Source organism: Pantoea sp. App145, assembly GCF_047947045.1.
Lineage (GTDB): Bacteria > Pseudomonadota > Gammaproteobacteria > Enterobacterales > Enterobacteriaceae > Pantoea.
Map to the genome: position 1 here is coordinate 172,858 of NZ_CP133292.1, position 115,343 is coordinate 288,200.

Annotated in this window: 107 protein-coding genes, 1 tRNA gene, 21 pseudogenes and 1 riboswitch (2 of these 130 only partly in view); of the genes and pseudogenes, 44 read left to right on the top strand and 85 right to left on the bottom strand. The window is 48.1% G+C overall.

The window, feature by feature from the left end; all coding sequences use genetic code 11:
* A protein-coding gene (locus RCF31_RS23625; protein ID WP_416414120.1) for a hypothetical protein crosses the window boundary here: on the bottom strand, positions 1-221 show its 5' portion. The gene continues 58 nt to the left of window position 1, outside the view; the window shows 221 of its 279 coding nt (coding positions 1-221); its start codon is at positions 219-221; its stop codon lies beyond the left edge, outside the window.
* Positions 222-258: 37 nt separating this feature from the next.
* On the opposite strand from RCF31_RS23625, the gene RCF31_RS23630 reads away from it, so the two are divergent.
* The 3 genes from RCF31_RS23630 to RCF31_RS23640 are packed head-to-tail and all read left to right on the top strand — an operon-like array spanning position 259 to position 2,787.
* Positions 259-1,152 (top strand): hypothetical protein, encoded by an 894-nt coding sequence (locus RCF31_RS23630; protein WP_416414121.1) that lies wholly within the window; start codon positions 259-261, stop codon positions 1,150-1,152.
* A 31-nt stretch (positions 1,153-1,183) separates the two neighbouring features.
* Positions 1,184-1,414 carry a hypothetical protein gene (locus RCF31_RS23635; protein WP_416414123.1) on the top strand — a complete coding sequence of 77 codons (231 nt, stop codon included), beginning with the start codon at positions 1,184-1,186 and terminating at the stop codon, positions 1,412-1,414.
* Positions 1,415-1,440: 26 nt separating this feature from the next.
* Positions 1,441-2,787, top strand: coding sequence for a hypothetical protein (locus tag RCF31_RS23640; protein ID WP_416414125.1), 1,347 nt, complete (start codon positions 1,441-1,443; stop codon positions 2,785-2,787).
* A 280-nt stretch (positions 2,788-3,067) separates the two neighbouring features.
* Here the strand turns inward: RCF31_RS23640 and RCF31_RS23645 are convergent, their stop codons facing one another.
* Positions 3,068-3,481, bottom strand: coding sequence for a DoxX family protein (locus tag RCF31_RS23645; RefSeq protein ID WP_084878731.1), 414 nt, complete (start codon positions 3,479-3,481; stop codon positions 3,068-3,070).
* 221 nt (positions 3,482-3,702) lie between these two features.
* On the opposite strand from RCF31_RS23645, the gene RCF31_RS23650 reads away from it, so the two are divergent.
* Genes RCF31_RS23650 through RCF31_RS23660 form a run of 3 tightly spaced genes read left to right on the top strand, consistent with a single transcriptional unit; the run spans position 3,703 to position 6,790 of the window.
* Complete coding sequence (locus RCF31_RS23650; RefSeq protein WP_416414126.1) at positions 3,703-5,388, top strand: hypothetical protein; 1,686 nt, start codon at positions 3,703-3,705, stop codon at positions 5,386-5,388.
* Positions 5,381-6,610, top strand: a complete 1,230-nt coding sequence (locus RCF31_RS23655) for a hypothetical protein (protein WP_416414127.1) — start codon at positions 5,381-5,383, stop codon at positions 6,608-6,610. Before RCF31_RS23650 ends, RCF31_RS23655 begins: the two co-directional genes overlap by 8 nt.
* A gap of 12 nt (positions 6,611-6,622) precedes the next feature.
* Positions 6,623-6,790, top strand: coding sequence for a hypothetical protein (locus RCF31_RS23660; protein ID WP_416414129.1), 168 nt, complete (start codon positions 6,623-6,625; stop codon positions 6,788-6,790).
* Here RCF31_RS23660 and RCF31_RS23665 read toward each other — a convergent pair whose 3' ends face one another.
* The 7 genes from RCF31_RS23665 to RCF31_RS23695 are packed head-to-tail and all read right to left on the bottom strand — an operon-like array spanning position 6,791 to position 15,461.
* Positions 6,791-7,903 carry a M24 family metallopeptidase gene (locus RCF31_RS23665; protein ID WP_416414131.1) on the bottom strand — a complete coding sequence of 371 codons (1,113 nt, stop codon included), beginning with the start codon at positions 7,901-7,903 and terminating at the stop codon, positions 6,791-6,793.
* Positions 7,904-7,905: 2 nt separating this feature from the next.
* Positions 7,906-9,129: a M20 family metallopeptidase gene (locus tag RCF31_RS23670; RefSeq protein WP_416414132.1), complete on the bottom strand. Its 1,224-nt coding sequence runs from the start codon at positions 9,127-9,129 to the stop codon at positions 7,906-7,908.
* Positions 9,130-9,140: 11 nt separating this feature from the next.
* Complete coding sequence (locus RCF31_RS23675) at positions 9,141-10,781, bottom strand: dipeptide ABC transporter ATP-binding protein (protein ID WP_416414133.1); 1,641 nt, start codon at positions 10,779-10,781, stop codon at positions 9,141-9,143.
* A complete protein-coding gene (locus tag RCF31_RS23680; protein WP_416414135.1) occupies positions 10,781-11,611 on the bottom strand; it encodes an ABC transporter permease in 831 nt (276 codons plus the stop codon). Before RCF31_RS23680 ends, RCF31_RS23675 begins: the two co-directional genes overlap by 1 nt.
* Positions 11,604-12,551, bottom strand: a complete 948-nt coding sequence (locus RCF31_RS23685) for an ABC transporter permease (RefSeq protein ID WP_416414137.1) — start codon at positions 12,549-12,551, stop codon at positions 11,604-11,606. The genes RCF31_RS23680 and RCF31_RS23685 overlap by 8 nt, the downstream gene beginning before the upstream one ends.
* Before the next feature lie 9 nt (positions 12,552-12,560).
* On the bottom strand, positions 12,561-14,159 hold the full coding sequence (locus RCF31_RS23690) for an ABC transporter substrate-binding protein (RefSeq protein WP_416414139.1): 1,599 nt from the start codon (positions 14,157-14,159) through the stop codon (positions 12,561-12,563).
* A gap of 18 nt (positions 14,160-14,177) precedes the next feature.
* Complete coding sequence (locus RCF31_RS23695) at positions 14,178-15,461, bottom strand: M20 family metallopeptidase (RefSeq protein WP_416414140.1); 1,284 nt, start codon at positions 15,459-15,461, stop codon at positions 14,178-14,180.
* A gap of 79 nt (positions 15,462-15,540) precedes the next feature.
* Here RCF31_RS23695 and RCF31_RS23700 point away from each other — a divergent pair, with 79 nt between their 5' ends.
* Positions 15,541-16,311: a GntR family transcriptional regulator gene (locus RCF31_RS23700; RefSeq protein ID WP_416414141.1), complete on the top strand. Its 771-nt coding sequence runs from the start codon at positions 15,541-15,543 to the stop codon at positions 16,309-16,311.
* Between the two features lie 1,227 nt (positions 16,312-17,538).
* Here the strand turns inward: RCF31_RS23700 and RCF31_RS23705 are convergent.
* Both RCF31_RS23705 and RCF31_RS23710 read right to left on the bottom strand, forming a co-directional pair.
* Positions 17,539-17,742: a hypothetical protein gene (locus RCF31_RS23705; RefSeq protein WP_416414142.1), complete on the bottom strand. Its 204-nt coding sequence runs from the start codon at positions 17,740-17,742 to the stop codon at positions 17,539-17,541.
* 2,107 nt (positions 17,743-19,849) lie between these two features.
* Positions 19,850-20,257, bottom strand: a complete 408-nt coding sequence (locus RCF31_RS23710) for a hypothetical protein (protein WP_416414143.1) — start codon at positions 20,255-20,257, stop codon at positions 19,850-19,852.
* A gap of 655 nt (positions 20,258-20,912) precedes the next feature.
* On the opposite strand from RCF31_RS23710, the gene RCF31_RS23715 reads away from it, so the two are divergent.
* The gene (locus RCF31_RS23715) at positions 20,913-21,476 is read left to right on the top strand and encodes a hypothetical protein (RefSeq protein WP_416414145.1); all 564 of its coding nucleotides are present in this window, start codon (positions 20,913-20,915) and stop codon (positions 21,474-21,476) included.
* A gap of 237 nt (positions 21,477-21,713) precedes the next feature.
* On the opposite strand, the gene RCF31_RS23720 is transcribed toward RCF31_RS23715, so the two are convergent.
* Together RCF31_RS23720 and RCF31_RS23725 are read right to left on the bottom strand one after the other, a co-directional pair.
* Entirely contained in the window at positions 21,714-22,064 is a 351-nt protein-coding gene (locus RCF31_RS23720) for a terminase gpA endonuclease subunit (protein ID WP_416414147.1), read from the bottom strand.
* A 243-nt stretch (positions 22,065-22,307) separates the two neighbouring features.
* A pseudogene (locus RCF31_RS23725) lies at positions 22,308-22,916 on the bottom strand (phage terminase large subunit family protein).
* Here RCF31_RS23725 and RCF31_RS23730 point away from each other — a divergent pair.
* A complete protein-coding gene (locus RCF31_RS23730; protein WP_416414179.1) occupies positions 22,803-23,216 on the top strand; it encodes a hypothetical protein in 414 nt (137 codons plus the stop codon). The pseudogene RCF31_RS23725 and the gene RCF31_RS23730 overlap by 114 nt on opposite strands.
* A 7-nt stretch (positions 23,217-23,223) precedes the next feature.
* On the opposite strand, the pseudogene RCF31_RS23735 reads toward RCF31_RS23730, so the two are convergent.
* The 13 genes and pseudogenes from RCF31_RS23735 to RCF31_RS23795 form a co-directional block, all read right to left on the bottom strand.
* Positions 23,224-23,729 (bottom strand): annotated as a pseudogene (locus tag RCF31_RS23735) (DUF1441 family protein).
* Positions 23,730-24,079: 350 nt separating this feature from the next.
* Positions 24,080-24,263: pseudogene (locus RCF31_RS23740) on the bottom strand (hypothetical protein); the annotation flags it as partial.
* An 89-nt stretch (positions 24,264-24,352) separates the two neighbouring features.
* Positions 24,353-24,679: a hypothetical protein gene (locus tag RCF31_RS23745; RefSeq protein ID WP_416414149.1), complete on the bottom strand. Its 327-nt coding sequence runs from the start codon at positions 24,677-24,679 to the stop codon at positions 24,353-24,355.
* Between the two features lie 516 nt (positions 24,680-25,195).
* Complete coding sequence (locus RCF31_RS23750; protein WP_416414151.1) at positions 25,196-25,318, bottom strand: hypothetical protein; 123 nt, start codon at positions 25,316-25,318, stop codon at positions 25,196-25,198.
* 217 nt (positions 25,319-25,535) lie between these two features.
* Positions 25,536-25,754 carry a DUF1378 family protein gene (locus RCF31_RS23755; RefSeq protein WP_416414152.1) on the bottom strand — a complete coding sequence of 73 codons (219 nt, stop codon included), beginning with the start codon at positions 25,752-25,754 and terminating at the stop codon, positions 25,536-25,538.
* A gap of 204 nt (positions 25,755-25,958) precedes the next feature.
* The gene (locus tag RCF31_RS23760) at positions 25,959-26,333 is read right to left on the bottom strand and encodes a DUF2570 domain-containing protein (RefSeq protein ID WP_416414154.1); all 375 of its coding nucleotides are present in this window, start codon (positions 26,331-26,333) and stop codon (positions 25,959-25,961) included.
* A 58-nt stretch (positions 26,334-26,391) separates the two neighbouring features.
* Positions 26,392-26,535: a hypothetical protein gene (locus tag RCF31_RS23765; RefSeq protein ID WP_416414155.1), complete on the bottom strand. Its 144-nt coding sequence runs from the start codon at positions 26,533-26,535 to the stop codon at positions 26,392-26,394.
* 1 nt (position 26,536) lies between these two features.
* Positions 26,537-27,137, bottom strand: a pseudogene (locus RCF31_RS23770) (glycoside hydrolase family 19 protein).
* A 3-nt stretch (positions 27,138-27,140) separates the two neighbouring features.
* Positions 27,141-27,439 (bottom strand): annotated as a pseudogene (locus RCF31_RS23775) (phage holin, lambda family).
* A 2,265-nt stretch (positions 27,440-29,704) separates the two neighbouring features.
* Positions 29,705-30,133, bottom strand: a complete 429-nt coding sequence (locus tag RCF31_RS23780) for a DUF1133 family protein (protein ID WP_416413804.1) — start codon at positions 30,131-30,133, stop codon at positions 29,705-29,707.
* A gap of 8 nt (positions 30,134-30,141) precedes the next feature.
* A pseudogene (locus RCF31_RS23785) lies at positions 30,142-30,201 on the bottom strand (hypothetical protein); the annotation flags it as partial.
* A pseudogene (locus RCF31_RS23790) lies at positions 30,198-30,479 on the bottom strand (DUF1364 domain-containing protein). The pseudogenes RCF31_RS23785 and RCF31_RS23790, both read right to left, overlap by 4 nt.
* The gene (locus RCF31_RS23795; protein ID WP_416413805.1) at positions 30,464-31,636 is read right to left on the bottom strand and encodes a DNA cytosine methyltransferase; all 1,173 of its coding nucleotides are present in this window, start codon (positions 31,634-31,636) and stop codon (positions 30,464-30,466) included. The pseudogene RCF31_RS23790 and the gene RCF31_RS23795 overlap by 16 nt, the downstream one beginning before the upstream one ends.
* Before the next feature lie 709 nt (positions 31,637-32,345).
* On the opposite strand from RCF31_RS23795, the gene RCF31_RS23800 reads away from it, so the two are divergent.
* On the top strand, positions 32,346-32,444 hold the full coding sequence (locus tag RCF31_RS23800; protein ID WP_310616665.1) for a YoaK family small membrane protein: 99 nt from the start codon (positions 32,346-32,348) through the stop codon (positions 32,442-32,444).
* Positions 32,445-34,242: 1,798 nt separating this feature from the next.
* The gene (locus RCF31_RS23805) at positions 34,243-34,509 is read left to right on the top strand and encodes a hypothetical protein (RefSeq protein WP_416413806.1); all 267 of its coding nucleotides are present in this window, start codon (positions 34,243-34,245) and stop codon (positions 34,507-34,509) included.
* Positions 34,510-34,535: 26 nt separating this feature from the next.
* Here RCF31_RS23805 and RCF31_RS23810 read toward each other — a convergent pair whose 3' ends face one another.
* The 6 genes and pseudogenes from RCF31_RS23810 to RCF31_RS23835 all read right to left on the bottom strand — a co-directional run.
* Positions 34,536-35,141, bottom strand: a complete 606-nt coding sequence (locus RCF31_RS23810; protein WP_416413807.1) for a recombinase family protein — start codon at positions 35,139-35,141, stop codon at positions 34,536-34,538.
* Between the two features lie 157 nt (positions 35,142-35,298).
* A complete protein-coding gene (locus tag RCF31_RS23815) occupies positions 35,299-35,457 on the bottom strand; it encodes a YqaE/Pmp3 family membrane protein (RefSeq protein WP_416413808.1) in 159 nt (52 codons plus the stop codon).
* A 614-nt stretch (positions 35,458-36,071) separates the two neighbouring features.
* On the bottom strand, positions 36,072-36,293 hold the full coding sequence (locus RCF31_RS23820; protein ID WP_416413809.1) for a hypothetical protein: 222 nt from the start codon (positions 36,291-36,293) through the stop codon (positions 36,072-36,074).
* A 160-nt stretch (positions 36,294-36,453) separates the two neighbouring features.
* Positions 36,454-36,633 (bottom strand): DUF1378 family protein, encoded by a 180-nt coding sequence (locus RCF31_RS23825; protein ID WP_416413810.1) that lies wholly within the window; start codon positions 36,631-36,633, stop codon positions 36,454-36,456.
* A 144-nt stretch (positions 36,634-36,777) separates the two neighbouring features.
* Entirely contained in the window at positions 36,778-37,170 is a 393-nt protein-coding gene (locus tag RCF31_RS23830) for a hypothetical protein (RefSeq protein WP_416413811.1), read from the bottom strand.
* Between the two features lie 204 nt (positions 37,171-37,374).
* Positions 37,375-37,815: pseudogene (locus RCF31_RS23835) on the bottom strand (glycoside hydrolase family 19 protein); the annotation flags it as partial.
* Between RCF31_RS23835 and RCF31_RS23840 the strand changes: the two are divergent.
* Positions 37,815-38,023: pseudogene (locus RCF31_RS23840) on the top strand (integrase core domain-containing protein); the annotation flags it as partial. The pseudogenes RCF31_RS23835 and RCF31_RS23840 sit on opposite strands and share 1 nt — an antisense overlap.
* A 556-nt stretch (positions 38,024-38,579) precedes the next feature.
* Here RCF31_RS23840 and RCF31_RS23845 read toward each other — a convergent pair.
* The 5 genes from RCF31_RS23845 to RCF31_RS23865 all read right to left on the bottom strand — a co-directional run bounded on the left by RCF31_RS23845 (position 38,580) and on the right by RCF31_RS23865 (position 41,509).
* Positions 38,580-38,705 (bottom strand): hypothetical protein, encoded by a 126-nt coding sequence (locus RCF31_RS23845; protein WP_416413812.1) that lies wholly within the window; start codon positions 38,703-38,705, stop codon positions 38,580-38,582.
* Positions 38,706-39,716: 1,011 nt separating this feature from the next.
* Positions 39,717-39,791, bottom strand: a tRNA-Ala gene (locus tag RCF31_RS23850).
* A gap of 369 nt (positions 39,792-40,160) precedes the next feature.
* Positions 40,161-40,343 (bottom strand): ORF6N domain-containing protein, encoded by a 183-nt coding sequence (locus tag RCF31_RS23855; protein ID WP_416413813.1) that lies wholly within the window; start codon positions 40,341-40,343, stop codon positions 40,161-40,163.
* A gap of 391 nt (positions 40,344-40,734) precedes the next feature.
* A complete protein-coding gene (locus RCF31_RS23860; protein WP_416413814.1) occupies positions 40,735-40,968 on the bottom strand; it encodes a hypothetical protein in 234 nt (77 codons plus the stop codon).
* A gap of 307 nt (positions 40,969-41,275) precedes the next feature.
* Positions 41,276-41,509 (bottom strand): dATP/dGTP pyrophosphohydrolase domain-containing protein, encoded by a 234-nt coding sequence (locus tag RCF31_RS23865; RefSeq protein WP_416413815.1) that lies wholly within the window; start codon positions 41,507-41,509, stop codon positions 41,276-41,278.
* Between the two features lie 61 nt (positions 41,510-41,570).
* Here RCF31_RS23865 and RCF31_RS23870 point away from each other — a divergent pair.
* The 7 genes and pseudogenes from RCF31_RS23870 to RCF31_RS23900 all read left to right on the top strand — a co-directional run.
* Positions 41,571-41,956: pseudogene (locus RCF31_RS23870) on the top strand (transposase); the annotation flags it as partial.
* 63 nt (positions 41,957-42,019) lie between these two features.
* A pseudogene (locus RCF31_RS23875) lies at positions 42,020-42,345 on the top strand (DDE-type integrase/transposase/recombinase); the annotation flags it as partial.
* A gap of 327 nt (positions 42,346-42,672) precedes the next feature.
* A pseudogene (locus RCF31_RS23880) lies at positions 42,673-43,754 on the top strand (IS110 family transposase); the annotation flags it as partial.
* A gap of 22 nt (positions 43,755-43,776) precedes the next feature.
* Positions 43,777-44,071: pseudogene (locus tag RCF31_RS23885) on the top strand (integrase core domain-containing protein); the annotation flags it as partial.
* 401 nt (positions 44,072-44,472) lie between these two features.
* On the top strand, positions 44,473-44,706 hold the full coding sequence (locus RCF31_RS23890) for a YgdI/YgdR family lipoprotein (protein WP_416413816.1): 234 nt from the start codon (positions 44,473-44,475) through the stop codon (positions 44,704-44,706).
* Positions 44,707-44,727: 21 nt separating this feature from the next.
* Positions 44,728-44,955, top strand: coding sequence for a YgdI/YgdR family lipoprotein (locus RCF31_RS23895; protein ID WP_416413817.1), 228 nt, complete (start codon positions 44,728-44,730; stop codon positions 44,953-44,955).
* A 772-nt stretch (positions 44,956-45,727) separates the two neighbouring features.
* Entirely contained in the window at positions 45,728-45,937 is a 210-nt protein-coding gene (locus RCF31_RS23900) for a DUF3606 domain-containing protein (protein ID WP_416413818.1), read from the top strand.
* Between the two features lie 127 nt (positions 45,938-46,064).
* On the opposite strand, the pseudogene RCF31_RS23905 reads toward RCF31_RS23900, so the two are convergent.
* A pseudogene (locus RCF31_RS23905) lies at positions 46,065-46,427 on the bottom strand (hypothetical protein); the annotation flags it as partial.
* Between RCF31_RS23905 and RCF31_RS23910 the strand changes: the two are divergent.
* The 3 genes from RCF31_RS23910 (at position 46,333) to RCF31_RS23920 (ending at position 47,412) form a co-directional block, all read left to right on the top strand.
* Complete coding sequence (locus RCF31_RS23910; protein ID WP_416413819.1) at positions 46,333-46,572, top strand: type II toxin-antitoxin system MqsR family toxin; 240 nt, start codon at positions 46,333-46,335, stop codon at positions 46,570-46,572. The pseudogene RCF31_RS23905 and the gene RCF31_RS23910 sit on opposite strands and share 95 nt — an antisense overlap.
* Positions 46,573-46,598: 26 nt before the next feature.
* Positions 46,599-46,955, top strand: a complete 357-nt coding sequence (locus RCF31_RS23915) for a type II TA system antitoxin MqsA family protein (protein ID WP_416413820.1) — start codon at positions 46,599-46,601, stop codon at positions 46,953-46,955.
* 103 nt (positions 46,956-47,058) lie between these two features.
* Positions 47,059-47,412 carry a hypothetical protein gene (locus RCF31_RS23920; protein ID WP_416414176.1) on the top strand — a complete coding sequence of 118 codons (354 nt, stop codon included), beginning with the start codon at positions 47,059-47,061 and terminating at the stop codon, positions 47,410-47,412.
* Here the strand turns inward: RCF31_RS23920 and RCF31_RS23925 are convergent.
* The 4 genes and pseudogenes from RCF31_RS23925 to RCF31_RS23940 form a co-directional block, all read right to left on the bottom strand.
* Positions 47,308-47,553: a DNA polymerase III subunit theta gene (locus tag RCF31_RS23925; protein ID WP_416413821.1), complete on the bottom strand. Its 246-nt coding sequence runs from the start codon at positions 47,551-47,553 to the stop codon at positions 47,308-47,310. The two genes, RCF31_RS23920 and RCF31_RS23925, sit on opposite strands and share 105 nt — an antisense overlap.
* 273 nt (positions 47,554-47,826) lie before the next feature.
* Positions 47,827-48,054, bottom strand: a complete 228-nt coding sequence (locus RCF31_RS23930) for a hypothetical protein (RefSeq protein ID WP_416413822.1) — start codon at positions 48,052-48,054, stop codon at positions 47,827-47,829.
* 75 nt (positions 48,055-48,129) lie between these two features.
* On the bottom strand, positions 48,130-49,815 hold the full coding sequence (locus tag RCF31_RS23935; protein ID WP_416413823.1) for an NAD-dependent malic enzyme: 1,686 nt from the start codon (positions 49,813-49,815) through the stop codon (positions 48,130-48,132).
* Between the two features lie 79 nt (positions 49,816-49,894).
* A pseudogene (locus RCF31_RS23940) lies at positions 49,895-50,837 on the bottom strand (AEC family transporter).
* A gap of 439 nt (positions 50,838-51,276) precedes the next feature.
* Here RCF31_RS23940 and RCF31_RS23945 point away from each other — a divergent pair.
* Together RCF31_RS23945 and RCF31_RS23950 are read left to right on the top strand one after the other, a co-directional pair.
* Positions 51,277-52,614: a 2-hydroxycarboxylate transporter family protein gene (locus tag RCF31_RS23945; RefSeq protein ID WP_416413824.1), complete on the top strand. Its 1,338-nt coding sequence runs from the start codon at positions 51,277-51,279 to the stop codon at positions 52,612-52,614.
* 427 nt (positions 52,615-53,041) lie between these two features.
* Entirely contained in the window at positions 53,042-53,293 is a 252-nt protein-coding gene (locus RCF31_RS23950) for a hypothetical protein (RefSeq protein WP_416413825.1), read from the top strand.
* Positions 53,294-53,545: 252 nt separating this feature from the next.
* On the opposite strand, the gene RCF31_RS23955 is transcribed toward RCF31_RS23950, so the two are convergent.
* The gene (locus RCF31_RS23955) at positions 53,546-54,106 is read right to left on the bottom strand and encodes an IS3 family transposase (RefSeq protein ID WP_416413826.1); all 561 of its coding nucleotides are present in this window, start codon (positions 54,104-54,106) and stop codon (positions 53,546-53,548) included.
* Positions 54,107-54,211: 105 nt separating this feature from the next.
* Entirely contained in the window at positions 54,212-54,493 is a 282-nt protein-coding gene (locus tag RCF31_RS23960; RefSeq protein ID WP_416413827.1) for a transposase, read from the bottom strand.
* A 682-nt stretch (positions 54,494-55,175) separates the two neighbouring features.
* Here RCF31_RS23960 and RCF31_RS23965 point away from each other — a divergent pair.
* The gene (locus RCF31_RS23965; RefSeq protein ID WP_416413828.1) at positions 55,176-55,496 is read left to right on the top strand and encodes a hypothetical protein; all 321 of its coding nucleotides are present in this window, start codon (positions 55,176-55,178) and stop codon (positions 55,494-55,496) included.
* Between the two features lie 450 nt (positions 55,497-55,946).
* On the opposite strand, the pseudogene RCF31_RS23970 reads toward RCF31_RS23965, so the two are convergent.
* The 6 genes and pseudogenes from RCF31_RS23970 to RCF31_RS23995 all read right to left on the bottom strand — a co-directional run.
* Positions 55,947-56,078, bottom strand: a pseudogene (locus RCF31_RS23970) (hypothetical protein); the annotation flags it as partial.
* 93 nt (positions 56,079-56,171) lie between these two features.
* Positions 56,172-56,957 carry a MetQ/NlpA family ABC transporter substrate-binding protein gene (locus RCF31_RS23975; RefSeq protein ID WP_416413829.1) on the bottom strand — a complete coding sequence of 262 codons (786 nt, stop codon included), beginning with the start codon at positions 56,955-56,957 and terminating at the stop codon, positions 56,172-56,174.
* Between the two features lie 213 nt (positions 56,958-57,170).
* A complete protein-coding gene (locus RCF31_RS23980; protein ID WP_416413830.1) occupies positions 57,171-57,866 on the bottom strand; it encodes a CPBP family intramembrane glutamic endopeptidase in 696 nt (231 codons plus the stop codon).
* A 1,748-nt stretch (positions 57,867-59,614) separates the two neighbouring features.
* A complete protein-coding gene (locus RCF31_RS23985) occupies positions 59,615-60,565 on the bottom strand; it encodes a ParB/RepB/Spo0J family partition protein (RefSeq protein ID WP_416414160.1) in 951 nt (316 codons plus the stop codon).
* A 35-nt stretch (positions 60,566-60,600) separates the two neighbouring features.
* Entirely contained in the window at positions 60,601-61,803 is a 1,203-nt protein-coding gene (locus tag RCF31_RS23990) for an AAA family ATPase (RefSeq protein ID WP_416414161.1), read from the bottom strand.
* A 1,491-nt stretch (positions 61,804-63,294) separates the two neighbouring features.
* Positions 63,295-64,203, bottom strand: coding sequence for a RepB family plasmid replication initiator protein (locus RCF31_RS23995; protein ID WP_416413831.1), 909 nt, complete (start codon positions 64,201-64,203; stop codon positions 63,295-63,297).
* 3,395 nt (positions 64,204-67,598) lie between these two features.
* Between RCF31_RS23995 and RCF31_RS24000 the strand changes: the two are divergent.
* Both RCF31_RS24000 and RCF31_RS24005 read left to right on the top strand, forming a co-directional pair.
* A pseudogene (locus RCF31_RS24000) lies at positions 67,599-68,427 on the top strand (integrase core domain-containing protein); the annotation flags it as partial.
* 489 nt (positions 68,428-68,916) lie between these two features.
* A pseudogene (locus RCF31_RS24005) lies at positions 68,917-70,413 on the top strand (IS3 family transposase).
* Between the two features lie 37 nt (positions 70,414-70,450).
* Here RCF31_RS24005 and RCF31_RS24010 read toward each other — a convergent pair.
* Positions 70,451-70,591 carry a hypothetical protein gene (locus tag RCF31_RS24010; RefSeq protein ID WP_416414162.1) on the bottom strand — a complete coding sequence of 47 codons (141 nt, stop codon included), beginning with the start codon at positions 70,589-70,591 and terminating at the stop codon, positions 70,451-70,453.
* Positions 70,525-70,725, bottom strand: coding sequence for a hypothetical protein (locus RCF31_RS24015; RefSeq protein ID WP_416414177.1), 201 nt, complete (start codon positions 70,723-70,725; stop codon positions 70,525-70,527). Before RCF31_RS24015 ends, RCF31_RS24010 begins: the two co-directional genes overlap by 67 nt.
* Before the next feature lie 598 nt (positions 70,726-71,323).
* Between RCF31_RS24015 and RCF31_RS24020 the strand changes: the two are divergent.
* Positions 71,324-71,873: pseudogene (locus RCF31_RS24020) on the top strand (recombinase family protein).
* Between the two features lie 19 nt (positions 71,874-71,892).
* Here the strand turns inward: RCF31_RS24020 and RCF31_RS24025 are convergent.
* From RCF31_RS24025 to RCF31_RS24045, 5 genes and pseudogenes are all read right to left on the bottom strand, one after another.
* Positions 71,893-73,123 (bottom strand): annotated as a pseudogene (locus RCF31_RS24025) (DUF6531 domain-containing protein); the annotation flags it as partial.
* A gap of 72 nt (positions 73,124-73,195) precedes the next feature.
* The gene (locus RCF31_RS24030) at positions 73,196-73,399 is read right to left on the bottom strand and encodes a hypothetical protein (RefSeq protein ID WP_416414163.1); all 204 of its coding nucleotides are present in this window, start codon (positions 73,397-73,399) and stop codon (positions 73,196-73,198) included.
* Positions 73,366-73,545: a hypothetical protein gene (locus RCF31_RS24035; RefSeq protein WP_416413832.1), complete on the bottom strand. Its 180-nt coding sequence runs from the start codon at positions 73,543-73,545 to the stop codon at positions 73,366-73,368. The genes RCF31_RS24030 and RCF31_RS24035 overlap by 34 nt, the downstream gene beginning before the upstream one ends.
* 181 nt (positions 73,546-73,726) lie before the next feature.
* Positions 73,727-74,332 carry a DUF2913 family protein gene (locus RCF31_RS24040; RefSeq protein WP_416413833.1) on the bottom strand — a complete coding sequence of 202 codons (606 nt, stop codon included), beginning with the start codon at positions 74,330-74,332 and terminating at the stop codon, positions 73,727-73,729.
* Positions 74,322-74,567, bottom strand: a complete 246-nt coding sequence (locus tag RCF31_RS24045; protein WP_416413834.1) for a KTSC domain-containing protein — start codon at positions 74,565-74,567, stop codon at positions 74,322-74,324. Before RCF31_RS24045 ends, RCF31_RS24040 begins: the two co-directional genes overlap by 11 nt.
* An 853-nt stretch (positions 74,568-75,420) precedes the next feature.
* On the opposite strand from RCF31_RS24045, the gene RCF31_RS24050 reads away from it, so the two are divergent.
* Positions 75,421-75,621: a glycogen synthesis protein GlgS gene (locus RCF31_RS24050; RefSeq protein ID WP_416413835.1), complete on the top strand. Its 201-nt coding sequence runs from the start codon at positions 75,421-75,423 to the stop codon at positions 75,619-75,621.
* Between the two features lie 2,746 nt (positions 75,622-78,367).
* Here the strand turns inward: RCF31_RS24050 and RCF31_RS24055 are convergent.
* From RCF31_RS24055 to RCF31_RS24080, 6 genes are all read right to left on the bottom strand, one after another.
* Complete coding sequence (locus RCF31_RS24055) at positions 78,368-78,556, bottom strand: GGDEF domain-containing protein (RefSeq protein WP_416414164.1); 189 nt, start codon at positions 78,554-78,556, stop codon at positions 78,368-78,370.
* Between the two features lie 26 nt (positions 78,557-78,582).
* Complete coding sequence (locus tag RCF31_RS24060) at positions 78,583-78,795, bottom strand: diguanylate cyclase (protein ID WP_416413836.1); 213 nt, start codon at positions 78,793-78,795, stop codon at positions 78,583-78,585.
* Between the two features lie 9 nt (positions 78,796-78,804).
* The gene (locus RCF31_RS24065; RefSeq protein ID WP_416413837.1) at positions 78,805-79,410 is read right to left on the bottom strand and encodes a hypothetical protein; all 606 of its coding nucleotides are present in this window, start codon (positions 79,408-79,410) and stop codon (positions 78,805-78,807) included.
* 1,082 nt (positions 79,411-80,492) lie between these two features.
* Entirely contained in the window at positions 80,493-80,723 is a 231-nt protein-coding gene (locus RCF31_RS24070; protein WP_416413838.1) for a KTSC domain-containing protein, read from the bottom strand.
* 115 nt (positions 80,724-80,838) lie between these two features.
* On the bottom strand, positions 80,839-81,102 hold the full coding sequence (locus RCF31_RS24075; RefSeq protein WP_416413839.1) for a hypothetical protein: 264 nt from the start codon (positions 81,100-81,102) through the stop codon (positions 80,839-80,841).
* A 248-nt stretch (positions 81,103-81,350) separates the two neighbouring features.
* A complete protein-coding gene (locus RCF31_RS24080) occupies positions 81,351-81,551 on the bottom strand; it encodes an S-phase kinase-associated protein (protein WP_416413840.1) in 201 nt (66 codons plus the stop codon).
* A gap of 290 nt (positions 81,552-81,841) precedes the next feature.
* On the opposite strand from RCF31_RS24080, the gene yjbE reads away from it, so the two are divergent.
* Positions 81,842-82,087 (top strand): exopolysaccharide production protein YjbE, encoded by a 246-nt coding sequence (gene yjbE / locus RCF31_RS24085; protein WP_416413841.1) that lies wholly within the window; start codon positions 81,842-81,844, stop codon positions 82,085-82,087.
* Between the two features lie 745 nt (positions 82,088-82,832).
* On the opposite strand, the gene RCF31_RS24090 is transcribed toward yjbE, so the two are convergent.
* Both RCF31_RS24090 and RCF31_RS24095 read right to left on the bottom strand, forming a co-directional pair.
* Entirely contained in the window at positions 82,833-83,135 is a 303-nt protein-coding gene (locus RCF31_RS24090) for a type II toxin-antitoxin system RelE/ParE family toxin (RefSeq protein WP_416413842.1), read from the bottom strand.
* Positions 83,108-83,374 (bottom strand): hypothetical protein, encoded by a 267-nt coding sequence (locus tag RCF31_RS24095; protein WP_416413843.1) that lies wholly within the window; start codon positions 83,372-83,374, stop codon positions 83,108-83,110. The genes RCF31_RS24090 and RCF31_RS24095 overlap by 28 nt, the downstream gene beginning before the upstream one ends.
* Positions 83,375-83,974: 600 nt before the next feature.
* On the opposite strand from RCF31_RS24095, the pseudogene RCF31_RS24100 reads away from it, so the two are divergent.
* Positions 83,975-84,126: pseudogene (locus RCF31_RS24100) on the top strand (heat-shock protein); the annotation flags it as partial.
* Here RCF31_RS24100 and RCF31_RS24105 read toward each other — a convergent pair.
* Positions 84,107-84,259, bottom strand: a complete 153-nt coding sequence (locus RCF31_RS24105) for a hypothetical protein (protein ID WP_416413844.1) — start codon at positions 84,257-84,259, stop codon at positions 84,107-84,109. The pseudogene RCF31_RS24100 and the gene RCF31_RS24105 overlap by 20 nt on opposite strands.
* Positions 84,260-84,361: 102 nt before the next feature.
* A complete protein-coding gene (locus tag RCF31_RS24110) occupies positions 84,362-84,574 on the bottom strand; it encodes a cold shock domain-containing protein (RefSeq protein WP_416413845.1) in 213 nt (70 codons plus the stop codon).
* A gap of 473 nt (positions 84,575-85,047) precedes the next feature.
* Here RCF31_RS24110 and RCF31_RS24115 point away from each other — a divergent pair, with 473 nt between their 5' ends.
* On the top strand, positions 85,048-85,653 hold the full coding sequence (locus RCF31_RS24115) for a hypothetical protein (RefSeq protein WP_416413846.1): 606 nt from the start codon (positions 85,048-85,050) through the stop codon (positions 85,651-85,653).
* A 2-nt stretch (positions 85,654-85,655) separates the two neighbouring features.
* Here the strand turns inward: RCF31_RS24115 and RCF31_RS24120 are convergent, their stop codons facing one another.
* From RCF31_RS24120 to RCF31_RS24160, 9 genes are all read right to left on the bottom strand, one after another.
* On the bottom strand, positions 85,656-85,880 hold the full coding sequence (locus tag RCF31_RS24120; RefSeq protein WP_416413847.1) for a hypothetical protein: 225 nt from the start codon (positions 85,878-85,880) through the stop codon (positions 85,656-85,658).
* The gene (locus RCF31_RS24125) at positions 85,877-86,173 is read right to left on the bottom strand and encodes a DUF1173 family protein (protein WP_416413848.1); all 297 of its coding nucleotides are present in this window, start codon (positions 86,171-86,173) and stop codon (positions 85,877-85,879) included. Before RCF31_RS24125 ends, RCF31_RS24120 begins: the two co-directional genes overlap by 4 nt.
* 21 nt (positions 86,174-86,194) lie before the next feature.
* Positions 86,195-86,419, bottom strand: coding sequence for a hypothetical protein (locus RCF31_RS24130; RefSeq protein ID WP_416413849.1), 225 nt, complete (start codon positions 86,417-86,419; stop codon positions 86,195-86,197).
* Positions 86,420-86,464: 45 nt separating this feature from the next.
* A complete protein-coding gene (locus RCF31_RS24135; RefSeq protein ID WP_416413850.1) occupies positions 86,465-86,845 on the bottom strand; it encodes a hypothetical protein in 381 nt (126 codons plus the stop codon).
* A 49-nt stretch (positions 86,846-86,894) separates the two neighbouring features.
* The gene (locus RCF31_RS24140; protein WP_416414165.1) at positions 86,895-87,089 is read right to left on the bottom strand and encodes a phospholipase D-like domain-containing protein; all 195 of its coding nucleotides are present in this window, start codon (positions 87,087-87,089) and stop codon (positions 86,895-86,897) included.
* Between the two features lie 1,053 nt (positions 87,090-88,142).
* Positions 88,143-89,354, bottom strand: coding sequence for an MmgE/PrpD family protein (locus RCF31_RS24145; protein ID WP_416414166.1), 1,212 nt, complete (start codon positions 89,352-89,354; stop codon positions 88,143-88,145).
* A complete protein-coding gene (locus tag RCF31_RS24150; RefSeq protein ID WP_416413851.1) occupies positions 89,318-89,530 on the bottom strand; it encodes a hypothetical protein in 213 nt (70 codons plus the stop codon). Before RCF31_RS24150 ends, RCF31_RS24145 begins: the two co-directional genes overlap by 37 nt.
* The gene (locus tag RCF31_RS24155) at positions 89,527-90,873 is read right to left on the bottom strand and encodes an MFS transporter (RefSeq protein ID WP_416413852.1); all 1,347 of its coding nucleotides are present in this window, start codon (positions 90,871-90,873) and stop codon (positions 89,527-89,529) included. Before RCF31_RS24155 ends, RCF31_RS24150 begins: the two co-directional genes overlap by 4 nt.
* 67 nt (positions 90,874-90,940) lie before the next feature.
* Positions 90,941-91,912: an SMP-30/gluconolactonase/LRE family protein gene (locus RCF31_RS24160; RefSeq protein ID WP_416413853.1), complete on the bottom strand. Its 972-nt coding sequence runs from the start codon at positions 91,910-91,912 to the stop codon at positions 90,941-90,943.
* Positions 91,913-92,122: 210 nt separating this feature from the next.
* Between RCF31_RS24160 and RCF31_RS24165 the strand changes: the two genes are divergently transcribed.
* From RCF31_RS24165 to RCF31_RS24180, 4 genes are all read left to right on the top strand, one after another.
* Positions 92,123-92,992 (top strand): N-acyl homoserine lactonase family protein, encoded by an 870-nt coding sequence (locus tag RCF31_RS24165; protein ID WP_416413854.1) that lies wholly within the window; start codon positions 92,123-92,125, stop codon positions 92,990-92,992.
* A 68-nt stretch (positions 92,993-93,060) separates the two neighbouring features.
* Positions 93,061-94,158: an isocitrate/isopropylmalate dehydrogenase family protein gene (locus tag RCF31_RS24170; RefSeq protein ID WP_416413855.1), complete on the top strand. Its 1,098-nt coding sequence runs from the start codon at positions 93,061-93,063 to the stop codon at positions 94,156-94,158.
* Positions 94,159-94,162: 4 nt separating this feature from the next.
* On the top strand, positions 94,163-94,486 hold the full coding sequence (locus RCF31_RS24175) for a putative quinol monooxygenase (RefSeq protein ID WP_416413856.1): 324 nt from the start codon (positions 94,163-94,165) through the stop codon (positions 94,484-94,486).
* Positions 94,487-94,560: 74 nt separating this feature from the next.
* Positions 94,561-95,217, top strand: a complete 657-nt coding sequence (locus tag RCF31_RS24180) for a GntR family transcriptional regulator (protein ID WP_416413857.1) — start codon at positions 94,561-94,563, stop codon at positions 95,215-95,217.
* Positions 95,218-95,534: 317 nt separating this feature from the next.
* Here the strand turns inward: RCF31_RS24180 and RCF31_RS24185 are convergent, their stop codons facing one another.
* The 3 genes from RCF31_RS24185 to RCF31_RS24195 all read right to left on the bottom strand — a co-directional run bounded on the left by RCF31_RS24185 (position 95,535) and on the right by RCF31_RS24195 (position 98,538).
* Positions 95,535-95,876: a TolC family protein gene (locus RCF31_RS24185; RefSeq protein WP_416413858.1), complete on the bottom strand. Its 342-nt coding sequence runs from the start codon at positions 95,874-95,876 to the stop codon at positions 95,535-95,537.
* A 163-nt stretch (positions 95,877-96,039) separates the two neighbouring features.
* Entirely contained in the window at positions 96,040-97,755 is a 1,716-nt protein-coding gene (locus RCF31_RS24190; protein WP_416413859.1) for a GGDEF domain-containing protein, read from the bottom strand.
* Between the two features lie 567 nt (positions 97,756-98,322).
* Entirely contained in the window at positions 98,323-98,538 is a 216-nt protein-coding gene (locus RCF31_RS24195) for a DUF2767 family protein (protein ID WP_416413860.1), read from the bottom strand.
* 328 nt (positions 98,539-98,866) lie between these two features.
* On the opposite strand from RCF31_RS24195, the gene RCF31_RS24200 reads away from it, so the two are divergent.
* On the top strand, positions 98,867-99,001 hold the full coding sequence (locus RCF31_RS24200) for a PerC family transcriptional regulator (protein WP_416413861.1): 135 nt from the start codon (positions 98,867-98,869) through the stop codon (positions 98,999-99,001).
* A gap of 457 nt (positions 99,002-99,458) precedes the next feature.
* Positions 99,459-99,662 carry a hypothetical protein gene (locus RCF31_RS24205; RefSeq protein WP_416413862.1) on the top strand — a complete coding sequence of 68 codons (204 nt, stop codon included), beginning with the start codon at positions 99,459-99,461 and terminating at the stop codon, positions 99,660-99,662.
* A gap of 406 nt (positions 99,663-100,068) precedes the next feature.
* Here RCF31_RS24205 and RCF31_RS24210 read toward each other — a convergent pair whose 3' ends face one another.
* On the bottom strand, positions 100,069-100,299 hold the full coding sequence (locus tag RCF31_RS24210) for a KTSC domain-containing protein (RefSeq protein WP_416413863.1): 231 nt from the start codon (positions 100,297-100,299) through the stop codon (positions 100,069-100,071).
* 1,931 nt (positions 100,300-102,230) lie between these two features.
* On the opposite strand from RCF31_RS24210, the gene RCF31_RS24215 reads away from it, so the two are divergent.
* From RCF31_RS24215 to RCF31_RS24230, 4 genes are all read left to right on the top strand, one after another.
* Positions 102,231-102,635, top strand: coding sequence for a hypothetical protein (locus RCF31_RS24215; RefSeq protein ID WP_416413864.1), 405 nt, complete (start codon positions 102,231-102,233; stop codon positions 102,633-102,635).
* Between the two features lie 7 nt (positions 102,636-102,642).
* Positions 102,643-102,918, top strand: a complete 276-nt coding sequence (locus tag RCF31_RS24220; RefSeq protein ID WP_416413865.1) for an EAL domain-containing protein — start codon at positions 102,643-102,645, stop codon at positions 102,916-102,918.
* 620 nt (positions 102,919-103,538) lie between these two features.
* On the top strand, positions 103,539-104,063 hold the full coding sequence (locus RCF31_RS24225; protein WP_416413866.1) for an MCP four helix bundle domain-containing protein: 525 nt from the start codon (positions 103,539-103,541) through the stop codon (positions 104,061-104,063).
* A gap of 8 nt (positions 104,064-104,071) precedes the next feature.
* Positions 104,072-104,962 (top strand): methyl-accepting chemotaxis protein, encoded by an 891-nt coding sequence (locus RCF31_RS24230; RefSeq protein WP_416413868.1) that lies wholly within the window; start codon positions 104,072-104,074, stop codon positions 104,960-104,962.
* Positions 104,963-105,185: 223 nt separating this feature from the next.
* On the opposite strand, the gene RCF31_RS24235 is transcribed toward RCF31_RS24230, so the two are convergent.
* The 3 genes from RCF31_RS24235 to RCF31_RS24245 all read right to left on the bottom strand — a co-directional run bounded on the left by RCF31_RS24235 (position 105,186) and on the right by RCF31_RS24245 (position 108,078).
* Positions 105,186-105,482 (bottom strand): hypothetical protein, encoded by a 297-nt coding sequence (locus RCF31_RS24235; RefSeq protein WP_416413869.1) that lies wholly within the window; start codon positions 105,480-105,482, stop codon positions 105,186-105,188.
* Between the two features lie 885 nt (positions 105,483-106,367).
* Positions 106,368-107,243, bottom strand: a complete 876-nt coding sequence (locus RCF31_RS24240; RefSeq protein ID WP_416414167.1) for a putative bifunctional diguanylate cyclase/phosphodiesterase — start codon at positions 107,241-107,243, stop codon at positions 106,368-106,370.
* A gap of 58 nt (positions 107,244-107,301) precedes the next feature.
* The gene (locus RCF31_RS24245; RefSeq protein WP_416413871.1) at positions 107,302-108,078 is read right to left on the bottom strand and encodes a diguanylate cyclase domain-containing protein; all 777 of its coding nucleotides are present in this window, start codon (positions 108,076-108,078) and stop codon (positions 107,302-107,304) included.
* A gap of 900 nt (positions 108,079-108,978) precedes the next feature.
* On the opposite strand from RCF31_RS24245, the gene RCF31_RS24250 reads away from it, so the two are divergent.
* Together RCF31_RS24250 and RCF31_RS24255 are read left to right on the top strand one after the other, a co-directional pair.
* Entirely contained in the window at positions 108,979-110,904 is a 1,926-nt protein-coding gene (locus RCF31_RS24250; protein ID WP_416413872.1) for a methyl-accepting chemotaxis protein, read from the top strand.
* Between the two features lie 394 nt (positions 110,905-111,298).
* Positions 111,299-111,373: riboswitch (Fluoride riboswitch) on the top strand.
* A 244-nt stretch (positions 111,374-111,617) separates the two neighbouring features.
* Complete coding sequence (locus RCF31_RS24255) at positions 111,618-112,046, top strand: universal stress protein (protein ID WP_416413873.1); 429 nt, start codon at positions 111,618-111,620, stop codon at positions 112,044-112,046.
* 275 nt (positions 112,047-112,321) lie between these two features.
* Here the strand turns inward: RCF31_RS24255 and RCF31_RS24260 are convergent, their stop codons facing one another.
* Together RCF31_RS24260 and RCF31_RS24265 are read right to left on the bottom strand one after the other, a co-directional pair.
* Positions 112,322-113,845 (bottom strand): MutS-related protein, encoded by a 1,524-nt coding sequence (locus tag RCF31_RS24260; RefSeq protein WP_416413874.1) that lies wholly within the window; start codon positions 113,843-113,845, stop codon positions 112,322-112,324.
* A protein-coding gene (locus tag RCF31_RS24265; protein ID WP_416413875.1) for a MutS-related protein crosses the window boundary here: on the bottom strand, positions 113,842-115,343 show its 3' portion. The gene runs 37 nt beyond the window's last position; 1,502 of the gene's 1,539 nt are visible here — the last part of the coding sequence; the start codon falls outside the window, past its right edge; the stop codon is at positions 113,842-113,844. Before RCF31_RS24265 ends, RCF31_RS24260 begins: the two co-directional genes overlap by 4 nt.

Genomic DNA, 115,343 nt, shown 5'->3' on the forward strand with positions numbered 1-115,343 from the left:
CCATAACGATGGGCACCGGCACGATACATTTCTCGCAACTGCGCGCCATACGGCGCTTTTTGTTCCGGCAGGGGAATATACTGGTGGGTGCCACAGGTGGTGTCCCACGCACAAAACAAAGGATTGTCTATGAATTTCTCCCCGGTATCCGTTGCGCATTTCTCGTCGATCACTTTATACAATGACGATGGCACAGCCGCTGTACTACCTTCATCGATCACCTCTGTCACCCCTGCCTGCCTTCAGCCGCAAACAAATATGAATATTCCTCAACCGCGGGTGGAAGTTTTAAGCTTTGTCAGAAACCCGAATCCGGCAGACAGTACCGGAGTGATTAAAAGCAGCTGGCAACAATTTGATTACGAGAAGAAATCTCTAAACCGGCTGCTCCTGACACTCCTCCATAACGATGTACAGGCGCTGGGCCTGGAAAAAAACGGGCAACTGAGAGAAAGCATCATCAATGCGCAGTTGCCCATTGATCCCGCAACGGTGACAGCTGTCCTGCTGGAGTACGCGAAAAATTTCCCGAAAACGCTGAGAGCCTGGTTTCCCCAGGCCTGGCAACGCGTCAGGCACAGTAACGCCACAAACTGGGAAAAACTCATGGTGTTGCTGGAAACGAAAAACAGTCTCAATATCACCCGGCTGGCGCTCCTGTATCTGCTGAACGTGTCGGGTGAGCGCAGGTTTAGCTATGAACTCGTGAGTCGCGCGCTGTCGGCCAGCTATGCCATTCCGTCGTTATCCCTGACTCACTGGATTGACCATACCCTCAAACATGCCGCTGCCAGTGACGAATCACGCACCAAATGGCTGGGAATGCATCTCCGGGGCGCGTCCGCCTTGCAGCTTAGTCATATTTCGTCTTTCCAGTTAATCAAAGGGTTGCGGGATGCAGGCATAAAGCTGGATTTCAATCAGGTCGATCATGCGCTCACGGTAGCCAATCTCGATATTCCGCAGGCGGAACGGGATCGGTTCACACAAGCATGGCTGGATTTTAAACCCGGCTATCAGCCGGTAAAACTGACCCGCAAAAGGCGGGTTAACCCATCACGCCCGCCGAGGTCGAGACCGGTAAAAGCCCGCGCCCGGACGACAGCGTCTCCTCCGCAACGCATCGACAAGCACCTTTCTGCGCAGGAATGAATTTCCCTTCATCAACGGCTGGGAAAAGTTAATGTGCTGTCTTTGGTGTGCCGGAGAGGATCCGACTCATATTACGCTGTATCGCCTGTTCAAATGCCGCGCCAGTACCCCATTACCGCCTGAAAACACATTGGCAGAATCGCCAGTCGTCCCCGACCCACATGAACCGGGATGGTTAGATATGGATCTTGACTGGCAGGACATTATCATCGAGCCGCTGAGCGGTTTTGAGGAGTTTTATGACATGGCTCCCGGTAGCTGAGTTGCTAACAATCTGGCGGAATTTCTATGAACATCAATGCAGATCCGACATCCCCGGCAAGGCCATCCCTCTCCGTCGCCACCCCATGCAGTACAATGGCCCCGAATATCTCCAGCGTCACACAAAGCAGCCATCATCTTTTCCCGTCCCGCGCGCTGACCCAGCCATCGCTAGAAAAACGGCTGGAATTTTACTGGGCAAGGGTAGCGAAAAATGAAACCCCTGTTGGCAGGACAGAACAACTGCTGTTTCAGCTTAACGTGCAGGAACTGGCTGCAGTGACCAACGCACAGATATTAAGATTCCTGCACAGTAAAAAAGTATCTGTACAGCGGGTCAGCGTGAGTTGTGCCCTGAGAGCGGCCAGAGCCGTGGTCTCACCCGAAGACCTTCAGCTGATTGAAAAACTCTGGCAAAGCCTGCCTCAAGGGCCGGATCCTCTGAGTCAGGTCAGAAAAATGCTGCGGCTGGAAGCATGCCCGCAACTGACTCAGCCAGAAATGCGCAAAGCGCTGTGGCATATTCAGGTGTTTGTTTCTGCCTCGACGATGGCACAGGTGATGTCGGTCGCCTGGCTAAACATCCCTAAAGAAACCAGTGCGTTAATTAAGCGCTGCTGGGAGAATCATCCGGTTTCCCACCATCCCCTGAACCGGCTGGTTTCATTGTTACTTCTGCCCGAGATCAAGGCGCTGTACCGGACTGAACCACAGTTGAATCGTGCGCTGGAAGATGCCGGTCTGGACATCAACTACGACAGAGTGCGAAAAGCGCGACTGGCGCTGGCAGAAAACTTAACTCAGGAAATGTGGCAGTGGTTTCAGGATAACTGGGTACAGGTTCCCCGCCATGAGACAAAATGGCAGCGGGTCATGACCCTGCTGAAGCAGAAAGGTGCTCTGGCGATCACCTCGCCACAGCTGTGGACCCTGATGTTAATCGCGGATGAGAATATCAGTCCTTCGGTGATGAGTAGCGCCCTTGCCACCCACAATGCGAAAATTTCCTCCGGGTTACGGGCATGGATCGAGACAAGCCTGGCAAATGCACCCGGCAGGGATAATAAATCGCCCATGATGTGGCTGGGTCTGCTCCTTCTCCAGTCCAGCGCACAGCCTGTTACCGCTGCCGAGTTGCAAAAGGTACTGGAGGAAAAAGGCATCTACCTGCACTACGGCGCGGTGGTTCATGCGTTGTCTGCCGCCAGAGCAGAAGTCACTGATGAGCAATTAACGCACTTCAGGCGGGCCTGGGAAAAAGTCCGCCCCTCACCACATTCGGCCAAAAATGTGCGGCTGGTAGGCGTGCTGCGCCAGCCCGATTGTCCCAGAATTAATGGTCCCTCCGCTTTTATGCGCTATCTGTGGCTGTAGGACAGGACGAAGGGGTCTCGACCCTGAGCCGTGCTCTCCGGGACGCCAGGGTGTTCCATTCCTCACGTCAGTCAGCCCCTCGGGAGGATAATACCTTGCTGGATATGGTGTTAGATATGGAAGCCTCACCGCCTGCGGGCAGCAGCCAGTCGCTACCTGCATTTGCAACCATCAGGGGAGCAGAGAGCACGCGATGATGACCATGAATTTTCCGGGCAGAAGGCAAAAAAAAAACCATCACCCTGAGGTGATGGTTCTGCTGATACGGGATTAACGCAGCTTATCGACGGTCAAGCGAGAAGCGGCCCGGACCGATCAGCGCCAGCAGCAGCAGGCCGCCAATGATGCTGATATTTTTGTAGAAGTTAATCATGTTGGCATACTGATCCATACCCGTCATGTGCCAGTAAGGATGACCGATAAAGGAGGTCACCAGCGTGTACACCGCCATCAGCAGCGCCAGCGGACGGGTAAAGAAACCCAGCGCAATCAACACACCAAAGCCAAACTCAGCAATCACGGCAACCGCGGCGGCGACAGACGGCAGAGGCAAACCGAGGCTCTGCATATATCCGGCGGTATAACTGAAAGCGGTCAGTTTCTGCCAGCCAAAAATAATGAACAGCACCATGAGAGCAACACGCGCAATAAGAATGATGGTGTCACGATAGTTATCCAGTGAAATGTAACGCATATCAGTTTTCCTTGAAAAAATTAAAAAGAGTCAGTTTTTAGTTTAGGTTCAAAACAGATGTCGGTAACAAGGTTGATAACCTTGGCTGCATTTGATGAAACAAGAATACTCGTAAACCAATCCACTGCACAATTCACATTTTTGCACTTTATTTTATCGATTTAGTTGACAATACTACCCCTGTAATCTTTGTTTATTGTAATAACCGAAAGGGAATTCCTATGCAGGCAACCTCTGTTCCTTCTGTATCGACGCTGCCACAGCGCCAGACCACATCGTCCCCTGACCGCCCCAGACAACTGGTTTCTCACCTCCATAGCGTTCAACAAAACCCACAGAATCTGAGCTCCTCCCGCCGGAAGAGGAAAGCCAAATCAGCAACCCCGGACAATCCCTGCTTAAACGCCCTCAGAAACGATTTCCCTTTCTACTGGCAAAAGGTTTCTGACAAAGCCAGTCTCGGCAGCCGTATGGAGATGCTGCTGTGGCAGTTTAAACCCGAGGATATTAAGAAAATAAAAACCAACGATTTTCATAGTCTGCTGCTGGAAAATAAAATCGTGGTAGGTGCCACTACAGTCGAGAATGCATTGAAGACCGCCAATGCCAGTATTTCGCAGGAAGATCGCCAGAAGATTAAAACGCTCTGGGATCAGAACAAAAATGAACCAAACTGGATTGTGCGACCGAGGCCATTGTTGCACCTGAACCTGACGCGCAACCAGATTCGACGCGCCCTGCTGGAAATGCCTGACAACCCAATCAATATCGATATCACTACCCTGAAGCAGGCTATCTGGACCTCAGAATCCAATGCCAGCGCTGAAGAAGTGACCTGGGTACAGAACGCGGTTAAGCAGGAACCACCGGGTAAAAATATCATCGCCTGGCTGGTTGATATCCAGCGGCGGCCGGATTATCAGGAGCAGGGAGCGGGAAGATTGCATTGCGCGTTAGGCAAAGCCGAAATCACGGTCAAGATGCAGACGGTGACTCAGGCCAAAACGTTATTCAGGACCCGAACCACCGGTGACCAACAGGACTGGTTCAGCAAAAACTGGTCAGCCATCTCTGCCCGCAAAATTTCGATGAGAAAGAAAGTGGACAGGATACTGAAGCAGGAAGGATGCCCGGAAATGACGACCTCGCAATTGTGGTGTCTTTTTCATGATGCAAAGAGGAGTATCAGTTACTCGGTTGCTTACAAAGCGCTGGCATCCGCCACCGGGGTGCAACCAACGCCGAAGCAAAAAAAGACAGTGAAGCAGCTATGGCACCGAATAGACCCGGAAACCAGAATGAGTCGGCTGAAGCGGTTGGGTAAACTCTTACGCGCACCTGAAGGGGCCACACTCTCTCCACTGGTGATTCAGCATGCGCTCAACGATCCGCACTATATCATCACCAATGTCATGATGGAGTACGCTCAGGCGGCGCTTAATGCTGACATCTCAGCTGCCGATCTGGCATGGATAAAGCGTCTGCGGCCACGACTCAACCTGAAGGCCAAACGCAGTGAGCAGTTGAGGCAGATTGAAGCAGTCCTGAAACATGAGCAATGCCCGCAGAATATCACGCTGTCAAAACTGCTACGCTTACTGTGGGAAATTGATGGGGATGTCACTCCCAGCATGATCATGACAGCGTTGAAAAATATCAAACGCCAGTCTGCGGGTGACATACCGACGGCTTTTTTCCAGCCTTTGCCCGCCAGGGAAAACCGCGGAGCCAGAGCGCTGCCGGACGCCATGGATATTGATGAAAACTCATCCAGCGCTTATTTCCTCCCCGATCCTCCCGCGCTACCGGCCCCGGCAATCACACCGGTGCTGAACCACAAAGCCCCCCCTGCCTCCCTTTACGACATTGAAAAAATGGAGGTTCTGATACGGAATTCCCATGTTTAGTTTACGCGTACCTTCATCATCGTTTATCACTGCCCCGCCAACAGCAGCCCCGGCCACAACCAGGCCGGGACAACTCAGCGCCAGCATCGCCACCGTGAAACAAAGCCACCACCACTTCGGCCAGAAGCAAGGAACCGCAGCACGGAACGCACTGGAAACGCAATTTAAAACACACTGGCGCGAGATTTTTGCCGCCGGAAGTCCGGTAAGCCAGGTGGAGAGGCTGTTATTAACCCTCAGCGCTAAACAGGTTCGCCAGTTGACGGCAAAAGGGGTTTATCAGTTTCTGGAAGGTAAGATAAACGTCGGGTTGCCGGGCGTGGAAAGCGCGCTGACGGTGCTCCGATCCCATGTTTCCAGAGAACACCAGACGCTGATCAACACAACCTGGGAAAAGCTGCATTGCCAGAACGAAAAAATTGGCAAGTATTCGTTAGCGATGCGTCTGCAAAAAGAATTGGGTCATCTGGAACTTCGCCCGGCACAGTTTCGACGCGCATTGCTCGACGCCGATGATATCCCGGACATCACCATTCTCAGCCAGGCCTCCGTCGCCTTAAATATTGACGTCAAAGAGGAGGAGCTCGAGTGGGTCTTACAAAACCTGCAAAGTCTGCGTCATCAATACCATTGCCAGATAGACCTGCTGGTCGCGCTGCAATCTCTGCCCGATTATCATGAGATGACGGCAATGAAGTTGTTCGTTGTGATGGAGCTTGCTGAAGAGAAAATGAGCCTGCCGCTGGTCAAACTATCGCAATCAGCCTTTAAAGCCAGGCCAACGGAAGAACAGCAGCAATGGTTTGACCGCAACTGGACCAGCTCTGCCACCGGCACCAAATGTGATCAACTGATCAACCTGCTTTGCCAGGAACCTGCGCCCGCGATGGCCGTGGCTGATCTCTGGCGGCTGCTTTTTAATGCTCGGGTGAGCATGAGCATGTCTCTGGTGCGTAATGCGCTGAAGTTCATCGTTCATCTGAAGGAAATGGTGCAGCTACACTGGCACATGGTGTGTCCGACCGGCAATATGACGCAGCTGAAGCAACTTGGCATGATGCTTTTCAGCCTGAAAAACTCCAATATCAGACCCGTTCAGGCGCTGTCTGCACTGAAAATTGCGGGTCTTCCTGCGGCAGACGCCGAATTAAAGGGGTTGTGCCTGTCTGCCTACAATTCGATCCTGTTAACAGAAGAACTGAACTGGATCCGGCGAGTCTGACCGCCTTTATCCATGCTGGACGTATCTCAGCAGCAACAGCTACAACTGCTGCGCCAGCAGGGATGCCCGAAGGGGATGACGGCAGCCAGACTGCTGCGTCTGCTGTGGGAAATTGGCGAGGACATCAGTTTCCACGACCTGAGCGCAGCTTATGGCAATGCGGATGTTCGCACCCCGTGATCAACCGGCAGCCAATTCGACAGGCTGGCGCGTCACTCTGGTCAGCCGTTCACCACCCGCAGCCGTCACCCGCACCGTTTCACTGAACGCCATCCCCTGGGCAGACAGGTACATATGGAACACCATATCGGCTTCGAGTTGCCAGTGCGCTCCGGGATGAAACGCACCGGAGAAGTCACTCGGGCGTGGCGTGCGCGTGTACAGCCCCAGCGCATAACCGGTGACATTAGTGAAAGCGGTACGTAATCCGCTGCTGAGCAACGCATCCCGTGCCAGTGCATCCACCTCACTTGCCAGCATCCCTGGTTTCATCGCCGCGATTTGGCGGTCCTGAATCATCAGCAGTTGCTGTACCAGCTCGTGCTGCGCCTGACTTATCTCCCCCACCACAAACGGTCGCATCACGCGGGCGCTGTAATGATTCACTTTCGGGATCAGTTCCACATGCAGAATATCGCCGCGTTGCAGACGTTGCTCATGACTGCTGGCATGCAGAAACCCACTGTCACCGCTGGCGATAACAATCGGCCCGGTTTCCCCGGTGTCCGCACCCTGTTCCAGAAAATGACTGGCCGCCAGCGCGGCAACATCACGCACACGCCAGCCAGAGGTCACTGTGCTGCCTATCTGCCGCATGGTAAAGTCGGCGATGGCTGCGGCGTGGCGCAGCGCATCCAGCTCAGAGGCACTTTTGACACTGCGCAGCGTATCGCTGATGCCGGTTAAATCGCGCCATCCCACGCCCGGCAAATGGCGGGACAGCTGCTGCCAGCTGTACACCGTCATACCGTAGGAATAGAAATCAGCGCCGACTTTGGCCGTGGCATAACCGCGCTGCATCAGGCTGTCTGCCACGCTTTGCCAGGGATCGGCCCAGTCGGGATAGCTGACCACCTCCAACTCTGGTGATTGTGTGCGACAGGGCACCTCATCCAGTTGCCGCAATACCATCCAGGGTGCGCCGGAAAGGGGCACCAGACAGGCGCGATACAGGGTTTCCGATACCGTGTAACCGGTCAGCCATGCCAGCATTTCGCCGTGATCAATCAGCATCACCTCAACGTCAGCCTGTTGCATCGCCGCGCGCAGGCGGGTCAGTGCGTCCTGTCGCATGGTTATGCCTCAACCGGCTGACAGATTTCGAGGATCGCCAGCAGGTAGATCCGCACCATATCAAGGAAGTCGCTGATCTCCACACGCTCATCCGGCATGGTGTTGTACTTGCCGCCAGGACCGCAGACGATCCCTTCCATACCGGCATGCTGATAAAAATGCGCAGCATCGGTACCAAAAAATGCCGGTGGCGTGATGACCCCGGTGGGTTGCTGTGTACCCCGCACGCGCTGCCAGCCATGATTCACCGCTTTCACAATCGCGGATTCCGGCGAGACCTCAAACGGCAGCATGGTCGGTTTATCGCGCACACCATCGTCAAACAGCTCAGCTTTCAAACCCGGATAGCGGGCGCAGAGTTGATCCAGCAATGCCTGGAGATCGGCCAGCACGCCTTGTACCGTCTGCCCTGGCGCGAAACGGGCGGAACCTTTCAGCCGCACGAAGTCCGCCACCTGCGGCGGGCGCCACTCTTCCAGCTCGCGACCCAGCGCACCGTGCACCGTGCCGATATGGCCCCGGTTCACTTTCAGATGTTCTTCGCTTCTGGCACCGCTAAAGGTCATGCTGTTAATTTGCGGGATCAGCTCAACCGCCGCCGCAATGGCATCCACCGCTTCTTCGCGCTTGGAGAGATGACGGGTATCGCCGGTCAGTTCAATGGTGAACATCAGCGATCCGGCGTGCATGGTGAGCGCCTGTAAATCGGTGGGTTCGGCGTTAATAAAGTAATCGGCGCGTACTCCCTGCTCTATCGCCGCCAAGGTACCAATGCCGCCCTGCAACTCGCCCACCACGTAAGTGAGGATCACGTCGCCTTTCAGCTTTACACCGGCATCAATCAGGGTTTTCAGGGCGCAGAAATAGGCCGCATCTCCAGCTTTCATATTGGAAACGCCGATGCCGTAAATAAATTGCTCGTCAATTTTCCCCGCCCAGGGATCCACAGTCCAGCCTTCGGTCACCGGGTTGGTGTCGAGGTGGCCGTTAAACAGCAGGCTGTGCCCCCCGCCGCTGCCGGGCAGACGACCAATGGCGTTAAAACGATCGCCGGGCACTTTTTGCAGCTCAGCTTCCAGCCCCAGTTCGCTCATCTGCGCTGCCATGTAGCGGGCTAACTCACGTTCACCGTCTGTGGCACTATAACTTTTGTGCTGCACCATTTTCGCCAGGAAACTCAGGCAATATTCACGATCAATATGATGGATCAAATCTTCAGGTTTCATTCAGAGTCTCTTCATGCCACAGATTTAGAGGATTCAGGAACGTGAACCGCCTCAAGCAGTGCACGGGTATATGGATGCTGTGCCTGCTGCAACATGGCGTCGCCCGGTACCACATCCACCACATCGCCGCGATACATCACCGCAACGCGGTGGGCTATCTGGCGGATCAAATTGAGATCGTGGGTGATAAACAGGTAAGCGGTGCTGTAGCGACGGCGCAGTTCCAGCAGCAGTTCGATAATGGTGGCCTGCACCGAGACATCGAGAGCCGCAGTGATTTCATCGCAGATCACCAGGTCCGGCGGGCAGGCAAAGGCCCGCGCAATAGCAACGCGTTGCTTCTGCCCGCCGGATAAGGCGTGCGGATAACGCGAGGCAAAATCGGCAGGCAGGCGGACTTCTTCCAGCAAGCGCGCCACCGCCTGCGGCTCGGTTTCCCCTTCCGGCAGACCATACAGACGCAGCGGACGGGCAATGATCTCGCCAATTGTCATGCGTGGATTGAGCGATGCATCCGGGTGCTGAAAAATCATCTGTACCCGGCGACGATAATCCTTGTTCATCTGCGCACGACCATAGATGTCATAACCGCAGAAATCGATCGCCCCCTGAAACGGCACCAGGCCACTGATAGCCCGCGCCAGTGAAGACTTACCCGACCCCGATTCCCCGACCACGCCGAGGATTTCTCCCTGATGCACAGTCAGCGATACGGCATTGGCGGCGCGTGTGACATTGGCCTGGCGCTTCAGCAGGCGGTCAAGCAGCCCATGGCGACCATAATCGATGGTGAGATCATTCAGGCACAGCAGCGGCTGGCTGCCGGGTGAATCATGCAGCAGACGCTGCTGCGGATTGGGAACCGCCTCAATCAGCCTGCGGGTGTAGGCATGTTGCGGCGTGCTGAACAGGATGTGGCTGTCAGCCTCTTCGATGATACGGCCCCGCTCCAGCACGCAAACCCGGTCGGCGACTTCCGCCACCAGCGCCAGATCGTGGGAGATATATAAAGAAGCCACCCCGGTTTCTTCACGCAGGCGTTCATACAGATCGAGGATCTGCGCCGAGCTGATCACATCCAGCGCCGTGGTCGGTTCATCAAAAATCAGGCAATCGGGCTGGCAGGCAAAAGCCGTGGCGATCAGAATGCGCTGCTTCTCACCGCCGGACACCTGATGCGGGTAACGCTTCATCATCTGCGCCGGGTGCTTCAGCTCCACATCCCTGAGCAGCGATTCTCCCAGCTCCTGCGCTTCGCGTGCCGACAGTCCTCGATGACGCCGCAGCACTTCCGTGACCTGTTCCCCCAGCGTCAGCGTCGGGTTCAGTGAAGCGCTGGGATCCTGAAAAATCATGCCCAGTTTTGCGCCGCGCAGCGCCGCCAGTTGTGGCGCAGGCAGGCTGAGCAGGCTCTGCCCCTGTAAACGGATATCACCGTTACGTTCGAGCGCGTTGCTGGCGAGCCAGCGCATAATCGCCCATCCCAACGTGGTTTTACCGGAACCGGATTCGCCCACCAGACCCAGCACTTCACCCGGCATCACCTGGAAACTGATCTCCCGCAGTACCGGCAGGGTATCTCCCCCCTGCAGGGCATAATCGAGGCTGTAATTATCCACCGCCAGCACCGGCGCATTGTTCTGCGGGTTCATTAATGGTTCCTCGGATTGTTGAGTACATCGCGCAGGCCATCGCCCAGCAGGTTAAAACCAATAGTGACCAGCGCGATCGCCAGACCGGGGATCAACATCATCCACGGCGCATTAAAGAAGTAATCCCGCGCTTCCGACACCATCAGCCCCCACTCCGGTTCCGGGGGCTGCGCGCCTAATCCGAGAAAACTCAGGGTGGCAAATAACATGATGGCGAACGCTACGCGGATGGTGGCTTCGACGATGATCGGCGCAAGAATATTTGGCAGCATCTCGCGCAGAATGATGTAGTGCCCCGCTTCGCCACGCGCGATAGCGGCATTGATGTAGTCCTGCTGACGTGCGGCCAGCGCCACGCTGCGCGCGATGCGCACCATGCCAGGCACAAAGGCGATGGTGATCGCCAGCACCGCATTCAGGCTGCTTTGCCCAAGGGTGCTGACAATCAGCAACGCAAACAGCAGGCTGGGGATGGCCATCACTGCATCCATGGTACGCATGGTGAACTCATCAATTTTGCCACCGAGATAGGCGCTGGCGGTACCCAGCACGGCACCAATCACCATCGCCAGCGCGGTCGCCAGTAAGGAAAGCAGAATGGTGGCGCGGGCACCCACCAGCACGCGGCTGAAAATATCGCGTCCCATCTGGTCAGTGCCGAACCAGTGTTCTGCACCCGGTGGTTTATAGCGGCTGAGGATGGAGATGGCTTCCGGATCAAAGGGCGCGACATGCGCCCCGCCGATCACCATCAGCAGCGCCACCAGCAAAATCAGCAATCCCGCCGCGCCCTGTGGCGAACGGATCAGGCGTTTCAGGATATCAGGCATAGGTAATCCGTTTATCAAGCATGACGTAGGCAACATCCGCGAGGAAGTTCACCACCGAATAGGTCGCGGCGAGGATCATTACCCCGGCCTGGATGGTCGGCAGGTCACGCGCCTGTACCGCAACAATCAGCTCCCGGCCAATACCCGGAATGGCGAAGATCTCCTCCACCACCACGATGCCGCCCAGCAGATACCCCACATCCAGCGCCACAATGGTGATGGTGGGCAGCAGGCCATTGCGCAGCGCATGCCGCCACAGAATGCGCCGACGCGATAACCCTTTCAGCCAGGCGGCGCGAATGTAATCGGTATGCAGCACATCAACCATTTCGGAACGCACCATACGCGACACATGCGCCACGAGAATTAACGCCACCGTGACCGACGGCAGGATCAGATGCTGCAGGCCACTGACAAAATTCTCCGACAGCGGCACATAACCGGTGGCGGGTAGCACCTGCCAGACATCGGCAAACAGCAGCAACACCAGGGTGGCGGTAACAAACTCGGGAAACGAGATGCCCACATAGGAGAGTACGCTGACCAGCACATCGGCGGTTTTACCGCGACGCACTGCCGCCCAGATACCCAGCGGGATGGCGATAATCAGCATCAACACCAGCGCGCACACCGCCAGCAGCAATGAACGCGACAGCGCGGTGATAAGCGTCGGTGCCACGGCCAGCCCGTTACGCATCGAGACACCAAAATCGCCGTGCAGCGCGTGGGTCAGCCAGTGCCAGTATTGCAGCCAGGCTGGCGCATCCAGCCCGAGCCGCGCGCGGACCGCTGCCAGCGCTTCCGGCGTGGCGTTTTGCCCCAGCAACGTGACAGCGGCATCAGCGGGCAGCAGCTGGGTGATACCAAAAACCAGCAACGACACCACCAGCAGGGTGTAGATCATCAGGAGAAAGCGCTTCAGCAGATAACTTGCGGTCACGGGCGCTCCTTACACCGCACGCTTCGGTGCTTTGTCCGTCAGCCAGACGTGGTCCAGCCGGAACACCGCCCCGCGCGGATGCAGTTGGTAACCGCCAACGTAGTCACGGCTGGCGGCCAGCAGATCAAAGAAGGTGGGGATCAGCGACGGCACTCCGTCATACATCAGCTGCTGCGCTTTGCCGTACAGGCTGGTACGCTGAGTGGCATCAGCGGTTTCGCGCGCGGCACTGACGGCAGCATCGAAGTCGGCATTGTTCCAGCGCGTTTCGTTCCACGCGGCGGTTGAGGTGTAGAGCAGAGAAAACACCGCATCCGGCGTCGGCTGCATATTGTAGAAACCGACATAAAAATTACCCTTCTTCCACACCTGGTCGAGATAGGTGCTGTGCGCCATGGTCTGCACTTCAATGCGGAAACCGCCTGGTTTCGCCATTTCGCGCAGCGCGATCCCCAGCTGGGTGCGCGTGGAGGGTTTGTCAGAGGCAATCAGCTTCAAATCCAGTCCGTTCGGGTAACCTGCCTCGGCCAGCAGCGCTTTGGCTTTGCTGTAATCCACCGCCTTTTTCGCCAGTTGGGCATAGTAGGGATAAGCGCTGTTGACCGGGTTATCTTCACCCGCGGTCCCCAGGCTGTTAGCCACAAAATCTACCGTCGCCTGACGATCCACACACAACGCCAGCGCCTGACGTACGCGCGGATCGTTAAAAGGTTTCTGATCGCAGCCCATGTTGATATTGAGGAACTGACCGGACGCCACGCGCAGCGGCTGGATCCCCGCCGATTTTGACAGGCGGCTAAACTCACTCGCCTGGGCCGACATCATCAGATCGGTATCACCGGCAATCAGCGCCGAACTTTCGGCGATGCCGTCCGGATACACCATCACCTCAACGCCATCAATCCAGGGACGCTGCGGGTCGTAATAATGCGGGTTACGGGCGACAACAATTTTTCGTTCCGGATCGTACGACACCAACTTAAAGGGTCCGGCACCCACGGCTTCTTTATTCAGCCGGGTCAGATCGCCGCTGGCAATGCTGGCCGGAATGATTTTCGCATCGGGATAGGCCAGCATCACCGGCAGATCTGCATAGGGTGCATCCGTTTCAATCACCACCGTGCTGGCGTCGCTGGCGCTGACGGTTTTGATCGGGCCGATATTGTGCTGCCCTGGCGAGGCATTTTTCGGGTCGAGAATCGCCTGCAAACTGGCGACCACATCGGCGGAAGTCAGGGGCGTGCCATCGCTGAAACGCAGGTTAGGCCGCAGGGTGAAGGTCCATTGTTTCAGGTCGGCACTCGGCTGCCAGGACTGGGCGAGATCGGCTTCAGCCTTCATATCCTGCGTCAGCCGTGTCAGGCCGCTGTATAACAGCTCGGCCACCAGATATTCCGGGTTCACCCGCGCCTGCTGCGGATTCAGCATGGTAACCGCCTGATCGACGCTGATACGCAGTAGCCCGCCTTTACGCGGCGTGCCGCTCGCTGTGCTGCTGGCAACCGCTGCTGCCTGCGTGGAAAAGGACCAGGGCAGCAACGCCGCGCCGGTGATGACGGTGGAACTGGCGAGAAACTGCCGGCGGTTTAACCCTTTCATTGCACACATCTTGTCTTCCTCACTGGTTTATTGGGGACCCTGGGGTGGCAAAAAATCATCGGCCAGATAGGCCAGAATTGACTGCGAAAGTGCGACTAAATCCGCCATCGTTGTGTATTCATCGGCGGCATGGATGCGGTTGTCCGGGCGAGCCAGGCCGCCCAGCAAAATTTCTTTAATCCCGGCCTGCTGCACCCAGCCCATATCGGAACTGGTGGACGATCCCCAGGCGGAAAAATCGTTTTCATCAAAACCAAAGCCCTGACACAGCGCCGCCTGCCAGCGTGGCCAGTGCGGGCCACCGGGGTCAGACACCGGGGCCAGATGGCCAATCAGCTGGATACTGACGTCGCGTGCGGTCGTTTGTGCCATCGCCTGTTCGACGCAATCCACCAGCTCCTGCCACACGTCAGTAAACGCCTCTTCAGGGGCATAACGACGGTTAACCAGCAGTTCAAAACGTTCCGGGATGGTGGAGCCTTTGCTGCCACCGTGTGCAGCGGCCAGCGTCAGGCGTGAGGTAAGCGGTTTACCGACAAAATGCGGCGGTGCCGGCATGGCGGATTCACGGGTTTCCACCTGCCGTTTAAGCTGGCTGAGCGCGTTCATCAGCGGCAGCGCGGCTTCGATGGCATTGATGCCACCAACCGGATCGCCCGAATGGGCAGAACGGCCAGTGACAATGATTTTCAGATCCACGCTGCCAAAACATCCCGCCCAGATGCGCGGCACCGCGCCACCGTTAAAGCTCAGCATGTGCCCGGCAAAACACTGCTGTTCCGCCAGATAACGGATGCCGGGGTACAGTCCTCCTTCTTCGTCGGTACACAGCAGGAACACCGGGTTGAAGCGCAGCGGCAGATTGGCCCTGAGTGCCGCCCGTACCGCGGCCAGCGCCGCGACAATGGTGCCTTTCATATCAGCGGCACCCCGGCCGAACAGTTTGCCTTCCGCGTTAGTCAGAGCCAGTGGCGGAAAGTGCCAGCCATCACCGGCGGGAACGGTATCAACGTGGAAGTAGAGATTGCAGTTCTCCGCAGCTCCGGCCGCCAGTGAAGCGATCAGATTTACCCGCTCGCCCTGCGCGCTGCCATCGGGTGCCTGCCAGAGTGATTCTGGTACCGTGACGCGTTCAAAACAGAAATTCAGCGGTGTCAGCAATCGGGTCATCAAATCGGCAAACTCAGGATAGCCCTGCCCTGGCGGGAAACAGGTATCCACCGCCAGCATCTGTTGCAGGTCATCAAGCATTGCAGTTTCGTCACTGGTGAGGTCCGCTAAAGCCATCTGCAGTGGAGTTAGTTTGGTCATTTTTGCCGCTTATCTTGTATTTCTATATAGTTTATAGATAATTCAAATATCGCGTGGCGGTCAACCGGAAATCCGAACTATGCAAAAAAAGAATGACGAACAGGATGTGCGCAGTTTCGGTCGTCTGAGTGATGGCGAAGGCGCTCCCCTGTATGAAGTGGTGAAGCGCCATATCAGTGAATCGATCCTGCAAGGCGAGCTCACGACGGGGACGGTTTTACCCAGTGAAAACAGCCTGGCGGCTGACTTTGGTGTCTCGGTTGGCACTATCCGCAAGGCCCTGGCAGCACTGACCAGCGAAGGGATGCTGATGCGGCGGCGTAAAACCGGCACGGTGGTGACCGGCTGGGCACCGCTTCATAACCTGAGTCACTTTTTCCAGTATTTTCGCCTGCACGATAAACAGGGCGGGTTGCTGCAATCCCAGACGTCGCTGATGGATTACAAGCGTGATGTGGCAAATGAAGCCGAAGCCAGCAGGCTACAGATCGCAGTGGGAGACGCGGTTTACCGGCTGAAGCGTCTGCGCCGGGTGAATGGCTACGCCGCGATGCATGAAACGCTGATTTTACCGGCCACGCGCCTGCCCGATTTCCCCGCACCGGAAGCGTTGCCTTCCCTGCTGTATCGGTATCTGTTTGAACACTATGACATTCGCGTGGCGGCAGTACGTGAACAGATCACCGCCTGCCTGGCAACGGAAGAAGATGCCCGCCTGCTTGAAGTCGCAATGCCCCATGCGGTGCTGGTGATTGATGAAGTGTCTTATGATCAAAGCGCTGTGCCGGTTATCCTCGCGCATCATCGGTTCAGCACGGAGCATTTTATGTATGTGAATGAGATACGGTGAGGATTTGAAATGTGATGTTTAACATTACCTTGATTAATCCATCATAACACATTGTAATTTAATAAAATTAACCATCATTTAGGTAAAATATCTAAGCAAAATTACTATGGCGCTAAGTTTAATGATATCAGTATATTGCGGTCAGTTTTGCAGAATGGTCTTGCTTTGGCTGATGGTGCGATCATCGGTAGAGAGGCTTTGCCGTGATCCTTAAAGGCAGAAAGAACTTAGTTATAAAACCGTCGAAAATGAGGATTTTTAAATCGCGATTTTTATTTTTTTAATGGTTATTTTGAATAGATATGATATTAACAAAGAAACTCATCGATAAAAATCGACTTATACGATCCTCTGTTTTCTTATTACGTAATGTTTACTCATAAAATGAACACTGGAGGCGAACATATGATACTGAACACTTACGCTAGCAAAGTTCAACTGTTCAGTTCTGTAGGGGTGGCGCTTAGATAGTGCAAAGTAGTATTCCCGCAAGAGATTATTCTTACAATCAGCCAGAAAAAGTCAGATGGCAAAATGAAAATTAAAATCTAAGATGGCAGCGAATTCGATATACCAGGCTATTAAAATTAGGATAACTAATACAAACTGAACACTCCAATTTAGCTAATAATGAGATAACATTCTGTAATGGTAAGGCAGAGGCAGAAGGTTCAAACCCTCTCTACAACAAAAAAATTGAAAAACATACAGCTAATGTTATTTTCTTTGCCTAAATTTTATGATGGTGAAACTATGGGAAAATAACTATAGACCCCAATTTTTTATTATTAAAACGGTTGTCTCGTCACTATCTGCAGCACCAGTAACTACCCCACTAATAAATCCTAACACTGTCACATACATGTAATCAATGGACTATATTGGTCAAGAGATGAAGTAAAAAAATTTATTCAATCTAAAGGTTCCTGCCAGGGAAAACGAGTATTAACTATCCTTATGTGGTAACACTCAGTTGCATTAAAGAGTGTTCCTATATGAGACGCTCGTTCAGTTGTCTGATGATCATCCTCATGAGGCTATTCTCCCTGACTGGATGCTATCATCCAGATCGACCAATTGGTCCGGATGGTCGATCAAATGTGCCGAATGAACAATCACTCCCAGGCAGCCCAATGAGTAAGGGGGGACGGTTGGACAACCCTAGGTATGAATGCACACTAACAAGTTAAACATGTGTTTCTTCAGTATTAGTGGGCATATTTCCTGCTAATTAATTGTTTTTCTTAGAAGATTTGCAGCGTCTCTTGCAATGGCTTTTACGGGCAAGTCTTTAGATGAAACGGCAATACGCTCAAGTTCGTACAGAATATTAGCTCGGTTGAGCGGTAAGCCCCTGGCGCTCAATTCGATCACTGCCGTCCCTATTGCACAACCTATCATCCCTGCCCTTTGTGATTTATGTTCTTTCATGTTATCTGCAAAAAGTTGTGAATGACCTAATGTAAGGATAGGATGAAAGAATTAATTTTCAACTATGAGAAATTTTATATAAATCATCAAGATAAATTCACAACCCAATCCTACTTTGACTTAGCCTAACCGTCTTGTGGATATATTTTTTATAATGGATTGTATCCCTCTGAGTGTGATATTGAACTATTCCCTGCTTCTTCTCTCAGAACTGATGGTGAATAGAGGTCTGCACATGCTGAACTGCATATTACAAACAGCAGAATAAGCATACGTGCTGATAAACTCTGCAAGCCTTTCAAAATTCTTCCTCTGCCTCAAAAAAGATCGAACTTAATATACAACCCTATGTAAAATATAAAGAACCTAACTCATCACCTCATTCAATATGATGATCTTCCTCACATAATTTAGTAGTTAGGATTTTACTCAAACATTTTTAATCATTGCTGCATTTCGCACACTTTAAACCGTCCTGATAACCGCGAATGGTCTCGCTCTGATGGCTAGCAACCCGATTACCTCCGCATGCACTCACAGCACATTTCTAACCTCACCCGATTCTGGGGGTTAGACAAGAATGCATTATGACAAGAAAGTTGAGACAAAAAAACCAGGAAGGGTTGAACCTTTACTAACAGCTGCGGTCTAACTTTGCATGGAGAATCCCATGTAACGAATTCCGCCCGCTGATGCGGGCTTTTTTTGCATAACCCACGTACGCTGCTACAATCGTCGAATGGCATTTCCTCAAGATGCCGGAATCGCTATATCAAGTTTTTTGTGAACCTTGCCCGCTTCCATCCATAGGACACGGGCTTTTTTTTGCACTTCAAATAGCAATTGCTAAACTAGTATTGCGGTATGCCACATAGCGACATACTGCGTTATGAATGTCTATGGTAGATTTTGCCCGCGTCTACTGCCCGGACGTGGGCTTTTTTATCCAGAGCGTAGATTTCCCAGCTGACGGAAAGTAGTAATGACCGCTCCTAAATACTTAGCAGTTTTTTATACACATCAAAAAAATAAATTCATATTAGCCTTGAGCATTATAGTAAGAAATAAATATTTTAAAACATAGAGTTGGACAGATGATGGTCTAGGACTAAGAATATCCTCATAATAGAACTTAAGGTTATTCCTATATAAAGCGATAAGTTAATTGCACGATATCATGGCATACACTAAGATATATATGCGGCACTGCCGTAAATTATCCGAAAAATCACGATGAATATTTAGCCGCATTGTGGCCATCACCCGGTGCGGTTCTTTTTAATACATTGCATATTTCCAAGTTGCCACCCCCCATATACAAGGGAATACTCATATTATTAATATCAGCAATCGACATACCTTTCATTACACATAATTCAACGTTTTTAAATACGATAATACCCGTTATTTTTTGTGCGCAGAGTCCTGAAAATACCACTTTGCAGAAGCGTCATTACCGGTTTTCTGGTATTAGCTTGTGAATTTTAGAAAAAACCACATTCGTGAATGAAGTGAAGTCGTTTAATCGGAAATCAGGCCATTACCTTTTTGTTTTTTATTGTTTCTTATTAAATCTCTTAAATTCATGATTTCATGATTTCATGATTTCATGATTTCATGATTTCATGATTTCATGATTTCATGATTTCATGATTTCATGATTTTTACAGCAAGTAGTTACTCTGATCAACTATCTACATCTGCGAGAAAACTTTACAACAGCCACTCATTTTTTGCACTATTGATATTTGCCGCTAAACTTATATGGCGGCATGCACACCGGCTTGCCGCATTATCAGTATCCATGATTCACGTTGCCCGCGAACACCAAATCTTGTTCGCGGGCTTTTTTGTGAGTAAGTTCCCTCTAATGCCTCAATGCATTGCTGTAACACCATGATGTCTCCGTTTTGACTGGTTATTATCTGTTGCTGGGTCTAGACGCATGGGTCAGTTTGGCGATAATTGCAATCTGATCCAGATTGTAAACATTTGGGTTGTTTGGGTCTGCTTCAATATGATAATCATCAGGAAAACCTTCTCCTGTCACACATGCAGGACTCGTTTTCACTAAATCATTTGCAATGAGAGCGAGTTTTTCAGGATATTATGGAATAATTTCTCTGATTTTATATTTAACCGTGGCGACTTTCCATTGTAAAACCTCGTTTAATGCATCACTGTTTGCGTTATCTGAAGCCTCAGACAGGTAATGAATATTTTTCCAACATTTATCTGATGCGGAATTTGAAGTTACATACCCAATAAACCCTGTCCTAACAAACATTCTAAGTTGTACTGTGTTGTTATAGTTCCAGAAGAAATTTCTGGGCACAGCGGTATCGATGCCGCCATTTGTACCAATTCTCGAGGTATCCTCCCCACCCGATGAGTCAAACTGGCCCACAGTAAGGGATAACTTTGCTGCCCTGTCATTGATTAACCTAACTGAGTAATCACTGGTCGAAAATGCATAATGAAAATTAATATACGGAGTGCCACTTGAAAGTTCCATAGCTGCATAGAATGGCGCTGAAGTGGTTGCAAGTCCAAAATCACCCCTTGCGCTTGCAACTTTTCGCCCATTTAATAATGCTGTCCATTCGGGCGATGTGGTTGTTTGCCCTGTTCCGACCAGTGCAATACTCAGGGCTGTGGTCAGCCCTGTTAGCGGTGTGATGTCATTGTTCGCGCCTTTTACCGCGTTGCCTGCAAGTGAGTTTGTAAATCCTTTCCAGGCTGTACTATATAGATAGTGCCATCTTGCAGGATAACAGTAACGCTGTCTGAACCGGTTTAAATCTGTTGCCAGTTAGACCTTTCCAGAATCATGCCGCGAGCAACTGCCGCGAAATCATTCAGGATTTTCTGCGTAATGGAAATTCTGACTGATTCGGGCACAGCGTTCCATGCCAGTCTGTTCGTTGTCAGGCCATAATACGCAACGGCCAGCGCTAGGCTACCATCGGAAGGGGCTGAGGCAAGCACCAAAATTTAAGGTGCGCCACATACTGAGACATAGACGAAATCACCGACAGTGGTTGAGCCATTGGTTAAAGCAATAGTGCCTGCTGGCATAATTTTCTCCAGTAAAAATACTGTTCTTTTGTCAGGATGGTCCGAAATGTTTTTTTGATCTAACTTGAGTAAAACTTTACGAGGGCAACGGAATGCAGCATCTGAAACGGCACAATTTCGTGATCTTCCCGTATCGCCCCTGCGAACATGGCGATGGCGAATTTAATAATGGCGGAATTGATTTAATCAGAGAGCCTCATAGAATTACGGAACTTCACGAGCTTCACGGCTACCCATGGTTTAAAGAATTCTTTACTAAGGTAAACGCCAGTGAAGGGCTATTCATGACATTCGGCTGCGCCATCGGCATCTTAGATGAATTTCTTTGCGGATATATAGACTTCTCTTTAAGGCCCAATTCTGATATAAGGTTGAGGCGACAGCTTGCCTCTATGGACGATATGTTCATCGCATATCTCAACCATTCCATTCCGGATGGTGAAATGCGTCGTAAGTCAATTCCCTATGCGCAGCAGATATCTGAGTGGAAAATTTCGCCTCTTGAAATTCACGGACACACTTATGCAAAGCTGAACCTGACATTTCATGCTCGTCAGGAAGAAGGTGTGAAGTGGCTTATTGAGCACTTGCAGTTTTTCCTGACAAAGTACTTCCTGAGAAACCATTCGCTCAGCCAGTCAGGAAAATGCACGTAATTAGAACCGGGGAATCACGCAGAAGCGCATTATTTATCCTGTCCTTAAGCTGGTTGTTCTGAAGCAGATACAGCTGGACATCGCCCCCGAGCCTCAGCACTCCTGTTTGGTCTGTCGGTATTGTCAGGTAACGTTTTCGTGATTAGCTTGCTGCAGCTAGTGCTGTCGCCCTGGAAGAGATACACACGTTTGTGACTTCGTCCTGGCTACATTTTCGCCATATTATTATAAGCGTTGTCAGTTACCACATCCTCGCCGCCTGAGTCTATCGCTCATCTCCATAACGAACATGGGAATTGATGAGCCAGTGGACATTACCCAGTACTTATCCAGCACATCGGGACGCAGAAGGTTCCAGTCTTCCGGGTTCGCGGCGAGATCAATAACCAGGCTTTCACCATCGGGACCACAACGCAGCGACTGGCGGATGTTGTAGCGGTCCACAATCCAGCGTTCACCGTGCGCTCCGTAGCCAACCACCTGAACGACAGAGCGTTTATTTTTACCGCCCTGCACATCCATCGTTGCCACAAGAAAATGCACACCATCCGTCACAGTGCGACAGCTGACCGTCTCAGCACGTGCCATCAGGGTTTCAGTTTTACGGGCCTCGGTCCCTGCCCGTGGCAGATAAGGAAGACCCTGTCAGTGTTGATAACCACCTTCAGCGTTTCCTCACTACCAGTCGTCTCGTATTCATGTTCAGCTGTCAGTATATAGGTCAGCTGTGCCCAGGTCTGAGAAGCTCCTGAGGGACCTTCCTACAGAAAGAAGAAATACGCGACGCCGCGGCTCTCCTGAACGATTATCAGCAGCATCGATTTTCTCCCCTTAACATAACCTTACATGAGCCTTGTTTAATTCACGCTTTTTATCCGCCGTGATGACTTTATTGCAATGCGGGCAGCAGATATGGGCCGATTCGCTGGCTTTAACCGGGTCAGCAGCATCCCGATAGCCTGTCAATGCCCCCATGGAGGGCTGAAAGTATTCACCACAATGAGGACAGGCCAGTAAAATCGACGGCGGTCGCCACGGTTATACAGAGACAGTTGCTATGGTCGGCATTGCTTCATGCGTGGCCTGCAGCTTCCATTCCTTGTCGGGAATTTCTCTGCCCGGTGAACTTTCAACGAGCGTCATACCGGCTGACATAATCGTTGTGGTCCCTTTAGAGGCAAGCGAAAATCCGTCGCCTTCACCGTCAATATTCTCCGGGAAGCGGTCATAATCCATCAGTGCTACGCATTTAAAACCGGACGATGACATGATGTTGACTGACGGCCAGCCAATCTTTAAGTAATTGCCCACCAGGAAGGTCCGGTCATGAACGTTATTATCATTTCGCAGTGGGCTGAGTCTCTTCACCACTTCGGGACTGACAAGAAATATACGGGCAAGGCATTTCTTGGAATGCTCACGCACCTTTTCTTCCGTCATCTGGACAACCAGCATGTCAGAAGGATCACAGACCACGTTATAAACAACTCACCCGTCTATAAGGCCAATAGTTTTACCTGTCTTGGCCGGACCGACAAAAACCACGGCGTAGTATTTGCAGGATGCCAGGCAGTTCAACAGCTCAATGATATAGGGAGCAACATCGGGGTCTCATTCGACAGAGTTACCCACCCCGACAGGAATGCACATAAACTTATTAACTACTTCCGCAACGGTAACTTGCAAGGCGCACGTAAGATCCTGGCAGTATTTTTTCTGATCGCTGCTGCCATGGCCTGACGCATGGCTACTCCTTTTCTGGCAAATTCTTCTGGTATTGGAATGTATCAGCCATATCAACCTTCGAAGCGATCTGATCACGCTGGTCATCAATAACTTTCTGGCCCCTTACAACCGCTGCCGGAACTATAGCGCAGTCGCGCTCCAGGATGTCGGGCAATGCTTCAAGTACGTGGACCACTGCTTGAGCCATAGAAGAATACTCTCTGGCTACCTCAGATGCCGGTATCACCCCGCCGGTCTCTTGCTGAAATTTCAGCCTTTCACGCTCTGACTGAAACCAGGATTTTCTCTCTGGCGGCAGTATCTTGGCTACATTCACCAGCTCATCAGATGTAGTTCTGGTCAGCAGTTCTTTTAAAAATCCCGCAGTAAATACAATTTGAGTTTTGAGTTGCTCCCCGGGGCGGGCTGCACATTACTGAGCCTGCTGGACACCGTTTAACGGTGCAGATCGGTGAGTGTAGCGATCTTTTTGATATTGAGCCGGAAATTCTTTAATTCGCTATCTATGATGATGAACAAAATTTAATCATTTCGACATTGCGAATAATCTCATGACTGAATATCAGAGAGTTAACAGAATGATGATTCTGATGAAATGCAGAAAACTAGCCGTTTTCAGCGAGTGTGCCTCCTGTGGTGGGTCCCCATCCGGAAAACCCTCAAATGATAATCACTCTCATTAAAACCCATCTATTATAGATTTATGATAACCATTCGTATTTGATAGCTGATACGCCAGCCATTCATATGCCAACAGGCTGAAACTTTTAACAGGTAACAGGCTGCGCATCATTTTCAATGACCACTACGCGGCAGTCCTGTTGCGTTACCTTTTTAACGAACTCCGACGACGCCTACATAACGCGGATATCGGCGTCAATCAGATATGTGATCGGTGTTATACAGGTGACCTTCAGTGGAAAGGATTTGTTGCTCTATCCACTCAAGCACCCTAGGTGCAGGGGTCAGCATTATGTGAGGGTGAAACTCTTCTTGGAGTTTAGCTGGTGCTATTGACAGCTCAATTCTTTTATCGTCCATATATACCCCATTAAAAAAAACTCCCGAAGACGGTCAGTAAACTTTCAGGAAATCTGCTCCTTAAAAATATATTTTCTAAGTGGTATGCTTTATTTATAAGTAGATGGATTTTTATCAGCAAAGCGTCTTCTACTGAACTTTGCACTGCTCCGGCGGCTTTTTATTCTCTTAATGGCATGAGCGATTACTTTGCTCCATTTCGGATCTGCTCTGCTATTACGGTATCTATCTAATGCTTCAAGAAGGAATGACCAATTCTCAATCTGGACTGTCTTGTCAGGACCAATAATCACTCTGAGCGATTGAATTACTTCATCCACATCGGTTTTAACTTCTTTAAGCGGTCTACCCGATTGATGTTCAGCTGCTAATTTTTTAATTTCAATTGCGAAAATGTTTATATCGATAGTTTTCAAAGTCAGCTCATGTTCTTCCTGGATAGCTTAGAAGAAGATTAGTCGACTAATTTGTATTTTGCGAATAGATCACTTCAACTGTGAGCACTGCCGCATTTTTAAACAGTTTCGCAACGCTTCACAGCGTGGCTAACCGTTATCCTTGTCGGAATGAAACCAATGAGTAGTTTCTCAGATGGGACCGGGATCCCTGTCTGGTGGAATGTCCTTATCTCCGCCGGGCACTTCATCGTCACGACCAGGCACATCGTCATCAGGGATAGGCAATACTTCGTCTGGATCTGGATGTTGCGACATATTTACCTCCAATTCCCTCAGTGGGTATCAGATAGTTTAGTCGCGATACTATATCTATTTTTAAGTTAATCCTTACGCCGTGACTTAAGCGAAAAAAAAGAAAAATATATTTATGGGATATTTATTTTTTAAATCATATCGTCTATGCAACTTGAAACCAATTTTATATCTGTTTTTTCAGCCAATAAAAACCGCCCATGGTGGACCGGGCGGTTCAATTCACTTACTGCTTTTCTGTTTGGTTGTATCTTTATCTCTGCCAGTTCCTTTATTTCCTGCCGGGAGCTTCCCATGCTCTGAGTCCTTACCATCTTTAACATTCTTGTCATTACGATCAGTCATATCTACCTCCAAAACCCTAATTGGGTAATTGTTAGTGTAGCGGTAGTACTATCTGAAGAATGCTTATTTTATCAAAAGTGTGAGTTAAGCGTGAGAAGATTATAATTAGCATATAATTACTGGCATATTTTATTATTACCGTCTACCACTTAACCTGATATTTCAGGCACACTCATCGCCATATGATGACAACCCTATGCCGTAGCAGCCCCTTCAATTACCAGCCCATCATGGGCGCTGCCATAGCTTCGGGAGCCTGCACATTTGCCGTCTGTGCTGCTTTAAGTCGGGACTGTATCTCTGCTTCAATCGCATCAGCTTTCTTCTGAGCTTTATCCTTGAAGTAATCCCGGATTCTTACCCAGCCACCCGCGATCAGGGTAAAAACGGAAACAAAGAAGGAAAACCACAGCACTATTGTTTCATATGAAGTCATTTAGTTTGTTCCTGCCTGAATCATAAAAAGAGACTTACCGCTTACTTACCTGATGACTTTTGGTCAATCGCCGGGAGTAATGTCGAGGTAATATTCTTTGCCCTGTAGAAACCGGCTTAAAGCATCCGGGGTCGATACGTGCATGCTGAGTTGAGTTGTTCGCCCGGTGTCAATTTTAACCAAGAGTTGTTTTCAGGGCTGTCATCAGTCACTGCGCTCAGATGAATAGTGCAACTCGAGTCGTCTGTGCACGCGGTCCCACAGCTGCTCAACAGCAGCGGCAGGCACAGAACGTTTAGCGCACTCATCGCCAGCCACGGCTTTCTGAATAACGACGATACGCTCCGCTGATTGCTGGTCAGTTTTCTGCTTTGCATCTGCATTCGCCTGGACGATGGTGTTGATGATGAAGACTGTCTTCAGCACATTAGCTGTTACCGTGCTGGCCTGTTTTGCAGCATTCTCAGCTGTATCAGCCCGGTCGCTGTTACTTTTGTACTGGTAGCCGAAATAGCCTCCAGCGCTGATCAGCATGATTAGAAGAACGATGGCGATCCACTCTTTAGTCTTTGCTGTCATGGCCTTGTCCTTTGATCTACAAGGCGACCGATGACCCCACACAGGGCGACAACTGCCGTTACCGTTCCATGTATTCAGCCGGGATGTGTGATTTGAGGTCGTCAGGAAGCGACACCCATGTGACCGGGATAACGCCCGCAAGCGTCAGGCAGTGGATGGAGAACCAGCGCCAGCAGCGTTTCCAGTCATCAACTAAACGCATATCATACCACCAGGACCGATTTAGCCTTCAGAAAGCAGGCGCGCCGATTATCAATACCGTTCCGGCCGCCATTGATAATCTGCGTTACGCGTACAATGTCGCCTGGGTACTTAAGGCACCCACTGGTGACATAGAACCAGGCAGCACTGCGGGGGGCCACCAGCAGTTCAGGTGCGATACCAGATAGACATTCAGACCATTACCACAGTTGCGGTAATTCGTCAGGCCAGTGCTCTGGATAAGACCGCGACCGTGATAGAGTCAGCCGCCACCCGCTGTGTTATTACCCATGCGTTTGCTGTAAACGAGGTTGGCGATTGCACGCTGGCGTACCAGCGGGAGGGGTAACTCACCGGGATGGCGACCGGGTGCGGTAACCTGGTCCTGCGTAATTCGCCCTGCGCTCACAAATCTCCCCAGTCCGGCAATGCTGTAATTGAAACTCTCAACCAGACTGGTGAATCCGGTGCTTTCATGGCCCGCCTGGGCAATGAACATCGCCCGGTCAACTGTCGCCGTGATGCTGAATTCCTTCATCGCTGCATCGAGATGCGGAATCCGGCGCTTAAACCAGCCGCCTGCTGAAATTGTGTCTGATTCATTAATTACGCCTTAGGATTGCCACCAAAGCGGATGGCAAGGATATTCAGGAGCAACTTACGGAACTGTTCGACGCCGATAAAACCAATACCGCCGCCAATACCGATGGAGAGTGTTTTGGAGATGGAGAGATATTCAAGCCCGGAGGCGGCCGTCAGCGTCAGAGCACCGCACAGCAGCCCTTCCAGCAGCATCTCCAGCCACCACCACTGTATGCGATGCGCACTCCGGCCATGACAACACCAGGCAGGACTGTACCAACCGGTATATCGCCTTGCCACCAGCTTTGCAGCAGCTCATAAATGTCCGGTCATGAATGCGGATCATTATTCATTTTCATGGTCTCTACCCCTTAAGGGGACTTGAGTGATTCGGAATTGTCTACATCCTGAACAGAGCAAGCCCGGTTAAACTTTTCTCTGTGGTGAAAAAAGCCCTGGACTTAGCTGACTCGGTGCCCCTGAATGCAGCAAACCCGCGAATACGCGGGTTTTTTATTTAATGAGCAGGAATGAGAAAAAGCCGCCGGAGCGGCCTGATGATTTCCTCGGATGAGCACTGCTACGCACCTGGCTATTTACCGGACAGGAAATCTATTGGAGTTTTTGCTTTTATCCCCAATATCCGGGCAACAATGAACACATAACCAGCATTGCACCCCCATTGAACGGGTATGCGTAAGCGCACCAACGAAAGAGTAAAAAGTACCAATAAATTTCCTGTCTTTTCTGAGAGGAAGATAAGTACACTCTTCCGAGTGGAGGCAATAAATACCTCTACGCCATTCAATAATATAATAATATTTACCATGCATTTTACATTCCTCACTTATTGTAAAAGGGGAATGATTATTGATGAAAAAACGCACAGCGATTGACGCGCAGCAGATTCTGTATTGAGGCAACGAAAAAGGCCCGCCGAAGCGAGCCTTTAATTTGCTGAAGATTGTAGCTATGTCTGCGGTGCCGGGCGCTAACCGGTGAGTAAAGTGCAGTCCCTTTACCCGCATGCTCAGACAGCTCATCCGGAGCCTTGACTACTTGCCCTGCCGCTAAACAGAATTCACCGCATTAGTGACAGATTATACTTTAGAAACGCTTAATTAAAGCCCCTGATGCCAGCGTGGTGCTGGAGCGCCGGGTGCCTCCCGGTGAGCCTTTGCACAACCAACAGTGGCCCGCATGTGTGCTTTCAAGGTTGTTCTGCCCCTACGCTTAGTGGGATTCGTTCCAGCGCAAAAATTATAGAACAGATGGTCTGCGGTGCCGGGTGCCTCCCGGTGAATCAGAACGGCCAAACTGATTCGCTCTGGGGTTGTGATGCATGGTGCCTGGCCAAGCCCCACCGCATAGGGGGATTCACCGCATTAAGCCCATAATAATATTGATTTAAGTCAAATAAAACCCTGCCCCACATCGACGCTAATTACCAGGTTCGTCAGCCGCAGGGGCAATCTGGTGTGCGGTTGGCCGCTACGTGCTGTTTACCTCAGCGTTCTACTGAAAGGTTCTATTGACTGAGCACCTATTACTCATTCTGTATGGTTGAAATGCGCCGAGCGTGGCGCGGATATGAAAAAGTCCACCGAAGTGAGCCTTTGAATTTAGTGCAGATTGTGATTATTGCTAGAATGCCGGGTGCCTCCCGGTGAGCAGTAAAAGTCACAATCCTGCCCGCAGCAATGTTCTAAAATGACTTTGCCCCTCCACATAGGGGGGATTCACCGCTTAATAACCATAGCAGAGAAAAGAATATTTGGTGCCGGTACGCCGGGTGCCTCCCGGTGAGCCTCCCAGTCATAAGGCCCGCGAGCAAGGATCGTCACAACATCATCAAAAAGACTGTTCGCCCCTCCGCACAGGGGGATTCGTTCCGGCTTTGGCTTCGTCTGCGGTGCCGGGTGCCTCCCGGTGACCCAGCCACGGCATCGCCGGGTCGCGCTTCACAGGTTAGTACTTCACCGATACGCCCCACCGCATAGGGGGATTCACCGCATTGACACCAAAGTATCAAACTGGTCTCCCAAATAAAACCATGCCACACATCGGCGTTAACTACCCGGCTTGTCAGCCGCATGATTAATTCGGGAAAGCTGACTTTTTTTGTCGGACCAGCGCCGTGCGCTACTGGTGGCCATCAGAGTGTGATTTCTGAAACAAAAAGCCCCGTCGGTTAAGACAGGGCTTTCGACCTGAGGTATGGGAGGTGTCAGGAGCGTCATGGAGTACACATCAGGCGGTAATTTATTTACAAAACCATGTACAGGGCGTCAAGACCCATTAAACAAAAAGCCCCGTGGATTACACGGGGCTTCCGGCCTGACATGCGAGATGAATGATTGGACTAGCGAACGAAACATATCAGGCGATGATTTATTAACAAAATCTCCTCTGAACTGTCAAGCCCCAGAGCAGAAAACCTGCTCGATGGCAGGGTTATGGAATTCAGTCGCTTGCGGATGCAGCTTTGCAAAGCATAGAAATATTTAACCTGTTTTTGTGCCAACTTTCAACGGGAAGATTTCGCGGTTTAAATTAAACGCATCGTTCATGGGAAGATAAAGCGCATATTAAGCCGCATTAAGCCAGGTACTAACCCTGCGCTGGCTGGTTCTCCAGGACCATTCGGGGTGTACTTCATTCAGTTCACGCGCGATTTCAGATTGTTTCTTTCCGCGCCCCAGGTAACGCGCTTTGAGGATGGATAAAAGGCCGGGAGAATTAATCAGTGTTGCCCCGATAACCTTATCCATTAGAGCCCCCTCTTCATTTGTGCAAAAAACCAGATTGCTCAACACGCTTTCCTCCTGGAGCTGGAACATCCAGTTTTCAAGCTCATCATTGCGGCAACGTGATTTACGAAGTTCTTTTATAGCTTTTACTAGGTCTTCACGCGTGACCTTTCCACTGGACAGCATGCGCTTAAACATATTCACCGCTTCCGGCATGTCACTGTAGTGGCGCAGCGCCCCCACATTTTTAACTTGCCCTGTATCCATACACTTTCCAATGTGCGATGGCGCAAATCTTTTCCGTCTGCTTTTCCCGTAGTCGATGGGTAGATCATAGTATTCCTTCGTCTCTTAGGATGTGCTGGGTGCGGCCCCCCCTCTGCGTGAAACAGTCGGAGGTCTTCGCGTGTGAAAGGGGTTTTGATTCTGCCGCCTACGGCATCAGGGCAGGCACTGCAGGCAAAAGCCGCCTGAGCATCGTTGGGTTTCCGGTGCCGCAGGTACCCGCCAGGCGGTAATGTGCCAGCACTGTTGTTTCGTTACATACACCGGGCACACGAAGCTGGCACTCGCGGCCACGCGCTGTTTTGCGAAGATTCACTGAGCGGGCCATTGCGATCCTCCATTAAGCTGCTGATGAATGCGCTTTCCGATCCAGCGCATGACAGGAACAGCCATGCTATTACCAATGGCGCGGTAACGCGGACCATCAGCGGCGGCCCGAAGGCAATCTTCAAAACTAAGTTTGCCGCCACGCATGAGGTATTTAGCATAATCCGCTTCGATTTTTTCCGGCCGTATGGTGCGACCAAACGGGATTAGGGTGTGATTATCCGGGAAACCCTGAAGGCGTTCGCATTCAACTGGTGTCAGGCGGCAAACCTGAAGCCCATGCTTCACAACATCGGATGATGCTCTGCTGTCCTGGGTGAATGCCACATCGATCTGATAACCCTTCCCCTGTGGCCCCGCTTCATCCTTCCGGCCAATGGTCGCATGCTGAATACAGATAGCCGGTGGCTGGCCGCTATTAGCGTGGATTTTATCGTGATTTCCGGCGCGGAGAGTCGGTGATAAATCAACAGTCGCATCAGCACCATCATCTTTGTAACTGAAGGCCATAACCGCATTTTTCTGGCCGTGATTCCTGCCCAGTGTATGGGCAAGATTTTTATTGGTGTCAGGGTCCTGTGTGCCATACACAGCAAATGTCTCAACATCAAAATCAATGCGCTGTCCCTTGGCCGTCAGGCATGCGGTAACATCAATACTGCCGCATGTATTGCCACCACCAAAAGCATACTGGGCAATCAGGTGTCCGGTTTGTCCCTGGTTGTCATCTGCACCGCATGTTCCAACGCCGTTTGCAGTAAGGGCGGCAACTGCCTTCCCCTTCTCTCTGCTCGGCGCAGTATTCCGGCGCAGGCTTTCGGGCTCAAAAAGTACCGCTGCGGGATCAAAGTCTGTTCGAGCACTTGCGACAACGAACACACGGCGGCGTCGTTGGGCCACTCCGAAAAATTGAGCGTCAAGCACTCGCCAGGCGACAGCTCTTTTTGGTCCCAGCACATAACCAGAGTTCGCCCATTTTCTCCCTGGTGATTCCAGTTCACAGCTTTCGCCGGCAAGCCCCGCAAGAAAACATCCGAAAGCGTTATCTCTGGTGTTAAGTACTCCGGGGACGTTTTCCCAGACGCAGATTGCGGCGGGGTAGCCGTCTGCGGTTCGTTGTCCATCAATAGCATTTAGTAAAACATGAAATAATCGCATTCATTTTTATTTTTGTTATATCAATAATATACGAGCGATTTATTGTGAAGAAATCCTTATAAAACATACAATTATGTACACTTTAAATTTGTGCATTTATCTTACTGCTGTTGGTGGGATTGATAGAAATGAGGTATGCAGAATTGCGCCTTAGAAATGGGTCCTTCCAATCCAAGGCTTTAATCGGGAGAAAGAAAGTAATTCAAATTGTCGGCCCTGCACCGTCCCACGCCCGGGTCACTACCACGCCACCCCTCCGAGCATTCACACCCGATCATCATAATCTTTGCCATCCAGTCTTCTGACCATGTGGCCATCATCTGCACTGATTAACACTATAAAAGGGTGCTGGTGGTTCAGGTGATCGACCAACTGATTGTCTAATACTGTTAATTTGTCAGGATGGGCTTAAAGCGATCCCTGGGATAGCATTAAAGGGATTAGTGGACTCAGTGGCCCACTGAGCCTTGGTGAACAGACACATAAACTCAACCATTATTACTAAGTGATGAAGCATCTAATAATTCCTGCACTTACCACACTCGTAGTGATAATTATCATTTTCTTAGCGATGACAGATTACAGCCCTTTTCCGTGGTAGAAGTATGCTGGCAGCTTGTTCAGAAAGAGATTGTTCTGAAACACCAACACCGTTTTAGGAAACAGCAAGCATTGGCGCAGGGAGTTCTGGTTCTGAGAGGAATTAAGTATGAAAATCGGATATCTGTTCCCGGTGGCCATCATCGTCGCCGGAGTGGCTCTATTGGTTTGGTTCATCGCAAGCGGGGCTTATGCACCTGGCGGATGATGGGAGCGTTTGAGAGATTGAGTAAGGAGTGAAGGGATGATCATTCTTCATAAATCATTTAAACGATTAGCTGTCGTAGCCGTAGCGTTAGCCATAATTTTCTTCCTGGCGGGATGTGAACTATACATTTGGTAGGCCGGAAGATACATTCACCTATGCCACGCTGGGGAGCTGGCAGGAAGTTGTATCTCAGGGATGAGTTTACATCGACCTGGGAGATGGCGTGGCAAATCGTTACTTCAAGCCCAAACATATGCTGTTGGCATATATCATCGTTGGTTTGGCTTATCTAATTGTAATTCTTGTATCGGCATTAGCATGAATCATAGAGAAATCAGACAGATAAGAGAGAAGGCATTTATTCCGAATTTATCAGATAATTATAATAACTATGCTTTATCACTCTCCCCCGGAGCCTGGCTATCACCACTCCGGGATTTTTTTGTACTATAAATGCCTGCTGCTACACTTAAAAAGCGACATGCCACACCGACATGTCGTGAGCTGTATTATTCGTACCTTGGTGAACCTGATTATCACAGCCCGCATGTGTGCGGGCTTTTTTACACGGTCCGCATCCGTTGTAAACTATCTGAGCGGCATGCTCCCAACATGCCGCACCCGAATATCCATGGTAGAACTTGCCCGCGAACACCGAACCCGGAGTGTGGGCTTTTTTATGTCAATTGCCACTCAAAATTTGAATCAGTTCATCAAAATTTAATCATCGTTCCAAATGTGTACAAATATTTCATTGTCGCTACTATAGAGATGCACTGCACACAGCAATTGTGGTGCGAAGAGATTTCCTTGGATTGAAACACTTCCAGCCTGCAAGTAGCAGGCTTTTTTTGCACCTATCATTTCCGCTGCTAAACTAACTAAACGGCATGACCCCCAATATGCCGCGCACAATATCCATGGTAGAACTTGCCCGCGCTATTCCAACCCGGAATGCGGGCTTTTTTCTGCCAGAAGTCCTTAGGAGACTATTCTGACAGACCTCCCCCGTTCCCCTTACCTACCCTTAAATGGCTACACGCAGCCTGATGATTGCGTGCGAGCGTATGAGAGAATTGCAGGCATCAAAGCCTGAAGTGTCCATTTGCCCGCCGAGTGCGGGCTTTTTTTTGCATTTGTGATCAGGCTAACTTGCAACCACCAATGGCTCGGCTACAAGTTATGTATACAGGTTCTATTACATCATTCTGCAAGAGAGGTTGCCCGCGCTTTCCCAACCCGAAGCGCGGGATTTTTTTGTGCATTCCTTTGCCAGTGCTAAAATTGTAATGCGGTATGACACACCCATGCCGTGAGCTGAAGTCGTCTTTTTTGGTGACCCTGGTTATCACAGCCCGCCCAAGTGCGGGCTTTTTTTGCACTGTCGCCACGGGTTGCTAAACTGAACTTGCGGCATGGCACAGCATGCCGTTCTCACAATATCCGTCGTGGAGCTTGCCCGCGCACACCGATCCCGGAGCGCGGGCTTTTTTGTGCATTACTCTGCTGCTTAAATTTTAATGCAGCTATGCCACACCAGCATACTATTCCGACAGGATCTTCCCATGCCCACCCCATATTCGCGGCACAACCAGGGAAATAACGTAGATCACCCCCCCCCCTTGAATCCCTCCGCTACCTTTGGATTCCATGTGGCAATTGTCAGATATTGATCGATTTTATAGATCTATTAGATCGATTAATCGAATTGAAAGGAATCATGATTAGGAGGGAAATTCAGTGTTAAGTGAGATGAAATCATTTTGCGCTCGCACCAAGCACATAAGAAGGAAATGGGATGCAGATAAGTAATGATCAGCTTGAAATGCTGGCTGTCTCTGATGAGACAGAGATGGTGAAATCAATAGCATCAGAGCTGCTGGATTCAAGAAGGGGCAGGTCAAACCTCGGTATATATGAAGAATTAAGACCGAGGTTTTACCCTAAGTTTGAAGTGGTTTTCATGGATGAAAACAAAGTGTGTGGCTACACATTACACACGGGAAGGTTTTCCTCATTTAAGAGGGAAAACTTTGATAAAAACTTCAGGAAAACAAATGATTAATTTGTAGTCACATATCACCGGCCGCCTTATATATCGGCTCCTGCGTTAAGATGTCTTTTTTCCTGGTTACGTAGCGCCTGCTGTTCTGCTGCCGGTATATAGCGATAAACTGTCTGAGATGAGAGTTCCAGCACCATCGCAACCTGATTAAGTGTCGCACCGTTAGCAATCATCCTTCTGGCCCTCTCCACGACTTCCGGCGTCATAATTCTCTGGCGACCACCAATACGCCCTTTTGCCCGCGCAGCGGCAAGACCTGCCGTCGTTCTCTCCACAATCAATTCGCGCTCCATCTCTGCCAGGGCACCCATGATGTGGAAAAAGAAACGGCCCATTGGCGTTCCTGTATCAATACTGTCTGTCAGGCTTCTGAAATTGCTCCCCCTCTCTTTCAGTTCCTCGATCAGCATAACCAGATTGCGCATGCTGCGACCGAGGCGGTCAAGTTTCCACACCACCAGCGTATGGCCCGCTTTCGGTGCTTTAATCGCCCTGCGCAGGCCAGGCCGGTCAGCCTTCGTACCGCTTATTTTATCCTCGAAAATCAGCTCACAATCTTCACTCTGAAGCGCCACCCTCTGTAAATCTGTGTTCTGGTCATTTGTTGACACCCTGACATAGCCAATCAGCATCGGTTTCACCTCGCAAAAACAGAGATCGATACCGTATACAGGGAAACAAGGCCAGGGATTACTGTTCGCGCAAACCTCTGTCAGAGATTCAGTAACGGTCAGTTGTAATTGAACGAGGGAGGAGAGCGGTGCATTTGCACCGCAATTGAGTATCAAGTTAATTGCGGGTTTGCACCCAGAATGCATGAATCAAACCCGGAATATAGCCCATTAATGTCAATATAATGTTAAGCAGGAATGCCCAGCCAAATCCTTTCCCGATAAGGACGCCAAGTGGCGGCAAGAGGATAGTAATGACAACTCTCCAGAACCCCATACAAACTCCCTATAAATAAAATCATTCTCTGATAACTGTCTGTTTCTGCGTTAAGCATAGCTGCGTACGCTGAGACTGCCAGTTTATCTTATTAATTTCCCTGTTGTTATGTTGTGAACATCCTGATTCAAACCTGTGCTTCTGAGAAGAAATAATTTACAAGATTTACTTCTCATAAACCTTGATTAATCGGAATGTATTTTCAGCGCACGCCAGAAACCACAAAAACAACGATGCTTTCGAAATACTTACACGGAAGCCATGGATACGCTCATGAAATAGGAATAATCTTAATACAATTCAAATTCTAAAAAATCATCAACTATGCCAGTCATCCGTTTAATCTGTAAAAACTGCGGTTCAACAAGATTTACCGCCAGAGCTGGCACACCAGGGTCAGAATCAGTGACTCATATGCAATGTCGGGATTGTTCTGCACCTGTGAATGTGGACGATGTGATCAGATACAGGGATGATTATATCGCTCCGGGTATTCATTCCGCTGAGGAGCAATCATTGTCGAGAGACAGCGTTTACATAGTTCCGGGTGCCTGATTAGAAGGCGCACTCGCAAATGCGCCTTGTGATGATGACTGTTTAAATCGACAACCGAATCAGCAACCGGCACCAAGCCCTATCTTTTCAGCCATTATCTCAAAAGCCGTATTCAGAGCTTTATGACTGAAGCTGCTTTCCGATGTTAACAGTTGGAGTTGCTGAATCAGCTGCTCAGGTGTATCGACTTCCGCAAGCGGAACGTGCCTCACGGAGTCAAAAATATCGATAACAGCCAGTTCGCCTGCGTCATCAATGTAAGCTGATTCATTACCTTTCATTTCAATTACCTCATAGCTGTAACAAAATGAGTGTAATTCACAACTCCACATGATGCTTTGGCAAAAGCTGCCATAAAAATATAAATCTGATTCAGTAGGTTAACTAAACTGTGGTTTTTAATTCAGCCGCCGGCCCATCAACTGACGTTGCTGCCGGGGCTTATGCTGTTGCTGCCTGCGCAGCTTTCAGTCGCGTCTGCACTTCAGCCTCAATGGCATCAGCTTTCTTCTGCGCTTTCGCTTTGAAGTAATCGCGAATTTTTACCCAGCCCCCTGCGATAAGCCACAGTGCGGACGCGAGGGTTGAGAACCACAGCATGATAGTTTCATAAAAGGTCATCTGGTTTGTTCCTGTCTGGATTGTTCAATGTTACGGATGGCAGCTTTGTCCTGATTGCACTTCTCTACCACGGTCAGAAGCTGCTCGTACAGCGTGAGGCTGTCGCCCCAGGTCATCCGGTAAGGGATTTCGGGGATTACGCAGTCAATCAGCAGACTGGCTGGCAGTGGTACGGGCGGAGCCTGCACGTATTCGGTTCGCGTGGTCCCGCAACTGCTCAACAGCAGCGGCAGACACAGGGCGCTTAGCGCACTCATCGCCAGCAACGCCTTTCTGAATAACGACGATACACTCCGCTGATTGCTGGTCAGTTTTCTGCTTTGCATCTGCGTTCACCTGGACAATGGTGTTGATGATGGAGACTGTCTTCAGCACATTGGCCGTTACCGAGCTGGCCTGTTTCTCTGCTTTCTCGGCTGAATCAGCCCGGTCGCTGTTGCCTTTGTATTTGTAGCCGAAATAGCCACCGGCGCCGATCAGGCTGAACAGCATGATTAGAAGAACGACGGCGATCCCCGCTTTAATCTCTGCTGTCATGGCCTTTTCCTTTGATCTGCAAAGCGACCAATGACCCCACACAGGGCGACAACTGCCGTTACCGTTCCCATGTATTCAGCCGGGATATGTGATTTGAGGTCGTCGGGAAGAGTTGCCCATGTTGCCGGGATGACACCGGCCAGCGTAAGGCAGTGAATGGAGAGCCATCTCCAGCAGCGTTTCCAGTCATCAACTAAACGCATATCACACCACCAGGACCGATTTAGCCTTCAGGAAACGGGCGCGCCGATCATCAATGCCGTTCTGGCCGCCGTTGATAATCTGAGTTACGCGCACAAGGTCACCTGGGTACTTAAGGCACCCACTGGTGATATAGAACCAGGCAGTACTGCGGGCGGCGTATTCATCCTGCGCCAGCAGTTCAGGCTGCGATACCAGATCGGCTTTGAGGCCATTGCCACAGTTGCGGTAATTCGTCAGGCCGGTGCTCTGGATAAGACCGCGACCGTGATAGAGCCAGCCATCACCCGCTGTGTAATTGCCCATGCGCCTGCTGTAAACAAGGTTAGCGATTGCTCGCTGGCGTACCAGCGGGAGGGGTGGCTCACCGGGACGGCGACCGAGTGCAGTGGCCTGGTCCTGCGTAATTCGCCCTCCGCTCACAAATCCCGCCAGTCCGGCAATGCCCGATGACAGATGGGTATGACTGTTAACAGAATGCGCTGGCGGAACGGTTGAACGGTATCCTGAAGACGGAGTTCGTGCTGAGCCGGACAGCAGATATGAAAGAGGTGAAAAAATGGTGGATGAGTCGGTACAGTGCTACAACAGCGAACGTCCTCATCTGTCACTAAAATACAAAACCCCTGATGCACTGCATCAGGGGTTTTAAACCTGAAAAGGTGTCAACCTATATCAGGACTGGTCGTCACGGAAATAAAATAGGGCCGCCAAATCGAGCCTTTCATGTGAAGTGGATGTTAAAAATAACGCACTAAAACATTAGCAAGGTAATTAATTGAATGTCATTATTGAAGCGGATTAACCCTGTGATATTTTTCCGTTTTTCTCCCGCGCATTCTCTGACTACTGCGATGTGCGGGATTTTTTTAGCATCACAAATAATACTGCGGTACAGGGTGCCTCCCGGTGGATAAAACCAGCCATTTTTATCCGCCTACCATAATCTTAAGGGCTTGGCTGTAGGCCCCTCCGCATAGGAGGATTCACCACATTACCGACAAATTATCAAAGCCTACCAGTAAAGAAAACCCTGACGCAGTTCGGCGATAACTACCTGACAGGTCAGCCGTAGGGATTAGCCTGGAGCATCCTGCCAGCTTAGAACCGCCGTCATCTGGTTTGAAGCCAGTGATACCTAATTACTGCACGAAGGATGCAGAAATGAAAAAGTCCGCCAAGGCGAGCCTTGAAAGATTATTCAGGAGTTATTCAGCAAACCGTTCTGCTTCTTTAAGCGACTCAATGTGGCTCATACCCAGATAAACAGCTGCGATTGCTCCAGCGATGTAGGCAACTATTTTACTGTCGAATAAACAGCGCATGTAGGTCATAAGACTTCCCCATTGAGATAGTTTATCCTGCGGCGCCGGGTGCCTCCCGGTGAGTAAAGCCAGTCCACTTTACCCGCGTTGGCTTGCCCCTTCAGGGTGACCTGACTGCGCGCCCCTCCGCATAGGGGGATTCACCGCATTATCGAATTCTTACCAATTTACAATCAAAATTGAAAGAAGTATCACGGTCACGCAGGTTGAAAACATAAATTCAATGGTGTCGAAACGCCGGGAGCCTACCAATGAGCCAGAAAAGTCATAACCTGACCCACATTGTCTTAAAGCAGATATGATGTTGAATGACCTGGCCCAGCCGCACAGGGGGATTCACCGCCGTGCTAGCATAGCACGGGAATAAGATTTGCTGCGGTGCCGGGTGCCTCCCGGTGAGCCTCTCAGTCATAAGACCCGCGATACATGGACTGTCACTACATTAGCCAAAAGACTGTTCGCCCCTACGCTAGTGGGATTCACCGCATTATCGAAATTTTTAGCAAATTACTTTCAAAATTGAAAGATTTACCGCAGTCAAACGGCTTGAACATGTTTTGAAATGGTGCAGGACGTCAGGTGCATCTCGATGAGTGAAGTACAGCCATCTTCACCCTCCAGGCCAATAATCTTCAGGAACATGGTTGTATGCCGCGCCGCTAAGAGGGATGAACATAACCAGCCCAAAACTTTTATTAAAATTTTTATAATTTCAGAACTGTGCTTAATTTGACCTACAATTCCGATAATGAAATTTGCTTGTAGACTATCGCATTGGTGTTGATTGGAGTGAATCTGATTTATGTAATTTTAAGATGATGATTTTGCGATGCCGTGTGCTTCACGGTAACCCAGTTACAGCATCGCTGAGTCGCGTCACAGGTTAGTTCCTCGCCGATACACCCCACCACACAGGGGGGATTCCACCACATTCGCCACAAAGTATCAAACTGGCCCAGCAAATAAAACCCTGACGCACATCGGCGGTCATTACCTGTCTCGTCAGCCGCTGGGTTAATCTGGTGCCGGTGCAGGCTTCGAACCCACAATATCCTGATTGCAGTTCAGGAGCTCTGCAAACTGAGCTAAACCGGCGAAAATATGGAGTGACCCCGCGCCCGTTCGGATTGTCATCGTAGAGTCAATTGGAATCCTTAAGGAATGCACTCACCATACTGACGTTAACGCCATTAGGTGTTTACAGAACTGAACAAGGGAAAGCCCGTCGCAGAGGAGATTTTCAAGATGATCGATATACTGTGCCTGCCGCTGATTCAGCACTTCGGCCTGTATTCCCGTTTCCATTGCATCAGCTCATGCGCGGGCCAACTGTATCGTGTCTGAAATATCGGGAAGCATAACACCGTAAACTTCTCGCAAGCGGAAATAAGTGTCTTCCAGCTGCTTGTAGAACTCCCAGGCCTGATAGGTTTCCTGAATCTTGGCATGGCGGGATGCACATCGCTAGCTCCAGAGAATCAGCAATATTATATATTTATTAATCAAACCTCTGAAAGAAGGTCGTCTAAATTTCAGCTCCTTACCCGTAACTTTGAAGAAATGCTTGTCTTCCTCAAACCCGTGTTCATTGCGGGTGTGGTTCTGCTGAATTCGAATAGACGAAGTGCCATAGCCTTTGGCATGCATCTCAGTGGTGATCACAGTACATAATGAAAGGAACGCTTAATGAAGCGTTTGATGAAAGAATTACCGCATTGGCTGCAGGCGCAATAATACCCGTGGCCTGATTAGCCATTTTGATTTTCCATGCCACTTCTTTGTTATCCGGTCCCGCTCCATCATCTGTAAATGACCACCGGAAAATCCATCATTTCGTCCATGACAATCAATAACATCACCCCGCTACGTTCATGTCATAACTTAAGAAACCACCCTCTGGTTTTCTGATTTCCTGCGGATATACACTCTTCAAAAAAATTGATACAACAGAAAAAGCGCCTGAAGGCGCTAATCGACAATCAATTACTTTTCTGCAAGATCCAATTATCTAGTGCGATAACCTCAGGTGTAAGGAGCTTTACACTCCTTTCTTTAGAAGTTTCTCTCCTTCATCTGTAAGTCTGACTCTGTAATAGCGAGTCATGTCACTTGGATAACGTTCAAAATCAATTAATCCTTCGCGTATTAATGGTGGCAAGCTACGACAATTAACAACTTTCCGATTATCGTATTTGGGACCTTTTCTTACTTCTATTCCTACAACTTTATCCCCACGCAAATTGTATTCTGCACCGTTTTTCATACGACGCATCGTATTGTACTTTTCCTCTGACATGCCCATAGTATCGATTCACCCTGAGTTCGGCCCTAAACTTAGAACGTATAAGTACACTTCCTTGCGATGCAAATGTGTCTAACTTAGTGACAACGCTAGCTGGAATAGTAATTATTTCTTAAGGACAATGAACCCCCATTTTTAGCAGGTTGACATCGCACGATTTTCATGAAACCAATGCTTCGTATCTTAAAAAACAGCGGGAGACCTTCGTTCTTGAGCAGACCGAATGCTCACTCGTCTCTGAGTTCTGGACGCTGACACGCAATATCATCCCTAAGCTTCAACCTGAGTTATGTTCTTCATATGATATGCCTACTCGCATCTGAGCGTCCCATAGCAGGAATTGTAGCCCAGCCCATTTTGATAGGTTATTAACTAGCCCTGAAGTTTTCGAAGCTTCCCTTGCTAAATTTGTAAGAACATAAGCTGCGTCAATGTCTTCAAAAACACCATAGGAAAAAGACTCATACTCTTTTCGGATTTTCTCTCTAAACTTAGACGTTTGTAGTGGCACACTGAATTTGGCCTCCTGAACAGAGGTGATATGTTCGCCTCAGAACAATGCAGGTGCCCCAATAAAAAAATTCAGTGCAGAGTTCAAACGCGAATCAGCACAGCTAGTTGTCGCTCAGAACTACACCATTGCTGAAGCGGCTAAAGCGATGGATATCGGACTGTCTACCATGACGCGGCTGGTTAAAACAGTTGCGTTATGAACGTCAGGGCAAAACGCCCGAATCTTCGCCAATGACACCGGAACAGATTGAAATACGTGAGTTAAAGAAAAAACTTCAACGTATTGAAATGGAAAAAGACATCTTAAAAAGGCTACCGCGCTCTTGATGTCAGACTCCCTGAACAGTTCCCGTTAATCGGGAAACTCAGAGCGCGCTATCCCGTGGCGACACTCTGCCATGTGCTTGGGGTTCACCATAGCAGCTACAAATACTGGAAAAGTCGTCATGATAACCGGATATCAGGCGTACAGCGCTGCGTAGCTAGGTGCAGGATTTACACTGCATCAGTCATGGCAACGCTTAAAGGCTTCCGTATGGGACGCGGGCTTGCTGGCAAACTCATGAAAAAGCGGGGACTTGTAAGCTGCAAACAGCCATTACACCGGTATAAACGCGGTGGACAGGAGCACATCGCTATACCGAACCACCTTGAACGTCAGTTCGCGGTCACCGATCCAACCAAGTATGGTGCGGCGACGTAACTTATATCTGGACAGGAAAACGCTGGGTATATTTTGCCGTTGTTCTCGATCTGTTTGCCAGAAAACCCGTTGGCTGGGCAATGCCATTCTCACCTAACAGCAAACCCACCATCAGAGAGCTGGAAATGGCCTAGGCGTGTCGGGGAAAACCAACCGGAGTGATGTTCCACAGCGATAGTAATAATGACGGTGTCAGTTTTCATCATTGAGTTGTTTGCTCTCTGAGCAGATTGATGTGAATACTGATGCAGTGAAGATCTTCCCGCATCCTGACTCACACAGCGATCGACCTTTTGTGTCATGCCCTGGACTCGTCGGTTGCCGGAAGTTTCTTCATGCGAGGCATCTCCTCACCTGTGCGCGTGACTCAAGAAGGGCCTGACATCGTGTCTCGTTACTGTCCGGTCCGGGTTATTAGTCAGGGGATTCAATCATGCCGTCCTGACAGGTGACCAGCCATTAATGATGAAAATACTGACGCCACTGCTTCTGCCATTGTGGGTGGTGTAGATACGCATAAAGAGCTGCATGTTGCCGCTGTGGTTAATCAAAACAACAAAGTCCTCGGGACGGAATACTTCTCCACAACACGACAGGGCTACCGCCAGATGCTGGCGTGGATGGCCACTTTTGGCTCAGTACAGCGAATTGGTGTTGAGTGCACAGGCACTTACGGCTCAGTACTGCTGTGTTACTTACACAAAGCCGGAGTAGAAGTGCTTGAGGTAACGGCACCCGATCGCATGGAGCGACGCAAGCGTGGTAAAAGCGACACTATTGATGCAGAGAGTGCCGCTCATGCCGCATTCGCAAGAATACGGACAGTCACGCCAAAAACACGGGATGGCATGATTGAGTCTCTGCGGGTGCTAAAAACCTGCCGAAAAACAGCGATATCAGCCCGCAGAGTCGCTCCTCAGATTATTCATTCCCATATTATCTCTGCACCGGATGAGCTACACGAACTGCTCAGAAATATGACGCGCATGCAGCTTATCAGAACACTGGGATCCTGGAGGCCAGATGCCAGTGAATACCGCAATGTTACGAACGTTTATCGCATTGCATTAAAATCTCTGGCCCGACGCTATCTCGAGTTACATGACGAAATCGCTGATCTGGATGTCATGATTGCGGCAATTGTCGACGAGCTGGCGCCTGAGCTGATTAAACGTAATGCCATTGGATACGAAAGCGCTTCGCAGTTGCTGATCACTGCCGGAGACAATCCCCAACGACTACGCTCAGAATCAGGTTTTGCAGCACTGTGTGGTGTCAGCCCAGTTCCTGTCTCCTCTGGGAAAACGAACCGTTACCGACTTAACCGGGCGGAGATCGTGCTGAGAATAGTGCTCTTCACATCATCGCCATCGGTCGATTACGAACTGATGAAAAAAACAGGAAGTATGTAGACAGGCGAGTAGCTGAAGGACATACAAAAATGGAAGCAATACGCTGCCTGAAGCGTTATATCTCACGCGAAGTTTATACATTACTGCGTACTCAAAACAGGCAGGTCAGCAGCATCCCGATAACGGCTCGACTCTTAGAAGGGCGTCTAGGGTGGCCACTACACAAGCCGGCAGTTCAGGCAATTACTTTGGTGTTGCCGGATCAAGCAGAGCATGAGTCGACGTGGGAACTGCTGGGATAACAGCCCAATGGAGCGGTTCTTCCGGAGTCTGAAAAATGGATGGGTTACTGTAATGGGGTACATGAACTTCAGTGAAGCCTCTCATGCAATAACCGATTACATCGTGAGTTATTAGCCCGCATTAATATAACGGCAGATTACCGCCAAATGAATCGGAAAGTCGATACTGGAAAAACTCTAAAGCGGTGGCCAGTTTTTGTTGACCACTAGGCTCACGTAAAGCATAGGGCCCGGGACGATTTCGTGTTCCCGTCACCGAATGGTATGAAGCTTTCTGCCTGCACGAACGTCCGGCAGCAAACGCGGTACGCTCTCAGGATTCTGCAATGGTATTACCTTCGGTGGAAAAGTGGCTCCCGCACCGAGGGCAACAATCACATATAGCAGCAGGCGAGGCACATTTATAGTTATGGTGCTCCTCTGCAGGCCCATAGGCGCAGCCACCAATGAATCTTCACCGAACTTGCCAGGCATCACACTTTTAACATAAGAGTTCTACTGATATTGATTGCAGAGAGTAGTCCGGTGCCTGAGCAGATCGTGAAAAACGCTTCTATACTTAGTAGGTTACCCCCGAATAACTGTTATTTCTAAAAGGTCTGTTATGAACAAAATGACGTTATCAGTTACTTTCATGGCCGCTCTGATGATACTCACTGTCACCGGGTGCTCTTCAAACAAAGCCATCAAGACCACGGACGGGCGTACCATCGTAACGGACGGTAAACCCAAGGTTGACAGTGATACGGGGCTGGTATCCTACAAAGATGCCACGACCGGCAGAACCGAGCAAATTAACCGCGACAAAATTACCAACATGAGCGAACTCGACAACTGATACAAGTAAAAGGAGCTGGTCATGAAAAAGGTTTTTGTTTCACTATTTGCAGCAGTAGTTTCCCTTTCCGCTCTGACTGGCTGCACGCGTACAAGCTATGCCATTCACACCAACGACGGCAGAACGATTGTCAGCGACGGCAAACCTAAAGAATCGGACACGGGCCTGTTGGGCTACACAGACGCGAACGGTGTTAAACAGCAGATTAATAAAACCGACGTCAAAGAAGTATCTGAAATACCGCATTGATTCATTTATCTGCAAAATGGCCGCTAATGCATGCGGTCCTTTCTTTTTCTGGCCGGGGCCGCTAAAAAAAGATCCAGCACATGGGAGTATGGAGAAAAATACTAATTCACAAGGAGGTAACAACGGACGATCCCCAGTGCAGGGCCAGTTAATATTATCGGAAAGATGCTGATTTAACGAACTCCGAATGAATAAATTTTTCATACCGTCGTCTCATATATTTACAATAATATCCCACTCACCTACCTCCGCAGCATCTGTGAACCTGCGTTTCTGTCGCCGCGCACGTATACTCACAACCAGGCCGTGCGGGTTTTGCCACTGCCCGGTCATGTACAGGCTCCGGGATATCATCGGTGCGAACCTTGCTCGGCATCAGCGCATACTGGCGCAATAATTCATCAATAGGTCAAAGCAGTTGACTTACCGGTCCGGCACGACAGGATGAAAAATAACGCAGAGCGCGTAGCGGGTGATAAATTAATCATTACATAATCTTAAGTTTATTTCGTAATGCAACGCGTGCAACCAGGTCACTCACTGATGAACCTCTGGCCGCAATGAACAAACCATCCCGCCACTTCGCATTATTCAATCCGCGAGAAAGCTTTAATTCCCCTTCCCCCCTAGGAATCATCTTCTTTCTCAACGAAATCCTGACAGAGAGATTATTCCGGTATTTTCTGTCTGATTATCCGCCAGGATAGGTAGGGCCTGACGGCAGCAGTGTTTATTATGCCGCCATCTCTGTACCGATAAAAAGGATAACCTGATGAAAAACCGTGATTATATTCAGCGGCGGGTACCCGTTGACCTCAGCCGCATAGATATCCGGGAACAGTGGCAAATCACGTTCTGGACGCTGGAGCTGCGTACGACCCAGGAACGCTTGACCCGGGCCGTGCGGGAAGCGGGCCCGGAAACCGACCGCGTGCGCTTGTGGTTGGAGAAAAACCCGCCACCGCGCCCTACACGCTACTGATGCCCAAAGGCCACCCAGTCGCCGTCAGGTGACGGGTCGCCGGGGATTCACCTGCCGCCCGGGAACTGAAGGGGAGGCAGAGTAAAACGGGTGATCGCTCCGCCCAGAGCGGTCGTCTGCCCGCTGTGGCGGAGACCTGCGGCACCAGCTCGGCTCCCCGCTGCGTGGTGCCGGTTGTGCGGCCCGCCAGCTCTCGCGCCTCACGGGCGTTCTCCGTGTTGTAGATGGCGGTGATTTCCTCCATGCTGGCCGTGGTCTGCTCCAGCACGGCGGCATGAGTAGAGGTCCGGTCAGACAGGTCAGCGTTGCCGGTAGCAATATAGCTGGTCTCGCGGTGCAGAATAACCGCGTTGTCGCGGATGGCCTCCACCGCGTCCAGCAGCGCGGTAATGAGGATGACCTCAAGCCGGTGTCGCTCGGCCATAACCGACGCGTCGTCAGCCGCCAACTGCTGTGTCAGTCTATCGATCCGCCCGCGGGCCACGGACGATTTTTTTAAAAGCATGACGGCCTATGATGACCATACGAACTGGCATGAGGTTTACCGCCCGGACTATCATGGAAAGCAAATTTATCTAGAGTTTATCGTGACCGACGGCGTGTTGATCATGTCTTTTAAACCGGGTGATTTATAAAATGCCCAATCTGTAACGGCGCGAAAATGAAATATGAATCGCGCGACATGCAGTATGAGTACAAAGGAAAACAAACCACCATCCGCAACCTCAGCGGTCATTTCTGCGATGCGTGTGGAGAAGGTATTTTAGACGATGCTGACGCGGCCCGTTTTTTAACCGCCACGACCGAATTTAACCGTGAAGTGGACGCGAAGTGTTTCGCCACGGTCCGTAAGCGTCTGAACCTGAGCCAGCACCAGGCAGCGGAATGGTTCGATGGCGGCGCCAACGCCTTCGGCCGCTATGAGACCGGCCCTCTCTCGCTGCCTTTTATGCTGGTAAAACTGTTCCACTTATTTGACAAGCAGCCGGAGCTACTCGACGAATACAAGCGGGGCTGATGGATGATATCACGAGGTTCTTGCAAAAATTCGCCACTGATTCAACAGGAATAATGAAACCATTGCCAGTCACCTGACAGAATTACTGGACGGAGGCGCTCAAATGCTGTCGTCCTGTTTGCTGGCAGAATTACGCACGCTGCTGGATGGCGGTGCTCAGTTGATTACTGCCTGGATTGAAAAAAACCAGATGACAGAGCTGACTGTCGCGATCGTTATGGCGGCATTTTTTGACAGGCCTGTGGATGATCGGACTGATGCAGGGATCGCCTACGTCATCTCATCAGAAGTAAAATATCCCCTTGAAAGGAGGGTCCTGTACATGACTGCCCCACAAAACATCCCCATCCGGTCATTCACCTTTTGGTTCTTTCTGATAAACCGAATCGGTCCCGCAAAGAAACTGCAGAGCCAGATTTCTGTAATGCTGCAGGCGCTCCCTGAAGTAATTACGTAGCGACTCCGGCTGCTGCCTTTCAACCTCAGGAGGGATAACGGGCTGATTAAGACGCTTTTTGTACGCCACGCCTGAAGCGGCCAGATCCACGTTTACCTTCGTGCGTTCTTCCGGACTTCGTGCGGCTAAATTGTGTGACATGATAAATCCTCCTGACGTCGGTATACCCCGCTATCTTTACTGCAGAAGGTGTCTATGTGCGAAAGATTTACGAAGTTCAGCAGCTGCTGATGACCGTTTTCACACCGGAACTTCGTCGGGGCTCCCCACGCAGCTGTTCTATGGCGAACATCATGGATTGCTGACCTCCTTTATTTCCTCGAAACAGAAAAAGCGTATCACGCTTCCATAGGGGAAAAGGCTCTGGCAACCTGAGTTCCCTGACTTAACTCTCTCCAACAAAACTGGTACGGTTCAACCTGAGGAGATACCTTTTATAACTGCAGGGGTACCTATAGTACTAACAGGGAGGTTAAGTTTTTGAGAAAGTGATGCAGCCAGAGAAGCCGCACCTAATATTGCGAGCTCATTAAGATCACCCGCATAACCCTGAAATACAGTCGCTTTATCATGCAAAATATGGCGTGCGTAATGGATTTTACTCCTCACCGTATCTGTTTTAATGCGGCTGGCCGTGACCATTCCGGCACCGTAGTTTTATCATGCTGGCCTTCATTAATGCGCGGCAGAGTATGGCTCGCTCTGCCGTGCTGATTATCAGAAGGATGCGCGTTTGTACGCTTTATAGCGCGTATCCCAGTAGATATTTTCGAGGCGTGTTTTTAATTCCTCTTCACTCATCACCGGACCAACGCCCTCCTGCTGACCCGCACAGGCTACCTGCAGGGCGATGGTTTTCGATACGGTTTCAATGATATCGACTGGCGGCAGCAGCCCCCCTTTCTCTGTATTCGCCAGCGGGGAGAACGCGGAAAGGGCTTTGCTGGCCACGCTCAGCATGGTGTCTGTGACGCGAGTTAACTTACCTGCCAGTACACCCAGACCTAACCCCGGAAAAATATACGCATTGTTGCACTGGGCTATTTCGTACGATTCGTCCTGATAAAAAACCGGCTCAAAAGGGCTTCCCGTTGCAATAAGCGCAGCTCCCTGCGTCCATTCAATCAGATCACGGGGCCGGGCTTCAGCGCGTGAAGTCGGGTTCGACAACGGCATGATAATGGGACGGGAACAGTGACGATGCATCTCTTTCACGATTTCTTCGCTGAAAAGACCAGGTTGCCCGGAAACGCCGATTAGTACGTTGGGATGGATATTGCGCACCACGTCCAGCAGAGAAATATGCTCTGAATCGGTCTCCCAGTTAGTGATAAGACGACGGGGCGAGACCATTTTTTTCTGGAAATCTAGTAAATTAGGCATGTCATCGGTCAACAGACCAAAGCGATCGATCATGAAAATGTTATTGTGTGCTTCATTCGAGGTCAGACCGTCGTCGACCATCAAGGCAATGATTTTCTCCGCGATGCCACATCCGGCGGAGCCGCTGCCGAGGAAAACTACGCGCAGATCGCGTAAGCGCATTCCCGCCGCCTGAGAGGCGGCAATCAACGTGCCGGTGGTGACCGCAGCCGTTCCCTGAATATCATCATTAAAGCAGCACAACTGGTGGCGGTAACGGTTCAGAAGTTTAGTTGCATTTTTCTGGGCAAAATCTTCAAATTGCAGGAGTACATTTGGCCAGCGCGCTTTGATGGCTTCAATGAACATATCCATAAATTCGATATAGTCATCGTCACTGATTCGCGGATGACGCCACCCCATATACAGCGGATTTTCAAGATGCTGACTGTTATTGGTACCCACATCCAGCATGATTGGCAGCGTCGATGCCGGGTCAATTCCGCCGCAAGCGGTATATAACGAAAGTTTTCCAATCGGGATTCCCATCCCTCCGATGCCCTGGTCGCCGAGACCGAGAATGCGTTCTCCATCGGTAACCACAATCACGCGAATATCATTCCGTGAAAAATTTTGCAGCATTTCATCGATGCGGTCCCGATCCGGCCATGAGATAAATAATCCTCTGGCGCGGCGATAAATATCAGAAAAATGCTCACAGGCTTCGCCAACCGTTGGGGTGTAGATAATCGGCAAGGTTTCCTGCATATGACAACGCAGAAGATTATAAAAAAGCGTCTCGTTGGTGTCCTGAATGTTGCGTAAGTAAACATGGCGGGAGATGTCTTTTTTGAAGTGACAAAATTGTTGCCATGCGCGTTCTGTTTGTTCTTCAATGGTTTCGACGTTATGCGGTAATAATCCATACAGATTAAAGGCCAGACGTTCGTCATCAGTGAATGCAAGGCCTTTATTAAGTAACGGGTTCTCCAGTAACACGGCACCATTATAAGGCGTATAAAGCGTTTCTTTGCGTAACATTATTGCTACTCCTGACTGGATAATAAACTGAATAATAACGACACGGATCCCGATATATCGGGGATAATAGAAAACAGGATCAAGAAATCAAATAGATCATCACGCCCTCAGTTAATACGCCGATCGCAGTGCCAATAAGAATGGAAGAAGATGCAGATTCGATATAGGTGTCGCTGCGCAGGGCAAACATTCCCGCAGCGATAGCAGAAGGTGTGGCACCAATAATCACTACCTGCTGCATTAATGTGTGGCTCAGGCCAAATGCCAGCCCGGCTGCTGCCATCATGGCGGGTTGGATCAGATTTTTGATGCTGATATTGGTAAAGGTCTGGAGATTCAGCGACGGACGCTCACCCGTAAAACAGCAGACCGAGTGCAAACAGCGACAGACCACCGGAAATTTTGCCAACCATCTCAATCGGCGCACTCAACAGATGCGGTAACTGCACACCAGCCAGACTCAGCACTACACCGGATACAGGGATCCAGACAATCGGGTTACGCACCGCCCGCAATAAATTCTGCATAATCAGTTTGCCCGGATGTAGCGTTTCACTGTCGGTATCTTTATCGCCCATGCGGATTAAGATAATGGTCAACGGAATCATTAATACGCTGGTGACTAAATTTCCAATTAGCACCCCTAAAAATCCTTCTGGCCCAATCAGCACGGCTAGTACCGGCGCGCCAAAATAGGCCATATCAGGAAAAGCGCAAACCAAAGACTGTATTGCACCGGTCTTGATATCATGACGAAAAACGTAACGCGACAGGATCAGTGTCAGTAAATAAGAGCCCATAAGACCTATAACCAGCACAGCCATAAACGAGAAGTTTTTGATTTTGTCCGGGTTGGTGTTCATTGCCCCGATAAAAAGATGAAATGGTAATGCAAAACGAATCACCACCGTCGCTAACACAGTGGCATCCTTACGGTGCGTATACCCTAATTTTCCACTTAGCCACCCTAGTAACATGATAAATACTAAAGGGAATAAAGATTGTAAGAGTAGTGAAGGCATAAAATATCCTGTTTTTGTTTTAATGAGATAGTTTTCAGGCAGAACTTTATCAATCGTATTTTCTTCCAAAGGTGATACGAATCACACTTCGTATGCTTTAATTAGCTTCAAAAGAAATACTTTAGTTAAATGGAAAGATTGAAGTTCTAAGTTTGTATTTTCATTAGAAGCATCCAATGTATATGTCTGCGCAATTATTTTATTTACTAATGGCCTATTTAAGTTATTTAAATGTGAATTGCCACGGCACTCACAAATTCAACAAGCAGTAACCATTACTAACTTTACAGCCCGAAGGTTATGTTATTTATTCAATCATAACTTCTTGGTGGTAATATTTATTTTTGTTAGCTTTTTTTCAAGGGTTTTATTCCGTTACGTTACGAATAACCCAGCGGTTATTCCTGACCCACTGTTAATATAGAAATCAGGTGAAATAATGAAAGATAATCCTCTCTCTTCCTCTGCTGACGCATCCCCTACGGGCGGACAACTTTTTTTTTCGCGCTTGCACGGACTTGAAGTCGGAGCTGTACCCTTGCTGCTGTTTATCGGTATCGCTTCGATTGTCACCATTTCAGCTATCGCGGGTTTATTACCGAAAAACATGATTGGCGGCCTGGCGGTGATCATGACGCTTGGTTTTGCCTTTGCCAAAATAGGCCGTATGTTGCCGGTGCTGAAAGACGTCGGTGGGCCAGCAATATTGTGCCTGATGGTGCCCTCTGTACTGGTCTATTTTGGCCTATTTGAAGCGCATACGTTAGCAACCGTCCATCTGCTGATGAAGGAAGCCAACCTGCTTTATTTTGTCATTGCCTGTCTGGTCGTAGGCAGCATTCTCGGCATGAATCGGGTGATCCTGATTCAGGGCATGATCCGAATGTTTGTACCATTGGTAACCGGTACTGTGATCTCGGTGCTCTCCGGGCTGCTGGTAGGAACATTATTTGACTACTCACCGTATCACACCTTTTTCTTTATCATCGTGCCCATTATCGCCGGTGGCATCGGTGAAGGTATATTACCGCTGTCACTGGCCTATTCCGCAATTCTCGGGCAAACCCCGGATGTTTATGTTGCCCAACTGGCACCCGCAGCAGTGGTGGGCAATATCTTTGCCATTATCTGCGCTGGCGTGCTGGCGCGTATAGGAATGCGCCGTCCTTCCCTGACCGGCAACGGTATGCTGATCCGCAGTGATGAGGATAACTGTGTCTTCGCACAGACGCAGGAGGCGCAGCGCACCGACTTTCAACTCATGGGCGGTGGGTTGTTGATGATATGCACATTTTTTATCGTCGGCGGGTTATTTGAAAAACTCGTGCATATTCCTGGTCCGGTTCTGATGATCCTGATTGCCGTATTGTGCAAGTACGCACAGGTGATCCCAAAATCCATGGAGCAGGGCGCGAGCAGCTGTTATAAATTTGTCTCCGCGGTATTAGTCTGGCCACTGATGATTGGACTCGGCATGCTTTATGTTCCACTGGAAAGCGTGGTCGCGGTGTTCTCTGTTGGCTACGTTATTGTGTGCGGATCGATCGTCATTGCCATGGCGCTCAGCGGCTATCTCATTGCCACAAAGTTAAATATGTATCCGGTCGAGGCGGCTATCGTGACAAGCTGTCATAGTGGCCTGGGCGGTACGGGGGATGTGGCAATCCTCTCGGCATCCAACAGAATGGCATTGATGCCCTTCGCACAAATTGCCACCCGCATTGGAGGCGCATCAACGGTGATTGCCGCAACATTGCTGCTTAGCTGGATAGTTTAATGCAGGACCAGGCCGGTTCAGTTCGTTGAACCGGCCTGCGGGACATTTTGTGAGTGGAAGCTTGCCTGATAAGCTGAACAAGAGGCCGGGTAAAACGCTAAACTACGGATGACCACAGAGCAGTTTGATCAGTGTGTTGCATCCATCGGTTGAACTCACAGCTCATAACGGACGTAAACGCCCCCAATGCGTATTCTGGCTCATCGTGGACACCCATTCTGGCGGAACGTGAACGCTGATTCTGATTTATCGTGAACGCGATTTCTGGCTCAAAGTGCCACAATTCTGCCCCATGACCAGAATCACTGTTCATGACGCCAGAATCACCGTTCACGTTCCCCGGGATCCTTCTTAACGCCTTGTTTTTTCCTGCTATATCTCTCTTTTCCCCCTTCAGGAGAGAGAGAGGCCTAATCAGAGGTTAACAATGCATAAAATCCGTGAAATTTTAAGACTGCGTTTTGACGTCGGACTCTCTTTCCGCCAGATAAGCCAGTGCGTTGACGTCAGTACCGGTGCTATCCAGAAAATGCTCAGGCGGCTCACGGAGGCTGCGATGCCCTGGCCGCTGCCGGAAGGCATGTCTGACGCACAGCTGGCACGCCTTTACCCCGAATCTGACAGCCAGCCCGGCGCACCCGAAGATCCCGACTGGTCCACCGTGCATATGGAGCTGTAGCATAAAGGTATCACCCGACACCTGCTGTGGGGGGAGTACGGTCAGCGGATACCGTCAGGGCCTACAGCTACTCACAGTTCTGCTTCCGCTATCAGGCCTGGAGTCAGAAGCAGAAGCGCTCCATGCGGCAGCTGCACATCGCCGGCGAAAATGCTTTATCGACTACTGCGGTCCGACGGTGAGCATCATCGCCCCCTCAACCGGCGAATGCCGGCAGGCGCAGATCTTCGTGGCCGTTATGGGCGCGTCAAACTACACCTGGCTGAAGCCACCTGGACGCAGTCGCTGGTCGACTGGCTGCTCAGCCACGTCAGGGCGCTGGATTTGCTGCCTGGCTTCTTGCTCTGTCGCAAATATGGCTCCGTTAATTGTCCCATCCTGCAAGCACTCAAAAAAATTCGTCACCAGTTGCATCTCGCGACAAGTTCCTCTCCGGGTGATCCGCTGTGCAGGACCATTCCACCTTAATGCATGACGCCATTCCTGATGCGTAAATTGAACAGAGTCATCAATTTCATCTCCAGGCGGGACGTTCCGATAACCAGGCGTAGGTTTGGCAAAGGAGGACAAAAATATGGCTTTTCTGGATAGTAATAAGCGCTGTCGACTGCTCCATGTGCAGGGATTACCGCTCGTTGGTAGCGGGTGTCCCCTCTTCCCTGATTTTTTCATGGCTGCCCGGACATAATTCAGGCTACATACTTCCCCCAAATCCCTGAGGTCCTCAAAAATGTGCCGGTATCCATATGTGCTTCCTGACCCATACCAAAGCTGCCTGATGAGCACCCAAAGCCTTTGCTTATCAGTAGCCACTAAAGAGCTGGGTTGCTGTAATCAGGCATAATAACCGCTGGGATGAATATCAATTCAGCATGTTAACAGGCCAGAAGTCCGCATTTTCACGAATGAAGGCGTACTTCAGTTTTGCCGGGCAGTGAAGTACGCCGATGCCTTTTTTAATGCGTCCCTTTCCGCAGTAACCCGTAAAAGCGCCCTCTTCAACCGGACTATTTCACTATCAGCGATTACTGATTTAGCCGGAACCTTCTTGTCGTGTTTCTTTAACCATGTGTAGAGGCTGTGAGTGGTGATACCCAGCTCTGTTGCCAGTGCAGGGACTGATTCACGGCATTCAATAAGCCACCTGAGTGCTTCAGCCTTAAATTGTTCAGAGTAGCGTAGACATCCTTGGCGGTGCATCTGGCTTTGACGGATTTCAGAACGGCAATGATCTGGTGTTTGGTGAATCGGGCTTTACGCATTGTGATCCCCTCAAAACACATAATAATTATGACGGAAGATCCCTAAAAGTTAATGGTCTGTTTTAACGGGATACTTACATAGGTGTTACAGACTTTGTTGCATACCTTGCAAAGTTGGCAATTGATTATCCGTAAGCAATGGTAGCCAAATCTCTGGAATTCACTGAAATGAATGAAGAGACATTTATCGAAATTAGACTCTGCACCATAAAGCAGGCCGTCAATAAGGAAAGTGTGGAATAAAGCTGAAAATGTTCACTATAGCCGGGTCAATCATCCTCGATACTCACACCATTACCTAATTCAGCCCGGATGCGGATCCATGAGGATGACTTAACCAAAATCAATGCTGAACGAACAAGTTTCCCTTAAATAACTTGTTGTTAAGTAGCATTATTACCAAGTTTCGTACGCTTTTAGAGATGCGAGATACCATGAATGAAAATATTATTTAATAGCATGAATGCTATAGAACCCCCCCACAATTGCTGATTTTTTTACCCATATGTAAAATATATGGGTATTTAATATATAAAATTTGAAACTTATTCTTTATTTAACTATCAAAGGTGATCACTTAGAGTGATTGTTTTTTTATACACCTTAAGCAAGGGGGGAGAATGTTAATAAGTGATGAGAGACTTAATCAATTGATTAGAATGGATATATCCGTAAGGGGGAGTGACAGACATACTGTTAGCGTGGAGGAATGGCAAGAAGTAGCCCGGGAATTGCTGAAAATGCGTGAGAGACAGCAAGGTCTGGGTATTTATCTTGAAAAAATTCCTCGTAACCACCCAAGATTCAATGTTGTCTATATAGATGAAAACAAAGTATGTGGTTACACAATCCATAATGGAAAGTTTTCAGCCTTAGGCCGTAAGGGATTTAATAAGAATTTTCGACGCCCCGAATTTAATTATGGCAAAAGTGAGAGATAGGTCATCCTTAATCCGCATAACCGAGCAGCGTGCCAAACAGGCCGCTGCCGGGGGAAAGAGCATTGAGGTAACACTCGACAATCAGGAACTCGAAATGCTGGTCCAAAATTGTGCCGGTCTTTGTACGTCATTAGCGAATATCTCACCATGCTTATTCGCATAGATAACGATCAGTTGGAGAAGCTGATAGCAAAACTGCATAAACGCAACTGTCGACGCTGCGATGAGCAGTTGCCAGTAACGGAATGCGTTTGTGTTATAGAGGAAGCATGCTAGCTTAATCGCGACTGGCATGAGCTGAAGTTAAAAATTCCACCGTGACATGTCACGGTAATTAACTGACCTGTTGCAGCAGGTCAGGCATGGAACGGCAAGATCGCACCTTTTCCAGTAAAGGTTGGCGTGTGGAATGTTCCGCCCGGTTTATCGGCATGCAAAGCGCACCGCAAATTAAGAAAAACGATAATCTAATATTAGACGTTCGAAGTCATAGGTCACGGTTTTGTTGGCGATGGCACCTTCCATGCCTTTAACAATAAGGTCTGCGGCTTTGAACCACTCCAGATGACGCAACATCATTTCCCTTTATTTCCCCCACTCTCCCTCATCTTGTGGTCAGAGGCCCAAGACGTCTTCGGTCAGTGAGGCGAGTCACCTCGCCTCATATCAGTTGTTTTACCAGGCGGTGATCCCGGTCCCTTTATAAACCCGGTCAAAAACCCTCCTCACCGCATCATTCTGATACGACGCCACCAGCGTTTTCACCCAGGGTTCGTTGACGTTCTCTTTTTTTACGGCAATAAAGTTGTTATAGGGATTATTTTTTACCCCTTCCTGCGCGATACGGTCCTGCTTCGTCAGGCCGCTTTTCAGTGCCCAGTCGGTATTTACGATCGCGGCATCCAGATCCGGCACCGAGCGACCAATAATACCCGCATCCAGTTCTTTGACTTGAATATGCCGCGGGTTGTCGATGATATCCGCCGTTGTGGCGAAAATGCCTGCGCCCGGTTTTAGCTTCAGCACCCCTTCCTGTTGTAATAAGTTCAGACCACGCGCTTCGTTAGCCGGATCGTTAGGGACACCGATCACCGCACCCGATTTCAACTCTGCAACCGATTTGACTTTTTTTGAGTAGAGGCCAATCGGCCATACCGCAGTATCACCGACACGCACGATATCGTAGTGGTTGACCTTTATTTGATTATCGAGGAATGGCTGGTGCTGAAAAGCATTGGCATCAACTTCGCCGTTTTGCAGTGCTTCATTTGGCTGATTGTAATCATTAAACACCACGGTTTTTACCGTCAGCCCTTTGCTGGCAGCCTGTTTTACTACTTCGCGCCAGACGTCTTCGTCCTCACCACTCATAATACCGACTTTAACTGAGGTTTTATCTTCGGCATGTACCGTTGTCAGCGGTGACAGTAACGCCATTGCCAGCAGGACAGCGCCTGTCATCGCGAATAAATGTGGGATTGATTTATTTTTTGTATCTGTCAGTCGTGTGAGCATAAGTATCCCCGAATGATATAGGTCATTAATTATTTACTGCCATGATGATAGATAGTGTAAGTATACGGAGTTATCCGGGATTACATTATGATTTATCCGGAAATGTAATTTATAAAATAAACAATGGCTGAATCGAAGATGCACTTAATTATAAGTGCATCATATTCTGGTTTCTCTATGACTCAATACAACAGATCGAACCCTCGGGGGAATTATCTTTTGTATTGTTACCCATGTGCTGCCGCAGGGTAAGTACAGAAAAGCAGGTGAACAATATTGAGTCTGGCATGAAAAAATACCGCTACCTAGAGACGTCCGCTCCACATCCAGACCAGAAATAACACCGGCAAGAGTCGCAAAGACAATCAGCATCATGCCCCCGGCCTGATGCATAGCGCCAAAAATCAGTGCCGAGATATACAACGCCAGAACAGGAGGCATAAAACCAGACAGCCGCTGTTGCAGATAGCCACGAAACAGCGTTTCTTCAGTCAATGAGACAAAAAAAATGTTCGCAAAGATAAACTGGAATAACCGCTCCGGAGCATTGCCATCAGGTTTTAATCCCCGCAGGAAAACTGCCACAAGGGTCAGCAGAGGAACTGCGGCAACCGGCAACAACCATTGCCATGTAGGATGGCCTGTATGCTGCCCTGGAAATAAAACCATCAGCAACACAAATGGCAGCAACGCCTTGTCAAAATTGTTATACATCGAGAACGGCATACTTACCGTTCCGGCGCGGATCTGATCGAGAATCTTTAAATTATGGAATCCAGCTACCCCCATGATTGGTAACAACAACTCACTTGCCGCTTTCGATAAACCGAACCAGTTCAGTTGCTGTAATTGCATACTGCGAAACACCAAGCGTAGCTCAGCACTTCGCGCCTGAGCGATGATACGGATACCCCGTAAGGACCATCTGGCCTCATTGGCAGACGTCTGTTACTCGCTTAATTTTTGCTTACTTTGTGGTGCATTAACTAATGTATCACCGACTTCGATCTGCAGCGCTATTGGATCAATACCAAAAGCATCACCTCCTGTTGCAAAGGTACGGAATTAACTGGTTGAGCGAAAAAAAAGTAAGACAGATTAATGCAGTAATACAAAACCAACTCATAAGAACACCGAAAGAATATAAAACAATCAACACAGTGTATGGGAGAACGAGTTAGCTAAATATAATTACCAGATAAATAATCAGACAATACGTATGAATTTATCTAAACATCAGTTCATTATCATCATTAGGCATTTATACTTCTTCCATTACAACTTAATTTTATCAGCAATCTAATCGTGCCAACAATGACACTAGGTATTACATCTCAAACGTTCTTAGCACCCATTTCATCACAACCCAGTACAACAAATTTTATTCTGCCAAAAAAATATAACTGTTACAAAAAACACAAATGATAATCTGAAATCAGGTTTCGGTCACAGAATAGCCAACTATCTATTCTCAGGAAAGAAACCACACCCGACACTCAGCCCACAGATAAAAATCGAACAGTTCATATTGATAAAATACAAAAAGGAGTAGCGACATTAATAAGCAAAGACGAACCCGGAAACATATTGCTATGCTATCTGTATGATGCCCTGCGGGCCGGATTTACCTTTAAAGAAATTATACCAAAGAACATTATCAATAGTAATACTGAAACAATGAGGCTACTTATTGCAGCAGCAGGCGAGAAAATGCTCGGTATTTTAACATCCGAAAATAAGTGATTTTCCTTTAATAATTTCATCAATAAACTATATAACAATCATCAAAAAAGGGAAGAAATAATTCATTCCTTTTTTAAGAGATGCTCTGTTTATTGTATGATAGGACCACGATGGAAAAGCCTTTGGTAAAATAGCCGAGTCTTTTCAGGACACTCTTCGAATGAAGAATAAATATCGCTCCCTTATGGAGTCATACTCAGCCCCGGTCCGTTCTTTTCCACCAAAATCCAGCCACCTTTCTGAACATGGTTATTCCACCATATGTACAAAAATCAGGAATGTAGTTGCAGGAGAAGATTATTCCCGTTTGAGACCAGAAGATATAACCGACCATCAGAATATAATCAACATAGCTATAAAGCTAAAAAATAACTCACTCCTCTCGACAGAGAGAAGGTCTTGCCGTATTCTTTGAATATGTAGATTGCATTGAAGGGCTGTTTAAAACACTTATTAATCTCACCATAAAATTGACAGAATAATTAAAAGAAAGGTCGGCAGTAGCGACACTGAAAAAAACTTTCATTACGCAGATGAGTATAGATTTAAAGATAATGTCGAAAGAATTTCTATCCCGGAAATTATTGGTGATAAAACATTTTTGTTTGATACAAACTCAACATCAACAATACTTGACCCAAAAATAAACTCAGTAATGACAGCGATCGACCGTCATTTGAAGGTTCTCTACTTTAGCAATTAATGATTAACGTTGTGCATCATCTTGCCAGGAAAAGTTCTGTGTCGCAGAGCCCTGAAGCCGGGTTCCGCTGAATTGACGACCTGACTTCGTTGTGAGGATTATTCTGAACGGGATAATGGCTCCCGAAGGAGCCAGTCAAAAGACTAAGTGTCTGGAGTTAATTTCTTACTGTCGCCCCTTTTACACTCTCAAGGACCTGCTTAATCGCCTCTTCAATTTTATCCACCGCATCCTTGGGTAACCGGACAAATTCATAGCTGACAGATCGCTTTTCTGCGTTCACTTTACGGCGTGCCAGCAGGTTACGATCTTCGAAGTCAGCCAGTTTTTCCGTGGTGAGCGGTTTTGGCTTTTTGGGTACCAGGTTGCGTTTAGCTGAACGAAAATAACTGAGTATCTCTGTTTTTTGCTCATCCGTGGTCATCCCGTTATTACGGTTTACACTCATCATGGTGCGAACCTGCTCAGCCAAGTCGCTGATCTCCACGCTTTCCGCTTTGGCGTTATCTGTCACATCAAGCAACAGTTGATAGTCAGGCAAAGTCAGTTCAGAGACCACCGGAAATAATGCAATCAGCTCTGCCGGGACAGAAGCAGCCTGAAACGCACGAGTAACTTTAGCGTTTGAGATCCCTTCCGCTTTTGCGATGTCGCTTTTGCTCATGCCGTTTTCATTCATGATGGCAAAGCGTAATCCGAGCTCCCGCAGGTTGTGTTCCCTGGCAGTCTGAATGTCGGCAGCCAGCTGGCGTGCATCGCTGATATCCAGTTCGTCGTTAGTGACCAGCACTTCAAGACTTGCCTCTGCAAAGAGACAAGCTGCACGGCGACGTGAACCGTCCATAATCTCGATGCGCCCATCTTTCACCCGGCCAATTGCAGGAAAGAATTGCTGCAAACCAATGGTACGCGTGATGTCTTTAACAGATTCTTCCGTTAATGTAGCCTGATCGCGGCCATTTACCTGTGGGTCAACATAGGTTTTCTGCTCTATATCGCCATGCGGAATGAGCTGACGGGCAAAAGTGGCTGTTTTGCCCGATTTTAATGTGAAAGTTCGCGAAGTATTGCTGCTGTCAATAAAGCTGGCAATTGCAGTCTGGCCCATGGTGCGGCCGATACGTTGTACCGTCTTATGAGTACTCACAGTGTGCTCCTGATGTATTCAATGCGGTCGAAAACTGCACGAGAAAATTGCTCTGCTTCATACTTTGCTTTCCTGAGGGCATCCGCGCTGCCGGGGTATGAAATAGGATTGGCGCTGATTACAGTATCAAATGACTCGCCACATCGCTCAAAACCATCAAGTCGCGGCAGAGAGGCATCCAGCATAGATTTAGTAAACACCTCTCGCGCGTAGCTCTGAGAGGTTAAATGATCATGTTTCGTCGTCATCTTCGACATAAAACCAATATTGGCTTTCAATCGCGGCTCGACACCTTCCTTTTCAATACGCTCCAGCATCTCAGGTAAACGTGTGAGATACTTCATCGTGGAATGAAAATCAACCTGCGCTGGTGGAGTAGGCGTCAGCAGAATATCGCTGGCAGCAATGGCGTTAAGCATAAATGAATCGAGATGTGGGCCAGTATCGACGAAGATAAAATCATAATCGTCTGCAAGTCGATCGATGACGTTTCTGCGTAACACTTCCGATGGTGCAACACCAGGCAGATATTCCTGTACCAGAGCCTCCCAGTCACTTGCGACAAAACCATCATCAATTGAGGCTGGCATGACATCCACACCAGGCATGACAGTTGGCTGAATAAACTCACTATGCAACTGCTCACGGCCAAGATCATTCAGCATCGCCTGGGCAGCGGTCTCCGCTTTAGAGCCAATGCTGTTTTTATGGCTTAAAAACATCGTGCTTGAAGCCTGAGGATCCAGATCGATGACAAGGATCCTCAGATCATTGTGTAACATAGCAGGATGAGCACGCATACCGTGCGCAAGCGTCACGGTGCTGACAGTTTTGGATACGCCGCCTTTCAGGTTGACCACGAACACGACAAAGGGACCTTTGTGTTTATCACGATATCTGGGCACTTTGCGATGGTGATAAATATCGATAACGTTCTGCAGGCTGAGCGCATATTGTGAGGTACTGCCGGTTTGCTTTTTCCCAAACTGATAGCCAGCTTCCTCCATATCACTGATGGAAGCGACTACAGCGTGCTTACTGAGGAGCGGAAAATTAGCAACAGCGTTTCGCGAATACGTTTGATAATAACCAGTCTGATTAAATTCAACCCGTTGCTGTTCAATATGGTTACTCAGTCCCTGCAACATACTGTTCGCTCGCTTCGCTGTCTCCAGCACATCGCCATAATCACGCTTCATAAGCACCTCAGTAATAATGTCTTTTAGCATAGTACACAAAAAGCTGTAATCTGCCAATTTTTCAGTAAAAAACATAAAAATTGGATTTTTCCTTTGCGTCTGGATTTATTTCATAAAACTGAGATTATCCCAATAAGGCTGCATACATCTCTGTATCACGAAGTTTCTCATCATACTCACATCCCATTGATTAATTAGAGTAAATTCAGGATTTCAGGTATATCTCCGCAGCATGGATGTCCAAAAAAATTGCTAAATCCGCATATTTAAAGGAACGCTACGTACAAATGATCGACATTCCAGATCAGATCTTTTTGAGTTCTATCTCTGAGCTGCATTCGAAGAGGAACACAATGATTACTTTCTGATCACCACATCAGCGCCCTCCTATCATTCTGCATGTTCAGAGGAACAAAAATCAGGTCAGGCAGAACCCTTCATTACGAATTTCTGCATGTTCAGAGGAACGTTCTGAATGGATAGTCCAGAAAACCTACGAGACAACACTTAATCTGCATATTTACAGGAACAACTAATGGTCTCGCCTATTCATGTTCAAAGGAACATATACACGTTAACGCATTTTTAGAGGAACGGGACCGTCTGATAAACAGCATATTTAGAAGAACAAGTTAGAAATTTTTGGGTCATCTTTAGAGGAACATCGTTATCCGACTCATGCATATTTAGAAGAACACATCTGATTTTATTGATGAAAATCATCTCACACTAGTCCTCCACCTCCGTTACAGCTTATACAGGGAGCACTTGCATGTTTAGAGGAACATTTGTTGATTAAACCCAGCATCTTTAGAGGAACACCCCCGGATATGGCTTAGCATGTTTAGCGGAACAGCTTGCGTCATTAGCATCATTAGAAGAACGCCTGATCATTTTGCACTCGATAAACGATCAATTCCCAAACTGATTTGCATGTTTACGGGAACGCCGATTCTTTCACGCAAACAGCAAAGGTATCAACACGACAGATGCATGTTTACAGGAACAGTTTGGGGTGCATGTTTACAGGAACAGTTTGGGGTGCATGTTTACAGGAACAGTTTGGGATGCATGTTTAGAGGAACTGTTTGGGGTGCATGTTTAGAGGAACTGTTTGGGGTGCATGTTTAGAGGAATACCGGGCAACTAATCACTATCATGTTTAGAGGAACATCACATCTCAAACCATGTGCATGAAGATAATTACCTCGTATTCCGGGTATTCATAACATGCTTCCAGCATGTTTACAGGAACGCTACTGACAGCATGAATACCAAAAATGCATGTTCAGAGGAACGCCCTGCCCTTGCTCACGAGAGCAGCAACAGTATTTTTGACTGCATGTTTAGAGGAACGCTAACGGTAGATATGGAAAAATAGGGAAGAATTTCTCTTGCATATTTAGAGGAACATATATATTTACCTATTAAAAACAGGTAATTGCACACATTCAATACCAAAGCACTAATGTTTAAGTGCTGCCCGTGAGCCTAAACTTCGTTATTCTCAGAAAGATCCGGATCACGAGAGGTGATCGTAAAGTAAATCTTTTTCTTACCCTGAACGACCTTGTAACCCTCGGTATAAGTCAGGTATTTAACTTCTTCCAGCAGCTTCATGGCTTTCCTCACTATCATTAGCTGCTTACGAGGCTCAGAACGCATGTTAAGACGTTCCTGGATTCGCTCGAAGGTGACAATCTGAACTTTATTTGGAACGTTTGGAAGCCCTTCTAAGAAGGTATAAATGGCCTTCGCAACCTCATTGCGCTTAATGGCAGGAAATACCTTGAGCTTGAGCACACGTTTGAGATCGATGTTATAGAGATCTCTGAGGCCTGGATTGTACTCAATGATTACCTGATTCTTGGCGGTATCCACCTTAGAAAAATTGATAAGGTGTGTGGTGGCACTAACGATATCTTCACCATCTTCCTTGTACACATGGATTGAAGTTTGTGTAATTTTACGCAGTGATTTAGCAATCCTTTCTTTCAGATTCTTATTGACCTGCCGCGAATTGAACTCACAGAGACGTGCAAATTCTGTGAACGGCAACGTCACCTTACCCTCTTTCATCTCCGTGTGGGTTAATGCAGAAATGATGGCCACCCAAGTACGAAAATCTGTATCCATATCCAATTTAGGACCATTAATGGTGACTTTGTTGTACCCTTCTTTGTTGACAATTTCGAGGTTACGGAACTCTTCTGAGGCATCCATCGAGCGATTGCCTACACTCTTTTTCTCGATCAAACCGACGGGGCTGAATACACTCAAGCGCAGCAGCGATAACGGCTGGATCGATTTGTTACTTGTGGATGATATGTATTCAAGTTCACCGGTGGTTTTATTTTCATACTCGACAGCAAGACCTAAGTCATTTATATCCTTGGACATTTTCTTTAACCTTCCCCTGCCAAAATTATCCACAGGTAAACGTCGCACTGCATATTCAGAGGAACGCTTTCTGCATATTCAGAGGAACACTACAACATATCCAGAGGAACGCATAGCATTTTTAGAGGAACAAATTGCATATTCAGCGGAACAGATCGCATATTTAGAGGAACAAATTGCATATTTAGAAGAACAAAAAGTGGTTTAAACCCATGATAAATATAAATTTTATTACGCTTAGATCCTTAAGATCAGTATAAAGATCATATATAAGATCCCTATTAGATCAATATAAGATCTAATTCATTAGATCTATCCTGTGGATAATGGGTATAAGTCAATACAATACAGCCAACTGTTAACTTGGTTCTGTTAAATATCTTCAAAAGACTTTAGTCTGTTTAAAAAACAACCAGCACTGATGGCTAATTCAGACTCTATTTTTGATGCAACGTATAAATAACGATTAGCTAAACAATAATAACTTATTGAATATATTGCCATTAAATAGGTGACAGTGTCACATTTAAGGTCTATCTAACATTATAATTTTGACCAAAAAATATACGATAACATTGCTGTACTCAAAAAAGTAGCAAAATGACATTAGTACAACTATGTCACAAGCGAATTATCCCCTCAGTAATTATAAGGAAAATTACTCTCATCAATATTTAAATCACCATGCTCTTCTTTGTATGTATTTAAAAATATTTTTTATCATTAATTTATTTTTAAATCTCATATTAGTATTACCTTGTCATTTACCTGCCCTCCCTAGCCCGTGATTCATATATTTAACTATTAGATGGTCATATAAATTCTACGATAAGGAAACAGTAATATCTTTTTAAACAATTATTGGAACATTAAAATTTTCTGTTTCACTTTTAAAGCTTGCTATTAATAACCGGGGCAAAGTATGAAGGGATGAATGTAATTTTCATCATCACTATTCAGTTTTATGGTTGAGTAAAACATACAAATGGTCATGAGCTAATATGATTCAATAGCTAATATCCCACTATTAAATTGAAATATAGATCGACTTGGAGACTTTCAGTAAAAGATATAAAAATGATCAATAGTACTTCAGAGTGAAAAAATCATCCTAAATCTAAGGTATTTATTCTATCATGTGGTTAACATCATGATTGCCTATTTATTATTAACGGTTTACTTTAAGTGAAGTGGCTCATGGATTAAAAATAATCTTTAGTATTGCCTTTTTAGCTATGCATTTTCTATTTCATCTAAATCAGTTTCCATATGGTGTTTTCAGGCTGAAAATTTTTAAAAATTACATATAAATCAATAAGGTATAGGGAACTCTGATGGAGCTGGTTTCATCTCTCTTGAAGTTCAGTTAGTTAGATTTTCGGAGTAATGATATTACGAATACTATTTTATTTAATTAGAATTTCTTCAAAAAATCCAAAGAACTATTGATGTATTGATCAATTATAATACTCAATATCTCACTAGCTGAAATACCGAAAAAGCCATCAAGTTTAAGCAATATAAATACGTTAATCAGCCACCCCAAAAAATTAATCAATTATGCTTTACAATAAAAATTAGTTTATCTATGAAATAACCTCCTCTTACCAATTCAAGTCACCAACTTATTGCAACGTAAAGCAATGAAATAATTATGGGTCCAAATCAAATTGAATCCTCTCATTTGAATGTAAAGATAGTGAATTATTAAAAGTTGGTAGGCTACATAGGGAAAAAATCTACTTATGAACTTGTTACATTAAGCATGGATTAAAAATATGTATTAAAATAAATAAATTATTAATGCACTTGATTTTTAAAATTTAAGATGTTGAAAATAATAGTATATTGATTAGCAATTTATGCATAATAAGAATGATATCAACGGACCTAAGCAAAGGAGTCTGGATAATTTTAAAACTACACTCAGTGTTGTACATGTATGCAATAGAAAAAAGGTGAAAATTAATCTAGGAGAGAAAAAATAATCAATAGAAATTTTTAGAAAGATAAGCCTAATCGCAAAACCAACCATTTACATTCAAGAATAGTACTCAAAAGTTTCTTGCCACAGTATGTCTGAAATTACCGTTAAACTACCAGATATTTTGATTAAACCATCTACTGCTAAAGATATCTAATCTTGGACTGTACTGTTGGTAAGCTTAGAACTTGTTTATGGTTCTGACACTTTCGAGACATAAAAAATATTTGCGAAAATTAAATATAAAATAAACATTAATACTTGTATGAAGACAAAAATAAATATATATGATGAGAGTTAGATAATCGTATGCAACGTAGTTACAAATTAATCTATTTGTATCTGATATGAATATGGGAGTTTTCAGGCTGAAAATTTTAATTTTTACTATTTTTTTCAGTAGGTTAAAAGGAATTGGACTGGTGTAAAATCCTCTTTATCAACATATCTCTGCTGCTTATGAACCAAAATTATGACATATATATGCATGTAGTTAGCATTTAAAAATATTTATATCTATTCGAAAGTAAAAAGGAGGGTGGGGAATTGATAGATAGAGATCTTAACGAAACATATTATAAAAATAAGGTAAATGAAAACATAAAAGTGAAATACCATTAATTTGAATAATTAAACACTAGGTTTTATGAAACTGCTGAGTGAGCTTTATTTGAAGCGTAAACTAAATTTCATTTGTCGAAGATACTGGAGGGATGAAATTCTAGTTATTTATACCTGAATAATTGGTGACAACACAACTCGAAAAAAATCAATTCGAGAAGGAAAAATTTACTTTTGTAAGTTTGAAGGTTTGATCAATAAATTAATAAAATTTACACAATCATTTAATCTAAATACAAATAAAAAAATAACATTAGTTATCTTGTTTTCTCTAAAGAATCATCGATGTAGAATATATTTATAATTTCTTGAACAATATAGAAAAGGATAGTACAGAGCAGGTTTTAATCTAAACTGCACACCAAATCTACAAGATCTCGCTCTGGCCTGATAACGCAGTAAGATGGAGTTTTCATGATGAAAATATGCCTGTTTGGCTTGTATTTTCAATAAGTTAGCATGATATTTTTAAGGTGAAATTTCAATTCAACATATCCAACGTAGAGTATAGTTTAACAAAAAAAGACAGACGCCAAATTATTCAAGATGGGGATGGTTGTCAGAAAAGATTTAAAAACACTTCTCATGAACGGTCTCTTTCTTTACATACTACAAATATATTTCATATCCAGGTACTAAACAAAAAACGAATTAATCAGCAGCGACGAGATGCCACGACATGTATAAGAATGAGAAAAAAACGCGAAAGTAATAGTACTGTGACCTACTCCCCGTTGATTAATACTCCGCAATGTTAGTAATGTCTTCATCAGCAACGTGAGGACATCCAATGACGAAGTGTTTTTTCGACGAACAGATCATCGGTTTCCACCGCGAGGCCGAAACCGTTTTTTTGCCCGGGAGCTATTCTGTAAGCTTTCTATTTCCGGCAATCTCCTGCACTTGGCGTACGAGGTTTAGCTGCATGGGAGTTCCGGACGTAAAGTGTTTTTAGTCACTCGAACAATAGAACACGCGTCTTAAAAAGCTGCCTACCAAATCCATGTTGGATAAGGAGGTGTTCCAGGTAGGGCTATGGGCCGAAAGTTCTGATGACAGACCAGAGGCGGGAAACCATAGAAGTCATGTATGAGCAAGGGGTCCGTCACAATGTCGTGCCCGCAGGCTGGCAGGTCTGCCACTGTCAACCTGCCGCTATATTGCTCCATGTCCAGTTATTGACGTTATCAGCGCACATCACTGAGCTGGTGCTCAAATACTACCGCTTTGGTTACCGGCATATGTGGAGGCTGCTGCGTCGGTAAGGCCTTCACATCAATCACAAGCGGGCGTATCGGATTTAACATCTTAACCGTTTGGGCGTAAAACGAAGACGGCATCGTAAGGGACTGGCAACTTAGTGGCTTCCACTACTGTGTCCGGAAGTACCTAACCTGACCTGGCCGATGGATTTTGTTATGAATACTTTGTGCACGGCGTAGAGCTGCCTTTAATACAGCCGGGCAAGCTCACCCAGAACGGATTTATCGAGAGTTTTAATGGTCACTTTCGTGATGAATGCCTGAACGAGCACTGGTTCAGCTATATTCTTCACGTCAGAAAAATCATTAGACTGACGGCAGTATTATAACGAGTGTCGTCCTCATTCAGCACTGAATTGTTAGTAAGTGTCCAGCCAACATTTTCTGGTTAATTTCACATCACCCTTTAATTTAAGTGTCTACTTATTCCATTTAGGTGGACACCTGATGACTGAGAATAAACGCTTAACGTGCCAGTATTACATGCCTGAATTTAGGACCCGACTGGTACGTATGGCCCTCAAAAACTCTCGAAGAAAACGGCAGCGTAGCCGCGCTTCCACGCCAGCAAAACTTCAATGACAACCTGCTTTTTAAAACGATACAACTCTGGAAAAACAAAGGAAGCATTGCTAAACCTCGCGGACGAAAAGCAAAACCGCTTGCACTGCCTGCACTAGTACCTGTTCAGACCGTCCATCGTTTATCCGCTTCTGAACCGCTGCCTGATGCCACGACAAACTGCATTATCTGACTCCCGGGCGGTGAAATCCCGCTTCACAGTCCCTCGTCCGAACAGCTCAATGCGATGCAGCAGACTATAATGCGGAGTAGCATGTCGGTGCGATTGAACTCTATTTTAAATACATCAGAAAGATTACCGCTGTCATTCGTGAGATGAGCTACCCCACCGAACGTAATCTCAGGCGCTGGGTCCGGGCATGGGAAGCCAGTGGCGGTGACATCAGCTGTCTGCCCCGTAAAGAACGCTACTCTGATGCGCAGAAACACGCTGCCGTTGACCATTATCTTACGCACGGCTGCTGCATGGCCTATACCCGCAGAGCGCTGGGATACCCTTGCAGCGCACTCCTTATCCGCTGGTTAGATGAAATTCACCAGGAGAAGCAACGCATTTTTACCAGTACGCAAAAGCCGCATGCTCCCTTCAGGCCGGAGGTAAAGTGCCAGGACTTCAGGGACCTATGTACCCGCAGTGAATCCGCCCGAAATATCGCATAGTACGCAAGTGTCAGCCGTCAGGTGTTGTATAAATGGAAAGAAGAACTCATCGGTGATGAGGCATACAGCGCCATGCGTAAACGCAGCATACCCAGTGCAGATGAAGAGATCGACGCACTGCGAAGTGAGCGGGATAAGCTCCTGAAGGAAATCCGGCAGCTGCAGATGGAACACGACATACTCAAGAAAGCGGATGAAATAATAAAAAAGGGCCGGGCATCAGCGCCAGCGTTCTTACAAACAGAGAAAAACGAAGGTCGCTGATGCCCTCAGAGAGGCGTATCCGCTGCCGGCGCTGCTGAGTATCCTCCACCTGGCCCGCCCAGCTATTTTACCAACGTGCCACGCTGCGTGCCGGTGATAAACATGCGGGTAAACGTATTGCTCTGGCAGAGATCTTCCACGGCAACTACTGCTGTTATGGCTATCGTCGTCTGCACGCAATGCTACGTCATGAAGGTATCAGGCTCTCAGAAAAAGTCGTGCGCAGGCTGATGTCAGAGAAGAAACTTCTCGTCAGCACAGCCCGTCGCCGTTGTTACAGCTCGTACTGCGGAGAAATCGGACCGGCATCTGCCAATCTTCTTGCCCGGGGTTTCACCGCCGTGTTGCCCAATCAGAAGTGGCTGACGGATATCACGGAGTTCCAGCTGCCCGCAGGTAAAGTGTGGCTGTCACCGGTCGTGGACAGCTTCGACGGCAAGGTGGTGAGCTGGTCGGTGGGCACACGGCACGACGCAGAGCTGGCCAACAGTATGCTGGAAAGCGCGTCGGTACGCTTAAACCCTACGAACGCCCGATCATATACAGCGATCGTGGCGGGCATTACCGGTGGCCGGGCTGGTTACAGCGTATATTACCTCGGGGCTGACACGCTCAATGTCGCGCTAGGGATGTTCTCCGGATAATGCCGCATGTGAAGGGTTTTTCGGGCGGCTGAAAAACGAGATGTACTATGGCCGGGACTGGTCGGGTGTGACATTTGACGGCTTTATGCAACAGGTGGATGGGTACATCCGCTGGTATAATGGCCATCGCATCAAGCTGTCATTGGGGGCAGTCAGTCCGGAAACGTACCGGCAAATACTGGGTTACAAATAATTAATCAGTCCAGGAAATCGTCCGCCCCCCAAAACGGTCAATAACCTTGGCGTTGACAGATACTGTCCACCAAAGGTTCAAGGTCTTCTATCAGCAGACTTTCCCCGGCACTCAGGCCATGCCCCGGAAGATCGGGGCCAAAAACGTATGCGCCAGTTCGGGTAAATGCACTGGCCATTTCGGCATATTTTCCCACTGCATCACCATAACCGTGTACGACCGCAACAGATAACGCGAGGAATGAAGAGAAAAATGATGGATGGTCATCGGAGCACGGGTGCTTCTGGAATAGTTAATTTCACCAGCAGACATGGATAATCTTTCCCTCAGCTGACAATGAAATAACCTATTGTACGCCTGAAGATGAAGAACGCATTAAACCTCTCAACATTCCGTATCTGTCCCGGCTTCATAATGGTACGTGCAGTTAAGGCACCTGCTTCGCCTCAAAACCCATCGGGGCATATTAATGATTTGGCTGCAGCGAGAGGCCATTCTGTTGACGAACGACAGATGGGGACGGATGAGACAGACTCCATCATTATCAGATCTCCTCCCTCTATAGATAGGCGAGTTTTCCTGCTTTCAGCTCCTGTGCGGTAACGGTGAGAGAGTGTTACCGTCCTGTGTTCCGTTCTTTCAGCAAAACCAGGTCGTGCGGATATGGATCAACCACTAAATAATAACCACAACAATAATGTCCAGTGGGAATATTTTTCCGACACACCATCTCACCCTGGTAGCCTCACCACAGAAAGACCATTCCGTAATAATAACTAATAAAAACTATTTAAGACATGTACGGATACGATTGTTTTCGGACACCTGACACCAGATATGTACGTTAATAAGGGTTTTTTTGTTTACATATAGGCTGTAATTTAAACCCTTTTCGGACGGATTTTGGATTATGTCAGGCGTGTTTGCATACTGCAGGGTTTCCACTTCGACCCAGACGACAGAAATCAGCGGCAGGAGATCCGCCAGGCAGGCTTCGCCGTTCAGGGCAACCGCATTATTGACGAATGCATCAGCGGTTCGGTGTCAGCCTGTGAGAGGCCCGGCCTCTGCCGGCTGCTCGACGGGATGGAGGAGGGCGATATTCTGGTCGTCACCCGCCCCGACTGTCTTGGCCGTAACGCTATGGACGTCAGGGCACCGTTGAACGACGGGCAGGGGAGGGCATCTGGGTGCATTGCCTCGCGCTGGGTGGCGTTGACCTCACCAGCTCTGCTGGCCGCATGACCATGCAGGTCATCGGGGCGGTCGCCGAATTTGAGCGGGACCTGCTGATTGAACGCACTCAGGCAGGAATTGAACGGGCGAAGGCTGCAGGCCGCAATCCGGGCAGACCGTTCTCCCTGGCGCCGGAACAACGCCGGGAGATACTGACGCGCCTGAGCACCGGTTCCGCACGATGCGGCCTTCAAGGCGTTTCTGACGCATCCGGCTACCTCTAGCCGCTCGCCCACGCTGTGGCGGAAGGCTGTTTATTTCCTGCCACCGGTACTCACTCACCAGCCTGATGCGGTCCTCATGGCTGCGCAGTAAATCCGCGCAGTCCCCGTCATCATGCCAGCTGAAGCGCCGGCGGACTAGGCCGCCGCGCCCGGTCACGGTGGACAACCGGGCTTTATCGTCGTAACCGTGGCTGACCAGGCAGACCTCATCATCCAGCCATGCGCCGGACAGGCGGGTCTGTCCGCAGAGGATATGATACCGGCAGATCACGCGCTGCCCGGCTCTGTCGGTCAGTGCGTGCAGGGTGCGGTCCGCGTTCCACTCAAACGGGATGTTACTGCCGCAGGGCTCTGACAGGCGGACGGGAAGGGAGGGGGCGCCATCTCACAGCAGGGCGTAGTGCCAGCGCTCGCCGCTAATATCATACACCGACCAGGTGTCATCGTGGTTATGCTCCAGCCAGCGCTTTTCGGCCCCGCAGTATGTCCGCAGGACTACCGGCACCGCCGGGAAGGCGACGTAATCCCCGGACGGCGCGCGCCACACTAGGCCGTCCTGATACCGCTCCAGTCGGGTTTCCCAGAACAGGCTCCACCCGCGGCCCAGCACGCTGTCGTCGGGGTTCCCGCTGCGTCAGTAACGCTGCCAGCGCACCGGCAGGCGCGAGGGCAGCACGAAGTCCAGCTCGTCTTCGCCGCTCAGGAACTTCTGCCCGCTGACGATATCCACCGGGCGGGCGATAATCCCGGCGGCGGCCGTGGCGGTCACCAGCGCGCCGGCATTACCCGCTACGCCGCCCCAGCCACCGGCGAGGCCGGCAAACAGCAGCATCAGGTCAGAGACCTTGTACAGCCACTCCGGCACCTCTGAGGCAATGTCCAGTGTCTGCAGGACGTCCCCGCCGATGAACACGTTGTCCGACCCGCTCATGACCTTCGCGCAGCAGGCAGGCCGTTAATGAACACGCTGGCGGAGCCTTCCGCCATCTGCTGTGCGCCGTCCTGCGTGCAGCTCGCCGTACTGGCGTTGGCCATCGATGCCGGTTTTCCGTTGATGAAGACATCCGCAGAGCCGGTCAGGATAGCCCCGGTGGGCGACGTTGCCGCCGCCAATATACCCCACGGCAACGCTGGCAGCGATGAGCAGTACGCCCACGCCGATGCAGGCCGCCCACAACCGTGCCGGCAAGCATCCCCGCCAGTGCGTGAGAGTGTCCGGTGGTATCCCCGACCCGTGCAGCTTCGAGCATCCGTTTCCCTCCGTCAGGCGTGCAGGCGGAATGACCGCAGCAGGTCGTTAAGCACGTCGCGGTGGGCACCGGTCAGAGGACCGTCCGCGCTGACCGTGAAGACCAGCACCCGCCCATCCGGCAGGGCAAACACCGCTTGGCGCGCAGGTACGAGGCTTCCACCGCTTCCCCCTGCCCCAGGTCATTGCCCGGAACGACGGCGTCGTGCGAAAGGACTTTCCAGCCCTTCAGGTGCTGCGCTATCAGCGCGAGCTGGCGTGTGATGTAGTCCGGCAGGCTTTCGCCGTCTTCCGTCCGGTCGCGCGAAAGGTTGAGGCCCGCAGTCCGGGGGCGGTAAATACGTTAACGGTCCGGTCCCGATAACCGGCAGCCAGCGTGAGTGCGCCTTCGGTAAACAGGCAGTCATGAGGTGAGAGGGTCATCCTTCCGCTTCCCTAGCATCAGAAAGGCTTAAGACTGACATATCCGGTGGAAAATGACCAGCCCCGGAGAGGCTTGCCGGCAGGGGCGGAAGGGTCAGAACAGGGGGGATGACAGCCGCCGCCTTATTGAATAAGCCGGGCTGCTGCTTTCCGGGCAGCCGGCCGCTGCGATCAGGATGGCTCAGGGTCTGCTGTCAGGTTCAGCCGCCAGAAGATGATGAAGCTGCGGGTCGTTACCCGCCGGTTCTCGCCGCCACCCGGTACGCTGCAGCAGCCTGTCCAACGCCGCAATATTTCCGGTGATGCGGGCGGGCAGGGGGCGCCGCTGCCCGCCGTGCTCATCAAACCCCGCGTCGAGCGCATTTTTATTCAGATACAGGCCGGAAACGGACGGATTCAGCTTCAGCGCCCGGCGGCCGCTCCACTCGCTTTCGCTCAGCACCATGTAAATCCACCCGGCGAGCTTAAGGGTGTTCAGCGCGTGCTGCAGCCGGAACAGGTCGTTCTGCGCCAGCAGGTCGCTGCTGCCAGCCCGCCACAGGTAATCCAGCTTGCCGGGCAGGTCGGCCCGCACGCCCTTTTCCCGTCCCTCCTTCAGCAGCCAGCGGATGTCGTTCGCCAGCTCCCTCCGGAAACGCCGCTGCTTTTCAGCGGTGGCCAGCCAGCGGGTGAGAAAGAGATTTTCCTGCGCGGGTGAGGCCGCCTGTCCGTCCCGACGCGCGAGGTGCAGCGCAACCAGCCCGCACCAGGCCAGATGCTCAACGCCGGCGTTGTCGTCATTTTCCACGTGCAGCCTCCTTCAGCGGCCCGCTCTCTCCGTACAGGGAAGAGTAGCGGCCATCAATATGGTGACGAAAAAACGCGTCATGATCAGCTGTGCTGCAGAACCGCTGGTAAAGCCGGGCCGGCACCGCCAGCCAGCGGCGGCAGGTGCCGTTGCGGTACTCCAGTTCAAGGATGCCGGAAGTCGGATCGAAGCCGGCGCTGCGGAAAAGGCCGGAAGTGATGTTATGTCTGTTCATGCGGATATGTCCTGTACTATTCTGACTGCCCGTCCAATACCGGCGGAGAGTTCGGTTGGTCCTAGGCCGGGAGTGCCATCATCAGTTGTCGATAACAGTCAGCAGGTTAACTGAATATTAACCCTTTCACATCCCTGCATCATCACCCGAATTACCCTGAAAATAATTAGCACATTAATGATACAGACTATTAATTATTTCACGGCATTGGGGTCTGATATCATTTGTACCACTTTCTGTCCGGAATATAGGGAATAATTATGGCCAGATACTACATAACTACATTGATAAATAACGACAAATTTTACGTCCTGCACACGTCTGAGTGCCGGCTGGCGAAGACTCAGTGGAATTTCCTGACCGAAGCAACGGATTTATCCTCCGCCTTGCTTCTGGCCCGCACTCATTACAGACATGTCAGGGCCTGTACCAGATGCTGCATTACGCGCCCGCCGTCACCGCGGGGAATAAGCCGGGACTGCCAGCCTGTCCGTCACTCCCCGGCGGTGAAAAATACCGGCGGGCCGGGGAGTTACTTCTATCTGTGCGTGGACAGAACGGGGGTTATCCTTCACCGTGCGGGCTGTACAAAGTTCAGCAAAGAGACCGAATGGAAGTTCCTCGGGACCATGTACAGTACAGAACAGGCGCTCGCTGTTGCCCGGAAACATTCTGCAGAAGCGATCCGCTGTCCCGACTGCTGCACCTGAGACGGCCTCCGGCGTCCGAACGGAAAATATGTAACAGGGTTCACAATACCTGTTTATCCTGCAGGCCGTTTTCCGGAATGTCCGCCATAATGAGAACAGCTGAGCATATACCTTACTGTCCACTGACTTAACAAGGGAGGAATATGCAGACGTTACACAACGCAGAAAATTTTTATCCGGAAGATTTCGATTTTATTGCAGTCAGTCTCGCCCGCATGAATTACCAGGGCCGTAAAGTGAATGTTGACCAGGTAGCGGCCGGGATGAGCGAGGCATGCAGGCTCCGGTTCCTGGACAACTACCGAAACTATCTCAGCCACTTCACCGATGGGGCTGTGTGTTGATTCACCAGGCCGGATGAGTTATCCGGCCTTTATGTATACGGCGATCACTCCGTGTTTCTGATTGATGTGGGATCTCCGAATGCACCGTCACAACAGCCCCATGCCGGAGTGATACTTTTGACCGCGCCCGGGCATTTCTCTGCAAACCACCAGTGGTTTTATTCTGCAGAACATCAGTGTGCGCGCTCTCCCTGACGTGCAGGACAATAACTTTTCACCTCACAACCTGCTCTCTCTCAATACCAGCCGGAAATAGATCCGTTAATGCTTCCTTTCCAGCTAGTGAAAGAAAAAGTATTCATCTGTTTTTTAATACTGAAACAGGTCCATCGACGTTTCGCTCAGCCGGGGAGAATCAGGATCACCGCTATCCAGTCACAGGCCGATGCTCTCTTTCCTGAGCGCCAGCAGATCCCTGTCACAGCCGCAGAGCATACCCTGAAGTTCGTATGCAATAATCCCATCCCGGTGATGTCCCCGGGTACATGCGGGTATTGTCCGAAAAGAGTTCAGCCGCACCGTGATACTCATAAGCCGGTGAGGCCCGTAGAGAAGAAAGACCTTCCTAAAGCATCATGTTCTGTCAGCAGTTAACAGGCAGATCATAAACATAAGTCAGCACAATGCTCTGAGTGACAGACACAAATTAACGCCCATCAGGTTAATACAGACAGCATAAAAATAAACAGCGAGGCCCGCCGCATCACCCGGAGAGATTGAAAATAAGCTGTCCCCGCCATTTATGTTCTTTCAGCTCACTGATTCAGAGTTTCAGTATGACAAATGGGTTTACCTCAGGAAAATCTCATTATTAACAGAGAAGAATTAAAACAGTGATGTGGACCACAGCAATAATCATTACGTGTATTACCTGAGAGTAAATTAAAACTACTGACACCACTTCTTCGATGTGGCAATTATTTTTATTTTCTGCTTATTCGTGGCAGCCGGAAGCAGGATTAATCCTTTTTTAACAGGTTTTTTAGTTACGTTGTTGTTTTACGTGAAGAGGATTGAACTCTTTTTAATGTATGGTAGCCTGGACAGGAATGCAGCAGTAAATCAAAAGGAGAAAAAAATGGGAAACCCCGTTTATTGCTACGTCATTCCAGTTGATTCTGAATTCTGGGAACTGCACCACAAAGGATGTCCTGTGTTAAACAATTCTGAGGGTAAAGTTTTCCTGGGCACACTCTACAGCAGGGGACAAGCTATGACTGTCGCCAGAGTCCGTACCGGCAGCAACAAAGTCCGATTCTGTAAGATATGCCAGCGCGATGATAACGGCCCCAGGTGGATTAATGCATTTCTGACCCCTGTAAAGCATCTTAAAGAAAAATGAATCATTAAAATCAAGAAATATTCCGCCTAATTCCATAAAAACGCGTGGTCATGTCCGGATATACTGCATGCCTATTAATAATGAATACACCGACAGATAACGATCTTTTTTATTTTCATTGATGCTATCTGTCACCATCGCTGCTGTATTCACCCTGAACAGGGCAGACCGCCCTGACAGAGCACTTATTAAGTACTATGACATCCGTAACGGTTTTTATCATTTTTATAATTTATCATGGTTAATTTCCTCCCCCTGTGGCGGAGAGGAAAAGAGGGTTAAATTAATTCACCCGGAAAAGGATACAGTCTGTTTATTAATGCAGACGCCGCATTACAGGTTTTAAAGTTACGTAATCAGCGCGTTACGCTGGCATGAGGTAATAAATTTCGCTTAAAATAGTACGGATGCGGTGAATCCCCCTGTGCGGAGGGGCTAAGTCACACGGGGAATGCCCTGGCCAATAAGCGGATCAGGTTGTGACTTTTCCTGACTCACCGGGAGGCACCCGGCACCGCAGACACAGCTATTATTTTTAGCATTCAGGGCACGGCTTCCGTGGTGGTGTTGCATTTATGTCACGACCGGACATTAAACGCCATTACCCCTCTGCCTGTCGGTAAAAACTCATGCAGAGGTATGAATCACCCGGCCTCCATTCCGTGCCCGTGCCCGTGCCCGTGCCCGTGCCCGTCAGGCGGCTAGGCTCAGTCCGGTGCCGGAAACCACACCTTTCCGGCACCGGTAAGGTACTGAACTGCCCCATGGTTTCTGTACGGCTCGGGCGAATGCCCGAAAAGTCGTTACATTCCGGCGGCTCCGCCCTAAAATTCCATCAGCTGTCCGTTCAGGACTTATATCAGTAGCAGCAACACAGCAGCAGAATGGAGGATGTGACAGCCGGAAGGGGGGCGGTATGGTGGACAGAGAAAAAGCTGCACTGATAACGAAAGCTGTTGGACGGGTAGTGCTGGAGCTTCGCCTGAGCGGACAGAAAATTGCCGAATACAACATCTTTGAAAAGCTCGAATAGTTCAGGACGGATGAGACAGCCCCGGCAGAAAAGGACGTTTACCAGAGAGTGGCAGAAGTAATCATAGCAGGGAAAATGACGTTCTGAAGTGACGGTAAAGACGGCGACGGGATTCTGTCACCCGGTAACCTGGTTTCGTCTGAATCTTTTCCCCGTTCAGGATGAATGGTCTGACAGAATATCTGATACCCCGCCACCGGCAGAGCTGACACACCTCAGCACACGTTCAGGTTATGTGTTTTCAGCGCATCACCGGCGGTGATCTCTGTGTGCCAGTGGGCAGCAGATTAACGCGGGTGTGCAGCAATGAATGTAAGGCCAAATATCACGCGACACAGGGCGTTTTTTAACTAGGGCGCAAATCGGCTGATTTATTCAGGGCCGGATACGCGGATGCAGTTCCGTCCGCTCCTCTTGGCCTCATAGAGCTCTGAATCCGCATCCGTTATGAGATGCCGCCATGAAGTGTCTGAATTATCTTGCTTTGTTCCGGCGATACCAAAGCTGGCCGTAATAGTTATCCGATCTCCATCCGGAGCCAGGAAGTCCAGATTATGCAGTTACTGCCGGATGCGTTCCGTGAGTCTCAGTGCTGCTGCGCTTTCCCTGCCTCTGATAACCATAGCAAACTCCTCGCCGCCGATACGGGCTGCCTATTGCCCTCCCTGATGTTATCTCGGATGACGTCTGCTGCAGCTGTCAGGACGCTGTCCCCCACTGGATGCCCGTAACGGTCGTTAATCAGCTTAAAATAATCCAGATCCATGATAACTAGGAAAATACTCACATCAGGACGCATCCGGGACAGCTAGGGCTCCCCGGTCAGGTCAAAGACCCGGCGGTTGAACAGCAGGGTCAGTTCATCCGTTTCAGCAAGATACTGTAGATGGCGGGTGAGTTCGTCGCGTTCTTCAAGGAGAATTTTCAGGATTTCAATGGCATAAAACAGCTGATCCAGTTCCCCGACCCGTGGCGGCGGATCTAACGTGACCTTTTTCTCCTCAGCCATGCCGACAATCATTTTCCGGGCGGCCAGCAGCGGGCGCAGTATGTGGTACTGTACCACGAAGACCCCGGCGGATATGAGTCCTGTAATCGTGAGCAGGGTAAAAAGCACAAGCATAAACAGGTCAGATTCTTTGTCGGCCTGCTGATGATATTCTGCAGTAAGCTGTCTGAGATATTCATACTGCCAGCGTTCGAGTAACGTCAGGGTGCTCAGATAGCGTTCAGTCAGTCCGACCGCTGAGTAAGAATACTTCCCCGTGCCGGACAGGCCTTCTGAAACGAGCTGACTGATAAGAGGGCGCCCATCTTTAAAAAAGTGTTCTCTCGTTTCAGCACGCATGACTACCAGTCTGTCGTTACTGGCACCCGGCAATGCACCTGACGGCGTCAGAATGGCCCAGAGCATACTGACCCGCTCGTATGCCCGGTACAGTCCTTCCAGATTATACCCGGACAGCGGCGTCTGGATCTGAGCCGGCGCAATTAGCCAGGACCCCATGCGTCCGGCGGTATCGCGAAGTTCCGTCAGGGCGACGGCCCGGAGTACGGGGGGGTGGACAGCGACGTATCTTCCTGAAACCACCGTGCGGTCTTCATCAGGACAATGTCATGCGGGACGTTGGAGACTGTGAACATGCCGTTTATCGTGTTCTGCAGTCTCATCCGGTCAGGTCCGATGTCAGCGGCGGTCAGGTCAACATGCTGCCGAGCTTCCTGCAGCCTCTGAGAGCGGAGTACTGCGGATCGGGCTGCAGGGGCGAAGCCTGTAGCAGTGCGGTGTCCGTCCGCTGCCTTGCCCTGTTTAATCTCTTCCGGACCTCTGATAGGTCGTCTCCGGTCATTGCCATAAGAATATTGGAGAGAGACCGTTCCACCGCCAGTAAGTTGGCTGCGTTCAGCAGCTGATATAATTCCTGAATAATCCTCGCGTTCTGTTCTGCCAGTGACGCGGCCTGCCAGGTTCCCCGGAGAATCATCCCGCCGATCACTCCGGACAGGACAATAACGACCCGGCCCACCATCCCAGACGACGGGCAAGACTGCCGCTGTCGGGAGAAAAGACGCCAGCGTTCATTTCACTGCCTGCTCTTTTTGTGGCTCTGGCATCTTAAATGCTTAATTAATATAACTTTGATAAAGTCATACCTATAAATCATCTGCAAGACAAAAACCGGGAGAGAGTAGGTTTTGCTCCGGTCTCCAACAGGACGATACATCTAACCCGTAACAGACGACAGGCTCATCTCAAATCCTGAAATGCAGATGGGAGCATGTTGGTGAGGTGCACCTCTTCACCGTTCACCAGTAGTGAGCAGTCAATGCCGAAATTTGGGGTGATATTATGCTGCGACATGAAGTCCCGCGGATTGAATCCTGAAGCCTCGCGCGTGGTCAAAACGGCTCCTTTCACGCCCTCCGGGGCCTCCATCCCGGACTATTCAACGGTTGTTATGAGGCTGAACTTGTAGTGATGTGATGGACGCCCCTTCAGCGGCGCAGCGGCCCGCTCTCTCCGTACAGGGAAGAGTAGCGGCCATCAATATGGTGACGAAAAAACGCATCAGGATCTGCGGTGCTGCAGAACCGCTGGTAAATCTGAGCCGACATCGCCAGCCAGCGCCGGCAGACGCCCTTCATAAATTCCAGCTCGAGCGTACCGGACGCCGGGTCAAAGCCGGCGCTGCGGAAGAGGCCTGAAGAGATATTATGTCTGTTCATGCGGATATGTCCTGTACTGAATCTAGCCGGGAAGATGTGCAGTTAAAATGAATTTAATAAGAGGAGGAGTCTGATAAATTTATTATTCTGATTCTCTAGGCAGCAGAATCCGGACTCATTCCGCTATGATAAGGATCACACCATCTTTACCGGGCCTGTTTCCCATGACGGCAGAGCATACATCATTAACAGGCTGGCGGATAACAGCGGCACGGCTGTTTTTGCCATAAATACAGACTTTATATCCCCCTTCGGGACTCTGCATTTCTCCCCGCAGCGTAAACTGTCCGGAACGATCCGCGGCCCGGGAGGAGATCGCTGGCAGAACCGACAGGAGAGAAAAAAACATAACTACCCACCCTGCATTTACTGTTCTCATTACACAACTCCCGTCAGGATACTATTCCTGATGACATAATGCTGTTCCGAAAGGTGATTTATTCCCCCTGATATAATTACCCGGTAAACATGCTGACAATCTCCTCATGACGCAGCAATACCATCAACGCTGTCTTATGAATTAACCCTGCAGCGCATCACTCTTATGATGGGTTTTTCAGACAAGTCAGCCAGGGCTGACCGAGGTGCAGTATGGAGACATCTGCAATCCTCGCCAGGCGCACCAGATCAAAACTCTGTATCTTTTTCACTCAGTGACAGCTCTAGATGAGAAAGCAGGAATATAATGTTCTCTGTCACAGTCATGGCATCATCCCATGAAAAACCGGTCCGGTCTGATACAGACATGCCAGCTTCCCGAATCTGTGCATATCCTTTTCGCAGCACTTCAGAATCTGATACGCCTACATTTTCTTCAGAAAAACACATCAACGCATCTCCTCATGGTGATTAACTTAATGAATTTAATAACATAAGCATCAATTAAGATTACTTCAACAAAATTAAATCATGGCTTATTACTTATTATCAGTGCGTTAATGCTTGTTTAATAAAATAAAAGGGTAAGGTTTTTCCTAAAGTAAAATGTCAGGAGTATCATAACATCAGATCCGGATAAAATTATAGTACCCTGTCTGCAGAACAGGCGCGATGGTGCTGAACACCAGATTTCACCTGTCCTGAACCCAGCATTGTTTTTACAATATCCGGAGGATCGCATGAAAAAATACATTACCGCAGGGATCTTACTGGCCGCCTTATTTAACGCGGGTTCTCCTTTTGCAGCAGAGCCGGGAGAGGCTGGGGGTGAAAGTGCGGGGTCGGTTGCCGTGGGAAGCACTACGGCCGTGGGACTCGGCGCTGCTGCAGCCATTGCGGGGGTTGCTCTGGCTGCCTCCGGTAGTGGAAATGGTTCCCAGACAGGAACAACCACGACAACCACGACCAGCACCGTTTCCCCTTAATAGGGAAACAGTGCTGTTAAGGGCGTCACCGGGTATATCCGGAATAACGGGAGTGCGGAAGTGTATTTAATTCCATGGTGCAGTATGTTTGTAACTTCATGGTCACAGGCCGCAGTGATACCCGATGTCATGACGGGAGGACATTAAGTTCCGCATCCCGCCTGCAGGAGTGGATCCATTATAACAGCGATCAGGTTTTTAATGTGGAAGTATAAAGATATTAGCACGGCATCAGGATACAGTACCCTCTGACATCCCGGGGAACATACCTGTAGTCCATTCATGCCATAAAAGGGATAATAAGGATTTATCAGATGGATTTCATTCCGTTTTTTCTTCTTTTTACTCAGAAGAATATATATATCATATTATTTACTGTCATTATTTTTGTGACAATTTCTGACCTGACCGAATATAGATACCTTGTCCCTGCAGAAAGGAAAAATCTCATTTCCACACCTTACCGCGTAGTTAATATCATATCCTGGAGCATAATGTTAATTTTACTCCCTGTTATCGTATATAATCTCATCTGGCAGCGTCCGCCAACGTCCGCCGCTTTCATTCTCATCAGTATTTACCAGCTAGTTAACAGTACAGGAAACATATGCATGGAACTGTGGGCACAAAAGCATTACAGACAGGGAACCAGGCCGTCATCAGATTACTTCCTCAGACATTATCACATAATCATTCTGGAACTGAACCAAAAAAGAAAACGCCGGGAATGAGTCCTGGCTAACATTTATTTTATTGCTAATATATCACCTGACAAGTCATGTTCAGTTTCACCATCAAGCACCCTGATAATAAACACATGATTTTTATGCAACCGATAATAGAAAACGCATCCCCGGTATGAATACTGCCTGAGCCCCCTGATAAGATGACCGCAATCCTTTCCGGTCTCAGGAAAACGACTGATAAGATCAATGCACTCCTCAATTTCCTTCAGGATTTTTCGTGCTTGGTCAGGACAGAACTGACCAAGAAAACGATGATATAACAGATTGATATCTCTTAACGCCTGTCGGGATATCTTATGCATTCCCTCATCTCTCTATAAGTGATTTCGCTTATTGTTATGGTATTTAAATTTACATACCCGCTTTTTGCCCCCTCATTAATATACTCTTTTAGCCAGGAGATCCTTTTTTCTTTCTTCATAAGATCTGACATGGCTTGCTGCACCATGTCAATGTAAGAGTGGTATACTTCATCCCTTATAAGGGAATCCATAATCTCCATGAGTTCTTTGTCTGGTACCAGAATAATTTCTCTACTCATTGTTCACCCCGGTCATATTTCAGGTCAGGTTTTCCGGTCATCAGAGAAGACAACATATAGCCATCTTACCCCTGCCACTGATACAATGACAAAGGTTACGCATAGTTATAAATAAATTTAGGATTATCTTCATGCCGCCACTCATCAGGAGTTGAATCTGAAAATCTTGTAGTAAAATGTCCTGACAACCGGACATATTCTCCTCCAGAGTGTTATCACACCAGTTAAAAACGGAAATGAATGAATTTAATTAAATATTATTTCAGCTACAATTATCTCTCCTCGCTTCAGTGAAAAAAATTAATTTCTCCAAGTGAAAATTATTGTGCCATTTATTTCATCCCTGAGAAGATTTTATCTTATTTCTTCATATGCACTGATGATCACCGGGCAGTCGATGTGGAAGGCTTTCCGGGGGAGGGGGAGGGGGAGGGGGAGGGGGCGTACTAAAAAAATCCTGACAGCATGACTTGAAAAATGTGCTGAAGCGCCTGTAAATGATATCGGGCAGGACAGATACCTGCACCCGATGAGCTTTTGAATGAACGACTGATTCAGGAGGTTATCATTATGTCTTAACGTAATTTCCCCGTTTTTCCACTGCTCAGCAACTCCGTCTTCTCTGACCGGTTCAGCCGCATCGACCGCCTTTTCAGCCAGCTGACCGGTGACACCCCGGTAGCCATGATGCCCCCGTACAACCTCAGACAGCTGGACGATGAGCACTACACCTCACCGTGAGCGTATCCGGCAGGACAGATTTTCCCTGTCGCGCAAAAAGAACAGGGCAACATTAACGGTGCCCTGCGTGGCGTCTTTCGGACGCAGAATCAGCATGCCGGAGACGGCACCGGCTGGACCATCGCGGACCTGCAGAAAATGCATTTTGCACCTGACGGATTCTGTCTGCTGATATCATATGCCGATGTCCGGTACTGCGAGCCGCAGCAGTGCGGGCAGCGTAAACGGGGACAGGACGTGGTAATATTAAAGCCCCGTTACGTTGGCTGCGGCCGGGCCTTTCTGTCCGTTTTCCACGGTAAACTCAACGCGCTGGCCTTCGTCAAGCGAGCGGTAGTCATTGCCCTGAATGGCAGAGAAATGGACAAACACGTCCTTGCTGCCGTTTTCAGGCGTGATGAAACCGAAGCCTTTCTCCGCATTAAACCACTTTACCGTTCCGCGAATTTTATCAGTCATAATCTATAAACCTTTTTCAGTGAGCCTTTCGGCAACAGGGCGGGCTGACAGAGAAGAATCAAAACCTGAAAGATGACAATAAGACTCAGTGAGGAAGGCTGTGCTATGGCGCAAACCGGAATGAGAAACACTACAGAAACCAACTTTGAGACTGTCTGCTGAACCTGCCGACAGATTCATTAACGCACGTTCACCTGAAAATAACAATGACGGGTACGTTTTTTACTGAAAGCGCTGCCTCATATGTGTATTCCGAAGATTCCAGTGAATAATGCCGGGCGAATCTCCGTCACCGCATGTGGTACCCCGGTTATGGCTGCCCCTGCGCTGCCGTATACCGAAGAAATGTTTTTGCGCGACCGGACCTTATCCGGAAACAGGACTGACAGAAACCGGCACATTACGCATCAAATGATTACTTCTCCGGCCACAGTACAGGCATGATGGCCCCCCTTTATCTGTCGGAGCATATTATGGCAGGCCGATTTTTTTATCCGCAAATACGGGGGCTGGTGATTGCCGCTGCCGGCTGCATGCTCGTCATAGGTGCACTTCTCACGGACGTCTTTGTCCTGGGCGATGAAGTGAAAGAGAGTTCGGTCACTGAAATTATGCAGGAGCTGATATTACTGGCTGTTGCCTCACTGTTCATGCGCCGGGCAGGACAGGATAAACCACGTCGCCCGGCACTGCTCCTTATGGCCGGTTTTTTTATCGTGCTTCTCATCCGGGAACTGGATTTTGCCTTCGACCTGCTGGCACACGGCAGCTGGCTCTGGTTTGCCCTTGCCGTATCGGTTTACGCAGTATACCAGGCGGTACGGCACGGTCAGCAGACGCTGGACGGCCTGGCCGATTTCATGTCCCGTCCGTCATGGGGAATGATGTGCGCGGGTATGCTGACGGTACTGGTCTTCTCCCGTTTTTTTGGCATGAGTGAACTGTGGAGACATCTGGCCGGAGAGGAGTACCCCAGGGTGGTAAAAAACCTGGCCGAAGAGGGGACCGAGCTGTTCGGATATATGCTCTGCCTGCTCTCCACCCTTGATTATCTGAGGGAAATGAAGGCAGATGACTGACCCTAGCCCGGCGGCCATCTGTACGGAGGCCTGGAGCGTTGAATCCTTCCGGTGGCTCCACTACCGGCCGGAAATTCAGGCATTGCTTTACCTTCCGGATCAGAGGACGCATCCCACTGCCACCACTGCCACCACTGCCACCACTGCCACCACTGGCCTGCGCCGTACTCACGGTCATAGTGCGCGATTTTCTTCTGCTTAAGCACCAGATAGTCCGGTGAGTTCATCCGAACACCTCCATCGGCAGGGCATCGGTGCCCTGCACGTCCGTGAGGACGAAGTCAGGAAACACGTCATCCTCCCCGTCATAGCGCAGTGGTTTAATGAAGGCACATTTTTCCTGCCACAGCTTTTCCTCTACCAGCCCCTCATACACCGAGTCCAGCGGAATAAAGCGCGGGCTGACGGTCATCAGCGCGACATCTGTGAGCGTGCAGCCGTCAGCAGGCCACGTCAGACCGTTTGCCAGCGGAAAGGTCGTCACCGGCGGCTCACCCAGTGCGATCACCACCACTTTCATGCCCCGGCGCCGGTACCCCAGCTAGCGCGAAAAGCTCCGCAGCAGCCGGTCCCGCACGTCTTCCGTCAGCATCAGCTCTGGGAATCCGGCAAATTGCCCCAGCGGCAGGGTGCTGAGCAGCCGTTCTTCTGCCTGCTTACTCCAGCCGGCCAGCAACGAGACAAAAAGGAGCCGGCGGGATTCTTCTTTTGCCCTCCGGACAGCGGCGCGATTTTCATCGGCCTGCGGTGTCCCTTTGTGCGCCATCAGCAGCCAGCTTTCCGGCAGCGGTCAAACACCGGCTGCCTCAGGTTAATGCCCGACAGCTCCCAGAGGGAATGCAGCAGCCCTGGCAGCTGCATTGAGGATCCCGTCTTCATGCGGTACCGCCGTTTTTTCCTCCCCGGCGTATTTCTTCTGCAGCCCGGTAGGCAGACGGATCACGAACACGCCATCATCGTCCGCCTTCACGACGTCCGTGGTGTATATCGCCGTCTGTCGTTCGTGTCGTTTCACCCCGTCACCTTCCGGTGGCAGGTACTGGCAGGTCACGGCGGTGGTATGCTTATTATCCTGCGCGTGCCTCAGCCAACGCTGCCAGTCGGTCACCCGATCCCGCAGAAAATCCCCGCCGATCTCCGATACGCCCCAGAGGCCTGAAAATCTTAAGGAGTACGCTGCCTTTTTACCCATAATATTTCTCCTCTCACGGAATGCGGTTATCCCTGCCTGACGCAGTCCGTTATTTCCTGTCGCACGGAAGCGGCACTGACTCATTCCACAGCCGGTTAAACTCAGCCTGATACTGTGTGGTAAGAGCCCGGTCACCGTTTATCACCATCACATTTTCCGCATTTTGTTTTGCGGCCGCCGCGGTGAAATTAAAAGAGCCGGTTTCAACCAGGTTATTGCCGGTGACGATAAACTTGTTATGCATAATGCTGTAGCGGCTGCTGAGACGCACCGGAATGCCAGCACAGGCGAGCTGATCTGTGAAATAATGCCAGTAACGGTAAACACCACTGCAATTCCCAGCAACAATCCTTCATTTGTATTCATTTCTCTGATTCCGGTTTAGGTCGGAAATCTGTATTCAGCAGCACTCAATTACATAATATGCACAGCAGTTTTGAAACTGAATCGTTTACACGCTCGGTATTCTGACACCACCCAGTAAGTATAAGTTCAGGAGGAGATGCGCCCCGATCAGAAAACCAACCACTGTTGTATGTACGTACTTTATTATTAGGTTAAAATTTTATTCTATCCAATATCACCAAGATAACTGACCTGGTTAATTAAGTCTGATTGAGCGGTACAGAGCAAAACGATAATTTTTTGTCTGAAATCATTTGTTGGAGAGATATATGATTAGCTGGAAATTAATTGTTGCTCTGCTGGGTTGAGAAATTATGGGGGTGGTGCTGTTCGTCTTCCTGTTATCTTTAAGCAACTATAGTTACTGTAGATCAACATTCTGCTTGGTCATGGGAAAAGAGAAAAATGTTCGGATAGTTTGGATGGATTCTTCTTTTTTAAGGGGCTGGGAAAAATGGGGCCATATGCCTCGGGAAACACAGGGAAAAGCTATTTACTTATATTTAATTATTTGGGGCTGGTCATGTTCAATTTATCGGTCGGACTCTCAATAACTTTATAGTTTGTCTGAAAGTTTCTCCAAATTCATCAAGTTCTGACACTTGCCATATTGATATTCATCAGGAAAATTCATGATTTCGCCAGAGGATTTTAATGTAATTTTTTATTTTCATGTGGTGGGGAGTGCGATTCTTTAAAGGTGAGAAGCTGATTCTTAAATGAATAATTCGGAGTGATGATAATTTTCAACTTGCTGCAACATTCCAGTCTATTATCAATATGTCGTTACCACTAGCCTGTGTTACCGACAAACTCCGATTGATCATGATCCGCACCCTTAGTGCAAGCCCGGACGCCAACATTGCCCAGGCTTTTGTTTTTCATTATCCTCTCAGGGAATAAGCTGCATAATATCGTTGATATCATTACATTTCTCAATATTCATTACCGCATCAATTATTGAGTTTGCGCTGGCCTCGCTGATTATTTCCTGGGTATTAACCCGGAATTTTTGAACTATCTCATTCTGAGTCATGGGATTTTCATGACTTCCCCGGTTAAATTCTTCGATCCTTTCCAGATGTTTTCCCTGCCGGGTGTCAACGCTCACCCAACCTTTAAATTGCCTGCGACTGGTAGGCAGTGGATCCGATTCAATGATGATTCTTTTCGCCAGCGCCAGAATGTCCGGATTAGTCAGGGATGTGGTGGAATAGCTGTGAATATCCAGTCGACCATGATACAAGGCTTCCGCCAGCGTATATTGCAGGCTGATCCTGCCGTGCCAGGCACTTTTCGGATGAAGTTTTTCCTCTGCAGGCTCACAGACCACCGGGATCCAGTCCGGGTGTACAATGCAGGTGATGCGTTGCACATCTGCGGCCCGCAGGTTTTCATGCTGTCGCAGATAGAGAATGGCATCCAGAAAAGGATGGCTGACATGCCCCACCGGATAGGGTTTAAAGGAGAGGTTACGGCTTTCCCACTCTTCACCGATATCAGCCATCAAGCGGGAAAACTGGAGTGAGTAGTCGGGTTGTTGCACATGTGAACTGAAAAATCCCCAGTGTCCTTCGAAAATGCCTCCAGGTCCGGTCAGGCCCTCTTGTGCCAGCAGAGCGGCAATTATTCCACTGTGTGCGGCCCAACCCGGATGCATGGTTTTGGCATGAGTATTGTCCGTCCAGCAGGCCATACTCCCTGAAGTCATACTTCCAGTCAGTCCGACGGCGTTGGTGGTGAGTTCCGGTGACAGGTTAAGCAGTTTGCAGGTAAGGTAGGTGGCGCCAAAAATACCGATAACTGCCGTGGGATGATAGCCATTTTCCAGTAATACGCCAGGAGCGACCACGCCAAGACGACAGGACAGCTCATTACCGCCAGCAATAGCTGTAACAATATCTTTCCCGGTTGCATGCTGGCGTGCGCCTGCTGCCAGCGCGGTGGTGACGGAGATCACGCTGGCATGTACCAGCGTTTCGTTATGCGTATCGTCATATTCCAGGGCATGAGCCATCAGACCATTAGCTAACGCTGCCGATGCGACACCGGTACGCTGGCCAAAGCCTAAAATCTGGCTGTCAGGACGTCCCCGATGGCTAATGCCGTATTCAAAGTAATCTGACCGTAACTGAGGTGACTGCCTGCCAGGGTGAGGCCAATAATATCCAGTATTCTCAGGCGGGTATTATCAACCACATCTGCTGGCAGGGCGGTATAATCCAGTGCTGAGAACCATTCGGCCAGTCTCCGGCTGTATGAAAGATGTTTTTCGGTCATGGTTTATCTCCTCTGTTCGGTGGTTTTAATGGCATGGTCATATAAGGGTGTGTCTTCACCCTTTTGCGTTTTTTTAAGTAGAGCACCAGCGCAACGGAGATAGCCAGCAGGATAACCAGTGGCCATAACGCATAAGTAAAGCTGCCGGTTTGACCCTTAATCAGGCCAATCATATAGCTTCCTCCAAATCCGCCGAGATTACCTAACGCGTTAATGGCAGCTAAACCGACCGCAGCGCTACTGCTGGATAAATGTTTAGAGGCCAGTACCCAGAAGGGGGCTTTGGCAGCATAGGTGGCAGCAAGAGTAATGCAGAGCACAATAAAGGCCATGGTTAATGAAGAAGAGAAAAACGTGAAGCTGGCCAGACTGATTGCGGCAAGGGCGAGAGGCAAAGAGGTGTGCCAGGATCTTTCGCCGGTACGATCGGAGTGATGCCCCCACCAGACCATGCCCAGAGATGCCATTAAGAACAGCAGGGAATTGATCATGCCAGTATACATATTGCTTAACTGGAAACTTTTAATCACCTGTGGCAGCCACAGCGTAAGGCCATTAACGATGGAAGAAGAACCGGCATACACCAGCGATAAAATCACAACGTTTTTATTCAGCAGAGCCTTCAGGAACCCTTTTTTATTATGTTTCTCATTTTTTCCGGACTCTTCGTTAATTTTGTACTCCAGCCACGTTTTTTCTTCGGTGCTGAGCCAGCTCGCATTAACCGGTTTATTGACTACAAAAAAGAAAGTGAAAACGCCCAGCAGAATGGCCGGGATAGCTTCCGCAATAAACAGCCATTGCCACCCATGCATACCCAGCCACCCTTCGGCTTCCAGTAAAACAGCGGAAACAGGGGAGCCGATAATACTTGCAATGGGCGTAGCCATAAAAAGAAGGCTAATTACCCTTGCACGGTATTCAGAGGGAAACCAGTAAGTGAAGTATAAAAGCAGGCCGGGAAAAAGCCCCGCCTCGGCGGCTCCAAGCAGCACCCGGATAAGATAAAGTGAATGAGGGCCTGTCACAAATGCCATTAAGAGGGAAATTATGCCCCAGGTGATCATAATTCGTGTGAGCCATATTTTCGCACCAAACTTTTCCATCAGGATATTGCTTGGCACCTCAAAAAAACAGTATGCCAGAAAGAAGAGGCCACCCGCCAGACCATAGGCCGCAGGGGAAATGGCAAGATCGTCATTCATCTGTAGCGCAGCGAAGCCAATATTAATTCTGTCAATATAGGAAATTAAAAAAGCAATAATCGCAAAAGGAACAATGCGTATTGAGACTTTATGCATTGTGGTTTTTTGCAGGGATGTGGCAAAACGGTTTGTATCCATTTACATCACCTATAATATTGAGTTTTCGTCTGTTCAGAGCATCAAAGAGTGATTCTCTGGCCCGGAATTAGCCGTATTCCCAGTGTACCGGCGCAAGCCCGGCAACCGGCGAACGAAATGTGTAGACACAATCATCCAGCAAGCATCCGACATAGACCGTTTTTAGATCTTTTCCACCAAAAGCAACGCTGGAAATGTTTTTTAATAACTGGCCGGCCGATTTATCAAGATGCTGACGTGACATGCTGTTACTTTCGAAAGCTGCCTCAACCCAGTTAATATGTTCTTCATCGGCATCTTCAATAATGGGCTGTTGTTCACCTGATGGCAGGACCCGGATAATACGATTACTGACGATACTGGTTATCCAGATGGCCCCCTCACTGTCAAAACAGACCCCGTCAGGAAATACGCCAGATCCAAATATTGCGACAGTCTCTCTTTTTGCCAGCAGGCCATCACTCCCTAAACGGAATCGGGAGAGCCGTCTGGAAAAGGTTTCATTGACGTATAACCAGTTACCATCTGGTGATATTTGCATTTCATTGGTATAACCCAGCCCGTCAGCGGCAATTTTAGCCCCATGACCATCGATCACGATAATGAACCCGTCGCTGATAGCGCCGGAATAGGCGCTGGCACGCGGGATTTGTCGGGTGCTGACGCTCAGCCATATGCGTCCTGACTTTTCAAGTAAAAGAAAATTACAGGGCGGCAAAGGTACGCCGTCGATCGTGTCCAGTAGCGCAGTGATCTGCCCTGAGCGGTCAAGACGATATACTCCGCCATTGGTTTCTCCCAACTCGGCAAAAATAAAGCTTCCATCCGCGCAAAGGGCAATGCCGTTTGGCCGGGGCGTAGTTCCTGCAATCTTGTCGCCATGCCAGAGATAGGCCTCTCCCGAGTGGCTGATTTGCGCAACTCCACCTTGCCAGTCAGCGGTGTAGATATTTCCTGACCGGGTGGCAAGTACGCACTCGGGTCGCTGCAGCCCGTTCCCTTTTCGTGAAATTTTATCTTTGCTAATCAAAGGATTCATATAAATCACCGTGTATTTGTTAATGTATACGTTGTAAAATACATTGCTTAATGTACACTAGTTTTCTGTATTAGTAAGTAGCTTACCTGTCGAGAGTATAGGTACGTTGCTGAAATGTGATCTTTGCTGGAATTTTCATAAACAGAAAAAGCGATCAAACAGAATACGCTTTACGGCCTTTCCCTACTTAAACAATGAAGGTAGAACGTTATGAAAAGCATCATCAATATGCTGTCAGGAAAAATATTAGCCCTGGTGGTCATTTTTCTTTTTTATATTATCACTCCCACTGCTCAATCTGCTGAAAAGCCAAAAAATATCAGATTGTATGTGATGGACTGCGGTGTCATTCTCTATAATAATCTGCAGAAATTCGGCTACAAGCCTGGCGAAATTCATCCAACCAATCTTTCTGATGGTTGTTATCTGATTGTACATCCGACTAAAGGAACCTTACTTTGGGATACGGGTGTTATAGCGGATAATCTGTGGGGAAAAGATGGAATTCCCCCGAAAAAACTTTATGCGGAAGGCACAATCCCCCTTAATAAGCAGCTGGCGCAGATTGGTTATAAACCTGATGATATCACCTATGTGTCTGTTTCACATTCACACTGGGACCATATCAGTAATCTCTATCAGTTTGCGGGGGATACCTGGCTGACCTCCAGATATACGCATGATAAATTATTATCGCAGGACCCACCTGAAACAACCGACCCCTCCATGTTCACTGCGCTGAAAAACACTAAAACAATTACTCTGCTTGATAACGTTAATTATGATGTATTTGGCGATGGTTCGGTCACTATTATTCCTACTCCTGGGCATACGCCTGACTCTCGTGTGTTAATGGTTAAATTGCATAATACGGGCCCGGTTATTCTTTCTGGCGATCTGTATCACTTTGTTGCCGACCTTAAAAGTAATAACACGCAGAATAATGAGGATCGTCCGACAAGTTTAGCGTCACGCAAAAAAATACAGACGTTACTGAAACAGGTCCACGGTCATTTATGGATTAACCATGATTACAATACCTTTCAACAGTTAAAAAAAGAACCTGCCTATTACGACTGATTTAGCTGAATTGGGGGGCCGCTTTATGCTCCCTTTCCTGTTGCGGACAATCTGGCGAGGAATTTTCAATGCGTGATAATTATCTGAAAATTGCAGTGTTACCCGGCGATGGTATTGGTATTGAAATGATGGAAGCGGCGATGGCCGTACTGGATACCCTCAATAAAATGGGTGGGGAGGTTGAACTGGCTTTTACTCATTATCCTGCCGGTGCCCGACACTACATTGATACGGGTATAGCCCTTCCTGACAGCACGCTGGCAGCCTGCAGGGAAGCGGACGCTATCCTGTTTGGTGCCATGGGCTGGCCGGATGTCAGGTTCCCTGACGGCACTGAAGTCATACCCCAGTTAGATTTAAGAATTGAGTTGGATCTGTATGCCGGAGTCCGGCCAGTACGCTGGTTTCCGGGGGGGCTGCAGGTGCTTAAAGATGAACGTTCAAAACTCATCGACTTTGTATTAATCAGGGAGCAAACGGAAGGACTGTTTTATGCCAGGGGTCGGGGGGAGAGCGAAAATGACGAGGTCTGTTATGACCGGATGAAAATATCACGTCAGGCCACCTCTCGCGTCTCAGAGTTTGCTTTTAAGCTGGCGGCACTGCGCAATAAAAACAGTCAGCCCATGGTGACCTGTGTGGACAAAGCCAATGTGATCTCTTCGATGGCTTTTTTCCGCAAAATATTTACCGAGACGGCCAGCCAGCATCGCCAGGTTTCATATGATTACGCCTACGTTGATGCAATGGCGCTGAAGATGTTGAAACGGCCGTGGGATCTTGACGTGCTGGTAACGGAAAATATGTTTGGCGATATTTTATCCGATCTGGCCGCAGGGCTGATTGGCGGTATGGGGATGGCCCCTTCCGGCGATATTGGAGATAAACACGCCCTGTTCCAGCCTGCTCATGGCACAGCGCCCGACATCGCCGGCCAGGGGCTGGCAAATCCCTGTGCGATGATTTTATCCGCAGCCATGATGCTTCGCTGGCTTGCGGATAAATACGATCTGCCCTTCCTTGAAAAACAGGGCCGCATGATAGACTCCGCGGTAGAAAAAACGCTTGCAGACGGCAGGTTTATCCCGGTTGAGTATGGTGGCAGGGCAGGGACGCAAGAGATGACCAGCGCGATAATCTCTTATCTGACACAAAATGGAGATTAACGTTATGGATCGGTGCGCTGATAATTTTCCTGATGGCGGAGGGTATGTCGTAACCGTTTCCTTTCATATCCACGCTGAGTTTGTCGATGCGTTTCGTCAGGCACTGAAAGTTAATGCTTTAAAAACGCTAGAGGCGGAGCAGGGATGCTGGATATTTGAACTCAGTGAAAAACCGGGGGGAGTTTTCTTTCTTTATGAGGTTTATGCAGATAAACAGGCTTTTGAATGCCATTTACAGCAGCCTTATTTTATAAAGTTTGAACACGAAAATAAAAACTGGGTGATTGATAAAAGCATCGACAGGTTTCAGCGTACAATATTGCGCTGATGATATTTATATTTTAACTGACCGTAGTAAAAGGTATTTTCTTCGTGAGGATGCGTGATGAAGGGAGTAGGAAAATGAAATCGATGACCGTCGTGGCTTACCAACAGATGCGCCAGAATATTATTGACAATCAATGGCCTCCTGGTACGCAGGCCACGGAACAGGAGTTAGCGAGCCTGTTAGGAATGAGCAGAACCCCTGTTCGTGAAGCCCTGATCCGCCTTGAGCAGGAAGGATTACTGAGCGTGATACCACGTCATGGTATGCGCGTGCTGCCCATTACGCCTGCTGACATGGAGGAGATCTATATCGTGATCAGCTCACTGGAAGCCACTGCCGCCGAGCTGGTAGCCGCTCGTCACCTTGAGGAAGCCGAGCTGGCTGGGTTGATGTCTTCCGTGCAGGAGATGTCCGATGCGCTGAGTCAAAACGATCTGGAAAAGTGGGCCATAGCCGATGAGCATTTCCACCGACAATTACTTAACCTGTGCGGAAATGAAATGCTGAAAAATATCGTCCTTAACTTCTGGGATCGTGCGCATCGGGCAAGAATGATTACGTTACGGTTACGCAGTAAACCAACCCAATCAACCTCTGAGCATGCAGAACTTATCGCGGCATTGCGCGAAGGGAACGTGGTCCAGGCGGGAAAAATACAGAAAGAACATCGCGATCGTGCCAGGAAAGAGCTGCTTTCCATTCTGCATAATTTTAAGCTAACCAATCTGTAGTAAGCTTTCTGCCAATCATAAGGCAGGGAACAGATTCATTGTCGCGGATTATGACAAATCCAGTTAACAGGCATAACGGGTAATTACCATGCAGCATAAGAGTAAGTTACCGTACGGGAATCAAATAACAACATGGGTGTAGCCGACGTATCCGGTTTACGTAACGGGAGCAATCATATCTGAAACTGACTCTCTTATTTTGCTCGGAAGTGTATGGCTGTTTTGTATCACAGTGATGATGCTGGCCACTCTCTCTGAATTTGGAACAGCCAGTGCGCTGGGAGCCCTAGTATCACCGTACTTTACGGCTCTTTCTTTCAGTCATTTAATAACACTTCCCAGGTGTCAAGCGTTGTACTCATGGCAAAATGCACTTCTGTCAGTACCGATAGATACGACATCTGCGATTCTAGTCGGGGAAGCTCCGTGGCTTTCAAATCAGCTTCAAAACGAGTGACCTCAAATGTATCGGAGCGGTCAGCCCGAAGTTTTTCCTGCTCAATTTCAAGGTTATTTTTAGACAAGGATACCGCCAGAATAGCAATATCGTACTGCTTCCAGCTGGTATCCAACTGACGGAGATCCTGGTCGATACGCTGAATCAGGGCCAGATGCGCATCGTGAACCGTAAGTCTGTGATGCTGTACTGCGACCTGCACGCGCAGCAGCGACTGCTCTGATGTGCAGCAGCCCTGTCATTTAACGAAATATCCAGCTCCAGCCCGGCAAAGTTTTCCTACTGGAGCTGCCTCTCCTGCGTGCTGTGCCTGTCACGCTGCTCCCTGGTTTCTGCCTTTGAGTGACTGGCTAGAAAATTCTGAGTTAGTCCTGTTGTTCCGGCGTATGAATTTCAATACAGTCTCTTCCGCGCTCCTTCGCTCTATAAAGCGCTGAATCAGCATCTGTTATCAGTTGCAGCCAGGATTGACCTTGACCCGTTCCGGCGATGCCAAAGCTAGATGAAATCTTTATCTGCTCCCCGTCCGGCGCAGAAACAACCAGATTATGCAGTTCTTTCCGGATGCGTTCAGCAAGAGCACTGGCCTCTGCTATTTTTTTCCCTTTGATGATAACCGCAAACTCCTCACCCCCCATTCTGGCTGCGATATCGCCTTCCCGGATCTGGTTATGGATAACGTCAGCAGCCGATATCAGAACTCTGTCACCTGTCGGGTGCCCATACCTGTCATTAATTGATTTAAAATGATCCAGGTCCATGATGATTAGAAAGATATTAACGCCCGATTGGTCCCTGGAAATCCATGACTCACCCGTCAGGTCAAATGCACGCCGGTTGAATAAACCGGTCAGTTCATCAGTTTCAGCAAGATACTGTAACCGGCGGGTTAGCTCGCCGCGTTCTTCAAGACGGACTCTGAGAATATCAATGGAATGAAAGAGTAGATCCAGTTCTCTTACCCTTGCCGGGGGGTTGACAGGAACACCACTTTCATCTGCCAGTCCGACAATCATTTTCCGCGCGGCCAGCAATGGGCGCAGAATACGGAACTGTACAATAAAAACGCCACCCGAAGTCAGCCCTGTAATGAGCAGCATGGTGAAAATAATGAGCGAAAACAAATCCGATTCTTTTTCAGCGCGGTGGTTATACTCCGCAAGGAGATGCATCATATATTCATACTGCCAGCGCTCCAGTAACGACAGCGTGCTCTGATAGTGTTCCGTTAACTCAACGGCGGAAAGGGAATATCTCCCCGAACCTGAAAGGCCTTCTTGCATAAGTTGATTTATCAGTGGGCGACCTTCTTTAAAAAAGCGTTCGCGTGCTTCGGCAGGTGTGCTCGGTATCATCCCGCTGCTCGGTACAGGAAAAGCGCCCGCTGGCGTAAGTAGCCTCCACAGTATGTGGACCCGCTCGTCTGCCCGGTACAGTCCCTGCAGGTTGTATGCCGACAGCGGAGTATGGGTCTGAACCGGAGCAATTAACCAGGAACCCATTCGACCAGCGGTATCGCGAAGCTCCGTCAGCGCGATAGCCCGAAGTACGGGAGTGGATAGCGAGGTATCCCTATCGAACCATTTTGCGGCTTTGATCATGGCAATATCGTGCAGGGTATCTGAAACCGCAAACATGGCATTTATCGTACCCTGGAGTCTGGCTGGGTCAGGCTTTATCTGAACTACCGTCGTGTCAACCTGATGACGGGCATGTTGCAGACCTTGCTGAAGGAGAAAAAGCTGAGCACCGGGGATGTAGGGAGCCGCCTGGCTCAGCGCGATATCCGTCCGTCGTCTTGCCGCGTTTAATTTATTCAGTGCCTCAGATTGATCGTCCCCAGCCATTCCCAGCAGAATATTTGAGGGTGCGCGCTCTGCGGCTAATAAATTAGCTGCGTTCAGTAACTGATATAATTCGTGAATGACCACCGCATTCTGTTTTGCCTCTGACGCGGCCTGCCCGGTTCCTCTGAGAATAATGCCGGCCATCACGCCGGACAGGATAATAACGACCCCCGCCCACCAACCCAGACGGCGGGAAAGACGTCCATGGTCAGATGTCAGGACGCCCGTATTCATTTCATAACCCGCTCTTTATTATGCACTATCACTTTGACCACCTGATTAATAAGAATATATAAACTGTAAACTCTTCATGCCTGTACAACAGAACAGTTACCAAATCTGATATGTAGTTCTGTACCGGAAAGCATCAACTTCACCGGCACCCGGCAAGATAGCGCAATCTGAATCTATCCGGTGAATAAAATTCACCCGCACCTGAATTTTGTCATTTATTCGGATTCTGTTGCAAAAACGGATTCATGCGGACATCGGGAGGCATCTCGTCGTATTGGTCGTGTTGAGTAAACTCCGGAAGTCCGTTACGTAATTGAAAGACGCCCGGAGTGAAGTATTTATGACACATAAATGTCACATTCAGACGGACGGAAACTCTCGCCCGCCAGACCCAGCCATACGGCGAGGAAGTATCATATATGAGCTGTCCTGAAGGATGTATTTAAGCATGCTGTTGACACCAGGCTGCTGTCCGGCTGAAACATATACCGGACAGCGTTATATTTTTTAAAATGCAAAAAAATAGTTTTTTAAATGGTTAAATTCAGGATAAGCCATTATTAATTTTCAAAATGGCCGCTCTAAAGATTCAATTGCCATTCTCATCGCCTGATGTTCTTCTCCCGTTAGCGCATTGTACCGCTTTGCCAGTTTTTTTATTTCCTCCACCAGAGAATGACGATCGGTTTCCTCTCCCCTGGCAGCTTTCTGTATGGCTACCTGCCCGATTATCTGGCAGGCATCATCAAAACTTTGTTCAAGCTGTTTGCTCAAAGCAGACACGTTCACCTCATTCAGTAAATTCTGGCGCCACATCTGGATGATGCTTCATTACCTTATGAATTCCAAGAAAAAAATTCAGACAAAAAGTATTATTTTGAAAGGCGAGTTAATAAAAAACCTAATGAAGAGAGCACAATTGCACGGGATAATCGTTCCATCCGGTAGACACCTGATTCAGGTGTACGGAGGCAAACCGATTTGCCGATATTCTGGCATTGATCAATAACTTTCGGGAAGGTATATATAAACCCTGTTGCCAATGAAGGAGCTGTGACCCCGGGTCAGATTTGGGGTGATCGTTATTCTGGAACATGACCGGGGATGATGAATGATAAAGGATACTAAAGCAGAGGAGTTGGAGTCAAAAGGGTTATACAGGCGAGCGGCCCAATGCTGGGGGGAGGTGGTAAAAAAGTGCCAAACCGATACAGAACGCGAAGTCGCTATTAATAAGCTAAATTAATGCCTCAGAAAGGCGAGACACTCTGCTACTTCAATCATAGCTGAACCACAATATAAGTTGCGTCAGGCAGTCTGTAAGATGGAAAGTGAAATGGGCATTGTAGTTGACCGTAAAGGGAGGCGACTGAGAACAACAGTTAAGAAAAACAAATAATACAACGCGCAAATCAGGGTGATGATATAGTATATCTTTCTGGCCCTGTACGCCTTTCATTTTTCTCTGGATTAAAAAGTTACGGTACCGAATTTATTTGCTTCTGTTGCTCATTGATGTAGAAACCCATACCTCGTCCAGTTACATTTATCTTTTTCTGACCTCTGTAGACAAATCCTGTACTGAGGGGGCAGGAAGTTGTCAGGGAGATATAGTCATAAACTCTGATAATACAAGCATGTCACACTGTTGTCATATTCACCCTATAAAAGGTAGGTGGTAATTCATTTATCCGGGGAATGTTATGACCGTACAAATAGCCACATCAGTTTCGCAAGCTAAAGAACTGATAATAAAAAACAAAGGCAGAAAAATCGAGCTCGCATTTGATATAAATACGGATGATTTTTTTATGCTGGCATCGATGTGTTGCGAAAAAGGAGGAAAGGTCATTAAAAAGGATCCCTTCTTCAGAATAGTATTCGGCAAAGGTGATAGCCAGGAGTAAATGCTTCACACTAATAATTTCCCACAGAATTGATGATTTCTGCTGATTTAACGTGATGCAGAGAATAAAATTAATTATTAGACTTTAAAAATTCTGATGATTTTCATTCTGTACTCCAGTCATTAATTTCGCGCATCAGCCCACAAGCTCCAATTTGCATGTGGGCTTTTACGTTTCATCGATTGCCAAGACCTGACCGTTCTGAAGTTTTTACTAAACTCTCACATCCTACTTGCTGTACATAGGATTGAGCGTGGCGGGTCGACGCAGTTTACTCACGCACTATGGGGAAGGTCATCCCTTAAGTCAGATGACTCGTTATCGGAACGAGGTTGCTACAGTCAGGGCATAGTAGAAGTGAGCTTTTGGGCGTTTAGTGGTGCCATTGTAAGGAATACCACTCTCTTCAACGATGCTGCAGCCCACTTGCTCCATGCAGTGAAAAGAAGTGTCCGTCAATATGGCTGCGAAAAAAGGCATCCGGGTCACTTGGGGCGCAGAATCCCTGGTAAAGACGCGCCGGTACCGCTAACCAGCGCCTACACGTGCCGTTACGATACTCCAGTTCGAGTATGCCTGAGGTTGGATCGAAGCCTGCGCTGAGAAAAATCCCGGAAGTGATACCATGTCTGTTCACACTTGGATGCCCTGTTGTAACTGATCGGGTGTGTCACCGCGTAACATCCGCACGAATATAATTTATCAATACTTTACCATATTACCTGACGGTCATATAGCAGGTGATCACCCAGCATGGCAACTTCGGAAAAGAGTTCCCCACATCCATTTCATGGCTACGATATGCCTGATGTGCTGAAGACAGTGCAATCACGTTTTGAGGATATTTCAACACTGGGAAAGAACTATAATGGCATGATTTACAGATGAAAGTGCAGATACTGGAGGGCATGCCCGGATTAAAAAGCCCCCCGAACTGCTACATGCTTATTAACTGCAACACAATGTACTTATATGTCGGTATTATACAGAAAGCCAGGGTTATCACCGACTACAGGTCCTGGCCAGAGGCACTATAACCCATTTTGGTTTAAGCATGAAAACTCATCTTTTTTACCATAGTCGTCCTGATTCCCTCGACAAAACTGTACAAGAAGGGATGAATCATTTACCAATCATTTGAATTAGTAAAAAAACGGGGCCATTCAAGCCCCTAAAAAAACACAGGGAAAGATCTGTTCACTTATATATGGCCATTAACACTGACCATACTGACGTTATCGGCTGGCTAGTCAAAAAAATTACAATTCGGCTAAAATTTTTAGCTGATTTATACAGAGTGTTGATGTCCCGGGAGCACTAAAAGACGCCCGGAATGATCGAGTATTCCGTTCAATCCTTGCTGAGATTAAATAGGTATTTGAAGGAACATATTGACAGTTGACAGTGACGGTCTGGATTCCTTCTCATCTCTTTTATCTAATTCAACAACAATAGCGAAAGTGTCTTAACTGTTGATATTGAATAAGAAAAAATAAAGTTTTTCATTAAGTAAAAAATCTGGCATTATCCACTACTTGGCAAGTTTTTTCTGCTCTTCCTGTAATTGAAAGCGCATTTAACTACTATTCCTTCTGCCCTGCCAGGGGCCATGAAGCCGATCAACCCTCACTCTTTCGTTATACTCATCCAGTAATTTACGTCCGTACTCTGTGATACGGTAACCCTGTTTCTGCGAGGGATTTGGGCAGTCGAAGCATAGCTCAGCCAGGTTCTGCGCAAGTAATTTCTCCATGGCCAAAGGGCTTAAACCTACAGGGATGGACTCTCTTTCCACCAGTTTAGATAATAATCGGTAATGTTTTGGGGGTAATTTCATCCGAATCCTCCAGGCTATAGTTTTCTGACCTACCGAATAATAACTGCCAAGAATCAATCTCGCTATTATATAGTTTATCAATAAGTTAGGTGATTTAAACAAATGAATACGAACAACTTCCCCTCCATATTGTATCCATCGATTCATATTCTGGTAGACCTATAACTGCTACTCCCGATTACAGGAGCTATGTTAACTAACGGTGACAACGCACCTCATGAGCGGGACCTGGCAGTAGCAAAAATTCAGGATAAGCGCATCTTGTTAACTGATATAAACCAATGTTGTACTTATCAATTACTGCAACTATTTATTTTATGTAATGAGTTAGTCATTGCCCGGGAAAATATAATTGCTATTTCTTTTCAGGTTTGCATAATCATACATATGACTGTTGCCGGTAACTCATAATGTCATTCATACTATGATAATGTTATGTTCTAAGATGAGAACTATAAATTCATCAGAGGAATGCGAAAGTTGTGTTCGTAAGTGATGGGCACACCATTTCTCATAGCCACTTATGAAGTATATATATATTCTCATTTTCCAGGAAAAATATGCCGCTGTTGTTGGAGCCCGGTTATTCACTGCCCTCTGAACGGCCATATGCAATTTTTTCTGAGAAGTATTTATAGCAATCGCACCGCTCTTCAGGAGGAACGTTGCACCAGTACGGATTCCGATTTATGTTTTCCGTTTTAAAGTAATCTACCTTTCCAGAGGCTTTTATGATTATTATTAATCAGAAACTTATGCTTACCTATGAATACGAACCTATTGTGAATTTCAGACAGGATATCGTCTCATACGAACTCATAATCCGGCCTCTTGCATCTCCTGATTATGACGAGTTTATCCCCGACAACCTTTTTTCAGGGGTGTCCCAGGAAAAAAAGATTGAAGTTTTCAACGATCAGTTGCTTGAAGTGAAGAGATATCAGGCCGGATATCTTATTCAGAATATTAAAATCATCATAAAAATTGATGATGATCTTCTAAATTTCCTGGCAGAAAATCATGATGTTCTCCGGGAAGTGTCTGAACTTTCTATAATTTCATTTCAGTTTCATGAAGTCAGGAGAAAAAAGCAATATCCCCAAAGACTTCAGTATATTCCAGCAGTACGGAATTGAACTTTGGATGGGCGACCTCAACGTATCAAAATTAAAATCTGCCGAAAGCGAACTCACATACTTCACAGGAATTAAAATAGATAAACATTCCTTCCATAACATTCTTAACAGAAAAAATAAAGAAAAATATTTTTTCCAGTTGGTTCAGGATATAAAAAGACTCGGAAAAAGAACCATCGTAGATGGAGTAAACAACGGTAATGATTTTAACTTTCTTCTTAACAAAAACGTTGATGGTCTCCAGGGGGAAGTCTGGACAGCCAGAAAATCAATTTTGCCGTAATTACCTTATTTAAGCAAAAATCCTCGCAGTGGCTCTTCAGAATGCTGCTGTCGGTACTTGAGGTAATGGGCGAAGATTTCTGCCTCTAACTTACGGCATGATACGCGTCAAAGTAAGCGCGGTAAGCGTGTCATGCCGTTTATCTTCAGACGATTGTCTGATGATACATGTCCATAAAAGCGGGATTTAATATGCTCCCGGCTGGGTCCGTAAACAGACTGAAATATCAGCACAATGCACCAGCCAGGACAAAATGCAATTGCGGCTGATATGCCTCTTCGATCGGGGCTCCCATATGAGCTAACCCAGGAAATATTTAAGCCTAAGGTCAAAGTGAATTCGGTAAGGTTCGCAGAATTGGTCATTATAGAAAAACAGAGTGTTACCGATAACATCATGGAGGGTTGTGACTCGTGCGGCCTCTTTCTTTCAATCACCGCTAATAGCAGTTCAGTTCAACTCCTTCAGCCCGATAAACTGATAAGGATCCGAAATGAAGATAAAAGATATGCGGGTAGGTACCCGCCTGAGTACGGGGTTTTTCCTGATTCTGTTTCACATGTTTCTGATGGGGGAGCGCGTTACTGTTCACCCGCACAAACGTGCAGCAGGTCGATACCATGATCAATCAGGATCTTCTGAAGGAGCGTCTGGTTGAGGAATGGCTCTCCCTTGTTGATCGCAATAATGGCAACACCATGACTGCGATGGCGACGCAAAGCCCGGTGCTGCGTGATAAACTCCTGAATGAGATAATACGAGATTCAGCAATGACGGCTGACGTACAGTCCCGGCTGGCCCCGCTACTTAATCTGGAAACGGGTAAGCAGCGCTTTACCAGAATCCTCGAGGTGCGTAAAAAATATCTCTCGGTCCGGAGCGAAGGACTCTCCCTGACATCGCAAGCGGAACACAGGGATACGGATAACTTCCTTTCCGGAAAGTTTCTTCCGGTTACTGAGGCATACCATCAGGACCTTGAGTCATTGTTGGCATTCCAGAAGCAGCTCATTGATGACACGCATACCCGAATCCGCACATCCTCACGTGTTACTGAGCTGCTGATGGTGCTGTTTGTCGTTCTGGGTGTGTCTCTGGGCGCTGTAACTGCCTGGTATATTACCCGCATATTACCCGACCGCTGAAAGAGGCGGTGACGGTAGCCGCCAGGGGTGCTCAGGGCGACCTGACCATAACGGTGCCTGTGTCATCCCAGGATGATGTTGGTCAGCTGATGCTTTCGCTGAAAGAGATGGTTACGGCACTGGATAGCACCGTCAGACACGTCAGGAAAAGTGCTGAAAGTATTGCGCTCGCGACTGATGAAATTGACGTGGGTAATCAGGACCTGGCCGCCCGAACGGAAGAACAGGCTGCAGGTGTTGAGGAGACGGCTGCCACGCTTGAGCAACTGACGTCTACCGTCACCAACACTGCCCAGCATGCACAGGAAGCCAACGTACTTTTCAGCGGAACCGGAAGGATAGTCAGTGCAAACAGTGAGCGTAAGCATGAGGTCTCTGCTGCTAGGGACCCCATTCATGCTGGCGCGGATAAAATGACGGAAATCATTACCGTGATAGAGGGCATTTCCTTCCAGACCAATATCCTCGCGTTAAATGTGGCCGTTGAAGCCGCCAGGGCGGGTGAGCTGGGGAGAGGGTTTGCTGTAGTGGCAGGAGAAGTCAGGACTCTGGCACAGCGCAGTTCTGCCTCAGCAAAAGACATCCGCGATATGATAACCGACGCGGTGAGTAAAATAACCGGTGGCCGCGAGATGGTGTCTCAGGCAGACAATGGGATGCATGAGATCGTGGAAAACGTATCACGCCTGCAGCAGTTGGTTGATGAAATTGCCCGAGCCAGTAATGAGCAAAGTAACGGTATCAGCCAGATTAACCTTGCTATGGGACAGATAGACACAACCACCCAGCAGAACTCTTCCTTGGTAGAGGAATCCTCAGCTGCGAGTGCCGCCCTGAAAGAGCAGGCCTCCCAGCTTCTTGACAGTAATACGGGTATTCGTTCTGCAGGACAGAAATGAAAATAGTGGGACTGAAAGAGGACGTAATTCTGCAAAGATCCCTGCAGACAACCGGGTCCCTCTTAATCCAGTTCGGACACCTGAACGTGTTACAGCATAAGTCAGGGTAAGTCTAATCCTCAGCAGGAGTAGCACCACCTGAGGGGTGGCGTTACTCCTGTCCGCTATATCAGGAACTATGTATAATTCCCGCATCTGTAGTCATGGCTGTATATAATAAATGTCAACCGGACATACCCGCCGATTCCTGGCTGGCCGCTTTTTCAATCAGACGCATCAGAAGCGACACCCTGCGGTCCGTCTGTTCACGCGTGTCAGGCGGCAGATGATAATTCAGGGTATAAAGTTTCCCTTTCTCATTGAAGAAATCGACACCGACGACCGGTAAAATGCCCCCAGGGATCTGTGTATAACTGACCGACAGGCGTGAATTGTCCAGCTTCATCCTGACCGCCATCACGCTTTCATCAGCGATGACAGGATACTTACGGCGATCTGCCGGTACAGTAATACTGTACATGACGGGCCTCCAGATATTCAGCGTTAGTTAAACCTGAGGCGGAGGAAGCCGGATAACTACCTCCTCCGCAGCGTTTTGAAAATGCTTAATCAGACCTGATGCTCTATAACATCAGCTGTGCGATGTTCAATCGGTATGCGTCGCGGCTTTTCGCTTTCCGGAATGATCAGATACTGTCAGCTATAGTGCCATTCGCTCAGCTATCAAGGGATGTAAGCACATTTTTTCAGACTTCACTTTCTAATCACCTGTATTACCGTGGCCTAGTCGGATAGTGGCACATACAGATAATGGCAAAAGGAAGCTGATCACTGCTCTAATCCGATACGACACTAAAGGTTTTAAAAAAACCGCCATTATAAATAGCGGCGCACCTTAATTAAATGAAAAGTGTCGTCAGGCATTTTCTGATAAGGTAAAAGTGTTTTCAGACAGCCTTAACATTGTGAATTATGGAAAAGAATTAATTACATAATCCAGCAGGTGTCGCTTCAGAGATTATACATCCGAACTATGCTGATGAAAACACCCATGAAAACCAAAAGCTTGTTATTTTGTAAATATAGGGGTGGTATTTTATTTACCCCCTGGGGGTTTCAATGTAATTATCTGTGTTAATGACATGGCTGGTCCCGTAATGGATGTTGATGGCTATGAATATCCAGTTTTCCAGAAGAATATATTGAATCATGTACATATGTGTTTGTCATGACCATACTGTGACGGAGCCTCTGTCACAGTACTGTGTGTCAATATTCAGATTCAGGGTTCCACCTGTGTGAAGCTCTGTATCTGAAAGCACTGTATCCCGTACTGGCAGGATGATTCACAACCGGAGGCAGACAGCACTGACAGCGGTATAGCTCCGTCACGTGCTGAGAAGCATCAGGCCTTATTATGGGGTGCCGGAGAAGGGCGACCAAAAAGAAATCCCTGAAAATAATCACAGTGCATTGCATTAAGTAATCTGAACTGTTCTTCGGTTTCCACCCCCTCTGCAACAACTTTTATCGATAATACCGATGCTAGTCCGGTAATGAGTTCAATAATCTTAAGTGAGGATTCATTATTTATCATCGCACTTACAAAGGTTCTGCCTATTTTAAGGAAATTAACAGGCAGACGGTGCAGGATATTTAGCGATGAATATCCTGTACTGAAATCGTCAAGAGAAAAGCTCACACCATCACTCTGCAGTTTCTCCATTTTAACAACAGACTCCGCCACATTATTCTGCAGCATGCTTTCTGTCAGCTCCAGTCGCAGTAACCGGGGAGAGGCGCTGGACTCTTTTATTACGCGACGGACCATTTCCACAAAGTCATGCGACTGCAGTCGTCTCTCACTCACATTGACCGACATAGTGATTTCCGGCTGGCGGCTGTGTTTCTCAAGATATGCCAGCCTGGCGCAGGCTTCCTGCAGTACCCAGCGGCCCGTTTCAGTAATAAGACCTGACCTCTCAAGTTCGGGAATAAACTCATCTGGTGGTATTGTACCAAATCCAGGACGGTGCCAGCGAAGCAGCGCTTCATAACCAATGATGCGTTGTGAGCAATCAACGATAGGCTGATAATAAAGTTCAAACTGTTGCTGGATCAGCGCATCCCTTAGGTCCGCTGTTTTTTGTGCCCGATAATTCAGTTCGATCTGAAATTCAGGCTGAAAAATACACACCTGATTGCGCCCCCGGTTTTTTGCTTTATAGAGGGCTATATCGGCCTGTTTTAACACATCGGACGGTGTGACGTTCCCGGTCATGAATGCCACAACCCCAATGCTGGCCGTGCAGCGCAGAGACAGACCATCGGTATTTAAATCAAACTAAGTTTTTCCCTGATTTTATTGGAAATTTTATGCTGCTCATGACCGCAGTGCTATGATCATGGCCATTCGTCCGGACCAGAACGACAAACTCATCCCCGCCCAGGCGGCCAGCAAGGATATTACCTCCGGAAAATAGCTTCAGACGCTCTGCTACCTGACAGAGCAGTTCATCTCCCTGATTGTGTCCTGAGGTATCATTGACCTCTTTAAAGTGATCTAGGTCGATTATCATTAATGCATAAAAGGCCTTTTCGTCATGTGTCTGAGAGGTTATATCCTCCAGAGTTTGCATAATAAATCGACGGTTGGGAAGGCTGGTCAGCGCATCATAAAAGGCAATGGTGTAAATCTTATTATCAGCATTTTTCCTTGAGGTTATATCGGTTCGAATGGCTATATACCCTGATGGACGATGATTCGCGCCAGGAAGAGGCACGATCGTTGTATAAACCCAGTACAGAGACCCTGTTTTTCTCTTGTTACAAAATTCACCTTTCCAGACCTGACCTTTCTTTATCGTTTTCCACATTTCTTTGAAGAAATCACGCCCGTGAAATCCCGAGTTAATAAGGCGATGTGTGTTCCCCAGCAACTCATCACGGGTATATTGTGATATTTCACAAAACTTATCATTGACGTTTATGATAATCCCGCGTGCCTCAGTGATGACGACGATAGCATGCTGATTCAGCTCGGAGTTAAGCTGGGATAAATACGTAATATGCTGATTGAGTTTATTAAACTGTGTTATATCGGCCGTGATGTCCATGATGAGCATCATCCACAGGCATTTCAGTTGTTTACTACGAACGGGTAATATCAGAACGGATTCCGGGAAAACTGCGCCGTTACCATCGGTGAATCGGATTTCACAAACGACCCCCTTTATTATCGACTGCTTTCATTTCAGATGAGAGCATTGCCCGGCTGTCAGGTGTAACGATATTCATGATACTGACACTGTCTGATTCATATCCGTTCCACTGCAGCGAGGACAGGAACGTAGCGCTTATACTGTTAACAGTTAAGTGTGAGTTAAGTATTAACCAGCGTGATGCAACTTCATCAGGCGAGAACTTCCTGGTACCTCTCTGTACCAACGAGTCGGAATTATGCCTGGAAAAAGCCCCCTGTGTATTTATTTTGCCCGAAAAGCATAATGCAGGCCCAACTTAAAAATGTAGTAAAATTAATGTATTCGGGATATTGCTTAACTCCAAACAATTGCTATACCTTTCACCATTAATGCCAGATAAATATCTGTCATTAATGATCAATGATTAATCATTAAACACTCATCCTCAGAAGCCTTCCGGATACGTGAGATAGATACATGTTCATTATTGCGCAGCCAGCCAATCATTTCCCTGCTGAAGATGTGCCACGGATAAAAATCATTCCAATACAATAAATAAAACCGCAGCAACTGCTCATGTGGCGTACGACGATGAGCGATGGCAGCAAATTATGCCATATTTTCAGCTAATTTAACGCTCAAACCTTGTGATCTTAATTTTTTTGCGATTCCCTGCCTATATAGATCCCTTCCCTACAGTTTTTGCTTCAGCCGCCGATGATTTATTTCGTAATTATACATATTGAACAACGCTTCAGGCATGCTGAAAAATGCGGGCGTTCATTGGAATCTCATTGGGGTGGAAGGTATATCATGTTCAAAACATTACGCGGGCGTTTAATCGCCGTTAGCGTTGTCATAACGGCACTGTCACTTATCGCACTTGCCGCTTTTACCTATACGACGGTACGGGGGCAGACGCTCCGGAGTATTGATGAACGGATTGGCCAGCTCTCCCGGGTACATGCGGCAGAACTGTCTGGCTGGGCAGCGGAAAAACAACGTATCACCGGTTCGATTAAGACGGCCTTCGGTCGTCATGAAGACGCCGTTCCCTTTCTTAATGCAGCGATCGAAGCCGGCGCGTTTGATGATGCGTACATCGTCTATCGTGAACCCCATTCACATGTGTTTGTCCACCCTATGCCGGCTACATACGATGGCAGCCAGCGCCCCTGGTATCTGGCGACAGTTAAAGCCGGTCATCCGCTGCTACTTGACCCGTACGTTGATGCCTCGACGGGCAAGCTGACAATCACCTTTGCTCAGCCTGTTATCAAAAACGGGGAAACGCTCGGGGTGGTAGGGAGCGATATGCACCTTGATACCGTTTCAGATACGGTTGGTGCAATTCATCCGCTCGCAAAAAGCTTTGCATTCTTAGTGGACAGCAGCGGCAGACTGATTGCTGCTCCACAATCAGAAGTTATCCTCAAATCGTTATCCGAATTGTCTCCTTCACTGAACCTCAATATTGTCCATAAATTAGCGGGCAATGGCGGACATGCCGAACTTGCCATTAATGGCGAACAGCAGTTTATTTACGCTTCACCGGTAAAAGGGACAACCTGGTCGCTGGTTATTGCGGTTGACCGCAATGAAGTTACTGCATCACTTTCTGCATTACAGCGGACCACCCTCCTTATTACGCTGGTGAGCTTGGTTATCACTGCGCTTATTGTCGGGCTGGTTGTCAACCGGCAGCTGCGCCGGTTAGGTACGTTACGTGACGCGCTGGAAGACGTGGCCTCCGGTGAAGGTGATCTGACCCGCCGCCTAGATGTACGGGGAGGAGATGAACTGGCCCAAATCTCAGCAGCGTTTAACCGCTTTGTCGGTAAACTCTCCGGGGTGCTCCTCCGCGTGCGTGAAGGGGCAAACAACATCTCGCTCGCATCAACTGAAATAAGCAGTGGCAACAATGATCTGGCTTCACGTACTGAAGAACAGGCGGCCGGCGTGGTGGAAACAGCAGCAACGCTCGAAGAGCTGACCTCAACCTTCAGCAATACTGCCAGTAATACAGAACAGGCGCGCCAGTTTATCAGCGGTGTGGCAGCAGCGGTCAGAGATAATGGTACCGTAATGAATGATGTTTCTTCACGGATACAGGAAATCTCGAATGATTCAATGAAGATGTCTGAAATTATTAAGGTTATTGACAGCATAGCCTTCCAGACCAATATTCTGGCGCTCAATGCCGCTGTGGAAGCTGCGCGAGCAGGAGAATCAGGCAGGGGATTCGCGGTTGTGGCCAGCGAAGTCCGGAACCTGGCACAACGCAGCGCCGGTGCAGCGCGGGAAATTAAAACGCTTATCGATGACACTGTCGCGCGGGTGGCATCTGGCAGAGAACTGGTCGTGAAAGCCGATCGTGGAATGGCTGATATTGTGTCTGATATTCAAAGTATGACGCAACTTATTGATGAAATTGCACAGGCCAGCCGTGAGCAAAGTGATAGTATTGGTCAGATCAATATTGCGATGGGGCAAATTGACACCACGACGCAGCAGAACGCAGCTCTGGTTGAAGAATCGGCGAGTGCGGCACAGTCCATGTCAGAGCAGGCGGTATTAATGGCAGAGCTGGTGAGTTCCTTCAAACTGATGGATAACGCTGCTGCCATGGTGGTTCATCCTGAGATGAAAGAAAAAAATCAGGTTCTGTCCCTGTCAACATCGCAGCCAGAGCTGGCAATAACGGGAACCTCAATCGGGGATAACTGGCGTTCATTCTGATTCCATTTTTTTCATAATCAATTCAATGACTGGACCTGACATGAGGTATGTAAACCCCATCAGATGATTAGGATATTCAAAGGGCAGTGACCTGCCCTTTTATCTTAAATGAATTTCATATACCGCCATTACTCCCATCTTTTCCTGCCTACCTGATGCAGTCAAGAGGACTGCGGGACGTATGAATAGGTTATTCTGATATGTCACCAAAATCAGCAACTTTGGCAGGTGGTTCGGATTTTAAAACTAGTGATATTTAAAGCAGGATAACGGTAAAATTTAAAATTCCGTGAGCAATATCGAAAAAACTGAAAGTTAACTATAGCATTAATATGAAAAAATCATTTTTTTGCAATTCATCTGTGATTGCATACCTACAAAAATGGTTATAATATTGTTATAAGGTGATGGTGTTCCACCTTTCCCAACCGCCGGCAAAACAGTACCGGATGATGACGCCTGACAGAGTTTTTATTGCTTTTAAACAAGGCATTCATGTCAGGTATCATTATGAAAATTATATCCCTCAGTAGCAATCAACTCTCCAATGTGTTAACTCTGACAATCGCGTATTTTATCTTGGTTGAAAAAAACACGAACTCTCATGCATTGCATCCACACATGCCTTATTTATAGCACAAACTCCATCTGTAACAACCAGTTATAACGAGACAATACCTTTCTTCAAATTATCTTACGTAAAGAGGTGATTTATGCAAATCTATAAACATGCATTGATACTGGTACATGACGAAACTGATGGTCAGCTGTTATTAGAGCACGCAGAGAGAATGGCCGTTCAGATGAAAACACAAATCACGGTTGGTCATATAAGTGAAGATTACCGTGAGCTTAACTATATCTGGGATGCCCCGGCTCAGGACCTGCAATCACGAACGATTATAAAGGATAAAGCAATGTTAAGCAAACTGGTTGAAACTTCACAGGTAAATGTGCACGTCAGTTCTATCGTCAGTATTCACCGATTTAAAGATGTTTCTTCATTAGTAGAAAACGAGCAAATCGACCTTGTTATGTTAGGTCATAAGAATCGACTTTTTGGCGTGTACAGGTCATTTTCCTTCGAGTTTATTAATCACCTTGCTGTGGATGTCTTAATAAAACATATCCCACCCTCATGAGAGGTCTGGAAATTGATTGTAAGCAAGCACGCTGGGATCGATAAACATGAAAAAAAGAACAATCAAATACGAGGGTTTTCTAATGAGGACAAAACCAATAATATTCTCAACAGTTGTCGGAATAATTATAACCTATATAATAATTTTTATGTTCGGAACCTTTCTCGGCCGCCCGCTATCAGATGATGTTACTATAATCATAGCACTTATTACAGGCTCATTATGCCAGTTGTTTACGTACCACTTGTGGAAATAAATTAATCATGTAAGGTGGATCACCCCGCCTTACTGATAAGATGTTCTTCAAAAAAAATCTCATTAAAAAGATCTTCGCCATAGCTCGTATCCTGGGGCTCTCCAGGAAATATCTTATAAGTTCTTCCCCCATTCTGTTCTCTCTGAGCTGACAGAAATACAGTGTCATTATGATTCTCGCTAAAATATTCACATGCGAATTCAGAGGTGTGTGTTACAAAAAGCACTTTTACATTTGATTCTGTCAGAGCAGTAACGATGTTACGGATGATTTCGGCCCCTTCACGGCTGTTGGTTGCTGAAAATGATTCGTTAAAAAGCACTAAATCATCATATCTTAATTTATCAATAATATTGCTCATCCTTTTTAATTCCTCGTCCAGTTTTCCACTCGTTATAGTACTGTCCTCTTCACACTTATAGTGAGTAAAAATCCTCCGACTGACATCTGACGAAAAATATCCGGCCGTTACGAACATCCCTATTTGCATCATTAACTGAGCTAACCCAACACTCCTGAGAAAAGTTGATTTCCCACCCTGGTTTGCTCCAGTAATAATCAATGTACTTTTATTGTCTGTTTTCAGATTATTACTGACTATATTTTCATCGGACAGCAGAGTAAGGCACGTATCATACAAAGAATCGAATACAAGATGGCGCTCTCCTTTTTGTATGGGCACTGGTAGAGATATATGAATATTCCTTGAAAAAAGTTTTTTTGACAGATTAAGGCATGCAATATAAAAGCCTATTTCCGCCCTTAAGGAATTAAAGAAACTGAGCAGATGTGCTGTCGCCTGTGCCATCGCGTTCGCAATTAATATAATACCCTGGTCCTGAAGATCGCTCAGTGCCCTGGCCCCATTATCATCCCGGGGGGCGATGGTTACAGTATAAAAATCTCTTTCATGATTAAAGATACGATGTAACCACTGCCATCGTTCTGGATGAATGACTTTTCTGAGTATGTATTTTCTTGCTTTGTTTCCTGCACCCAGCTCTGCACTTATGGAAACACCTCTCTTAAACGTCATCTCCTTCAGCTTTTTTTCAATTTCAGACAGATAATCTTCATTCAGTTCTGAAATCAGAAGTTTCATGAGTCGTCTGAAGCCAGACGAATGAAATTTATCAATGTTCACCTCAGCCGTAGCTCTTAACTTCCGCAAATGCTCAAGAAGAAAACGAGTATAAGTCAGTGACTGATGTAATACGGCCGAAGGATAATGCCCAAAAAGGCCATAATGAAGCTTTTCCTTTTCCATCATTATGCAATTAACAACCGTTTCATACATGTTTTCGACTGTTTCCTGGTTTTCAATAACATCTTTTAAAACAGCCTGTCGGTACTCAATTTCCTGTACTTCAGTCATAGGAGATGAAAAGGCTTTTTTTACTACTGCTTCTAAAAAATCATCCCCGTCAGACATCGCATCAAATAGAACCTGAAGTTCAAGGTCCTTCATCAACAGTGTGTAACCTTCATAAAACTCGTTGTCGATGATAAACTCAGCATCAGGGTACATCAGATAAGTTTTCATATACGAATCCTCATTTTTATTTCCCGGTAAGTCAGGCAGTACTTTTTAACAAGAGAGGAGGAGTAGGCCAGTCCATCAGACGGCTTTCGTATTATTTTATACGTTCTGCCACCGTTTTTTTCTTCATCGACTGCACTCATCAGACTTACAATTGACCTGCTTAATGTGGTCAGCTCATCAATGAATGTTACACACACACCTATTGCACCTAGGGAAATAACCTTCTGCATTATTTTTGTGCCCAGGTAAGTGGCATCCTTCGAAGTGGTCGATGTGAATATCTCATTCATTATTATAAGGCTGTCTGAACTGGCAGAATTCAGTATCGCTTTTATCCTTACAAGATCGTCATAAAGCTTCCCTCTTAAATTCCGGATGTTTTCGCTTTGTTCAAAGTGAGTGTATATGCAATCAACCAGATAAAACTGGGACTGTTCTGCGGGCACATAAAGCCCTAAAATTGCAAGGTAATGCATCTGTCCAATCATGCGGGCAAACGTCGTTTTGCCACCTTGGTTGGGGCCAGATATTAAGAAAATCCTTTCATTTCCATCCAGTTCAAAATCATTTCTGATAATGGTGTCTATGCTATCTTTCATCGAATCAGCCAATGCCAGATCATATGAGCCGACTGAGTATATTTTTTTACTCTCACGCTGTACCATGGGAAGACAGAATGGCAGTCCTTTTTTTTTATATTTGCTCATATACTCAATAAAAGAAAGATAGAACTGTATATCCTTTTCAAATTTTTCTATTTTTATATTAAAGTAACCCTTGGTTTCAGTCAGAAAAAATTCCATCCTGTTAAATTTATCCGGGAACAGCATTGCCACTCTGTCCAGTATCTGCCCTTCGACATGATTCATTCCTGAGTTACTGCTCTTAAGCTCCAGATCAGTCTGTACATCGTGCTGCCTGAACTTCGAGAAGACTGAAATAACTTCATCACTGAAGTTTATCTGATTGTGATATCTCTCAACATAAACGGTATCTCCGGTTATTCGGATGAGATATTTAATGCTATCTAACTGCGCGCATATGGCTCTGGATTCTTCTTCGAGATGGCAGAATTCTTCACTTGCACCATAACTCAACAGGAACTGTAAGAAAAGCTGCAAGCCGTGTGAGTGCAGCGGTAATCCTTTCAGGTGTTGCGTCAGATTTTTAACTGCCTCACAATACAGCGTGACACAGTGTAAATCCCAGCGAAGTTGCTGCCACTTGTAATACCTGTATTCTTTTTTCTCCTTTATCAACTGTATTTCCCTTACATCTTTTGAGAATCTCAATAGTGCATTACAGACATCCTTTTTCTCCATGTCACAAAAAACCGCTTGTCGGTATTTTATGGTTTTTATATCCTTGAGGGGGGTGTGGTAGATTTCTCTTAAATTGTATCCCTCCCTGCCATCAGTAACAGCATCTATTATTTTATCCAGATTCAGATCAACGAAACAATTCGGCATGATTTTTTTGTCAAATATATATGCCTTTC

Bases quoted from the DNA above. Each gene is read 5' to 3' on its own strand.
- RCF31_RS24175 (WP_416413856.1), top strand. From the start codon at position 94,163: ATGGATCGGTGCGCTGATAATTTTCCTGATGGCGGAGGGTATGTCGTA.
- RCF31_RS23805 (WP_416413806.1), top strand. From the start codon at position 34,243: ATGCAGATAAGTAATGATCAGCTTGAAATGCTGGCTGTCTCTGATGAG.
- RCF31_RS23705 (WP_416414142.1), bottom strand. From the start codon at position 17,742: ATGAAAGAACATAAATCACAAAGGGCAGGGATGATAGGTTGTGCAATA.
- RCF31_RS23980 (WP_416413830.1), bottom strand. From the start codon at position 57,866: ATGCAATTACAGCAACTGAACTGGTTCGGTTTATCGAAAGCGGCAAGT.
- RCF31_RS24165 (WP_416413854.1), top strand. From the start codon at position 92,123: ATGAAAAGCATCATCAATATGCTGTCAGGAAAAATATTAGCCCTGGTG.
- RCF31_RS23750 (WP_416414151.1), bottom strand. From the start codon at position 25,318: ATGACTGATCGTAATGACAAGAATGTTAAAGATGGTAAGGACTCAGAG.
- RCF31_RS23660 (WP_416414129.1), top strand. From the start codon at position 6,623: ATGCTGGACGTATCTCAGCAGCAACAGCTACAACTGCTGCGCCAGCAG.
- RCF31_RS24080 (WP_416413840.1), bottom strand. From the start codon at position 81,551: ATGTGTTTTTCTGAAGAAAATGTAGGCGTATCAGATTCTGAAGTGCTG.
- RCF31_RS23675 (WP_416414133.1), bottom strand. From the start codon at position 10,781: ATGAACCCGCAGAACAATGCGCCGGTGCTGGCGGTGGATAATTACAGC.
- RCF31_RS24160 (WP_416413853.1), bottom strand. From the start codon at position 91,912: ATGAATCCTTTGATTAGCAAAGATAAAATTTCACGAAAAGGGAACGGG.
- RCF31_RS24045 (WP_416413834.1), bottom strand. From the start codon at position 74,567: ATGAACAGACATAACATCACTTCCGGCCTTTTCCGCAGCGCCGGCTTC.
- RCF31_RS24235 (WP_416413869.1), bottom strand. From the start codon at position 105,482: ATGTACAGTATTACTGTACCGGCAGATCGCCGTAAGTATCCTGTCATC.
- RCF31_RS23720 (WP_416414147.1), bottom strand. From the start codon at position 22,064: ATGGCACGTGCTGAGACGGTCAGCTGTCGCACTGTGACGGATGGTGTG.
- RCF31_RS24180 (WP_416413857.1), top strand. From the start codon at position 94,561: ATGAAATCGATGACCGTCGTGGCTTACCAACAGATGCGCCAGAATATT.
- RCF31_RS23715 (WP_416414145.1), top strand. From the start codon at position 20,913: ATGCAGCATCTGAAACGGCACAATTTCGTGATCTTCCCGTATCGCCCC.
- RCF31_RS23665 (WP_416414131.1), bottom strand. From the start codon at position 7,903: ATGCGACAGGACGCACTGACCCGCCTGCGCGCGGCGATGCAACAGGCT.
- RCF31_RS23730 (WP_416414179.1), top strand. From the start codon at position 22,803: ATGAACGTTATTATCATTTCGCAGTGGGCTGAGTCTCTTCACCACTTC.
- RCF31_RS23855 (WP_416413813.1), bottom strand. From the start codon at position 40,343: ATGCATGCCAAAGGCTATGGCACTTCGTCTATTCGAATTCAGCAGAAC.
- RCF31_RS23670 (WP_416414132.1), bottom strand. From the start codon at position 9,129: ATGAAACCTGAAGATTTGATCCATCATATTGATCGTGAATATTGCCTG.
- RCF31_RS24130 (WP_416413849.1), bottom strand. From the start codon at position 86,419: ATGGCGCACAAAGGGACACCGCAGGCCGATGAAAATCGCGCCGCTGTC.
- RCF31_RS24250 (WP_416413872.1), top strand. From the start codon at position 108,979: ATGTTCAAAACATTACGCGGGCGTTTAATCGCCGTTAGCGTTGTCATA.
- RCF31_RS23985 (WP_416414160.1), bottom strand. From the start codon at position 60,565: ATGGGCCAGACTGCAATTGCCAGCTTTATTGACAGCAGCAATACTTCG.
- RCF31_RS23795 (WP_416413805.1), bottom strand. From the start codon at position 31,636: ATGCGATTATTTCATGTTTTACTAAATGCTATTGATGGACAACGAACC.
- RCF31_RS24120 (WP_416413847.1), bottom strand. From the start codon at position 85,880: ATGAACTCACCGGACTATCTGGTGCTTAAGCAGAAGAAAATCGCGCAC.
- RCF31_RS23830 (WP_416413811.1), bottom strand. From the start codon at position 37,170: ATGACAGCAGAGATTAAAGCGGGGATCGCCGTCGTTCTTCTAATCATG.
- RCF31_RS23890 (WP_416413816.1), top strand. From the start codon at position 44,473: ATGAACAAAATGACGTTATCAGTTACTTTCATGGCCGCTCTGATGATA.
- RCF31_RS23800 (WP_310616665.1), top strand. From the start codon at position 32,346: ATGAAAATCGGATATCTGTTCCCGGTGGCCATCATCGTCGCCGGAGTG.
- RCF31_RS23920 (WP_416414176.1), top strand. From the start codon at position 47,059: ATGCTGTCGTCCTGTTTGCTGGCAGAATTACGCACGCTGCTGGATGGC.
- RCF31_RS24065 (WP_416413837.1), bottom strand. From the start codon at position 79,410: ATGCTCTGGGCCATTCTGACGCCGTCAGGTGCATTGCCGGGTGCCAGT.
- RCF31_RS24240 (WP_416414167.1), bottom strand. From the start codon at position 107,243: ATGACCGGGAACGTCACACCGTCCGATGTGTTAAAACAGGCCGATATA.
- RCF31_RS23845 (WP_416413812.1), bottom strand. From the start codon at position 38,705: ATGACCTACATGCGCTGTTTATTCGACAGTAAAATAGTTGCCTACATC.
- RCF31_RS24105 (WP_416413844.1), bottom strand. From the start codon at position 84,259: ATGCATTTTCTGCAGGTCCGCGATGGTCCAGCCGGTGCCGTCTCCGGC.
- RCF31_RS23990 (WP_416414161.1), bottom strand. From the start codon at position 61,803: ATGAAGCGTGATTATGGCGATGTGCTGGAGACAGCGAAGCGAGCGAAC.
- RCF31_RS23895 (WP_416413817.1), top strand. From the start codon at position 44,728: ATGAAAAAGGTTTTTGTTTCACTATTTGCAGCAGTAGTTTCCCTTTCC.
- RCF31_RS24115 (WP_416413846.1), top strand. From the start codon at position 85,048: ATGGCAGGCCGATTTTTTTATCCGCAAATACGGGGGCTGGTGATTGCC.
- RCF31_RS23640 (WP_416414125.1), top strand. From the start codon at position 1,441: ATGAACATCAATGCAGATCCGACATCCCCGGCAAGGCCATCCCTCTCC.
- RCF31_RS24220 (WP_416413865.1), top strand. From the start codon at position 102,643: ATGGGCGACCTCAACGTATCAAAATTAAAATCTGCCGAAAGCGAACTC.
- RCF31_RS23825 (WP_416413810.1), bottom strand. From the start codon at position 36,633: ATGACCTTTTATGAAACTATCATGCTGTGGTTCTCAACCCTCGCGTCC.
- RCF31_RS24095 (WP_416413843.1), bottom strand. From the start codon at position 83,374: ATGAGTAGAGAAATTATTCTGGTACCAGACAAAGAACTCATGGAGATT.
- RCF31_RS23780 (WP_416413804.1), bottom strand. From the start codon at position 30,133: ATGGATACAGGGCAAGTTAAAAATGTGGGGGCGCTGCGCCACTACAGT.
- RCF31_RS24110 (WP_416413845.1), bottom strand. From the start codon at position 84,574: ATGACTGATAAAATTCGCGGAACGGTAAAGTGGTTTAATGCGGAGAAA.
- RCF31_RS23710 (WP_416414143.1), bottom strand. From the start codon at position 20,257: ATGGAACTTTCAAGTGGCACTCCGTATATTAATTTTCATTATGCATTT.
- RCF31_RS23900 (WP_416413818.1), top strand. From the start codon at position 45,728: ATGAAAAACCGTGATTATATTCAGCGGCGGGTACCCGTTGACCTCAGC.
- RCF31_RS24135 (WP_416413850.1), bottom strand. From the start codon at position 86,845: ATGGGTAAAAAGGCAGCGTACTCCTTAAGATTTTCAGGCCTCTGGGGC.
- RCF31_RS23635 (WP_416414123.1), top strand. From the start codon at position 1,184: ATGTGCTGTCTTTGGTGTGCCGGAGAGGATCCGACTCATATTACGCTG.
- RCF31_RS23915 (WP_416413820.1), top strand. From the start codon at position 46,599: ATGAAATATGAATCGCGCGACATGCAGTATGAGTACAAAGGAAAACAA.
- RCF31_RS24125 (WP_416413848.1), bottom strand. From the start codon at position 86,173: ATGAAAGTGGTGGTGATCGCACTGGGTGAGCCGCCGGTGACGACCTTT.
- RCF31_RS24245 (WP_416413871.1), bottom strand. From the start codon at position 108,078: ATGGACATCACGGCCGATATAACACAGTTTAATAAACTCAATCAGCAT.
- RCF31_RS23760 (WP_416414154.1), bottom strand. From the start codon at position 26,333: ATGACAGCAAAGACTAAAGAGTGGATCGCCATCGTTCTTCTAATCATG.
- RCF31_RS24070 (WP_416413838.1), bottom strand. From the start codon at position 80,723: ATGAACAGACATAATATCTCTTCAGGCCTCTTCCGCAGCGCCGGCTTT.
- RCF31_RS23975 (WP_416413829.1), bottom strand. From the start codon at position 56,957: ATGACAGGCGCTGTCCTGCTGGCAATGGCGTTACTGTCACCGCTGACA.
- RCF31_RS24015 (WP_416414177.1), bottom strand. From the start codon at position 70,725: ATGTCTGCTGGTGAAATTAACTATTCCAGAAGCACCCGTGCTCCGATG.
- RCF31_RS23950 (WP_416413825.1), top strand. From the start codon at position 53,042: ATGCATAAAATCCGTGAAATTTTAAGACTGCGTTTTGACGTCGGACTC.
- RCF31_RS24155 (WP_416413852.1), bottom strand. From the start codon at position 90,873: ATGGATACAAACCGTTTTGCCACATCCCTGCAAAAAACCACAATGCAT.
- RCF31_RS23860 (WP_416413814.1), bottom strand. From the start codon at position 40,968: ATGCGTCGTATGAAAAACGGTGCAGAATACAATTTGCGTGGGGATAAA.
- RCF31_RS23820 (WP_416413809.1), bottom strand. From the start codon at position 36,293: ATGAAAGGTAATGAATCAGCTTACATTGATGACGCAGGCGAACTGGCT.
- RCF31_RS23910 (WP_416413819.1), top strand. From the start codon at position 46,333: ATGACCTCAAGCCGGTGTCGCTCGGCCATAACCGACGCGTCGTCAGCC.
- RCF31_RS24200 (WP_416413861.1), top strand. From the start codon at position 98,867: ATGATAAAGGATACTAAAGCAGAGGAGTTGGAGTCAAAAGGGTTATAC.
- RCF31_RS24190 (WP_416413859.1), bottom strand. From the start codon at position 97,755: ATGAATACGGGCGTCCTGACATCTGACCATGGACGTCTTTCCCGCCGT.
- RCF31_RS24010 (WP_416414162.1), bottom strand. From the start codon at position 70,591: ATGGCCAGTGCATTTACCCGAACTGGCGCATACGTTTTTGGCCCCGAT.
- RCF31_RS23765 (WP_416414155.1), bottom strand. From the start codon at position 26,535: ATGCGTTTAGTTGATGACTGGAAACGCTGCTGGCGCTGGTTCTCCATC.
- RCF31_RS23935 (WP_416413823.1), bottom strand. From the start codon at position 49,815: ATGTTACGCAAAGAAACGCTTTATACGCCTTATAATGGTGCCGTGTTA.
- RCF31_RS23960 (WP_416413827.1), bottom strand. From the start codon at position 54,493: ATGCACCGCCAAGGATGTCTACGCTACTCTGAACAATTTAAGGCTGAA.
- RCF31_RS23680 (WP_416414135.1), bottom strand. From the start codon at position 11,611: ATGCCTGATATCCTGAAACGCCTGATCCGTTCGCCACAGGGCGCGGCG.
- RCF31_RS24170 (WP_416413855.1), top strand. From the start codon at position 93,061: ATGCGTGATAATTATCTGAAAATTGCAGTGTTACCCGGCGATGGTATT.
- RCF31_RS23815 (WP_416413808.1), bottom strand. From the start codon at position 35,457: ATGGGGTTCTGGAGAGTTGTCATTACTATCCTCTTGCCGCCACTTGGC.
- RCF31_RS23655 (WP_416414127.1), top strand. From the start codon at position 5,381: ATGTTTAGTTTACGCGTACCTTCATCATCGTTTATCACTGCCCCGCCA.
- RCF31_RS24060 (WP_416413836.1), bottom strand. From the start codon at position 78,795: ATGCGTCCTGATGTGAGTATTTTCCTAGTTATCATGGATCTGGATTAT.
- RCF31_RS24090 (WP_416413842.1), bottom strand. From the start codon at position 83,135: ATGCATAAGATATCCCGACAGGCGTTAAGAGATATCAATCTGTTATAT.
- RCF31_RS23945 (WP_416413824.1), top strand. From the start codon at position 51,277: ATGAAAGATAATCCTCTCTCTTCCTCTGCTGACGCATCCCCTACGGGC.
- RCF31_RS24150 (WP_416413851.1), bottom strand. From the start codon at position 89,530: ATGACCGAAAAACATCTTTCATACAGCCGGAGACTGGCCGAATGGTTC.
- RCF31_RS23995 (WP_416413831.1), bottom strand. From the start codon at position 64,203: ATGTCCAAGGATATAAATGACTTAGGTCTTGCTGTCGAGTATGAAAAT.
- RCF31_RS23930 (WP_416413822.1), bottom strand. From the start codon at position 48,054: ATGGTCACGGCCAGCCGCATTAAAACAGATACGGTGAGGAGTAAAATC.
- RCF31_RS23630 (WP_416414121.1), top strand. From the start codon at position 259: ATGAATATTCCTCAACCGCGGGTGGAAGTTTTAAGCTTTGTCAGAAAC.
- RCF31_RS23810 (WP_416413807.1), bottom strand. From the start codon at position 35,141: ATGCTGATTGGCTATGTCAGGGTGTCAACAAATGACCAGAACACAGAT.
- RCF31_RS24140 (WP_416414165.1), bottom strand. From the start codon at position 87,089: ATGCATAACAAGTTTATCGTCACCGGCAATAACCTGGTTGAAACCGGC.
- RCF31_RS24255 (WP_416413873.1), top strand. From the start codon at position 111,618: ATGCAAATCTATAAACATGCATTGATACTGGTACATGACGAAACTGAT.
- RCF31_RS23755 (WP_416414152.1), bottom strand. From the start codon at position 25,754: ATGACTTCATATGAAACAATAGTGCTGTGGTTTTCCTTCTTTGTTTCC.
- RCF31_RS23965 (WP_416413828.1), top strand. From the start codon at position 55,176: ATGTTAATAAGTGATGAGAGACTTAATCAATTGATTAGAATGGATATA.
- RCF31_RS23690 (WP_416414139.1), bottom strand. From the start codon at position 14,159: ATGTGTGCAATGAAAGGGTTAAACCGCCGGCAGTTTCTCGCCAGTTCC.
- RCF31_RS24260 (WP_416413874.1), bottom strand. From the start codon at position 113,845: ATGAAAACTTATCTGATGTACCCTGATGCTGAGTTTATCATCGACAAC.
- yjbE (WP_416413841.1), top strand. From the start codon at position 81,842: ATGAAAAAATACATTACCGCAGGGATCTTACTGGCCGCCTTATTTAAC.
- RCF31_RS24050 (WP_416413835.1), top strand. From the start codon at position 75,421: ATGCAGACGTTACACAACGCAGAAAATTTTTATCCGGAAGATTTCGAT.
- RCF31_RS24205 (WP_416413862.1), top strand. From the start codon at position 99,459: ATGACCGTACAAATAGCCACATCAGTTTCGCAAGCTAAAGAACTGATA.
- RCF31_RS23700 (WP_416414141.1), top strand. From the start codon at position 15,541: ATGCAAAAAAAGAATGACGAACAGGATGTGCGCAGTTTCGGTCGTCTG.
- RCF31_RS23645 (WP_084878731.1), bottom strand. From the start codon at position 3,481: ATGCGTTACATTTCACTGGATAACTATCGTGACACCATCATTCTTATT.
- RCF31_RS23650 (WP_416414126.1), top strand. From the start codon at position 3,703: ATGCAGGCAACCTCTGTTCCTTCTGTATCGACGCTGCCACAGCGCCAG.
- RCF31_RS24225 (WP_416413866.1), top strand. From the start codon at position 103,539: ATGATCAATCAGGATCTTCTGAAGGAGCGTCTGGTTGAGGAATGGCTC.
- RCF31_RS23925 (WP_416413821.1), bottom strand. From the start codon at position 47,553: ATGTCACACAATTTAGCCGCACGAAGTCCGGAAGAACGCACGAAGGTA.
- RCF31_RS24215 (WP_416413864.1), top strand. From the start codon at position 102,231: ATGATTATTATTAATCAGAAACTTATGCTTACCTATGAATACGAACCT.
- RCF31_RS24075 (WP_416413839.1), bottom strand. From the start codon at position 81,102: ATGAGAACAGTAAATGCAGGGTGGGTAGTTATGTTTTTTTCTCTCCTG.
- RCF31_RS23695 (WP_416414140.1), bottom strand. From the start codon at position 15,461: ATGACCAAACTAACTCCACTGCAGATGGCTTTAGCGGACCTCACCAGT.
- RCF31_RS24035 (WP_416413832.1), bottom strand. From the start codon at position 73,545: ATGACCCTCTCACCTCATGACTGCCTGTTTACCGAAGGCGCACTCACG.